Raw genomic sequence first — 102,399 nt, forward strand, 5'->3', positions numbered from 1 at the left:
TCCGCATCGAGAAGATCGGAAGCGTCACCGGCATCGCCACCGCGATCCGCGACATGTGGGTGCGCGGCGCGCCGCTGATCGGCGTCACCGCGGCCTATGGCGTCGCCATCCAGATGATGGATGACCCATCGGACGAAGCACTCGATGCGGTGTGGGAGACGCTGCATAGGACACGGCCGACGGCGATCAATCTGCGCTGGGCGTTGGACGAGATGCGCCGGCACCTCAAGCCGCTCGCGCCTGCAGAGCGTGCCGAAGCGGCCTACAGACGGGCCGCCGAGATCGCCGATGAGGATGTCGGGCTGAACCGCGCCATCGGCGAAAACGGGCTTGCGATCATCAGGCAGATCGCGGCACGCAAGCAGCCGGGCGAGAGCGTCAACATCCTCACCCATTGCAATGCCGGCTGGCTGGCGACGGTCGATTACGGCACCGCCACCGCGCCGATCTACCTGGCGACCGAGGCCGGCATTCCGGTGCATGTCTATGTCGACGAGACGAGGCCGCGCAACCAGGGCGCCCAGCTCACCGCCTGGGAAATGGCGGGACACGGCGTACCGCACACGCTGATCGTCGACAATGCCGGAGGCCACCTGATGCAGCGCGGCGACATCGACATGGTGATCGTCGGCACCGACCGCACCACGGCCGATGGCGATGTCTGCAACAAGATCGGCACCTATCTCAAGGCACTCGCGGCCGCCGACAATGATGTGCCCTTCTATGTCGCGCTGCCCTCGCCCACCATCGACTGGACCGTGGCCGACGGGCTGAAGGAAATCCCGATCGAGGAGCGCTCGGGCGACGAGGTTTCGCTGGTGTGGGGGAAAACGGCGGACGGAAACGTCGCGCAGGTGCGCGTCTCGCCGGATGCGACGCCGGCGGCCAATCCGGCATTCGACGTGACGCCGGCGCGGCTGGTCACCGGGCTCATTACAGAGCGCGGCGTGGCGAAGGCCTCGCGCGAGGGGCTGAAGGCGATGTTTCCGGAACGGGGGTGACTAGCTGATCTCCCCAGCACGTCGTCATTCTCTGGCTTGACCCGAGAATCCATGCCGTGACCTCCGTCATCGAGCGCAACGGTGCAGAATTCTGTAACCGTTGCAATGCCTTAGCGCCACGGCATGGATCCTAGGGTCTGCGCGCGTCGCTTCGCTCCTTGCTCCGCCCTAGGATGACGACCGCGATGTCATCGCCAGTTGACACTATTGCCCTGCTCTCCCATAAAACCCGCGTTAATGTTCTCAGGGCGGGGTGAAAGTCCCCACCGGCGGTAAGGTGATTTCGATCGCTCAAGCCCGCGAGCGCCTTCCGCGTAAACGGGAGGGTCAGCAGATCCGGTGCGATTCCGGAGCCGACGGTTAAAGTCCGGATGGAAGAGAACGATCGCAGGAGACGGTCCGCTCGCGCGGGCCGCGTTTTTGCGTCGTGCGTCCTGATTCTGGTTCGAAACGGAAGGAAGGACCCATGAATCAGCATTTCCCCAAATACCATACTGTCCGTCATGTCGCCGTCATCCGGGCGCGCTGGCATGCCGATATCGTCGACCAATGCGTGACGGCGTTCGAGACGGAGCTTGCCGCCCTCGGCGGCTTTGCCGTCGAGCTCTTCGACGTGCCGGGCGCCTACGAGATTCCGCTGCACGCCAAGACGCTTGCCGAGACCGGCCGTTACGCCGCGATCCTCGGGACCGCCTTCGTCGTTAATGGCGGCATCTACCGGCACGACTTCGTGGCGAGCGCCGTCCTCGACGGCATGATGAACGTGCAGCTCGTGACCGGCGTGCCGGTGCTGTCGGCGGTGCTGACGCCGCACAACTATCATGACAGCGCCGAGCATCACCGCTTCTTCCACGAGCATTTCACCGTGAAGGGCAAGGAAGCGGCGAAGGCCTGCGTCGAGATCCTCGCCGCGCGCTCACGCATCGCCGCATGAAAGCAAAAACCTAAAGCGTGGGGCCTGAATCCGTTTCAGCGCGACGCGCTTTAGGCCCAGCCGCGGCCGGATTTCAGCCCTGCAACAAGAATTGCGGCCGAAAAGGCTCCGAAAGGTTGCGGTAGCTCCGAAATCCGGCCAGAAGCAACGGGGCCGCCCGACGCCCGGGCGGCCTTTTCAAACACGGGCTCGAACCAGATACGGGAGACTATTCGTTGGCTCGCATCACACTGAGACAATTGCTCGACCATGCCGCCGAACATGGCTATGGCGTGCCTGCCTTCAATATGAACAATATGGAACAGGGCCTCGCCATCATGGAGGCGGCGGAGGAGACCAAGTCGCCGGTCATCCTGCAGGCCAGCCGCGGCGCGCGCGCCTATGCCAATGACGTGGTGCTGGCCAAGCTGATCGACGCGCTGGTCGAGATCCATCCCGACATCCCGGTCTGCATGCATCTCGACCACGGCAACAACGAAGCGACCTGCGTCACCGCGATCCAGTACGGCTTCACCTCGGTGATGATGGACGGCTCGCTGAAGGAGGACGGCAAGTCGCCGGCCGACTACGCCTATAATTCCGGCATCACGCGGCGCGTCGTCGACATGGCGCATTGGGGCGGCGTCTCGGTAGAAGGCGAGATCGGCGTGCTGGGCTCTCTGGAGAGCGGCGGCGGCGAGCAGGAAGATGGCCACGGCGTCGAGGGCGCGATCAGCCACGACCAGTTGCTGACCGATCCGGTGCAGGCCGAGCAGTTCGTGCGCGACACGCATGTCGACGCGCTGGCCGTCGCCATGGGCACCAGTCACGGCGCCTATAAATTCTCGCGCAAGCCGGACGGCGCGGTGCTGGCGATGAACGTGATCGAGGAAATCCACCGCCGCCTGCCCAACATGCATCTGGTCATGCACGGCTCGTCGTCGGTGCCGGAGGAACTGCAGGAGATCATCAACAAATATGGCGGCCAGATGAAGCCGACCTGGGGCGTGCCGGTGGAGGAGATCCAGCGCGGCATCAAGCATGGCGTGCGCAAGATCAACATCGACACCGACAACCGCATGGCGCTGACCGGCGCGATCCGCAAGGTGCTGACCGAGAACCCCAGCGAGTTCGATCCGCGCAAATATCTGACGCCGGCCATGGCGGCGATGAAGAAGCTCTGCAAGGAGCGCTTCGAGCAGTTCGGCACCGCCGGCAACGCGCCGAAGATCAAGCCGATCCCGCTGGCCGACATGGCCAAGCGCTACAAGTCGGGCAGCCTCGACCCGAAATTCGGCTGAGCCAACTTTCCCGCGGCCGGTTTTCGGCCGGTCGCGGTAGCCGGCCCTACTCCGCCTCAGCATCCGCGTGGCGGAACTTCATGCCGGCCAAAACGGTTCCTGCTCTGGTGCCTCCCTTGCCCGCTCACAGGGAAGGAGGCAGCCATGAGCAAGGACCGCGACAGCGAAGGTCCGATTTTTTCGGGGCAGGACGCGCGACAGGGCGAAATCATCCTGCGCACGCGCGCCCGTCGCATCATCTTCATCGCCGGACTGGTCGGCATCGTCGTGCTGGCGCTGGTGCTGAGCATTGCCGTCCGGTGACGGCGTTTCGCGCATGATAGCCTGGCGGCCAGGGAACCATCCGCGGCCAAGCCTAGTTGAGCATTCCAGACGCAACGGAGGGCGCGCTTAGGCTGCCCCGACGGACCATGCTCACGCCGCTTTGCTGCGACATGCCGCTTCATCCGACCTGGCCGGACCTCGTCGCGCGGCTGCTGGTCACGGTGCTTGCAGGCTTCCTCATTGGCCTGAACCGCGAGGCCCGCGGTCATTCCGCCGGGTTGCGGACGACCATCCTGGTCGGCCTTGCGGCCTGCGTCGCAATGGTCCAGGCCAACATGCTGCTCGACGTCTCGGGCAAAGGACCGGACTCCTTCGTACGCATGGATGTGATGCGTCTTGCGCTCGGCGTGCTCACCGGTGTCGGCTTCATCGGCGGCGGCGCTATCTTGCGGCGCGGCGATCTGGTCACCGGCGTCACCACCGCCGCCACGATGTGGATCATGACCATGATCGGCCTTGCCTTCGGCGGCGGCCAGTACGGCCTCGGCGCGATCGCAACCGTGCTGACGCTGGTGACACTGCAGGCGCTGAAATGGGTCGACCTCAAGATCCGGCGCGATCACAAGGCAATCCTTTCGGTCTCCTGGCCGAAAAACGCGCCGCCCGACCTCCAGGAAATGGTACGGCCGCTTGGCTACAGTGCCCGCTTCGTCGGCATGGAGCACGACGCAGACCGTGAGCGCTTTGTTTATTCCTTCAATATTCTGTGGAAGCAGCCGGACGCTATTCCACCTTCGACCGACGTGCTGACGCTTGTCGGCGAGCATTGCGCGGTCGAGCGCTTCGAGGTGATTAGCGAGAAGCCGTTCTAGTGTCGTAACGGAGGATGCTTGAAATCGTCCCGGACATGAAACTTTCCCGTCCGCAGATGGTTCTGGGCAAGATGGTACTTGTCCATGATCGGTAGGCATTGATGGCCGAACTTTCTCTGACGCGCGGCCGGATGGTCGATGTCCAGATCGCCCAGCGTGGAATTCATGACCGCCGGGTTCTGGAGGCCATGCGGGAGGTTCCACGCGAGGTCTTTGTCGACCCCGATTTCGAGGAATTCGCCTATGAGGACACCCCTCTGCCGATCGGCAAGGGTCAGACGATCTCGCAACCCTTCATGGTCGCCTACATGATCGAAGCCGCCGAGATCGATCCTGGCGACCGCGTTCTCGAGGTCGGCACAGGTTCGGGCTACGCGGCGGCAGTGATGAGTCGTGTTGCAGCCCGCGTCTACACGATAGAGCGCCATGCGATGCTCGCCGAAATCGCCCGGCAGCGGTTCGAACGCCTCGGTTACGACAATATCGAGGTTCGCGCCGGCGACGGCACCAAGGGATGGAGCGACGCCGCTCCGTTCGATGCCATATTGGTGGCCGCAGCCGGTCCCGGCGCGCCGCTGGCGCTTCAGGAACAGCTCGATGTCGGTGGCCGTCTGGTGATCCCCGTCGGCAAGGAGGTCGACGACCAGCGGCTGCTGAAGGTCACCCGAACCGGCGCAACGACCTACGAGGAGGAAGACCTCGGTGGCGTGCAGTTCGTTCCTCTCATCGGCGAACAAGGTTGGGCGGAATGGCCTCGATATGGAGCCGATCGACCGGCTGTGGTCACGCCGCAGCCGCGCGAAAGAAGCCTGCCGGAGATGATCGCGGCCGCCGCCGAGCCGCTGCCGGATTTCGAAGACCCGGCCTTCGGCGATCTGTTCGACCGCTTCGCGGACCGGCGTGTTGTCCTTCTCGGCGAGGCCAGTCACGGCACCTCCGAATTCTACAAGGCGCGCGGCGCGATCACGCGTCGGCTCATCGAAAAGCATGGCTTCAGCATCGTCGCGGTTGAAGCGGACTGGCCGGATGCTGCGGCCATTGACCGCCATGTACGCCATCGGCCGCCGCGCGCGGCCGCAGAGCCGCCGTTCCAGCGCTTTCCCACATGGATGTGGCGCAACACCGATGTCGACGCATTCGTCGGCTGGATGCGGGATCACAATGGAGGCCTCGACGATGTAAACTGCCGAGCCGGCTTTTACGGTCTCGACATCTACAATATGAGCGCGTCGATTGCGGCCGTCCTGCGCTATCTCGACCAGGTCGATCCGGAAGCCGCCGCCGCTGCGCGGCAACGCTATGGCTGCCTGACCCCGTGGCAGAAAGAGCCTTCCACATACGGGCGCGCCGTGCTCACCGCCGGCTATCGCAAATGCGAACAAGCCGTGCTGGAGCAATGTCAGGAGCTGCTTGCAAGACAGCTCGACTACGCTCGACAGGACGGCGCCGACTTTCTCGATGCCACGCAGAACGCAAGGCTGATCGCAGCCGCTGAACGCTACTATCGCATCATGTATTACGGCGGGGCGGAATCCTGGAACCTCCGCGACACGCACATGTTCGAGACGCTAGAGCATCTACTCGATGCGCGCGGCTCGGAGTCAAAGGCCGTCGTCTGGGCCCACAACTCGCATATCGGCGATGCCCGCTTCACCGAGATGGGAACGATCAGGCAGGAGTTGAACATCGGCCAGCTCTGCCGCGAGCGTTTCGGCGACCAAGTGGCGCTGATCGGTTTCGGCACCCATTCCGGAACCGTGGCCGCGGCTTCCGATTGGGACGATCCGATGCAGGTCATGCGGGTGCGCCCTTCGCAAGCGGACAGCTACGAACGGCTCTGCCACGACAGCGGGGTGTCGCGGTTCCTGCTCGATATGGACCGCGACGCCGCACTGAGACATCGCCTGCTGGAGCGGCGGCTGGAGCGCTTCATCGGCGTGATCTACAGGCCGGAAACCGAACTGCGCAGCCACTATGCCGATGCCTCGCTGCCGAGGCAGTTCGACGCCTTCGTCTGGTTCGACAAGACGAAAGCGGTGACGCCGCTTGGGCCGGAGCATGCCAGGACCGGTGTACCCGAAACCTATCCGTTCGGACTTTGACGACGTCGGAGTCTCGGAACGGGGCGGCGGCCAAATGGGCTCGGAACATTCGCTTCGGCCAATCAGTTCCTCATCCAGCAAATCTTGGAAGGAGGCTGCCATGAGCACCAAGCATCTCAAATCGCGCAAACCGAGCGACGCCGATCTGGAAAACAATCCAGGCATCGGAACGTCAAAGGGCAGCATCAAGGAAGGCGATGATCTCGAGCTCGGCGAGAACACGACCGAAGGCGACGTCGAGAACGACACAACGGCCAGCGGCGGCATCAATCCGCGGCAAAAAATGCGCACGAACAAATAGAGTCTAAAGCCAGGCGCGTGCCTCACGCATCCGTTTTTGGCTCTTCCGCGTCGGCGCGAACGAGCTTGATGTCGGCCCCTGCCGCCCAGGCGCCGATGTCCTCGCGGCGCAGCGCCGCCGCCATCATGTCGGGGAAGTGATCCGGCGTGCAGGCAAAGACCGGAATGCCCAGCGCCGCGACCGAGCCGGCCATGGAAGGGTCGTAGCCGGGGCGGCCCTGGTCGGTAAGCGCGAGCAGCACGACCACGTTGACGCCCGACCGCACCAGCGTCGCCAGCCTTCGCAGAAGCTCCTTGCCGTTGCCGCCCTCGTAGAGATCGGTGATCAAGATGAAATGCGCCTTGGTCGGCCGCTCGATGCGCTCGGCGCAATAGGCGACGGCCTGGTTGATATCGGTGCCGCCGCCGAGCTGGACGCCGAACAGCACCTCGACCGGATCGCTGAGCTCTTCCGTCAGATCGACGATGGCGGTGTCGAAACATACGAGCTTGGTGCGCACGACTGGCAGTGACGCCATCACGGCGGCAAAAATCGAGGCGTAGATGACCGAGCTTGCCATCGAGCCGGACTGGTCGACGCAGAGCGTTACCTCGTCGAGATCGACCAGCCGCCGCTGGCGGCGCATGAAGCCGACCAGCTTTTCCGGCACGACGGTCTTGTGGTCCGGCTGGTAGTGGCGAAGGTTCGCCGTAATAGTGCGCGGCCAGTCGATGTCGCGCTGGCGCGGGCGGTTGGTGCGCCGCGACTTATCGAGCGCGCCACGGATCGCCTCCGCGGTCTTCTGCTCCAGACGCTGCATCAGCTTCGCGACAATATCGGTAATGATCGAGCGCGCGATGTCCTTGGTCTTGTCCGGCATTGCCGAGCGCAGCGAGATCAGGTCGGCGACGAGATTGACGTCGGCCTCGATCGCCTTGAGGAATTCCGGCTCCATCAGCATCTGCTTCAGGTTCAACCGCTCGAAGGCATCCTTCTGCACGACTTGCACGACCTGCTCGGGGAAGAAGGAGCGGATGTCGCCCATCCATTGAGCGACGCGCGGCGCCGAGCGGCCAAGCCCGCCACGCCGCTTACGCGGATCGCCGGCGGTGTCGCCGCTGCCGTCGCCATAGAGCGCGTCGAGCGCCGCAGACAGCCGCCGATCCTCGGCCGAGAGCGCCGACGATGTCTCCTCGTCGGCGCCGATCGCCAGCCGCCAGCGACGCTCCCGATTGTCCAGCGTCTGATCGAGCTCCGGCCCAGTCGCTTCGTCAGCCATGGCGGGGCTCCCCTGCGAGCAGCTTTCCAAGAAGGGCAAAATGCCTGCGCCAAGCCTCGCCGCCGTCCGGCGCCGGCGTCAGCCCGGTGGGCAGGCTCGCCCTCTTGCCAAGCACGGCCTCGATCAGGCGCCGGCGCTCCATGCTGTCGAGGTTGGAAAAGACGCGGCGCAGCAGCGGCAGATGCGCCACGAAAGCTTCCTCTTCGAGCGAGGCCAACCAGGCATCGACGGCGCCGCGCAACCCCTCGTCATAGATCAGCCTCTGGCCGGCGCCGCTGAAAAAGCCTTCGAAGAATGCCGCGGCATCGGCAACGGGCGTTCCCGGCGACAGACGTTTTGCGAGCAGATTGGCGGTTGCTTCGGCGGAGAGCCGGCCGTGCTCGTAGAGCAGATGCGCGGCGCCACCGGCGACGAGCGCCGTTGAGCGCGATGAATCGAGCACGGCAGCCAGACCGTTGCGCCAGGCCTCCAGGACATGCTCGTCCGGCTCGACCAGCCTGATCGCCTCGTCGGCCTTGCGCAACGCGGCCATCAACTCCGCGGCGGCCTGCGCGTCGAGGTCGCGCGCCGCATAAGGCAGCGCGATCGATCCTTCGATGATCAGCCGTTCCAAGAGGCCGGCGAGGCGTTCGGTCTCGGTTTTGCGCGCCTCGCCGTAGCGGATGATGTCGGCCAGCGGCGGCACCGAGGCCAGCAGCTCCAGGCACTCGCTGCTGTGCGCCGCCTTTTCCTCCAGCGCCGCGAGCCCGGCGGCGGACGCCTCGCTCAGCCCCGCCGTGATCGCGTTTTGCACGAGTGTGGCGAGCGTATCCAGTGTCGCGGCCGCGCCGATCATCTGGATCAGACGGCCATTGGCGGCCTTCTCGATGGTCGGTCCATAGACCAGGTTCTCGACCAGGCGAACCGCATATTCCGGTTGCCAGGCCAACATCCAGCGCTCGCGGAACGTGCCGCGACTGCGGCCGACATCCGTCAGCCTGCCCCAGTTGACGCCAAGCACATTCAGCCGGTGCAGCAATGTCGAGCGGAAGAGCCCGCTCTCGCTGCGCAGGTCTACGGAAAGTTCCCGCTCAAGGGCCTCGGGCTTCAGCCGGGCCGCCTTCTGGTTGCGCTGCAGATCATCGATCAGTGGGGCAAGCGGCGTGTCGGGTGGAATCTCGCCGACATCCGCGCCGAGCAGCAGCTCGGCCTCGACCATCTTCCACAGCAAAGCCTCGCCGTTGAAGAGCGCTGAGACCGAGGCGTCGCGCAATTCCTCGAAGCCGGGCTTCGGCCTGTCGCGGATGGCGGCGAGCGCGCGAGCCAAGCGTTCTGCCTCGATCAGAGAGGCCGTGGAAACCATATGGCCCTTACCCCTGAGCACCGCGGCGATCCGCGCCAGCCAAAGGACCGAGGCATCATCGCGCCCGCGCGTCGCCCACAGATGCTTGCACCAGCCGGGAGCGACGACGCCGGCGCCATAGCCATAGCCCAGCGCCAGGCGCGGTCCGGTCCATGGCGCGAAGGTCATCGTGGTCTTGCGTCGGCCGATGCCCTTGAGCAGCGCCTGATCGCTCTTTTGCGTGTGCGCCGCTTGCAGGGCGGGTACATGCCAGGCGCCGCAGACGACGGCCAACGGTCCATCGAATTCCTTTCGCGCGGCGGCGATCCCGAGACGCATATGCGCCTCGCGCGTCGCCTCGAAGCTGCCGATCGCACCCTCGCCGTCGCGCAGCGTCGTCATCGCGTCGGCAATGGCCGCGAAGATCGGGCCGGGTGCAGGATTCTGCTCGATGATATCCGACCACCAGCTCTCGCCGTCCTCGTAGCCGGCGGCGCGCGCAAGGGTGCCGATCGGATCTCGGATGCGTTCGGCCTCCTCGCCCTGCTCTTCCGTCGCCTCCGCTTCGGCCCCATCGGCGTCCGTCGCACCTTCAGCCGCCTTCTCGGCCAGCCGCGCCGCCGACGGCAGGTCGATGAAGCGAAGCGCCGCTTTGTTGGCTACAGCCCACAGCGCCGCCTGGTACTCGGGCGAGAATTCGGCGAAAGGCCAGAACCGGGTTGCCGCGGGATCATCCTCGGGATAGCAGAGCAGCGCCACCGGCGGCTTCATGTCGGGGCTGGCGAGCAGCGGCAGCAGCGGCGTGGCATCCACCGGCCCCTCGATCAGCACGGCGACGGGCCGCAATTCCTGCAACGCCTTGACCAGGCTCTCGGCGGAGCCCGGCCCGTGATGGCGAATGCCGAAATAGCTGATGCCGCCCTCAGTCATCGCTCAGATGGCCGCGTTGAGCGCCGCGTAATAGCCGGCATAGTCCGGCCGCTTCTTGAGCACCGTCTCCAGATATTCCTCCAGCACCACCTTGTCTTGCACCGGATCCTTGACGATGGCGCCGACAAGGCTCGAGGCAAGGCCCGCGGCATGAAGCTTGCCGTCGTCGAACCAGGCCGCCTGACTGAGGCCACCGACCATCGTGGCGATCGCCTCGGCGGTGGACAGCGAGCCCGACGGCGTCTTCAGCGTCACCTTGCCGTCGGCGGTCGCGCCCGAGCGCAGCTCGCGGAAGATGGTGAGCACGCGGGCGATCTCCTCGCCGACATTCTTCGGCACCGGCAGGTCAAGCCCGCCGGCCATCTCGCCGACGCGCCGGGAGACGATGGAGACTTCCTCGTTCATGTCCTCAGGCAAGGGCAGCACCACGACATTGAAGCGACGCTTCAGCGCCGAGGAGAGCTCGTTGACGCCCTTGTCGCGGTTGTTGGCCGTGGCGATGATGTTGAAGCCGCGCTGCGCATAGATCGAAGTGTTCAATTCCGGCACCGGCATCATCTTTTCCGAGAGCACGGTGATCAGCGTGTCCTGGACGTCGGAGCCCATGCGCGTCAACTCTTCCAGGCGACAGAGCTTGCCGTCCTGCATGGCGCGGTAGAGCGGGGTCGGCACCAGCGCCTCCTGGCTCGGGCCCTTGGCCAGCAGCTGGGCATAGTTCCAGCCATAGCGGATCTGGTTCTCGTCGGTACCGGCGGTGCATTGCACGACCAGCGTCGAGTTTCCCATGATGGCGCCGGCGAGATGTTCCGACACCCAGGATTTCGCCGTCCCGGGAACGCCGAGCAGAAGCAGCGCCCGGTCGGTAGCCAAAGTGGCGACCGCCGTTTCCATCAATTGCCGGCGGCCGACATATTTCGGCGAAATCACCGTGCCGTCGCTGGCCTTGCCGCCCATCAGATAGGTGAGCACTGCTTTGGGCGAGAGGCTCCAGCCGGCAGGCTTCTGACGGTCGTCGCCGCGCGCCAGCGCCTGCAGTTCCGACGCATAGATTTCTTCGACCGGAAGGCGGATGGCTGCGTTCATGCGATCGTCTCCAGTTTGATCATCTGTGGGATTGGTTCTGGGCAAGCGCCGCGTTGAGCCGCAGCAGACCGAGCGATGGGGATGCGGGCGGCAAGCCTGCGGCAACGACCTCGCCGATTAATTTTTCCGCCGTCGCCGCCGTGGCGAGAAAACCCATAGTTTCGAGATACTGCTCGGCGCTTCGTTTCATGATGTCGTTGTCACCCGAGACGGCGGCACGCAGCGCCGAAAGCGTCTTGCCGCTTGTGAGGTCGCCCCATTCCAGCCAGCCTGCTTCCGCGCCTTCGACTAGGGTGAGCGCGGCCAGATTTTGCGCGTCATTCAGGATCTGCCTGATCAGGAGACGTTTCCTGCCGCCGTCCAAACGCAACATGAGCTGGAGGACGAGAAGCGCCAACCTGCCGCCGGCGGCGACGAGCAGGTCCGCCAAACAAGCCACCGCCGCATCGCCGCCGGACGCCGAGACCATTCGAACGAGAAAGAGGTCGGCATTGTCATCGACGCCAAACTGCCATGCTCCGATGAAATCGGACTCCGTCTTGCCGAAGTGAGCGACGAGATCGCCGAAATAACAGGACGCGAACAACTCGGCGCGACGTGCCTGTTGCGCGGGCGACTTGATTTTTATCGGCGTATAGGTGGTGCGGCGCCGGATGAAGCCGGATTTGCCTTCCTCGATGAAAGCGGCGAGCTCGGCTATCGGATTCTCCGGCCCGCCATCAGTTGGATTGCCACGTTCGCCCAACCTTGCCAGGAGCCGGCCGGCCATTTCGCGCACTTTGCCGGAGCGATCGGCAGACAAGCTCTTCAGAAACGGAACGTCATCGGTACCAAGGCCGAAACGCATGAGTTCGACAAGTGGAAGCCTGACCTCCGCCGGTTCGCTTACCCCTTTGGTCTCGATGAGAGTCCGCGCCAAGGCGGGCCTGGTGCGCCGTAAATCAATCAAGGCAATACGGCGGGCGGCTGGATAGAAGTCGTCCCAGGTTTCGGCCGTCAGTTGCTCGCGGCCGGACCGTTTTTCGCCTTCGGCGCCTGCCTGCCAGTCGATCCAAGGCGCATAGACTTCCGGACTGTCCTGATCCGTCACAGCGGGCATCCAGTCCATCGGATGCAGCACGAAGCCTCGGCTGGCGACGAGCATGGCCACGCGGGTCTTGAGCCGCGCATCGGCTGCATATTTCAGTGCGGCACGCAGCGACGGCCGCAGCCGTTCGGGAAGCATCGGCAAGGCCAGCAATGGCAGTGGCGGACGGCGTTTCAAGGTTTTCGGCGCCGCCGGGCGAAGCGCGACATCCAGCGCCTGCGCGGCAATGGCCAGCAGCCGCCGCTCCCGCTCGTCCGGGTTGGCCGCCGCCGCGACTTCCTTCCATTCGGCGGGAGCAAATTCGAAAGCAGCGCCGCCGGAAATCCAGCCGTCGCGCAGCCTCGCCAGCGCTGCCTGATCGAGCTCGTTCACGACAGGTCGAGCCTCCCCATGCTGCTTTGCGAAGCCAGAAGCTCGAGCCTCGCGCCATTCCAGAGCGCGGCCGTCGCCGCGAGGTCGAGACCGAGCAAGGTTTGATTGACCGAACCCGCGACAGGCAAGGCGATGCCATGCCGATCGTTCGCCGCCTGCCACCAGGCGCCGTCCCTTTCGTCCAGCGCGATCGCGCCGGCCGGCAGGATGAGCGGGCAATCGGAAAGCCAAGGCGTTTTGTCCTGGAATATGGAATAAGCGGCGAGCGGATCGGCCTCGGCGCCGCCGGCGAACGCGGGCCATGCGCCAGGCGACGCGTCGCCCAGCCGCTCCGCGACCAGCGCCCTGAGCGGATTGCGGGATGGGTAGAACACCAGCCTCGCCTTGAAGCGGTCCCCGGGGGCAAAAGCGCCGGAGCGCCGCCCCGCTGATGCCGGGAAGAAATCGAGCAGGAGTGCAAATCGTGGAGTTGGACTCCCGAGATCAAGCAACCAGGTTGCGTGGCTTACAAGTCCGTCGCGCCGCGTCTCGATCTTTTCGCCAAGCACCTCCCAGTCGCTCTCGACCTGGACGGCATCGGGGTTGGCGAGGATCTGGTCGCGCGTCTCCGACGTCGAGACCAGGCGCTTCAATTCGGCATCATCGGGCGCGGCACGCCAGGCCTTGCCGAGCAGCACCAGCTTGCCGAGCTCGCGGATCGCGGCATCCGGGCGCTCCTCGCCGCGCAGCGCCATCAGCCTCGCCGGCAACTCGTCGATGCGCCCGGCGAGCGTCGTCGCCTTCAGATCGACAAGACGCGCCGCGATGCGGCGGCAGCGTTCGCTGCTGGCACCGACAAAGCCGGCGAGACCGAGCCGAAGCTGATCGGCGATCCATTGGTCGAGCTCATCGAGCGCCGCAGAAACCGCGCTGCGCGTGTCCTCGGCCCGCTTGCGCTGCGCGGCCTCGCGGCGTTCGGCGGCAGCAGCGTCCTCAACAGGAGCGGTCTCTTCCGGCCGCGATGCCTCGTCGATGCTTTTGCCTTCCGCGCGCGCGGGCGCTTGCGCCGACGGCTGTCCTGGCTTGCGGCGCCGGCCGAGCCAGTCGTTCACCCAGTCGGGCGTCTGGTCGACACGCGCGAAGCTGTCGGGCGCCGTGGCACCGACCCACGCCAACGCCAGTATGTGCTTGCACGGAAATTTTCGCGACGGACAGGTGCATTTATAGCCGTGATCGGAGGTGTCGAATGCGACCCGGTACGGATTGGATCCTGAGCCCTGGCATTCGCCCCAGATAAGCGGAAGCTGTTCATGTGCTTCAAGCCTAGGCCAGTTCGACCGCTTGGTCAGCTTGGCCGCGGCGCCAAGCGAAGCCTGATCGGGGGCCAATGCCTCGATTGTCTTCAAATCCAGCTGCAAGCCGCGCGCCTCTCACCACCCCGAAGCAATGACGTCGCAACGATTGATAGCCGTTTGCGGCGCGCCGGTGTAGCTCCAGCCGCCGTAAAATTTGAGAACCTGTCTAACGTTCCGTTGCTCTCCTGACAGTGCCGGTCAGGTCATTTGTGAACATCGTTCATTTTTCTCTTGAACGTCGTTCACGTTGTGCTATGATGCATTCGTGAACAGCGTTCAAGGCAATGTATCCGGCTTGAAACAGACCGGCGCCGATCCGGCTTAACGCTGAAACGAAAGGATCATATCGATGCTCGCCGACAGCCAAGCCCGCAAACAGTCACCTGCCAGCAAGGCCTGGAGACCGATCGTGGACGACAGATTCCAGGCGCCAAGAACAAGAAACAAATGGTTTGGATTGAATCGCAGTAACGAAGTTTAACGGCTTCCCGATAAACAAGGCTCAAACCGCGCAAGTGTCCGCTCAGTCCAATCGGATTGCCAGCCGGACTTGCCCAATGGAAATTGCCATGAACACCCATCTGATGATGTCGCGGCGCTTCGCGCCTCTCTTCTGGACGCAATTCCTCTCAGCCTTCAATGACAATTTCCTGAAGAACACGCTGGTGTTCCTCATTCTGTTCACGCTTGCCAAGGACCAGGCCGCGTCGCTGGTGACGCTGGCGGGGGCTGTCTTCATGGCGCCCTTCCTGCTGCTGTCGGCGCTTGGCGGCGAGATCGCCGACCGCTTCGACAAGGCGCTGATCGCGCGGCGGCTGAAGTTCACCGAGATCGCCGCGGCCGCCGTCGCCGTCGCCGGCATCGCGCTGTCGTCGATCCCGGTGCTGATGACGGCGCTGTTGATGTTCGGCACCATCTCGGCGCTGTTCGGGCCGATCAAATACGGCATCCTGCCGGATCATCTCGAGCGCAAGGAACTGCCAAAGGCCAATGCCTGGATCGAGTCGGCCACGTTCGCAGCGATTCTCGGCGGCACCATCGCCGGCGGCGTCGTCTCCGCCGATGGTGTCGGCGTTTGGGTGTTCGGACCGATCATGATGGCGCTGGCCGTCGGCTGCTGGTTCGTCAGCCGCTACATCCCCGCCACCGGTTCGGCCGCGCCCAATCTTGCCATCGACAAGAACATCTTCCGCTCGACCTGGCGGCAGGTCGCCGACTTGCGCACCGACACGCGCATCTGGCGTGCCGGCCTGATGACCTCCTGGTTCTGGCTGGTCGGCGCCATCGTGCTTTCGATCCTGCCGACGCTGATCAAGGATTCGCTCGGCGGCAACGAGATCGCCGTCACCGCCTATCTCGCCGTGTTCGCCGTCTCGATCGCCATCGGCTCGGCCATCGCCGCCTGGATGTCGCAAGGGCGCATGGTGCTGCTGCCGGCGCCGGTCGGCACCGCGCTGCTGGCGCTGTTCGGCCTGCATCTGGCCTGGACCATCGGCAGCATGCAGCCCTCGCCCAAGGCCGAGACGCTTGCCGCCTTCTTCGCCGGGCCGAACACCATTCGTGTCGCCATCGACCTCGCCGGCATGGCCATCGCCGCCGCCTTCCTGGTGGTGCCGACCTTCGCCGCCGTGCAGGCCTGGTCGCCGGAAGCGCGCCGCGCCCGCGTCGTCGCCGCCGTCAGCATCGTCAATGCGGGCTTCATGACCGTCGGCGGCATTCTCGTCGCGGCCATCCAGGCTGCGGGCGTCTCGATCGCCGGCATCCTGTTCGGCCTTGTCGCGGCCAATGCCATCGCCGCCTGGCTGATGCTGAAATATCTGCCGACCAACCCCTTCCGCGACTTCGTCTCTATCCTCTTCCGCGCCTTCCTGCGCCTGGAGATCGAGGGCATCGAAAACCTCAAGGCGGCCGGCAAGGCGCCGATCCTGGCGCTCAACCATGTCAGCTTCCTTGACGGTCCGCTGGCCCTGACCCTGACCGACGAGGAACCAGTCTTCGCCATCGACTATACGATCGCACAGGCTTGGTGGATGAAGCCGTTCATGAAGCTTGCTCGCGCGCTGCCGCTCAATCCCGCGAAACCTATGTCGACCCGCACACTGATCAAGATCGTGCAGGGCGGTGATCCGCTGGTCATCTTCCCGGAAGGCCGCATCACCGTCACCGGCGGCCTGATGAAGGTCTATGACGGCGCGGCCATGGTGGCCGACAAGACCAGCTCGATGGTGGTGCCGGTGCGCATCGAGGGGCTGGAGAAGAGCTACTTCTCGCGGCTGACCTCGCAGCATGTGCGCCGCCGCCTGTTCCCGAAGGTCAAGGTGACCATACTGGAGCCGGTGAAGCTCGAAGTCGCGCAGGAACTGAAGGGCCGCCAGCGTCGCGCCGCGGCCGGTTCCGCGCTCTACCAGGTGATGTCGGACCTGGTCTTCCGCACCCAGGACATCGGCAAGACGGTGCTGGAGAAGATCATCGAGACCGCCAACGAGCGCGGCATGAAGGAGCTCGCCGTTCAGGATCCGGTTACCGGGTCGCTGAGCTACGGCAAGCTGCTGACGGCCGCCGCCGTGCTCGGCGAGAAGTTCGAGCATCTTTATGCCGGCCAGCAGACATTGGGCATCATGCTGCCCAACGCCAACGGCGCCTGCGCGGCACTTCTCGGCGTGATGTCGGCCGGCAAGGTTCCGGCGATGATCAACTTCACCGCCGGTGCAGCGAACATCCTGTCGGCCTGCAAGGCGGCCGAGGTGCGGACCGTGCTCACCTCCCGCGCCTTCGTCGAACAGGCAAAGCTCGGGCCGGTTGTCGAGGAGATCGGCCGCTCGGTCGACATCGTCTGGCTCGACGACCTGCGGGCCACGATCGGCCTCAAGGACAAGCTACTCGGCCTGTTGCGCAAGACGACGCCGCGGGTGGCGCGCAAAGCGGACGATCCGGCAGCGATCCTGTTCACCTCGGGCTCGGAAGGCACGCCCAAGGGCGTGGTGCTCACCCACCGCAACATCCTGGCCAATGCCGCCCAGGCCGCCTCGCGCATCGACTTCCATTCGGGCGACAAGGTGTTCAACGTGCTGCCGATCTTCCACTCCTTCGGCATGACGGCAGGCACGGTGCTGCCGCTGATCTCCGGCGTGCCGGTCTATTTCTACCCCTCGCCGCTGCACTACCGCATCGTGCCGGAACTGATCTACGGGTCGAACGCGACGATCATCTTCGGCACCGACACGTTCCTCTCCGGCTATGCCCGCACGGCGCACCCTTACGACTTCCGCTCGGTGCGCTACTGCTTCGCGGGCGCCGAGCCGGTCAAGGCCGCCACGCGCACGACCTATATGGAGAAGTTCGGCCTGCGCATCCTGGAGGGCTACGGCGTGACCGAAACCGCGCCGGTGATCGCCATCAACACGCCGATGTACAACAAATCGGGCAGCGTCGGTAAGATCATGCCCGGCATGGAGTACCGTCTCGAGCCGGTGCCCGGCGTCGACGAAGGCGGGCGCCTTTTCGTGCGCGGCCCCAACGTCATGGCCGGCTATCTGCGCGCCGAGAATCCTGGCGTGATCGAGCCGCTGGAAAACGGCTGGCACGACACCGGCGATGTCGTCACCGTCGACGATGCGGGCTTCATCTCGATCCGTGGCCGCGCCAAGCGTTTCGCCAAGATCGGTGGCGAGATGGTTTCGCTTGCCGCGGTGGAGGCGCTGGCGGGCGAATTGTGGAAAGGCTCGCTGTCGGCCGTCGCCACGCTGCCGGACGCGCGCAAGGGCGAGAAGCTGATCCTGATCACGGAAGCGTCCGGCGCCACCCGCGCCGAGTTCCTCGCCTTCGCCAAGGCCAACGGCGCCATGGACCTGATGGTGCCGGCCGAAGTGCGTGTCGTGGCGAAAGTGCCGGTGCTCGGTTCCGGCAAGCTCGACTTCGCCGGCGTGACCAGGATGGTGCGCGGCGAGGAGGACCTGAAGGTCAAGGCCGCCTGACCCGCGCGTGCGAACAGGCCGGCAACAAGCTCCGGCCTGTTCATTGCCAATCGCTGGCGTTCACTCACATGTTGGCGGCGGTCGGGCGCACGATCACTTCGTTGACGTCGACGCCGTCGGGCTGTTCGAGCGCGAAGCGGATCGCGCGGGCAATGGCGTCCGGCTTCAGCGATTTTTGCCGCCACTCTTTCAAAGCCGCTGCCACCTGCGGGTCGCTGATGTCGTCGCCCAACTCGGTCGCTGTCACCCCGGGCGAGATGATCGTGGCGCGGATGTCGTCGTGCTCCTGCCGCAGGCCTTCGGTGATCGCCCACACCGCATATTTCGTGCCACAATAGACCGCCGCGGTGGGCAGCACGAGATGCGCGCCGACGGACGCCACGTTGACGATGTGCCCGTTTTTCTGCGCGATGAAGCGCGGCAGCACCGAAGCGATCCCGTTCAGCACGCCGAAGATGTTGACGTTTATCATGCGCGCCCACTCATCGCGCTTCAGCGCGGCAAGCGGCGACAGCGGCATGACGCCGGCATTGTTGACCAGCGCATCGATCCGTCCGAATTGGGCATGAGCGGCATCGACGAAAGCCTCGAAGCTCTCGGCATCCGTTACGTCGAGCTCGCGCCAGGCGACGCGTTCACCGATTTCCTCGGCCAGCGCCTTCAGACGCTCGGCGCGTCGGGCTCCGATGAACAGTCTGGCGCCGGCCGCGGCAAGCTCTCGCACCGTCGCTTCGCCGATGCCGCTCGATGCGCCGGTGATGAGTACAACCTTGTCTTTCAGTCCCGTCATGATCGTTCCTTTTGGCTTGCGGTGACGGGATGGAAAATGGCGCCGCACAGGTGAAGACCGGTAGCGTGATCGTCCAAAGAGTTTGCACAATCCTCCAAACGAGGCGGACAAGCCTTGCAACATTCCGCGTCATGCAGATTTATGCGGCATGGAAAAAATCACCGAACTGGCCGGGCTGATTGCCCGGCATGCCAGGGATTCCGGCATTTCAAGCACCGCGATCCCCCGGTTGACGCTCATTCGTGCCGACCGGCCCAGCGCGCCGGTGCCGGCGGTCTATGAAGCCTCGCTTTGCATAATAGCCCAAGGGTCGAAGCGCGTCTCGCTGGCAGACCAGAGCGTGGTCTATGATGCATCGAGCTATCTTCTTGTTTCGGTCGACCTGCCTCTGGTCGGCCATGTTCTCGAGGCCAGTCCGGCCGCACCATATCTATGTTGCAAGATCGACTTCGACCTCGCGGCACTTGCCGATCTGCTGGTGACGGAGCGGCGGGGTTCTGGCGAAAAGGACTTGCCTGTGCTTGCGGTCTATCCGAGCGACCCGGACCTGATCGATGCCGCGAGCCGATTGGTGAAGCTGCTCGATCGCCCCGAAACCATCGATGTTCTGGCCCCGCTGATAGAGCGCGAAATCCTCTACCGTCTGCTTACCGGTCCGCATGGCGCAACGCTTCGTCAAATGGGAACCGTGGACAGCCACCTGAACCAGGTGAGCCGCGCGATCGCCACGATTCGGAACGGCTTCCAGGCGCAGTTGCGGATCGACGAGATTGCCGCGGCGTCAGGCATGAGCGCGTCGTCGCTTCATGCTCACTTCAAGGCGATCACGCGCATGACCCCGCTGGAATATCAAAAGCAGCTACGCCTGCAGGAAGCGCGAAGGCTGATGCTGGCCGACGGGGCCAACGCCGGCACGGCCGGTTTCGCGGTCGGCTATGACAGCCCGTCCCAGTTCAGCCGCGAATATCGGCGTCTGTTCGGCGCCCCGCCCCGTCAGGACATCGAGCGTCTTCAGGCCATACCCGGCTCGGCCGCGGCCTATTGAGGCTTTGGCCGAACAGGGTGCAGCCTGTCAACAGGCCCTGCATCGCCGGAGACTTTGCGCCGGACCGATCGGCTCAGGCCGCGTATCTTGCCATGACGGGCTGCCTCGACCACTGGGCATACCAGGTGTCGAAGAGCTTGAGCTGCTGCTCGGCATAACCGCGTTGGCTGTCGCTCAGCGCGTCCGTCTCGTTGAAGTGCAACCTGTATTCGGGATTACCCTTCAGCACCATCATGTGCTTGAAATAGAGCACGAGGTCCGGTCCCTCGTCGAAAGAGGACAGCACGGCCAGTGCCGCGTCCAGTTCCTGCGCCAGCCGGCGCGCTTCGGCATCGCCTTGCGCCGCCGCCTGGCTGAGGCCCACCAGATGCAGCACTTCCTTGGGCAGGACATTGCCGATGCCGGTGATGGCGCCGGAAGCGCCGCAATTGACGAAGCCGTGGAAGACGGCGGTGTCGACGCCGATCATCAGCGCAACGTCGTCCCGGCTGGTGATGTTTTCCGCCGCATAGCGCAAATCCGCCGGGCCGCCGAATTCCTTGAAGCCGACCAGGTTCGGATGCTCGGCGCGCAGCGCGAAGAACAGGTCGGCGCGCGTGGCAAAGCCGTAATAGGGACTGTTGTAGATGACGGCCGGCAGGTCGGGCGCGGCGGCAAGGATCGCCTTGAAATGATGGCGCTGCGCCGTCACCGACGGGCCGCGCGAGAGCACGCGCGGGATCACCATCAGGCCCCGCGCGCCGACCTTTTGCGCATGGGCGGCGTGCGCCACGGCGCTGGCGGTGTTGACCGCGCCTGTGCCGACGATCACCGGGACGCCGGCCTTCACCAGGCGCTCGACGCCTTCCATGCGCTGCGCGTCGGTCAGCAGCGGCCAGTCGCCCATGGAGCCGCAATAGACGACGGCCGACATGCCGGCGGCGATCAGCTCGCGCCCCTTGCGCACCAGCGCGTCGAAGTCGGGAAGTCGGTCATCGGTGCAAGGCGTCATCAGCGCCGGCATGCAGCCGGAAAAAACATTGGCGGTCATCTTCGAAGTCTCCTTGAGGCAGGCATGCGGAATGACCAGTTTGGCCCGGCGCAGCACCGCTTGCCAAGCGGATAGTCGCTTTTCCGGCTGAAGCGAGCCTCAAACGGTCACCACGATCTTGCCGAACTGTTCGCCTGCTTCCAGAAAACGGTGTGCCTCGGCGATCTTCTCGAACGGAAACGTCCTGGCGATGACCGGCTTCAGCGCGCCTGTGGCGAGGCCGTCGAGGATGAAGGCCTTGGCGGCTTCAAGCCGGGCGGGATCGCCGGTGATCTCGTGGACGAGGTAGCCGCGCAGCGTCAACGTTTTCGTCAGGACATCGAACAGCGGGAACGGCGTCGGCTCGGGGCTGAGGCCGCCATATTCGATGAGAATGCCGCCGCGCGCCATGGCGGCCGTAAGCGGCGTGAAGATCGGGCCGCCGACCGCGTCGAGGACGACGCGAACGCCTTGCGGTGCGATCTTCCTCAGCCTCGCTTCGATATCCTCCTCGGCCAAGGCCACCACATGCGCCGCGCCGGCATCGAGCAGCGCCGTCTTCTTGGCCGATGTTCGGGTGACGGCGATCGGCACCGCGCCAATTCTGTTGGCGATCTGGATGGCGGCCAGTCCGACGCTGCTCGACGCGGCGGTGATGACGACAGGCTCGTCAGGGCCGAGACGTGCGATATCGACCAGCGCGCCATAGGCGGTGAGATATTGCATCCATGTCGCGGCGGCGGCCTCGAACGAAAGCGATGGCGGATGTTTCACCACAAGCTCGGCGGGAAAATTCACGAGCTGGCCATAGGCCGGCCAGCGCGCCATCGAGCGCGGCGGGATGATGCTGACCGCATCGCCCTGCGTTACGCCTTCCACGCCATCGCCGATCGCCTCGACAATGCCGGCTGCCTCAAGGCCGAGGCCCGACGGCAGCGTCGGCGTCTCGATGTAAGAGCCGTTGCGCATCAAGGCTTCGGCGCGATTCAAGCCCAGCGCCCTGACGCGGATCCGCACCTCGCCGGGTCCCGGCGACGGAACATCCATATCCTCGATGCGAAGCACCTCGGGACCGCCGTGACTGTGAAAGCAAACAACCCTTGCCATGCCTGAAACTCCAAACCCAACCGATGGAATGGACTATGCAGCGGTATCGAGAACCGATAAATCGGCACACAGGCAGAACAGTCGAAACGATTGGTTTTGAATATGGATCGCCTCGAAAGCATGGAGGTCTTCGTCAAGGCTGTCGATCTCGGCTCGTTCGCGGCCGCCGCGGCGGCGCTCGACCTGTCGGGGCCGATGGTCGGCAAGCATGTCCGCTTCCTCGAAGAGCGGCTCGGCATGCGGCTTATCAACCGCACCACGCGCCGACAGAGCCTGACCGATTTCGGGCGCGCCTATTACGAGCGCTGCCGCATCGTGCTGGCCGAAGCGCAAGCCGCCGATGCGCTGGCGGCCGATCAAATATCCGAGCCGCGCGGAAAACTGCGCGTGACGATGCCGGCGCATTTCGGCCGCCACTGCGTCACGCCCATTCTGCTTGCGCTTGCCCGGCGTTATCCGACGCTGGAATTGGACCTGTCGCTCAGCGATCGCTTCGCCGATCTCGTCGAGGACGGTTTCGACCTGGCGATCCGCACCGGCACGCTGGATGACAGGGCCGGCATCATCGCGCGCCGCGTCGCGCGGCAGCGCATGATCGTCTGCGCGTCGCCGTCCTACATCGAAAGCTTCGGCCGACCGCATCAGCCCGAAGACATCGCCAGCCATCAGGCGATCGTCTACCGGCGGCTCGGCCAGGCGCTGCAGCCATGGCTGTTTACGCGCGACGATGACTCGGTGACGCAGATCGCCCCCGCCGGTCGGCTGCGGCTCGACGACCTCGACGCCATCGCCGACGCGGCAACCGATGGCATGGGACTGGCCTGGCTGCCATACTGGCTGGTGCGTGAACGCATCGAGGGCGGCACACTGGTCCGCCTGCTGCCTGAGCAAGCGGACTATCTCTATGACTGCCATGCGCTCCGGCTGCAGACGCCCCACCTGCCGCTGAAAGTGCGGCTGGCCGTCGACGCGCTGGCGGCGGGATTGCCGAAGATGATGAGCTAAGTCCACGCCGATTTCAGTCGCTGCATCACACCGAGCCACATCAGCACCTTCGTCGCGAACAGATGATCGTAAGCCCCGAAACCTTCAGCACTGCGGCGGGTTCGACCGTCTATGCGCTGGAAGTCTCATGCCTTTCACACCGTAGAGCGCAGAAGGGCCTGCATGTGTTCTGGCAGGTCGAGCTCGCCGCGCGCCTCGATCTCCAAAAGGTATCGGGCCTTGGCCAGACGGTCGCCTTGCTTGACCGCCCGATAGGCGCAGATGGCCAGCAGCGCCCTCTCCTCCTCTCGCCCGGCCTCGATGTGGTCGCGGCTATGGCTGCCCCTTTTGTGGACGGCCTTGCCGAACGCTGCGTACGCTGCCTTGTGCGCCTCAATCAGGGCGAACAGGTCATTGGATGGTTGCCGGTCACGCCTCAGCGCCTTCGTGCTGTGACCGTTTGCTGCGACGGTCGAGGCGACGACCGCGCAGCCGGAATGAAAGAGCAAGGCGCGGCGGCTGATCCTGGACGTGGCGAACTCTCCTCTTCACTTTACGGCAGGTCCGAGCCGATGCCGTGAACATCACCAACACCGTAACACAACGGTTCGCGCATTCATGTCAGGATGGAATAGCGAGGAAAACGCGCTTGAGGCTCGAGCGCGCGAAATATTCGAGCGGCGGCGGCTGACGAGTCGGAGCCGGTGAAGGGATCGACATCCAAATGCAGGGCGAGCGCTTCGCCGGTCTGACCGGAGGATTCCCGACGCAGATAAGAAAAAGGCCGGGCGCGAAAGCGGCCCGGCCAAAGTATGAAGGTCATAACCTTCAGAGGGGAACATCGCCCGGCGCAATGGGAGGAAAACACCGAGCGATTGTTCCTATGTGGGCCTGAAGCGGCGTATTTTCCACGAACGGAATTCCAAAAAAGACGGGAAACGCGAAAAAATATCGCTCAAATCCAACGAAATCGTCAGCCGATGGCCGCTGCTTTTTCCAGAAGGTCGGCATAGTGACGCCGCGCCACGTCGGGATGCGACCGCAGGCGGCTTTTCAGCACATTGGTTCCGACGTTGCGGAAGAGCGGATTGTCGGGATCGCTGGCCGGGCCGCGCGCTTCGGCAGCGAGCTCCTCCGGCAGGTCGAGCAGCGGGATAATGGCATCGAGCCGGGCGCTGAAGAAGAACGGCACCGAAATGCGTTCGACGCCGGCCGGCGGCGTGACGACGCGATGCACAGTCGCCCTGAGATAGCCGTTCGAGGCGAGCTCCAGCAACTCGCCGATGTTGACGACGAGCGTTCCCGGGATCGGGTCGACATCGACCCAGCTGCCGTCATATTCGACCTGGAGGCCCTTGTTCTCGTCCTGCAGCAGAAGCGTGAGAAACCCGCCATCCTTATGCGCGCCCACGCCCTGGTCGTCGCCGGTGGCATTGCGGCCGGGATAGCGCACGATCTTCATGCGATGGTTCGGTTCGCCGCGATAGATCGGATCGAAAGCGTCCTCCGGCTGGTCGAGCGACAGCGCGAAGGCTTTCAGCAGCCGGATCGCCACATCGGTCGCCTTGGCCTGCCAGGCAAGCAGCGCGGGCTTCAGATCGGGAAGCGCGGCAGGCCACTGGTTCGGACCCTGCAGCCGCGTCCAGGCCGGCACGCCCGGCCTTTGCGCAATCGTCGTGCGCTCGACGCCGATGTCGAGCTGCTCGCGCCAGTCGGCCTTGCCTTTGGTCAGCTCGCCGCCGGCGCGCGTATAGCCGCGGAACTGCGGCGACTTGACCATTTCGATGTCGAGCTTGTCTGCTTCCGGCAAGGCGAAGAAGCGGCGCGCGGCGCCCAGCACTGCATCGATCTCCGGCTGGGTGATGCCGTGGCCGCTCAGATAGAAGAAGCCGACATCGCGCGCGGCGGTACGCAGATCGAACAGAAACGTCCGCAGTTCCGATGCGCCCTGCTCCAGGCGATCGAGATCGAGCACCGGGATTATTCTGGCCATGGACAGGCTCCTCTTGGCGGTAACTCTTTGTTTTTCGCAATCCCGGACGGAAAACTGCTGCGCACTTTTCCTGGAATTGCTCTCTTTAGTTTTGGCGCAATTCCGAACGGAAAACCGCTACGCACTTTTCCTGGAATTGCTCTAGCGACCCCTTGGCACGATGACATGCGCGCCATTGCGGGTGAAGAAACGCACCGCCCAATCTCGTTGCAAACGGAGCAAGCCGGCGCTCAATTCCCGTCTTTTGCGGCAAATTGCGTTCGCGCCGGCGCCCTTGCTCGCCCGGTCAGCGATGATCCAGCCGCGCGACGAGCCGGTCGCCGATCCACTGGATGCCGCAGACCAGCACGATGAGAACGACGACCACCGCGACCATGACGCTGGTCTCGAAGCGTTGGTAGCCGTAGCGGATGGCCAGATCGCCGAGACCGCCGGCGCCAATGGCGCCGGCCATGGCCGAGGCGCCGACCAGCGTCACCAGCGTCACCGTGAAGCCGGCGACGATGCCCGGCAGCGCCTCCGGCACCAGCACCTCGCGGATGATCGTCCAGCGATTGCCGCCCATGGCGCGCGCCGCCTCGATAAGGCCGTGGTCGACCTCGCGCAGCGAGACTTCGGCGATGCGGGCGTAATAGGGCGTGGCGGCGATCGACAGCGGCACGATCGCCGCCCAGGTGCCGATCGAGGTGCCGACGATCAGCCGTGTCACCGGGATCAGCGCCACCAGCAGGATGATGAAAGGCACCGAGCGGAAGCCGTTGATGACGGCGCCGAGAGTACGGTTGACCCAAAGGCTCTCTGCGATGCCGCCGCGATCGGTGGCGACCAGGGCAAGGCCGAGCGGCAGGCCGAAGACGAGCGAGATGATACCGGACGCGCCGGTCATCAGCACGGTCTCCCAGATCGAGCGAAGCAGGAGTTCAAACAGGACCGGCGACATGGCCAAGCACCTCCACCCGCGCGCCGCGGTCTTTCAAGAAAGCGATAACCGCCGCCAGATGCGCGGCGTCAGCTCCAGGAATCGCCACGAACAGCGTGCCGACGGGCTGCTGTTGCACATGATCGATGCCGCCATGCACAAGCCGGAACGGGCCGGGCACACTGGCGCTCAGCTCAGACAGCAGCGGGCGATGCGCTACCTCGCCGGCCACATCGATGCGCAGAATCGTTTCCCCGCCCTCGCCTTTGGCCAATCGGCTGGCGATCTCGGGCGGCAGCTGCGGCCGGATGCCGCCGAGCAGGCTGCGCGTGATCTCCGATTTCGGATCGGCGGAGACCTGCCAGACGGCCCCCTCTTCGACAATCCGGCCGGCATCGATCACCGCCACGCGGTCGGCGATGGAACGGATCACCTCCATCTCATGCGTGATGAGCAGGATGGTGAGGCCGAGCCTGGCATTGATGTCTTTCAGCAGAGCAAGAATGGAACGCGTCGTCTCCGGGTCGAGCGCCGAGGTCGCCTCGTCTGACAAAAGCAGCGCCGGTCGCGCGGCGAGCGCCCTGGCGATGCCGACACGCTGCTTCTGTCCGCCCGACAGCGACGCCGGATAGGCCTTGGCCTTCTCCGACAGACCGACGAGCTGCAGCAGTTCCGCCGCGCGGGCCAAGCGCTCGGCGCGCGGGCGGCCCTCGATCTTGAGCGGCAGCGCGACATTCTCCTCGACGGTCTTGGCCGACAGAAGGTTGAAGTGCTGGAAAACCATGCCGATGCGGCGGCGCAGCGGCTGCAACTCGCGTTCGCTCAGGCGGCCGATTTCGCGGCCCTCGATGAAGACCTCGCCGGAATCGGGCCGCTCCAGCCCGTTCAGGCAGCGGATCAGCGTCGACTTGCCGGCGCCGCTGCGGCCGATGATGCCGAGGATTTCGCCCTTCTGAACAGTCAGCGAGACGCCGTCCAGCGCCGCCGTCGCGCCGAAGCGGCGCTTCAGGCCGACGAGGCGGACAACGTCTTCCCGCCCGGTCGGCTGGATGTGGATCGGGTCGGCGCGTTCGGCAGTGACATGCTGGTTCATTTCCATGTCCGTTTCTGTGCCGCGCAAACGCGACGGCGGCCCGCTCAGCAGCGGGCCGCCTATTTCTGGCAGCCAGGCGCCGATCAATAGGCGCTGATCCCGGTGCCCTTGTAGACCTTGTCGAACTCGGCCTTCACCGTTTCGTTCTGGTAGGAAGCGACCAGCGTCTTCACCCAGGGCTCGCTTTCGACTCCGGCCTTGACGGCGATGAAGTTGCGGTAGGGATTGTCGGCGACCGGCTCCTGCGCGATGCGGTTTTCAGGGCCGAGGCCGCTCTTCAGCGCCCAGTCGGTGTTGACGACGGCGGCGTCGAGATCGTCCACCGAGCGGCCGACGATGCCGGCGTCGAGTTCCTTGATCTCGAGCTTCTTCGGGTTGTCGGCAATGTCAGCGGTCGTCGCCAGGATGCCCGTGCCGTCCTTGAGCTTGATCAGGCCTTCATGCTCCAGGACATGCAGTGCGCGCCCTTCGTTGGACGGGTCGTTCGGCAGGCCGATCACCGCGCCTTCCGGCAGGTCGGCGACCTTGGCATGCTTCTTCGAATAAAGGCCGATCGGCCAGACGCCGGTATAGCCGACCGGCACGATGTGGTAGCCTTGTGTCTTGATCTGGTTGTCGAGGTAGGGCTTGTGCTGGAAGGCATTGGCGTCGATCTCGCCGCGCTCCAGCGCCTCGTTGGGCTGGGTGTAATCGTTGAAGACGACGGTCTCGATGGTCAGCCCTTTCTTGGCCGCCTCGGCCGTGACGACGCGCCAGACATCCTCATCCTCGCCGCTGATGATGCCGACCTTGATCGACTTCTTGTCCTCGCCGAAGGATGGCGACGGCGCACCAAGGCCGATGACGGCCAATGTCGTGGCGAGAAGCACGCCAAGTCCGGCGCGCCTGGTGATTGACCTAACGAGAGACTTTGAAGCGTCGGACATGATGCGTTCCTTGCAATCCTGAAATCAGTTCGGCTTGGCGGAATGCGAAGCCTTGTTCACAGCATCACCAATGCTGCCCGGCTGGGCAAAGAAGCGCTTTTCCTCTCGGACGGGAGGCGGAAAATATTCTCTCAAAGATTTTGAGACTTGGAGAACACCGGCTGCTCGCAAGCCGGCTATGATCCGGTGAAGGCCGAAGCGGTAACGCTTACGAGGCCCGCTGCGCGGCGCGCCAGCTCACCCGGCCATTCCCCTGCAGGCGAGCCACAGTCGGCAGGCCTCGCGCTTCCTGAACGCCGAAGCCCAATCGTGTCAGGCTGGCTCGTGCCAGGGCCGCATTGCTGTCGACGACCAGCAGCCCATTCGGATCGTTCAGGCTGGCCGCCACCACGGACAATTCAGTGCAGCCGAGAAGCGCTGCATCGGCGCCGGCCATTTGCGCGAGATGAAGCGCGCGCTCGGTCTCAGTCGCGGCTTCCGCAATCGAACCGGCCTTGACGAGCATGATCGCGCTGTCGACGCGCTCCTGAAATTCGGCGTCCTGCGGAAGGCAGAGGTCGAATCCTGCCGCCGATATCCTGTGCTGATAGAAGCCGGAAACCAGGGTGCCCCGGGTTGCGAGGTTCGCGACCCTGCCCTGGTCCAGGCTGCGGCGGATTTCCGCCACCACCGCGTCGCCGATGTGGATGATCTCGGCGCGCGAGTTCGCCGCCAGTTTGTCGTACCAATGATGGGCGGTGTTGCAGGGCATGGCGATATAAGAAACGCCGAGCGCGTTGAGCGTTGCGACCGCAGCGTGCAGCGGCGCCAGCGGCCCGTCATGGCCAGCCATGATCGCTTCGGTCCTGTCGGGCAGTTGCGGCACGCTGAGGATGACGGAAGGCACATGCTCGTCGTCGCGCAGCGCCTCGGTCATCCGGGTCAGCTTGAAGTAGAAGTCGGCCGATGCGAGCGGCCCGAGACCGCCGATGATGCCGAGCCGCGGACGGATGCCGTCGTCGATCATCGGGCGGGCTCGGCTTCGAGCTCTTGCGCGACGGTTTCAGCGGCCTGCGCAGCTTCCCGATGGCTGGGCGCGATCATTGCCGTGCTTGCGGCCACGGTGGAGACACTGGACAGCGTCATCAGCGTGTCCACGGCCGCGTCCACCGCTACGAACAGGACGAACGCCGCCTCGAAGGGAAGCTTCAGATAGCCACAGACAATGGACATCTGCGACAGGATGAGCAGGCTGCCCATGCCGCCTGTCGTCAGCGCCAGAAGCGCGGAGACGACACCGACAAGCAAGAGGTCCGGGATCGCCAGGGGATGGCCGTAGAGCTGGGCGATGAACAGGACGCCCGAGGTGTAGACCAGCGCCGGGCCGGTCCGCAGAAGCGCAGCCTGCAGGGGCACGAGCAGCTCGACGACCACCAGATTGAACCTCAGGCGCTCTGTCAAAAGGTTGATGACCCAGGGCAGCGAGGCGACCGTGGAGCGCGTTGTGATGGCCACCATCAGAAGCGGCTGAAGGGTCTTGATCGTAGCCCAGTAGCTCCGCCGCGAGCGTATGGCGATGACGGCAAACGCGCCGGCGAGGAATGTCACGCAGGAAAGGCCCATCACCAGCAGGTAGCCGCCCATCAGCATCAGCGGCTTGACGCCGGTCGACGCGGTCTGGTCGGCGATCAGGACGAAGGTCGCGAAGGGCAATCCCCAGACGAACCAGTTGGTCAGCACCGTGCAGGCCTTGTACACCGCGTTGAGCGCCTGGGAGAGGCTGAGCGACGAGGGCTGGGGAATCCTGCCCATTGCAAGCCCGAAAAGCAGGCAGAACAACAGGACCTGGATGGTCTGGCCCGAGGCCAGCGCGTTGAAGACGTTGTTCGGCACCAGATCCAGGAAGATCGAATTTCCGCTGTTCGGATCCCCGGTCGACGGCGGCGGCTGGAAGGGGAATGCGAGATCGGTGGAGACGCTGCCTTGCGAATTGATGAACTCGCCGAGCTCGATGCGCGACTGCGGGTTCTCGATCTGGCCGGGCTTGAGGATCAGCGAATATGTGCCGCTGACCAGCACGGCGAGGAACGACACGACCAGTACCGCTATGCCGACCTTGCCGAGATAGCGGACCGATTTCGGGTCCTGGACCATGGCGGTGATGGAGAAGATCACCGACGAGACCAGGTAGGGCAGGACGACCATCTTGAGGAAATTCAGGTAGACCTGCGCGATGGGGCTGATCGCATGGGCGAAGGCCGGGTAGTAGAGGCCGCACAGGATCCCAGCCAGGATCATGATGATCGTCGTCGCCGGCGAGCGCAGGATGCGCTTTGCCGCCAGGCGCCAATCGAAAGGCATGGCTGCGGCTACATCCGAGACGGCCATTGTCAGACTTTGCTCCGCTGGCGATAACGCGCGATGATCTCGTCTGTGTTGAGGACCTGCTGGCCTCGCGCGAGATCGAGATAGAGATCGACGAAGGCCGCAAGATGCGGGTTGTCCGGACTGATGCCGACGGCGATCGTGTCGACCTTGTCGGTCAGCGTGATCGAGCGCGCGACCACCGTCATCGACGGATCGTCGACCATCAGCTTCTTGATCTCGAAATCGTCACGATAGGCGAGGTCGATCGTGCCGTTGCGGATCGCATCGATGACCGTGTTCCAGCCGGCGAAGCGCTGGATCGTCGCGTGCGGAAACGTGGCGGCCGCGTAGGTGGCGAAGGACGAGCCTTCGATCACGCCGAGATCGCCGGAGAAGTCGCGGATGATCTGCTCAGGCGGCTTGCCTTGCGTGATGCGCGCCAGGTTGACGCGGTTCGCCAGCAGCCCCTGGTGCAGCATGGCGTATGGCCGCGAATAGAGGATCGAGCGGCCGCGCCGCAGGGTGCGGCTCAGCTTGCCGATCGCCAGGTCCGCCTGGCCCGACGTCAGCTGCTGCACCATGGCGTCGAAGGTCCCGGCTGATCGGTCGAACACTGGTTCGACGCCGAGTTCCGCGGCTATGCCACGCGCCAAGTCCATATCGATGCCGCTGTCCCCAGAGCCGTCGGCCGGGAAGAAGGGATCGGAAGCGAAAGCCGGCATGGCGATGCGCAGCTTGTTGTCGCTGACGATGGGTTTGGGAGCGTCTTGCGCCTGGGCCGGCGTGGCCAGCGCCTGCGCCTGCGCGAGCAGCAGCCCTCCGCCTCCGGCTGCAAACAGCGTGCGACGTGTGAGCGGCATGCGCATTTCTCTATCGTGCAGGAGAGCCGGACAACAATTCTGACCGATGCGCAGTATGCACGCCGAAGTTAAGTAAAGGTGTCTTTTGTTTTGCGCTTTTTTACATTGCAGACGGCCGAAATGGTCTCAGGATACATGCGGACTTTCTAAAATAAACGAGTCCGCGGCGGGGCGTGTTGTTGCCCGGTTCGTGCGAGGGATCGTCAGAACGTCTCGACCCAGGGCCTCAGCTCGACCTCGAAGCTCCACGCGCTGCGATGCTGGCGATGGACGGCGAGATAGGTCTCGGCGATCGCATCGGGCGAGAGGCGACGATCCGGCCGGTCGGACTCGGGCACCTGTCCGGCCGGCTCGATCTGGCCGTCGATGATGAAATGCGCGACGTGGATGTTCTTCGGACCGAGCTCGCGTGCCATCGATTGCGCCAGCCCGCGCAGGCCGAATTTCGGCATGGCGAAACCGGCGGAACCGGAGAACCCTTTCAGGCTTGCGCTGGCGCCGGTGAACAGGATCGAGCCGGAACCACGTGCAAGAAGCCGGCGCGCCGCCTGCTGGCCGACAAGGAAGCCGCCATAGGCGCCGACGAGCAGGGCTTGCTTGACCGCTTGCGCGTCGAGTTCGGCGATTGGGCCGCGCGTGCGGCCGCTGGCGTTGAAGACGGCAATTTCGAGGGGACCTGCCTTGTCGGCCGTCTCGAAGAGGCGCTCCACGGAGGCTGCGTCCGATACGTCCGTTTCGACGGCCTGCGCGCCGGTTTCCTTGACCAGCGCGGCCAGTTTGTCGACGTTGCGGGCGGCAAGGACGACACGGAAATCCTGCTTGGCGAGAAGCCGCGCCAGCGAGGCGCTTAACCCGGAACCGGCGCCCGCGATCACTGCAACATTGGCTGCCATGGTGTTTCCTCCTTACGATAATCCATCCGGGCAGTCGCCCGGCCGATGGTCTTTGTTCGCAGCCTCGCGCCTTCTTCGCCGAGAGGCAAGAACGGCGTCGCTCCGTTTTCACCATTCGATGCAAAAAGCCGTCGGTCTATGCGCCGCCTGCTCGGGTGTAGCGAGACACTTGCCTGCCGCGCCGATCCGTCCGACACGTGAATGAAGGGCGATTCGAGGAACGACCATGGAACCAATCTGGGCCGTCGGCCTGATGACCGGCACGGTGCTCGACGGCAATATCGACGTGGCGCTGATCAAGACGGACGGAGAGCGCATCGCCGACACCGGCACCTACACGCTGGCTCCCTATCCGCAATCGATCCGCGCCCTGCTGGAAGAAACGCTGCGCCAGGCGCGCGCCTGGAATTTCGAAGGGCCGGAGCCGGCGATTTTTCGCGAAGCCGAGGAGGCGCTGACGCGCGCGCAATCGGCGGCGGTCAGGGATCTGGTCGAGAGCCAGGGCATGAGCATGGCCGATATCGGCGTCGTCGGCTTCCACGGCCAGACCGTGCTGCATCGCGCCCCGCAGCCGGGACGCATCGGCCGCACCCGCCAGCTCGGCGATGGCGAGCTGATGGCCTCGCTGCTCGGCACCAAGGTCGCCTATGATTTCCGCTCGGCCGATGTCGCGGCCGGCGGGCAAGGCGCGCCTTTGGCCGCCGCCTATCATGCCGCGTTGCTTAAAGAGGCGGACGCCAGCGGCGACACCGCGGTGCTCAATCTCGGCGGTGTCGGCAACATCACATGGTGGGACGGCAAAGACGCAATCGTCGCCTTCGACACCGGTCCGGCCAATGCGCCGGTCAACGATTTCATCAAGTCGAAAGGCCTCGGCGAGATGGACCGCGACGGCAGGCTGGCCGCCGCAGGCAAGGTCGACGAGGAACGGCTCGCCAGGCTCTTGCAGCATCCGTACCTGACGAAGCCCTATCCGAAATCGCTCGACCGCTTCGACTTCACCGCGGCGATGGCCGAAGGGCTGAACGCCGAGGACGGCGCTGCGACGCTGACCGCCTTCACCGTCTCGGCCGTCGGCAAGGCGCTCGACCTGTTGCCGCGGCGACCGAAGCGGCTCGCGGTCAGCGGCGGCGGTCGTCACAACCCAACGATGATGGCAATGCTCGAGAGCCGCGCCGGCGTCGAAGTGGTGCAGGCCGAGACGCTCGGATGGAAGGGCGACGCGGTCGAAGCAGAGTGTTTTGCTTTCCTCGCCGTGCGCGTGCTGCGCGGCCTGCCGATCAGCTTTCCGAGCACCACCGGCGCGCCAAAGCCGATGCGCGGCGGAAAACTGGCGGGCTGATCAGGCCGACAGCTTCTTCTGCAGGAAGACACGGCTGCGGCCGATGGGGGAGTCAGGCAGCGTGCCGAACGGTTGATAGCCCTGGCGCTGGTAAACCTTCTCGGCGATCGGATTGAAAGTGTCGATCCAGGCGCCGTGGCAGCCGCGCGCGGCAGCCTCCTGTTCGGCCGCGTCGAGCATGCCGGCGGCAATGCCTTTTCCGCGCAGTCTTTCGTCGACCCACAGCCACTGCACGTAGAGCCAGCCCCAGGCGGTGTAGCCGGAAATACCGGCAACGAGGGCGCCGGTTTCCCCGCGCACGAAAACCGCGAGCGACTTTCGGCCTGACGCTCCGACATCGGCATCGTTGAAAGCGGTAAGGCTTCCGCCCAGGAAAGCGAGGTCCTGCGGCGAGGGCTCGGCGGTGATCTCGAGACTCGTCTTCATCGGCTGCGACTCCGGTTCGCAAGCCAGCCTTAGAGCAATTCCAGGAAAAGTGCGAAACAGTATTCCAGCCGCAAGCGAAGACTGAGGCCTGTTACCGAGGACCGACTGACCGCCACGCCGCTGCGCCCGCCGCCACCAGCATCAGTGCCGCCGCGATCAGCGCGCAATTGGCAAAACCGAGGCCGGTGTAGAGCGGGCCGAAGCCTGCCGTGCCGATGGTGACGGCGAGATAGGTGACCGCGCTGTTCAAGCCCATGATGGTGCCGCGCCGCGCCGGGTCGAGCGCGGTGAGGCGCATGACCAGCACGTTCAGCCCGAAATGGTTGGCAAGGCCCCAGACCGCGATCGTCGCGATCAGCAGGCCGAAGCCGCCGCTTGCCAGCGCGATCGCGACATAGACGGCGGCGACCAGCAGATAGGCAAAGGGCATGACGCGACGGGCGCCGAGGCGATCGATAACGCCGTCGAGCAAGGCGGCCGCGCCGAAGCCGAGACCATAGGCGACGGCCGCCAGGCCATTGGCGCTGACCGGCTCGCCGAGGGCTTGGTGGAGATGATCGCCGAGATAGCCGTAGACGCCGTAGAAGGCGGTCATGAAGGCGCCGCAGGCAATGAGCAGCGGCAGAATGCCGGGAACGGCGAGCGCGCCGAGCGGCGACGGCGCAGGGCCGCTTTTCCCGGTGTCGTGCAGCGAGCTCATCGCCAAACCGGCAACGGCCGCTCCTGCGAGCATTGCAACGGCCGCGAAGACGGCGCGCCAGTGGATGAGATCGGCCAGCACCGCCGACAGCGAGACGCCAGCGACCATGGAAAGCGTCCAGCCGGTCAGCACGACGCCGATGGTGCCGCTCTCGCGGCCGGGCGGCGCGATCGCGGCCGAGCTGGCATAGATCGCCGGCATGGCGATACCGGCGGCGATGCCGGCAACGAGCTGGGCGGCCACCAGCATCGCCACCGTCGGCGCCAAGGCGCTGGCAACCAGCGCGATGGTCAGCAGCAGCAATGCGCCCTGAAGCATCCGGCGCGCGCCGATCCGGTCGATGTAGCGGGCAAGGAAGAGCGCGCTGGCCGACGTGCCGAGGCCGAAGGCGGCGGCAGCCGACATCACCGCCGGCACGCTGGCGCCGAACGATGCCGCGACGGCCGGCGCGATCGGTCCGAGAACAAGCGAATTGGAGCCGATGACGGCGATGCAGCCGGTCAGCAGATAGGCCGCGGCCGGGATCGACGCGCGCGGCGCCTCGGTTATGATTGCTGATTGATTGCTGTTCGACATATCATCATAATGGCCGAATTAAATTCCGCATCAATGGAGAATTTCCATATGGACGCAGAAACAGATGACATTCAGCGGAACAAGCATCCGGCCCGCGAGGTCGACCCGATCGACCGAAAGATATTAGGCGTCCTCGTCGAGGACGCGACCATCAGCTATGCCGAGCTCGGTGAGCGCGTCGGCCTGTCGGCGCCGGCGGCGCATGAGCGGGTCAAGCGGCTGAAGCGCAGCGGCGCTATCCGCGCCACATCGGCGATCATCGATCCGAGGGCGGTGAACAAGCCGCTGCTTGCCTTCGTGCATATCGACACAAGGGGCTGGGGCAAGACGCCGGAGCTGATGGCGGTCTCGAAATATCCGGAGGTCGAGGAGATCCACACGGTCGCCGGCGACACCTGCATGCTGCTCAAGGTGCGCACCGAGGACACGCGCGCGCTGGAGGGCCTGCTGGCCCGTCTCTACGACACGCCCGGCGTCACCTCGACGCGCAGCTATGTGGTGCTCTCGACTTATCTCGAGCGGCCAGTGCAGCCCGAGATCACCAACGAATGGCCGGCACCGAAACATATGGCGACACCGGTTTATTAAGTCGCGGTGAGCTGGCGGCGCGTGGAACGCGCCAGCAGGTAAAACGCCGCGACATGCGTGATCATCAGCAGCGGCACGTAGAGGATGGGGATCGCGTAAGCCGCGCCCAACTGTCCGGCATGGCCCGGAAGGTCGAGCGCGACGCCGTGATAGTAGTCGACGACGATGTCCACCACGCCTACGAGGTTAAAGGTCACGACCAGCGGCCAGAAGATCACAGGCCTCGCGACGGTGAATAGCGCCAGCGTGGCGAGCAGGCCGGTGGCGAAGTCGCCATAGGCGGCGAAGCTTGCGAAGGCAGGTGCAAGGTCGGGGCCGACGACGCCAGGGATGAGGAAGACGAGCCCGAAGAAGCGGAAGCTGTGCAGCGTTGCGATGGCGCGCTGCGCCTCTATCGGCTCCATCGACCTCAGCCTTGGCCAGATATAGGCGGCGAAGCAAAGCAGCCACGGCACGTAGCCGAGCACGAGATGGATGTTGAAGATCATCGCAGGTGACATCTTCGCCCCGATCAAGCCTTGGCCGGAACGGCCTCGAACACTGCCGTCAGAATGCCCAGCCGTCCCTCCATGAGATTGCGCCCGAGATTGGTGGCGAAGTCGGCGAAACCCTGGCCCATGACGACCCCGAGATTGAGCGACGGCGGCGGGCCGGAGGCACGGAGCTCGGCGAACCAGGCCTTGGCGGCAGCCGTGTCGTCACGGCGGACGAGCGTGCCGAAGCCGGCGGCTTCGATCGCCTCGCAGGTCGCCTCGGCCGTCAGCAGGAAGCTTTCGCCCGGCGTCTTCGCCCAGGGCACCGGATAGAGCGGATCGCCGCCATTCAGCACGACGTCGAAGGTCGCGAATTTTCCGCCCGGCTTCAGCACGCGCCTGATCTCGCGGTAGAGCAGCGGCCGGTCGGCGATGTTCATCGCCACATGCTGCAAGAGCGCGGCATCGAAACGGCTGTCTTCGAAAGGCAGCGCCAGCGCGCTGCCGGCTTCGAACGACACTTTGTCGTCTTGGCCGGTGCGCGTGGTCAGATAGCGCGCGGCCTCGACGAAGGGTTCGCTGAGATCGACGCCGGTCACCGCGCAGCCATAGGTCTCGGCAAGAAAACGCGCCGGCCCGCCGACGCCCGATCCGACGTCGAGCACGGAGATATCGGCCTTGATGGCGGCAAGATCGGCGAGCTCCGCCGTCGCGGCCAGCCCGCGGGTATGGAACTGGTCGAGGGTCGCCAGCTGTTCGGGCTTCAGCCGCTGTTGCTCAGGCCCAAACACCGCCAGTGCATTCTTCAATCGATCGGTCAAGCCGGTCGCGCGATAGTGATCGCGCACGCGATCGAGTTCATCGGTCATTGCCACTTCCCTTCAGGCTTCCAAAGTCATGGAAGAAATACGGCCGCTTTCCGCGAACCACTATCCACGATAATGTCGATGGGTCATGAAGCAGAACTTCACAGTCAGGCACGGCGCGCTCGACGGCGTCGAAGCATTCCTGAGCGTCGCAAGGCATCGCAATTTCCGCAAGGCGGCGGCCGAGCTCGCCGTCACGCCGTCAGCGATCAGCCAGGCGATACGAACGCTCGAGGCGCGCATCGGCACCGCGCTGTTCATCCGCACGACTCGCAGCGTCGGCCTTACCGAAGCCGGCGAGCGCTTCTTCGCCCGCGCACGGCCCGCCTTCGAGGAACTGATCGCGGCGAGCGAGATCGCGCGCGGGATGGGCCAGCGGCCGGCGGGGCTCTTGCGCCTCTCGGTACCGCCGGCCGTGGTGCCGATGCTGCTGGAGCCGATGGTCGCCTCCTTCTGCCAGACCTATCCCGAGATCGAGCTGGAGATCGTCGCCAGCGGCGAGCTCGCCGATCTCGCCGCCGAGGGATTCGACGCCGGCATCCGGATGGGCGACTTGATCGCGCCCGACATGGTCGCGGTCCGCCTGACGCCCTCCTTTCCGATGGCGGTCGTCGGCAGTCCGGACTACTTGCGCCAGCGCGCGGCGCCCGAGCGCATCGAGGATCTGCGCGACCATGCCTGCCTGCGCCTGCGCCGCTCGAATGGTTCGGTCGCGCCCTGGTCCTTTGTGGACGGCAACAAGGCCGTCGAGGCAATCGTGTCGGGACCGCTCATCGCGCACGACTATCCGTCGCTGCTCGGCGCGGCGATCCAGGGTGTCGGGCTGGCGCAGGTGCCGGGCCCGATCGCCGAAGCGCCGATCGCCGACGGGCGACTGCAGGCACTGCTCGGCCGCTTCGCGGTAACCACGCCGGGCGTTTTTCTCTATTATCCGGAAAGGCACCAAGTGCTGCCCAAGCTGCGCGCTTTCATCGACCACATCAGGCAGCCGGGCGGCGCTGACGCCGCCCCGAAGCGATCAGGCCGGCAACGGTTAAGCTGACGCTTCGAATGCCCGTGAAGACAGCTGAGCCAGGCAATAATCCGCTCGACCGAACAGAGCGGCTTCGGCGATGCCGGCCGCATGCGCCGCGCCTTCATGAGGAGCTTCGGCCAACCACCGCAAGCGATCCGGCGTGCGGGGGCGCGAAGGTAACGCTTCTAAACCCTTATCCCTTGTGCCACGCAAGCATTCTGCGGATCTCCTCGCGTTTTTCTTGCGACAGACCCGAGAGTAAGTCCTCGTCCAGATATCCTTGCCGGATGAGAGTTGCGAAAACGACGGTCAGTTGCGAATAGCGATAGTCGAACGTCCGATCCAAATCGCGACGTTGCTCCTTCAGATAGTCCTCGACCTCCCACATCTCGGAGGGTGTGGTCGCGGCGTTCGCCCGTCTTTTGAATTCGGTCATGATGCTGGCCAGTGCCCTCTCAAGGGCCTTGTCATATGCGGCGCGGGCAACTTTCTTTTCAGAGGGCGACCAACTAAGCTCATTCAAGGTCATAGGACATCTTCCACGAAGGAGTCGGGCGGTGGATATTATCCTAACCGGGTCGCCTTTGTGACCTGTTTTCCGCTTCGCCGCACCTTGGCGAAACACCGCGCATGGCGGCCATCATTCTGCGGCGCGAGATGCGATCAGTGATCGAATACGTTCCGCATCCGACTGCGTGACGGGATTGTAGACGATCATGCCGAGTTCCGGGCGGCCGTCGACCGCGAAGACCGAGAACTCCAGCTCGATCAGTCCGATCTCGGGATGCCGCAGACGCTTCACGCCCTCGCCATGCGCCGCAACGACGTCATTGTCGCGCCACAGTGCCGCGAACTCGGGGCTGATCCTGGAAAGCTCCTCGACCAGTTCCGTGACCTCCGCGCCGGCGCCGGCGCGGACGGCGTCGGCTCTGAAGGATCCGACCACGAAACGCGCGACGCTCTGCCAGTCGTCCTGCGCGTCACGCACGCGCGAATTGCCGAACATCAGGCGCAGGATGTTGCGCTGCTCGCGCGGCAGCTTGGAATAGTCCGTCAGCATCGCGGCCGCCGCACGGTTCCAGGCAACCACGTCCCAGGTCGCGGTCTTGATGATCGCCGGGCTCGGGTCCAAAGCGTCGAGGACACGCTGGAGTCGCGGCGTCACGCTGTCCACGCTTTTGTAGCGAACTTCCGGAGGCCGCCCGAGACCAAGCATGAACAAATGCTCGCGTTCGGGCTCGGTCAGCATCAGCCCGGTCGCGATGCGGTTCAGCACGTCGGCAGACGGCGCGCCGCCCCTCCCCTGCTCCAGCCAGGTGTACCAAGTCGGGCTGATATTGGCGCGCTGCGCCACCTCCTCGCGGCGCAAACCTTGTGTGCGCCGGCGCCCCGTGGCGAAGCCGAAGGCGGCGGGATCGAGGCGCATGCGGCGATCGCGAAGAAAGGTGCCAAGCCTGTTGGTCGTCTCGACGGGCATTGCGAACCTATTGACTATTATACCATGATGAAGTCACTACTTTAACAGAATGAGTTACAGCGCAAATAAGGCCTCCGAACAACCACAGGAGACCTTTCCATGCGTGTATTCCTTACCGGCGCGACCGGCTTCATCGGTTCCAGAATCGTGCCCGAACTTCTTGCCGCCGGCCATAAGGTGCTTGGCCTGACCCGCTCCGATGCCGGCGCGCGGTCGCTTGTCGCCGCAGGCGCCGAGCCGCATCGCGGCGACCTCGAAGACCTCGACAGCCTGCGCGATGGCGCGGCGAAATCGGATGCGGTGATCCACACCGCCTTCGACCACAATTTCTCGAATTTCGCGGCGAATTGCGAAAAGGACAAACGCGTCATCGAAGCGCTGGGCGGCGCGCTCGCCGGCTCGGACCGGTTGCTTATCATCACGTCCGGTGTGGGCATGGGTTCCGCCGAGCACGGACAGCCGGCGAGAGAAGACGTGTTCAACACCGACCATCCCAATCCGCGCATCCTGTCGGAGCTCACCGGCGCGGCGATGGCCGAGAAGGGCGTCAAGGTATCGGTGGTGCGACTGCCGCAGGTGCATGACACGGTGAAACAGGGCCTGATCACACCGCTGATCGCGCAGACGCGCGCCAAGGGCGTGTCGGCCTATCTTGGCGAAGGCCGCAACCGGTGGTCGGCGGCGCATGTGCTGGATGTCGCGAAGCTCTACCGTCTGGCGCTGGACAAGCAGGAAGCCGGCGTGCGCTACAACGCCGTCGCTGAGGAAGGCATCCCGGTGCGCGAGATCGCGGAAGTGATCGGTGCCGGTCTCAACGTGCCGGTGGTCTCGCTCTCGCAGGAAGAGGCTGCCGACCATTTCGGATGGCTCGCCATGTTCGCCGGCCTCGACATGCCAGCGTCGAGCGAATGGACGCGCGCGCATCTCGGCTGGCAGCCGACCGGACCCGGCCTCATCGCCGATCTCGAGCGAATGGATTACGCGCAGGCGGTCGCAGCCTAGGCTGGTCCTCCGGCGGGTCAGCGACCCGGCTGAACCGCCGTTCGCTCTAAGCTCGAAGCAGATCCGCCAGGCTGTCGGACTTCTCCACCTTGTCGGTAAGGTCGAGTCCGGACAGCAGGTCGACCAGATGGCTGTTCATCAAGGCCGCGGCGTCGGCACTGTCGCCGACCTCGATCGCGTCGACCAGCGCGTGATGGGCGTGCTTCTCGCAGGTGGCGTCGCGGCGCTTCCAATAGAGCGCGATGACCAGCGAGGAGTGCGAGACGAGGTCGCGCACGAAATTGGTGAATACCGAATGCGCGGCGATCTCGGCGATGCCGACGTGGAAGCGCGCCGACAGCATGATGGCGTCGCTGTCGCGGCCGGCATGCAGCGCGTCGTGCTCCTTCTCCAGGTGTGACCGCAATTGCGCGATATCGGACGGCACCGCCGCCCTGGCGGCGAGCGCGGCCACCTTGGGTTCGATCAGCGCCCTCGCCTCGAACACTTCCCGCGCCTCGATCTTCGATGGCTGCGCGACGAAGGCGCCGCGATTTGGCTCCAGCCGTGCCAGCCGGTCATGGGCAAGGGCCTGCAGCGCGGACCGAACTACCGTGCGGCTCACCGAATAGATCGAGGCCAACTCGTCTTCCGGCAATTTGGTACCCGGCGCGAGACGATGGCTGACGATGGCGTCCCTCAGCCCATAATAGATCGGCGACCAGCGCGCCGCCGGCCTGTCGTCGCGATCTTCTTCCTTGAGTACCGTCAACATACTTTCAATGCGCGGGCCCGAAATGGCCCGATCTGCCCCCCAAATCGCCGGCAGCCCGTCCAATCTAGTACCGCTCGCGCGGCGGTCAATCCCACCTGCCCGGGCGCCGGCGGGTCGTCCGGCAGCATGAAGCCGCCTAGACAACCTCCGTGGGCGACAGCGGTGCGAACATGCCGGCGAACCGCTTGCCGCGCGGCGCGGCATAGCCGCCGATCTTCGATGTCCTCAAGCCCACCTTGCACAGGCTCTCGGCCAGCGTGACCGCGCAGACGACGCCATCGAGCACGGGGACCCCATGTTCCTCCGACAGGCTGTTGGCAAGGTCGGCCATGCCGGCGCAGCCAAGCACGATGGCTTCGGCGCGATCCTCGCTTATGGCGCGGGCGATCTCCTGCGATATCTTGTGCCTTGCATTCGAGCCCGGACGCTCGAGCTCGAGCACGGCGACTTCCGACGAGCGCACCTTGGCGCAGCGCGAGGCGAGACCGTATTTCGCCAGATTGTGCTCGATTGCGGGCACCGAGCGGGCAAGCGTGGTGACGACGCTGAACTTGCCAGCGATCAGGCTCGCCATGTGGAACGCGGCCTCGCCGATGCCGATGACTGGGGCTCCGCTGGCACAGCGCGCGGCGTCGAGCCCGGTGTCGTCGAAACAGGCAATCACATAGGCATCGGCCGCCGGCGCCTTGCTCATCTCGGCAATGATGCCCGGCACGGCGAAGACCTCGTCGAAGTAGCCTTCGATGCTTGGCGGACCATCGGCCGGATTGACCGCCATGACTTCGGTTCCCGCGGAGGCGACGCTTTGCGCCGCCTCGCAGATCTTGGCGGTCATCGAGGCGGTCGTGTTGGGGTTGATGACGAGAATGCGCATTGAATCAGCCTCAGATCTCACCACCGAGATAAAGACGCTTGACCCGGTCGTCGGTCAGCAATTCGGTGGAGTTGCCGCTCAGCGCGACACTGCCGGTGGTCAGCGCATAAGCGCGTTGCGAGATACGCAGCGCCATGCGCGAATTCTGCTCGACCAGCAGAACGCTGACCTTCTCATCGTGGTTGATGGCGACGATCGAGCGGGCGATGTCCTGGACGAGTTTTGGCGCGACGCCGAGCGACGGCTCGTCAAGCAGGAGGAGCTTCGGCTTCGCCATCAGCGCGCGGCCGATGACCAGCATCTGCTGTTCGCCGCCGCTCATCGTGCCGGCGGCCTGCGAGAAGCGCTCCTTCAGCCGCGGAAAGCGCCCCAACACCATCTCCATCGACGCGGCGATCTCGGATCTGCTGGTGCGGGTGAAGGCGCCCATCAGGAGGTTGTCCCTGACCGACATGAAGGGGAAGACGCGGCGCCCTTCCGGCACCATGGCAATGCCCATCTTGACGATCTCGTCGGGGGCGGCGCCGTCGATGCGCTTGCCGCCGTAATGGATCTCGCCGGACCTGATCTTGCGCAAGCCGGTGATGGCGCGAAGGATCGACGACTTGCCAGCGCCGTTGGCGCCGATCAGCGCGACGGTCTCGCCTTCATTGACCTCGAGCGACACGCCTTTCAGCGCGTAGACATGGTCGTAGTAGAGCTCGACATTCGCGAAGTTCAGGATCTGGTTCATAGGCCGATAGCCTCGTCTTCGCTGCCCAGATAGGCCTCGATCACCTTCTCATTGGCTTGGATCTCCGACGGCGTTCCCTCGGCGATCTTTTGCCCGAAATTGAGCACGACGACGCGGTCGGAAATCTTCATCACGGCCGGCATGTCGTGCTCGACAAGCAAGATGGTGAGGCCAAGATCGCGCAGGCGTCGCACCATCTCCACCATGCGCATCGTCTCGTCATGGTTCATGCCGGCGAAGGGTTCGTCGAGCAGCAGGATCGAAGGATTGGTCGCAAGGCCGATGGCGACACCCAGCGCGCGCAAATGGCCGTGCGGCAGGTTGCGGGCGGTCTCATTGGCGAGCGAGGAGAGGCCGAGCAGCGCCAGGATTTCGTCGGCGGAGGCGCCGAAGGCCACCTCGTCGGCCTTCGCCGCGCCGGTGCCGAGAAAGAAGCCGAGAAGGCTCGCCTTCGAGCGCAGGTGATGGGCGATGACGACGTTGTCGCGCACGCTCATGTTCTTGAAGATCGTGGTTTCCTGGAAGGTGCGCACGACTCCCTTGCGGGCGGCGATATGCGGCGCCATACCTGAGATGCGTTCGCCCTTCAGGCGCACCTCGCCCGATGTCGGCCTGAGGAACGACGAGATCAGCTTGAACAAAGTCGACTTGCCGGCGCCGTTCGGACCGATGACCGACAGGATCTCTTTCTCGCGCACCGAGAAGGAGATGTTGTTGACCGCGACGAGACCGCCGAAGCGCCTGGTTATGCCTGAGACTTCGAGCATTTCGGCCATCGCTCAACCCTTCTTCCGGGTCGTTTCGGCGAGGCTGAGCAGACCATTGGGCAGCACCAGCATCAGGACGATCATCAGGCCGGAATAGATGAGCAATTGGAATCGGCCGGTCTGGAACAGGAGGTCCCAGCCGAAATAGAGCACGAGCGTGCCGAGCATCGGACCGAACACATAGCCGAGGCCGCCGAGGAAACAGTTCAGCATGAAGTTGACGGAATCGGTGACGGTGAAGCTCGACGGATAGATCGATTGCGAGATGGCGGCAAAGATGGCGCCGGCCACGCCGCCGAAGAAGGACGACACGGCGTAGGCGATGATGCGCAGATAAGCGATATTGACGCCGATCGAGGAGGCCAGTTCCTCATTCTGCTGCAGCGACTGGCAAAGCTTGCCGATGCGCGAATTGACCAGCCGGTACATCACCCCGAAGCAGACCACCATCAGCGTGACCGCCAGAAGATAGAAGGCAAGCCGCGAATTCTGCAGCGCGGCGAAATCCGGAATGATGGTCAGGCCGAAGACCGACAGCGCGCCGGGCAGCGGGATGCTGACGATGCCCTTGGCGCCGTTGGTGATCGGCAGCGCCAGCGCGAGCAGCCGCGCCACCTCGGTCAGCACCAGCGTGACCATGGCGAAATAGACGCCACGCAGCCGCAGGATCGGCAGGCCGATCAGCACGCTCGCAGCGGCGCAAAAAAGTCCGGCCACCGGCAAGGTCAACCAGAACGACCAGCCATAGTTCATCACCAGTATGGCCGAGACATAGCCGCCCATCAGCGCGTAGGCGCCCTGGCCGATGTTGATGCGGCCGATGTAGAAGGTGAGCCAAACACCGGCGCTGGCGATGCTGAGCAACGCCACCGAGGTCAGCGTGTAATAGAGATCGAAGCGGCCGCTTGCCGAGATCGCGGCCGGCACGGCGATGAAGACGATCGCCAGGAAGGCCGCGACCGATGCGATTTTGATATTGCGGTTGCGGGTCATGGCGCCATCAACCCCACGGCTTGCCCATCAGCCCGTTGGGGCGGATCGACAGGAACACCATCAGGGCGGCGAAGATGACGAGATAGGTGATGTCGCCATATTCGCGCAGCACGGTGAGGCCGACCGACTCCATCATGCCGAGAATGAAGCCGCCGGCGATGGCCCCGCCGACGACGCCGGCGCCGCCGATCATCACCATCAGGAAGGCCTTGATGGAGATCGGCCCGCCGATGCCGGAATTGACGCCGGTGATGGTGACCAGCAGCCCGCCGACGACGCCCGCGAGCATGGCGCCCATGGCGAAACCGATCATCGAATAGCGATCGACGCGGACGCCCATCAGCTGGGCCGCGACGCGGTCCTGGGCAAGCGCGCGCATGGCGCGCCCGACCCGGCTGTACTGCATATAGAGCACGAAGGCGGCGATGAAGACAATCGCCAGCGCGCCGACGACGATGCGATCGTAAGGCATGATGATGCCGGCATCGTTGAAGACGCCCTTGACGATCTTGGGAACGCCGCGCTGCTTTTCGCCGAACAGAAGCAGGATGACGGCGTCGAAGAAAAAGGCCGTCGCGGCGGCGAGCAGCATCGTGCTTTCCTCGCGATGGCTGCGCCTGATGACGGTGCGGAAGAGGAATTTCTCCATCAGCGCGCCGATGACGGCGAGCGTGACGCCGGAGGCGAGCAGCGCCACCACGAAAGGCAGGCCGAGCTGGCCGTAGACGGTGTAGGTGATGAACCCGCCCAGCACATACATCTGCCCGTGGGCGAAATTGAGCACGTTCATCAGGGCGAAGATCAGGGTCAAGCCCAGCGCGATCAGCGCGTATTGGGCACCGAGATACAATCCGTTGGCGATGACCTGTTCCATGGATACCTTCGATCTTCCGCGGGGTCCCGCCTATCGGACCCCGCAGCAAGCTTGAGGAAATGACGCCCGAAGGTAGCGCTAGTCGACGGAGCCGACGAACAAGGTCTGGAAAGCGCCGTCCTTATATTCGTTGACCACCATCGGCACCGAAAGCTGGCGCTTCTGGCCGAAGGAGGTCATGCCGACATAGCTGAGCTTCGCGTCGCCCTTCAGGAAGGGATTGGGCGCCGAGAAAGTGTCCATGGTCTTCTTGAATTCCTCGACGTTGTTGATGGCCGCCGGATTGGCCTTCAAGGTCTCGATGATGTATTCGAGCGCATAGACCTTGGTGTTTGACTCGTCGTTGTATTCGCCGAACATCTTGGTGTAGCGGGCGACGAATTCCTTCATCGCGTCCGAGGCGATCTCCGGCGTGGAGGCGCCGCCGACGGAGATGAAGCCGTTGGCGTATTCGCCGGCGCCCTCTTCCAGGACCTTGGCGTCCTGCGCGGTTTCCGTCGAGATCAGGCCTTCATAGCCGAGCTCGCGGGCGGCGCGGATGAGCAGCGGCGCGTTGGCCGGGGCCACGCCGGACAGGACGAGCAGGTCGGGCTTCAAGGCGACGATCGGCGTCAGCACTGGCGTGAAGTCGCGGGTGTCGTTCTGGTAGGTGTCGTTCTGGGCGACGACTTCCAGTCCAAGTGCCTTCGCCGCCTCGACGCCGCTGTCGCGCTGGCTGAGCGGGTCGGATTCATTGGCCGCGACAAAGGCGATCTTCTTCACGCCTTTGTTTTCCTTGAGATATTTGTAGATCGCAGGGCCTGACTGATAGTTGGCGATCATCCCGAGCACCGCATTGGAGGCCGGCTTCTGGTAGAGCGCCTTGGGGAAAGCGTAGGGAAAATAAATGATGCCGTTGGCCTCGGCGACGGGGCGCACCGCGGCGGCGCCGTCATCGACATTCGGCCCGACGACATAGTGGATGCCTTCCTGCGCCATCTTCTCCATGCCGGCGATGGCGCGCTTGGGATCCTTCTGGTCGTCGAAGGTCACGATATTGATCTTGTAGGTGTCGTTGCCGATCTTGACGCCACCTGTCTCGTTGATCCAGGCGGCGCGGGTCTGCATCGAGCGCACGTTCGACGTGCCCCAGGCGGCAGCGGGGCCGCTGGTAACGCCGACGAAGCCGATCTTCAGTTCCTTGTTTTCAGCCTGCGCGGACGAAATGCCGAGAGCGGCAAGCGCCAGGGTCGAGACGGCGCCGAGCGCCATTGATTTCAGAGTCGAGCGACGGTTGATCATAGTTTCAGTTCCCCTTGGTTATCGCGCTTTGTGTTTTGCTCGTAGGCTGCGCGTATAGCGTAAGGGAAACCGGCCGAGGTCGATTGTCAACATCTTTCTTCATTATTGTATACAATGTCTGGATCGACTGTGTGCGATGACCCGCAGACCCGCGAGAGGATCGGTATTCAAAAGAGGCCACGTCCGGCCAACCACAGCCACCCCGGCGAACTCCGATAAGTTCGCAGAGACCATAACGCAAAGAGGGTCGAGGCTTGTCGAAAACGCTCCGAGGAACGCCGCCCCCAGGGAATCCTACTTCCCGCAATAGTTATCGTTGATGTAGTTCACCGCATTCGCGTCCGGTCCGACGCGGTGATACGCGCAGGCGCCCGCCGCCGTGGTGGTCATCTGCTGATCGTAATAGCGCGGACCGCCGAACAGCGTCTCGATGATGTCGTCGCTGGCTGGAACATAACGCTCCTGTTTGACGACGCGGTAGCGATGCTGTTCGCCAGCGGCGGCCGGGCCCGCCATCATGGCTGCTGCGGCAAGCACGAGCGCGGCGATTGCAAAATATTTCGTCATGGCAGCGACCTTCTGGCAATTCGGATCTGCAGCATAGCCAAAATCGCCAGTGGAACAAAAGTTCCCGTTTCGCACTCGCGGCCGGTGAGTTCCTCGACACAGAAATTTGTGCGATGCGCATCATGGATAGGGGAGCAGTTCGCGCTCGAGGTGTCGATCGATCGCCGCCACGTTCAGCAGCAGCATTTGAGCGACCAGCAAGGATGGGGTGCGACAAAAACCGCAGCCGAGACCAAGACTCCTGTATGTTCGCCCGATTGCGATCAAGGAATTAGGAAGGAGCTACCCCAATGGACTTGTTCAAACTGGATGGCGACGTCGCGCTGGTCACCGGCGCCGGTAGTGGCATCGGTCAGGCCATAGCGGTCGGTCTTGCTGAGGCCGGTGCCGACGTCGCGTGCTTCGGTCACGCCTCGAAGGGAGGGCTCGAGGCGACGGCCCAAAGGATCACCGCGCTGGGCCGCAAGGCGCTTGCGATAACCGGCTCGGTGACGTCGGAAACCGATCTCGCCACCGCGGTCGAGCGTATCGAAAAGGAGCTCGGCGCGCTTACGGTTGCCGTCAACAATGCAGGTATAGGCGGCGCGCACGCAGCCGAGACATTGCCGCTGGCCACGTGGGAAGAACTCTACGGCATCAATGTCGGCGGTGTGTTCTTGTCCTGCCAGGCCGAGGCTCGCGTGATGCTGCCGCGCCGCAAGGGATCGATCATCAACGTGGCCTCCATGTCCGGCTCGATCGTCAACCGTGGTCTCCTCCAGACGCACTACAACTCGTCCAAGGCAGCGGTCATTCACATGACCAAGAGCCTGGCGATGGAGTGGTCGGACCGCGGACTGCGGCTCAACGTGCTCAGCCCCGGATACACGCTGACCCCGATGAACCGGAGGCCGGAAGTGGCCGAGCAAGTGAAGAACTTCGAGCGCGATACGCCCATGGGTCGCCTCGCGGCACCCGAGGAGATGATAGGCCCGGCGGTGTTTCTGGCCAGTCGAGCCGCGTCTTTCGTCACCGGCATCGATCTTATCGTGGATGGCGGCTTTGTGTGCTGGTAGCAAAGCGGAGCACGGCGTGCTTCGTACTTAAATCGAAGGACGTCGCGGCCTTGGCAAAGGCCGCGGGAAACGCGTCGCGATCCGACCCGAAACCGGGATCCGCCGTTGCATTTGTGCCAGGTCGCCCGCCTTCTCAAGCGCAGCGGCCGGCAGTGGCTAGTTATGGTGGATTTCCGTGCCGAGCACCTTCAGACACTCACGAATGAAGGCAGCAAGTGCGGTCCACCCTTTGGCCGAAACCATCGTGCCGTCTACATAGGCGTCGGTGGGCGAGAGGTCGATATAGGTGCCGCCCGCAAGGGTGACTTCCGGCTCGCAGGCCGCCAGCGCACCGACCTTCTTGCCGCGCACGACACCATCCACCGCTATCAGAATCTGCACGCCGTGGCAGATCGTGAAGATCGGCTTCCCGGTCTCGTGGAAGTGGCGGACCATGGCCTGGACGCGCTTGTCGGTGCGGATGTATTCCGGTCCGCGGCCGCCGGCGCAGTAGACCGCATCATACTGGTCGATCTGCCTTTCCGCCTCCGAAAACGTCTTGTTGATCAGCGCGTAGTGTCCGGGCTTCTCGGTATAGGTCTGGTCGCCCTCAAAATCGTGCAGCGAGGTCTTGATCCGGTCTCCGGCGTTCTTGTCGGGGCACACGACATGGATGGTGTGGCCTACGGCTTCCATGGCCTGCTGATAGACGAAGATTTCGTATTCCTCGGTGAACTCTCCGGTCAGCATCAGTATCTTTTTGGCTGGCATGGTCTTCCTCTCGGTTGCGTGGCAGTGCAAGGCGCGCCTTGGGTTTTGGGCATCGGATTGTGGATGTCAGCAAAGGGCATGTTTCACCCGCTTGGAACGTCCGGCCGCCTATTCGAACGCAGGCAGGAGCCTGTCGCGCGAGTTCTCGATGTGCACCCGCATGGCCCTTCGCGCCGCGTTTGCATCGCCGGCTGCGAAAGCCGAGAGAATGGCTTCGTGCTCGTCGAGAGCCTCCTCGGTTACGCGCGAGTGGTACATCAGCCGGAAAATGTGAAAATGCGTGTGCTGGTGGTTCAGCGTCTCGCGGATGATCTCGTTCTGCGCGAACTCCATGATCTTGTCATGGAAGATCGCATCCTGGCGGGCGAAGTTGGAATAGCGAAGGCGCTCGTCCCTGCCCTCGCGGCGGGTCATGACCCCCGCCGCCTCTTGCAGGGCCGCCAGCCGGGCAGCGTCCAGGCCGGCCGCTGCCTTGGCCGCGGCGGCAGGCTCAAGCAAAAGGCGCAATTCGTAAAGCTCGTCAAAACGCCGGCGTGTGATCTGCGGTGCGGCGCGATAGCCGATCAGATGGGTCTTGATCACCAGGCCTTCGCCTTCCAGGCGCCCGAGAGCCTCGCGGATCGGCGTATGCGAGACATCCAGCTCCCGGACGAGATTGTCCACCGTAATCCGGGACCCCGGCGCGATCTTGAGCGACATGAGTTGCTGGAAGATCGCCTCGTAGACGTCTCCCGCGAGGCTGTTTGCGCGCTGAATTCTGCCTGTCGGCCGCGCGTCGTCATCAAGCTTCACATCGGGGTTCTGCATCTTTTTGCCTCTTGACAGGAAGGACCACTAACACGATGCTCCGGCCAATTCAATCCTATATCCTATACGATTTTATAGCGGATACGCCTAAATGGAAGCGATGGATCGCCGATCCATACTGGAAGGGCTCACTCGATGACCTTGTTCGCCGCGGCGCGATTGCCGCGTGAGATCTTGTTCGGCAAAGGCCAGCGCCAGGTGCTGCCGCACGTCGCATCCAGGCATGGCAAGCGCGCGCTCGTCTGCACGGACGAGCGCTTCGCGGCAACGGCCATATTCGGCGAGATGATGGCCGCGCTGAGCAATGCCTCGGTTGAAATCCTTGTCCATGACCGCACGCTGCCGGACGTGCCCCGGGAGAGCGTCGCGGTCTGTGTTGCCGAGGCGAAGGATTTCAAACCCGACATGGTCGTTGGGATCGGTGGTGGAAGCTGCCTCGACATGGCCAAATGCGCGGCGCTGCTGATCAGTCATGGCGGCAGGCTTCAGGACTATTATGGTGAGTTCAAGGTCCCGGGCCCAACGCTGCCGTTGATTGCCGTGCCGACCACCGCCGGCACCGGCTCGGAGGTGACGCCCGTAGCCGTCATTTCCGATCCGGAGCGCCTGCTGAAGGTTGGCATTTCAAGTCCCCACCTCATCGCCGCCGTCGCGCTGTGCGACCCGGAGCTGACCGCGACCTGCCCGCCCGCGCTCACGGCAATTGCCGGCGCCGATGCCCTGACGCACGCCATCGAAGCCTTTACGGCGGCGAGGCGCGGAACCGATCCGACACTGCCGCAGCAGCACGTCTTTGTGGGCAAGAGCGCGCTCACCGACCATTTCGCGCTATTGGCCGTCAAGCTTCTTGGCCGCAGCCTGGAAAGGGCCTACCGGGACGGTGCGGACGAGGATGCGCGCGCCGATGTAATGATGGGCGCCTTGGCGGCCGGCTGCGCCTTCGGCACTGCCGGAACGGCTGCCGCCCATGCCGTGCAGTATCCGGTTGGCGCGCTTACCCACACGCCGCATGGGTTGGGGGTGGCGACCATGCTTCCCTACGTGATGAACTACAACCTGCCCGCCGCCGCCAGCGAGTTTGCCGAGGTTGGTGCCGCGCTCGGTCTTCCCCATGCCGACATTGAACTCAAGGACAGGGCTTCCGCGACCATCGCAGAGGTCTCACGGCTTTTCGGCGCGATCGGCATCACACGGACGCTGGCCGAACTGGGTTTGCCTGCCGGCAAGATCGAGTGGACCGCCGAGCAGGCGCTTGGCATCGACCGCCTGATCAAGAACAACCCCCGCCCTTTCGACGCCGCCGCGATGCGACGGCTGGTGCAAGCGGCCTATGACGGCGACATGCCCGCCGTTCTGATGTGAAACAGGAGACACCTGATGAACGCTTCTCCAGGGCTTTTGGACGAGGACGAGGTCTCCGAATATGCCACGTTCTCACACGGGCTCTATATTGGCGGGCAATGGCGGCCCTCGTCGGACGGGCGCGTTATCGAGGTGGTCGATCCATCGACGGAATCCGTCATCGCAGCTGTTCCCGATGCTACGCTGGCTGACGCCGCGGCCGCCGTCGACGCCGCGGCCAAGGCGGCGGCTGCCTGGCGCGAAACTGCCCCACGCAAACGGTCGGAGATCCTGAGACGTTGCTTCGAACTGATGACCGAGCGGGCGGAAACGTTGGCCGTGCTGATTTCGCTGGAGAACGGCAAGGCGCTGCGCGATGCACGCGGCGAAGTCGCTTATGCGGCCGAGTTCTTTCGGTGGAACGCCGAGGAAGCGGTTCGCATCAGCGGCGAGTTCGGCCTTGCGCCTTCCGGCGCAAACCGCATCGTCGTCGACTACCAGCCGATAGGCATATGTGTGCTGATCACGCCATGGAATTTTCCAGCCGCCATGGCCACTCGCAAGATCGCGCCGGCGCTCGCGGCCGGTTGTACCGTGATCCTGAAGCCCGCCAGCGAAACGCCGCTGACTGCCTATGCGCTTGCCGCGCTGTATGAGGACGCCGGCGTCCCGCCCGGTGTCGTGAACGTTCTCACCACGTCCAATCCGGGACCGCTGACTGCTGCCATGCTGGCCGACCCGCGAGTGCGCAAACTCTCGTTCACCGGCTCCACCGGCGTTGGGCGCGTTCTTCTGGCCGAAGCCGCCAGGCACGTCATCTCCTGTTCGATGGAGCTTGGCGGCAACGCTCCCTTTGTCGTGTTCGACGACGCCGACCTGGAGGCCGCGCTCGACGGAGCGATGATTGCCAAGATGCGCAACGCCGGCGAAGCATGCACTGCCGCCAACCGGCTTTATGTCCAGGCGGGTATCCATGAAGCGTTCGCGGAGGGACTGCGCAAGCGCATGGCCGCCCTCAAGGTAGGCCCCGGCACGGACGTCGAGACCGAATGCGGCCCGATGATCACTCGCAAAGCCATCGAGAAAATCGACCGGCTCGTCAAAGACGCGGTTCGTCGCGGTGCAAAGGTGCTGTGCGGAGGCGCAGCCTCGGATGACAAGGGCTATTTCTACCCGCCGACGGTTCTTTGCGACGTTGCCCCGGATGCGGAGATGGCGCACGAGGAAATATTCGGTCCCGTCGCTCCAATCATGCGCTTCGACGATGAGGCCGAAGTCATCGCGCGCGCCAACGACACCGAATACGGGTTGGCGGCCTACATCTACACGCGCGATCTGGCCAAGGGCATGCGCGTGGCATCAAGGATCGAGTCGGGTATGATAGCGCTGAACCGGGGCCTGATGTCCGACCCTGCGGCTCCCTTCGGCGGCGTCAAGCAGAGCGGTCTGGGACGCGAAGGCGGGCAAAAGCACGGCATCAGCGAGTTCCTGGAAGCCAAGTATATCGCCGTGACGATGTGAGGGTGCAGGCGTGACCAGGGATCCCTTTCGCATCCGCGACCACGTTACGGAGTTCGACGATATCGTCGCCGAGATCGTTCGCCGCAGCGCGGAGACCCGGGCGAAAATCCCGATCGTCGCCGATGTCGCCTACGGACCGGACGCCGCCGAAACCGTCGATCTGTTCTTTCCCCTGGGAAAACGCGATCGCCTGCCGGTGCACATGTTCATCCACGGCGGCTACTGGCGCATGTTCTCCAAGCGCGATTATTCCTATGTCGCGGACACGGTGACGCGGGCGGGCGCGATCGCGATCATCGTCGACTATTCACTGATGCCCTCGGTGAGGATGGCCGCCATCGTCGAGCAGGTGCGCCGAGCCAAGCGTTGGGTGCTCGAGCACATCGCCGAGCATGGCGGCGATTGCGGCCGCCTGACGGTCAGCGGGCACTCCGCCGGCGCCCATCTGGCGACGATGCTGTTCAACGATGACGGCCGATCATCAAGCGTCAAAGGCGCGCTGCTGCTTGGCGGCTTGTACGAGCTGAAGCCTCTGCAGACCTCCTTCCTTGCCGCCGAGATCGCCATAACGGACGAGGAGGCCGCCAGCCTGTCGCCGCTGACACATCGCTTCGATCCCGCCGTAGAGGTCGAGATTGCGGTTGGAGCCGAGGAAACGCCGCCGTTCCACAGCCAGGCCGAGGCATTTGCGAAGCTTTTGCGAAAACAAGGGCTGGCAGTGTCTCAAATCGCCCTCTCCGGTGCCAATCACATGAGCAGCGTTCGCGACCTTGGAGTGAGTGGAACCGAGGCATCGGATCATCTGGCCAAGCTCATCGCCACATAGAGCCCTATCCAGATACGGGCCGCTGGCCTGCGAAGTGGAATGCTGCGCTCAATCCCGCTCAAGCGGCGCAGGCCGCAAGCGCGCCGGCTGCATGGGGCGGCTATGGCGACAAAAGCGTCAAACCGTAAGAGACCGTAGCCGCTCAAAAAGTTCTCCGCCTTGAAGGTTGCCATCGCCCGAACGTCAGATGCGCAAGCGTCCCCGGCGACCTGCCACGCGTCAGTCGCGCGATATGGACAGCCCGGCGAGAAGCGGCGCGTGCGCGGCAAGCCTGCGGGATATGAACTCGGTGAAGAGCCGCACGCGCTTCGTCTTGCGGGACTCCCCCTGCGTGAGAAGCCAGAGCGTTCCGTACATGTGCAGGTCGGTTCCCGGCACGCGCTTGGCGCGACAGAGAAACATTGTGCGCCTTCGAGCGCTTCATCCGCTCCTTGTGGACTGTCCACACCGCGGGCCCTTCCAAGGAAGGCAGCCAGTTCGACGAGGTCTAGCCACCGGTCACCAAGTCGCTGGCCGGCTCAGATCTCGAGCAGCGCATAGGGCCGGCCCGTCGGCTTCGCGACGTGCATGGCGACATTGTAGACTTTCGCGCCGCCGGGAGTTTGACCTTCGAAGGTGCCTCGATGCGCGTGACCATGCACGACGGCGCTCACCTTGAACCGGTCGATCGTTTCGGCCAGCCGGGAAGAGCCGAGGAACGGGAAGATTTCAGGCGGCTCGCCAGCGACCGTTTCCGCGATCGGGGCGTAGTGAAGCACAACAAGCGTCCGCTTGGCGCGGACTTGCCGCATGGCATTTTCCAGCCGCATCGCCTCGCTGACGCTCTCGGCCACCATGGCCTTGATTGCCGGCTCACCGAAGGACCCGAGCATCCTCGAGCCGAACCCGCCAACAAAACCTTTGACGCCGACAAAGCCGACTTCCATCAGTTCCGTCGCCTGTCCGTCGAGGAGGTAAACACCGGCCTGGCGAAGTGTCGCCGCAATCTGCTCGGCGCAACCGGATTCGTAGTCGTGGTTGCCGAGCACCGCGACCACGGGAATCGAGCAGGCCCGGAGATCCTCCGCCAAAAGCTCGGCCTCCTTCGGCTTGCCGAGATTGGTGAGGTCGCCGGTAAGCACCAGGACGTCGGCTTCGCGCGAAACCTCGCCGAACAGGTCGCGATGGGAGGTCTGGGCATCTTCCTGAACATGCAGATCGCCCACCGCGGCGACTTTGATTTTGCCGTTTCCGTTCGTTTTGCTTGCCCTGCTTTGTTCAGCCATCGTGAAATTCTCCAACGCCGCCGACACCGGCAAAGCCCCATTCCTTGACATCGATCTCATAGTCGACCTGCGACAGCAGTCGGCCGCGGCAGATCTTCATCCTCGGTGAAGGCAATTGCCGCTGCCTGGCGAGCCGGTCGAGCAGATCGTCAAGCAACCAGTCGGGAATGCGGTCGCGTTCGCTGGGATAAATCCAGCGGAAATTCAGCAACTGCATCAGCAGCACCTCCCAGTGGATGTCGAGATAAGACAGCAGCCTTTGCCAGTCGATCTGCTCATGTGCCTTGAGGATGGTATGGGCGATATCGGCGCCGTCGTGCCGTCCCCTGTCCTGGATGAAGCATTTCGACCAGATAAGTTCCGTAGGTCCGATGATCCTGACCCGGCTGCCCAGCAGCTCGACCTGCCGGGCATGCTCCAGCCACTGGTCCTCGACCTGCATGGTGCCGTTGGCGGAAGCAAAGATCACGTCGAAGAAATGCGGACCTTCGAAGACCTTGCCCAGCCAGCGATCGTCCTCGATCACGACGGCGTAGCCGATATCCTTGAAATGGGCGAGGATGCGCGGACAATCGCCTGCCTTGCAGAAGATATCGAGGTCCTTGGTCTGGCGCACGACGCCGGTATAGGCACTCACCGCATATGTCCCGGCAACCAGAAAAGGAATGTCGGTGGCGGCGAGCTCGCGGATCGCGTGGGTATAGAAAGCTTCCGCCTCCGCGCTCTTCAGCGTCGGCTCCGCCTTGGCGTCGATCACAGGCAGCGTCGCCAGCACGCCCGGCAACTCGTCATCGGCCATCGACCGTTGCTCCGAGCTCAAATCTTCATCCGGGATGTAAACAGCAACCTGACCGGCTGGTTCCGTTGCCGGCGACTGTGGGTGAGCCTCACCTCAGTCCCCTTGCTTGCGGTATAGGCGCTCGGTTGCACGATCGCTCTCGCGGCGTTCGGCCGGTCCTCGATGCCGTCGGGTCAAAAGAGCATAAACGAGCACAAGCAGGAGAATAATCGGCCCGCCGATCACGACGAAGGCCCACAGATCGATACCGAGCATGGCTTTTCCTTCCCGGTTGGAGGCGGTCGGTCGTCCGGCTAACCGAGTTGGCGGCCAAATGTTCCGCCCACCGTCCCTGCGAGGCGACAGTTAAGCCGATCTCGCTTCACGGCGGCGCCCATGCTCGACGAGACGGAACGTAGCGGTCGCGTCCATGTTTACTGAAGAAGCGCGCTTTCCATGGAGAATGGGATCGCTAAAGGCCTTCCGCAGGCATTGCGGAGCCATTGAAAGCCCGGTCTGCTTATCCTCGTTGGTGACACAGGAGCGCAGACCGGGCCTGCCTCGGTGAGGGAACTAAGGCCGCCGCAGTCTGCGCCACGATCGGTCGCGCCGCCTTAACATAGGTTGTTGTCGCAAACGCCGATTGAAGGATGATGCCGTGTCCGATCACCGTTTCAGCGGCAAAGCGGCCATGCGCTATCGCAGCAAACGTTTTCGCAAACCGGTCGTGGTGCAGCCAGGTCGCATCGACCGTGACCGCGTCGTCGTGTCGGTGCTGGATGCGGCTGACGTGCTTTTGCACGATTGGCCCAAGCCTCATTTGAGGACACGGCGCCGCGCGATCCAGGCCTGCCTTGCGGTGTTGCGCAATCAGGAGCCACCAAGGGTCGCACGCCAGGCTTTCATCGCTGCTGCCGAGGACGCCAGAATATTGCTTGGCGACCAGAGCTGAGATCAGACGCATCCCGGGTCCGCCATGGGCGAGCCGAGATTTTGCCCGCCCCGATCTGAGCCAGCAGCCCAGCGGGATCGTTCCAGCAAAAAGGCGGCTCCCCGCGATGGCCATGCCGTTTCTCCGATCAGGCGCTCGGTACGCCGGCGGGTGCGAGGGGGGACTTCCGAACCGCACCGAGCCGCATGTTCCGTGCAGCGGCCGACGGAACGTTTACCGGCGGACGTTGTTCTTCAACCAGGAGGAACGGTGATGGCCGACGACAAGAACAAGCGCGATTTCCGCGACCGCGACCGCGTATCGGGCGATGAAGAATATGAGGTCGCGTATTTCGCACGGAAATTCCAGCTGACGATGCCCGAAGCCCGGGAGCTTATTCGCAAACACGGCAATGACCGCGCGACGCTGGAGCGCGAAGCCAAGGCGCTCGGTTCCCGTTAGCCCGGAATGACCTGGCGCGGATGCGTCTGGCTGAAGCCGCAGGCGAAGGGAATGCGCGCGCAAAGCCAGTGTGATTGATCGAAGCGCCAACGTCTCCAGACGTGTCGTTGCACCGTCGAAGCTTCAAAGAATTTTCCCGACTCCCTCTCATGGGTTAATGCGCGACCGCGAGACCGGGAGCATTCGTTGGCTGCAAGAGAATAAGCGCGGCTTAGGGAGGTGCGGCGTGATCAAATATCATCCTGTCCGGCTGAACGAACTCATCGAGCACTATATGGAAACGCGTTCCTCGCACCGCTCGCCGGTGTCGGTGGCCGCGGCCACGCGGGCCATCCTGACTGTCATGCCGGATTGCTCGATAGAGTCTCCTCAATTGAGCAACATGATCGCGCGGTCGGCCGTCAAGCATGGACACGCCGTCAGCTTCGACTTGATGTCGGTCTAATCCGGCGAGGATCTCTCAAGGGGCCGCAAGGCCGGCGCGCCATGTCCAGCGGGTGACGCTCCGGATTGGTCGGCAGTGGGCTTGTCCAGCTGCGATTGGCAACACGAGAGGGGCGCGGCCGCGTCGTAGCCGGTGGCGCACACCCGCGGCAGCCGCTTCTCAGCGCTTGGCTCACGACGCACGATCAATCGGCGGTCCGGCCGTCGAGATCGGTCATGCCCATTTCGACGCGATCTTGACCAGGCGCTTCCAAGGCCTCGTGCCTGGCCGCGACGGGATCAATAGCCGTGAAACCGAGCGCGAAAATCGCGGCTGTGGTATCCTGCTCAGGAAAATACGCGTCTCCAGGACGGTGCGCGAGCATCGGCGACTTTCTCGTCCATATGCGCTTCCTGCGCGCAGTCGTCCGCGGCAAATGGACGTTAACATAGGTAAGGTCGTTGCCCGATCGTTCTGTGTATCACGGACAAGAAGGATAAGGATGAGGCGGCCTCTGATCCGGAAGCTCGAGAAGTTCACGCGGCTTTCGCACGCCGACAAGGACATGCTGCTCAGAATAGCGGCGCAACGGGTTCGACGTTTCGCCGCGCGCGAGGATATCATCCACGAGGGCGAGAAGCCCGAATTCATCAATCTGATCAGCGAGGGCTGGGCCTGCCGCTACAAGACCCTCGAAGACGGCCGGAGGCAGATCATCGCATTTTTCCTGCCTGGGGACCTGTGCGATCTGAATGTCTTCGTCCTGAAGGAAATGGACCACTCTATCGGCGCCATCACGCCGGTCGTGGTGTCGGAAATCTCGCGCACGGCCTTCGACGAAATGATGATCGGGCATCCGCGCATCACCCAGGCACTGTGGTGGGAATCGCTCGTCGCAGCGGCGATACAGCGCGAGTGGACGGTCAACCTCGGTCAGCGCGATGCACTGGAGCGCATGGCGCATCTATTATGCGAGCTGTTCATCCGGCTGGAGGCCGCCGGCTGCACGAGCAACAGCAGTTGCGAGTTCCCGCTGACGCAGACAGAACTGGGCGAGACGCTGGGCATGTCGACGGTTCATGTGAATCGCACCCTGCAGGAGCTGCGCGCCTCGAACCTCATCGTGCTGAAGGACAGGACGCTGACCATTCCCAACCTTCAAGCATTGCAGGACGTCGCCCTGTTCAATCCCAATTATCTGCATCTCGATCGCGAAGGCAGGCATCTCGATGCCAATGAAGAGTGATGTCAAAGGGTCCGCCCAAAGAGCCGCTTGAACGCAGCCTGGCCGAGGTCCAGGCGGCCCTGCACGAGCATGCGAGTGCCGAAGCCGGGCTGCGCGCAAGCGAGGAGAACCTGCAGGATTTCGGAGAGGCCGCCTCGGACGTGCTTTGGATCCGCAACGCCGAGACGCTGCAGTGGGAATATCTGAGCCCGGCTTTCGACGCCATTTACGGCATGAGCCGTGAAAAGGCCCTGGCCGGCGACAACTTCGCCAGCTGGATCGACCTTGTCCTGCCTGAAGACCGCGAGCATGTGCTGGCCCAGATCGAGCGCATTCGCGACGGCGAAAGCGTCACCTTCGAATACCGTATATGCCGGCCGGCCGACAATGAGATACGCTGGCTGCGCAACGCCGATTTTCCGATGCGCGATGAAGCGGGAAAGGTCGCCCGGATCGGGGGCATCGGCCACGACATCACGCGTCAGAAGGAATGCGAGGAACAACACCAGGCCCGCTTCGCCGAATTGCAGCATCACGTGCGCAACACGCTGGCCATCATCCGCTCGATCGTGCGGCGCACGATGGAGAAGAGCGAATCCCTGGACGAAGCCGCGGCCCATCTGGAAGGCCGCATCAACGCCTTCGCCCGGGTCCAGGCGGCCATCACACGCCGCCCGTCGATCGGCATCAGTCTGGCATTGATCGTGGCGGAAGAATTGCGTGCTGCGGGCGGCCGGGAAGGCGAGAACCTGACGATCGAAGGTCCGGCCTTGACGCTTGCACCCAAGGCCGCCGAGACAATGGGGCTGGCCATTCACGAGTTAGCGACCAACGCCCTGAAATACGGAGCACTGTCTAGACGCGCAGGCCGCATCGACATCCAATGGCAGCTGAAAGAGGACCTGCTCCATTTCAAATGGATGGAGAGCGGATCCCACGATTTCAAACCCGTCGAGCGGCGCGGCTTCGGCTTGGAGGTCCTGGAGGGCACCTTGCCCTACGAACTCGGAGCGACAGTGGACTTGCGGCTCGCTCCGAGCGGGCTCAATTTCACGGCTGCCATTCCGCTCGAGGCCATAGGCGGCCAGTAGCACGACCACAGGCCGTCGGAGACATGGTTGCCGCCCTTTCGAGATTAGGCGCGATGACCCGTCAGCTGCTTCTCAAAAAGCGAGCCTCGTCCTCGTCCCTTTGCCGGCCGCCAAGCACTCCCGCAACGGCCGCGATGAAGGCGCCGATCACCAGCGACAATGCACCAACCAGAGCAGTGGTGGCGCTTGCCTTGCGGGCCTTGTCGGCGGCCGCCTTGGCTTTGTTCTTGGCTTCCTCGACGCTGGCGAGGACCTCGTCCACCCGCTTCTGCGCATCGGCTTGTGGCAGGCCCGTCCGCGATGCCACCAGGCGGGCAAGATATGCCTTGTCATTCGCGCTCATTTCGCCGTTCGCAGCGCTGATTGCCAGTATGCGTGTTGCCTGCCCAGCGGCATCGGCATTGTTCTGAGGCGTGCCGGCCGGTGGTGGTGCAGCGGCTGCGTTATCGGCCGGCCGGAACAACGCGTCGACGAAATATCCAGCCAAATCATTGGCGGATGGCGACTGCGCCGACGAGGCCTGCGAAGCTGCACCGGCTGCGGCGCCGCTCAACAAGCCGGTCGTCGCCTGGGCGCCAGTGCCGACAATTCCCGAGATCGCCGTACCAAGGACGGTGGCCACCAGCAAGGTGGCAAGCGCCCAGGCCAGGAACCCGTGAGCGGTATCGCGGAAATACACCTCATCGGTATGAACGTTGACCCACTTGGTGCGAAGCCGTCCGGCAACATAGCCGCCAAGCGCGGATGACAGCCATTGCACTATGACCAGCCAGACCGCGGTCGACACGGCGAAAGTCGTCAGCGAAGCGCCGCCCCAGGGCGACATCATCGTCAGACCAAGCCCGGAACCGACGAGCATGAGGACGAGCGTCAGAGTGGCCGCGGCGAAAGCGCCCGCCACGATGGGTCCCCAATTGACGGCAGACGAAGATGTTTCGACCGCGGCTTCGTCGACCGCGGAAAAGGCATTGGTCATTGCCCGCTCCTACCGCGCGAAAAGCATCAAAAGGATAATGATCGGAATCGGAACGCCGAGCAGCCAGAGTAGAATACCTCGTCCCATTTGTTCCTCCTGCAAGTAATCTTCAGTGCTTGTAGGTAATTCCCGGATTCGGCTTTCGTTCCACCCGCGAGCAGAGCTCTGAGACAAAGGCCGGTTTCGCCTCGACTCCGAGCGCTTGATTGAAGCAAAGGCCCGTCTCCGTTGTGAAAAAGGGCCGATCCTCATCGACGAATTCACCGGCTCCTCTCTTGCCCGCTGACCGGGCTTCGCCATGGTCGACCGATCAGAAACCCGCCCGGCCAGAGCTGGCGGATTCCATTTTGGCCTTTTGAAACGCCACAAGTCTGTCGCGGAACAAAGGCCGGGAATAGCGGTTCGGGCCCGATCAAACAGCAAGGAGCCTTCAGCCATGAGCTTGCGTATGTTGCTCGTTCCATCGACGGCCGTCGCGTTGATGCTTGCCCTTCCGGCCTTCGCGGCCGACGACGCGCAGACCTTCGTCGACAAGGCTGCCATCGGCGGGATGTTCGAAGTGGATTCCAGCAAGATCGCGCAAGACAATGCGAAGGATCAGCAGATCAAGGATTTCGCCAAGCGGATGATCACCGACCACGGCGCGGCGAACGCCAAACTGCAGAAGATCGCCGCCGAGCAGAAATTGCAGGTACCGACGGGATCCGATGCGGAGCATAAGAGCGATCTGGAACGGTTGCAGAGCACGACGGCCTCGCTGGATCAGCCTTACGTGGAGATGCAGCGCAAGGCACATGCGGACGCGGTCGGCCTGTTCGAGGCCTACGCCAAGGACGGAGACAATCCCGCGCTCAAATCTTTCGCGGCGGAAACCCTGCCGACACTGAAAATGCATCAGGACATGATCGAGAAGATCGCCCGCGCCAGCGCGAGCATGCCGGCGGTCAAATCGGCATCGACACCCAACCCACCCGCTCCGGTTCCCGGCGCAAACAGCTTCACCGAGGCGCAGGCGAAGAAGCGCATCCAGGATGCCGGCTATGCGGACGTGTCAGCGCTCGCCAAGGACGAGCAGGGCATCTGGCGTGGCCAGGCGACGAAGGACGGCAAGGGCACCTCCGTTGCACTCGACTATCAGGGCAACGTCTTCGCCGGCCAACAATAGACAGGAGAACCGACATGCAAACGATCACCGCGCTGTTCGACGACTATGACGACGCCGCTGACGCGGTAGGCGAGCTGGAATCCATTGGCGTCCCGTCATCCGACATCAGCATCATGGCCAACAATGCCCGCGGCTGGTATCGAAACACGCAATCCCCGGCCGCCGAGGATGCCGCCAGCGGCGCCGGTATCGGCGCGGTCGTGGGCGGCGCCGGAGGCTTGGCAACAGGCCTGGGCGCCATGGCGATACCTGGCGTCGGGCCGGTCGTCGCGGCCGGCTGGCTGGCGTCGACAGCCGCGGGCGCCGTCGCCGGAGCGATTGTGGGCGGCGCGGCCGGCGGCATTATCGGCAGCCTGACCGATGCCGGCGTGCCGGAGGAAGACGCGCATGTCTATGCCGAAGGCGTCCGCCGCGGCGGCACGCTGGTGACAGCTCGCGTCGAGGACGACCTCGCTTCGGAAGCCCGGGAAGTCCTTCACAGCTCCGCGTCGGTCAACATCGCCGACCGCCGCGGCGAATATGAAGCGGACGGGTGGGCAGCCTTCGATCCGGCTGCCGGCGATTACTCGGCTGAGGATGTCGAGCGGGAAGCGGCGCGCCGAAGGGCGACCTAACCTCGCCGTCGGCGGCCACAACAGACGCAAAGCCAGCCAGGAGTTCGACATGAGACGGGTGCTTCTGCCACTGATATTGGCTGCGGTGGTCCTGGTGCTCTGTTATTGGGCCTTCGTCTATGTCGGCACAGGCTGGCAAACAGCGCCCGTCAAACGGACGCCCGAGCAAAACCAGGGCGGGAACGCGCCGCAGGATACCTCGCCGGCCGCCGGCATCACGAAGAATCCACAGGATGCCAGCAAGATGCCGGGGGTTCAGTGACAGTTCGAACGCGATATCCGCTCTTTCCTGGAGGCCTACTCGCGCGCGATGAATTTGTTGAAGCGGCTGATGGTACCCTCCGCGGTCATGTCCTGGTGGACGAACGCCAAATTGTCGTCGTCCAGCACTTTGAAGAAGTCTTCCCATTCGATCGGTCTCAGATCTTCGTCGCCTGCGCCGAAATCGACCCGCAGGATAGCGCCCTTCCCCGCCCCGGCGACGACGGCAGGCCTGCCCTCGCGCGCCTCGATCCAAGCTCGGATCACTTCGTGATTTGAGGTCGTCATAGCCTCGCTCATTGCGGCCTCCTAGTTGACAGTTCCCGCTCTCAGAGGAACCCGAAGATATCCCGCTTGTTCCCCTTGCGTCCGGTTCGGGAGCCACGCGGCGATCCAGACGAAGAAGGCCCGCTGCCTGCATGCGGCAACGGGCCATGGGCCTGATGGGACCCTGGATCGCTAGAGGGAGGGCGATCGGCTTTCGAACCGGCAGGCGACAGAAATGTTCCGGAGAAAGTTTCACGTTTCTAGCGCGTCGGGTACTGGTCGCCTCGCGCCCGCTGAAATGATGTTGCCGAACGGCAATCGGGATGAATGTTTCAGCCGGCGGAGCGGGCATGCCCTGGCTTGGCTATCTTGGACCTTCATCCGATTCTTCCCCTGCCCCGGTCGCTTGGGAACTGTCCGATTTTAGCCGCGAGAACGCACGAACCGGCGCTTGCCTCGGTGCCGGGGCGCGAGATTTTCGGCGCCACCATCGCGGCAGGAACTCGGCAATCAAGCTTTGAATTATGCCTTTCATCCGATCGCCTCATGGTTTGGAGACGAACAACTCCCGGCCATGATCGTTCCGCATCGTTGCGATCGGAACGTCCCGGTCGACAATCAATTCGGGCGGGCTTTGCGCGTTCGCAACGCTATCGCGGCGTCGAGCTTACGCGCCAGTGCCAACATTCGAGACGGTGCATTCTCACATCTCAGCGCCTCCAACGCGACGCTCATCTCACGCTCCGGCGTCGTGATCTTGGAGGATTCCTCCCCAGATCTGAGCACTTGACGAGCCTTGCGTGTCACGGCCGTTCCCCTAACATGGGTTAATGCCTGCCCCACTAACCCACTGACAGGAAAAAGGTTCCTGTCCCGCCAGTCTGCTGGACCGACGAGCTTTCCTCTCGGGCGCAGTTGTCCCGAATATCGTCGGCGCAGCCTATTGCCTGCCGAAGCTTGTCAGGAAGCTCTCCAGCGCCTCTCGGGTCTGCTCAGGCGCCTCGCGGGTCGGAAAGTGGCCGACGCCCGGCAGAAGCTCACGTTCGTAGCTTGCCGAGAAATATTCCTCCTTGCCTTCGGACGAATCCGGCAGAACGACGCGGTCGTCATCGCCATGAAGGACCAGTGTCGGCACCGAGATGACCTCCGCCTCAACCTGCTTGCGCGCGAGTTCAGCGTAGCGCGGATCGGGATCCGCCTCCCCCCAGCGCACGCGATAGGAATGCAGCGTCACATCCGGCCAGTCCGGATTTTTGAAGGACTTCGCCACACGTTCAAACAGCGCGTCGTCAAACCAGCCTGGCGGGCTCCAGCTGCCCCACTGGAATCGCGCGAAGGAGTGGCCGTGCTGTCGCACGAACTGCTCGCCACGCTCGGTCGCCATGAACCACTGGTACCAGAAGGCCCTCGTCTGCTCCAAAGGCGGCGTCGGAAGCGAGCCGGGTTGCCATCCCAGCGAAAGCGCCGCGCAGCATCTTATCCTCTGCGGAAAGACGGAGGCGAGCAGGTAGGCGATGCGCGCCCCCCAGTCGTGGCCGACAACCGCGAACCGTACGAGCCCGATGGCATCGGCAAAGTCGAGCGCGTCCTGCGCCATGGCGGCGATCTCGCCTGAGCGCATCGTTTCGCCGGAGTGGAACACGGTTCCTCCAAACCCCCGCAGCCATGGCGCGAAGGTGCGAAAGCCCGCGGCGTGAAGAAATGGCGACACGTCCGCAAACGTGGTTGCATCATCGGGCCAGCCATGAAGGAGCAGCACAGGCGCTCCGTCCTCGGATCCGCCGCTCACATAGGCGACCCGCAGCAGCGGCGTGTCGCAGAAAACAGGCTCGTCCACAGATCCTCCTCAGAGCAGCACATGGCAATGGCCGCCACAACCCCTTGCAATCAGGTTTGTTCCTTGTGACCGCCGGCCCGGCCCGATCCGACGAGGGAACCAACCGTGGTCTTGCCGGTTCGGAAGCCAACAGCGGAGCCTCGCCATGCCCAACGCAGCCGAAATCCTCGTCGACACCCTGATTGCCTGGAACGTCGAAGTCGTGTTCGGCCTGCCCGGCGACGGCATCAATGGCGTCATGGAGGCGCTGCGCAAAAACCGGGACAGGATATCCTTCGTCCAGGTGCGGCATGAGGAATCGGCCGCGTTCATGGCTTGCGCCTACGCCAAATGGACAGGCAAGCTCGGCGTGTGCCTCGCAACGTCGGGGCCCGGCGGTACTCACCTTCTCACCGGCCTCTACGACGCCAAGCTCGACCAGGCGCCGGTGCTGGCAATTACCGGCATGCAGTTCCATGACCTGATCGAGACATTCACGCAACAGGATGTCGATCTCACCCGCGTCTTCAACGACGTCAGCGTCTACAACGTCCAGGTCTCGGACGCGGCGCATATGGAGAACGTGGCCAGCCTCGCCTGCCGCACCGCGCTCGCCCGCAAGGGCGTCGCCCATCTTTCAATCGCCAGCGATATCCAGGAACAGCCCGCCGACGCGGCCAAGCGATCCAAGCGCAACCGGCCGGCGCACACGCCGCAGGGCATGTTCGCTCCTCACTGCGTCGCGCAAGACGGGGAGTTGGACAAGGCCGCGGCCATTCTCAACGACGCAGCGCGCGTGGCGATCCTTGCGGGGCGCGGAGCGATCGGCGCGGCGGCCGAGCTTGAAGAATCGGCGCGGCTGTTGCAGGCGCCGGTCGTCAAGGCGCTGCTGGGCAAGGCGGTGCTGCCGGACGACCACCCTTACACCACTGGCGGCATTGGCATTCTGGGCACCTTGCCATCGCAGGAGGCGATGGAAACATGCGACGCCGTGCTCATCGTCGGCTCGACCTTCCCCTACATCGAGTACTACCCCCGGCCGGGCAAGGCGCGTGGCGTCCAGATCGATTGCGATGCGCAGCGCATCGGCCTGCGCTTTCCGGTCGAAGCCGGTCTGGTCGGCGATGCGGCGGAGACCTTGCGCGCCCTCAACAAGCGGCTGAAGCAGAAAGCTGACGGCGGGTTCCTGGCGACGGCGCAAAGCTCGATGCGCAAATGGCGCGAGATGATGCGCCAGTCCGAAGACGACTTGGCTCATCCTCTCAAGCCACAACGCGTCGCGCGCGCCTTCGGCGAACGTCTTGCGGAGAATGCGATTCTGGCCACCGATTCCGGCCAGAACACCGAGCTTGCCGCCCGTCATGTCGATCTCCGCGCGGGGCAAGCCTTTAGCGTTTCCGGTGCGCTTGCCTCCATGTCCTGCGGTCTCAGCTATGCGATCGCCGCCGGCATAGCCTTTCCCGGCCGCCCTATCGCGGCGATCGTCGGCGATGGCGGGCTCGCCATGCAACTGGGCGAGTTTTCGACGGCCGTGCGCTATGGCATTCCGCTGAAACTCCTGGTCATCAAGAACAACATGCTGAACCAGATCGCCTGGGAGCAGATGATGTTCCTAGGCAATCCCCAATTCGGCTGCGAGCTGCAGCCGATCGATTTTGCCAAGGCCGCCGAGGCGATGGGTGGAAAAGGTTTCAGCATCGAGCGGGCGGAGGAGGTCGAGCGCGTGCTCGACCAGGCTTTCGCCGCCAGCGGGCCGGTGATCATAGAAGCGCTCGTCGACGCCTATGAGCCGATGATGCCGCCGAAAATGCCGCCCGATTACGCCAAGAACTTCCGCAAGGCGCTGCCTCGGACTCCGGGCCGCGACCAGATCGAGGAAAACGTCGCACAGGAGCCAGCCAAGACGATGATGGAGGCCGGCGAATAGGCGGGAATTCTGACACTCGACCTTTCCCGCCAGCGCCGTCGAATGGTCGATGTTCATCTCGGCGGCGGCGGCACCCATGAGCGGGGAATCCTGGCGGCGATGCGGAGGGGGAACCTGCGCCCGAAATCCAAAAAATCCGAGCGACGCTGATATGGAACGATCCCGGGATCGGCACCTCTAAGGGCACTATCAAGGAGCCATGGCGGGACACGGTCGAAGGCGATGTGAAACGACTCCAACATCGCGGCCGGGATCGACCCGAGGCAGAAAATTCGAACAACAAATAAGCCTAGTTGTTCTATGACGCGCATTGGATATGGCAGCATTGTTGGTTTCAGGTGTAATCGACAAGAAGTTATGGAATAGCACCTGCCAGTCTGGAACATCGACAGGGATTTCTTGTTTGAGACATATCGCAATCGGGCGATCAAACAGGAGACTTCCCCATGATTAGACTTCTCTCGGCTTCGGCTGTTGCAATTGTCCTGGCTACATCCGCAATGGCCCAATCCAGCGGCTCTGGAACCAGTGGCAGCGGGTCTGGAACAGGCACCACGACCGGAACCAACGGCATGAACAACAACGGCAAGGGCGGCACGGTCGATCCAAACGCCACAAACAGCACGACCACAAACCCGTCCGGCGGCATGGGCGACCGGTGCAAGGACGCGGCTGGCAACGATATCGACAACAATACCGCTAGCGGCAACACCACATCCAACATGCAGAATTGCAACAAGTAGCCGTTCGCGCCTGTAGCTTTCGCACGCCGAGAAGGTCCGCCTGTGTCGAGGACGGGCCTCCTTGGTCACGATTTTGGATCTAACCGCTGCGCCTCACATCCCGCGGTCCGGAACATAAAGGCAGAAGGAGTGCTGGGAACTGGTGTCGCCCCCGGGCTTGCACTCGTGAAAATATTCGTCACGTGATCGCTTGATGCGGTGGTCGCTGTAGGGGATCAGCTCGCCGGTCGAGAGTTGGTAGCCGTATTTCGTCTCTTTCACGTCCGAAGGTGGAGCCTGATAGCAATCCACTCCGGCGCAGCAGGAAGGATCGTACTGCCAGCCCGCCGGCGCCTGGTGCGCCGATGCCGGGGCACAAAGAGAACCTGCCAAGAGGCTTGCCGGCAAAACCAGCCAAGCCTTCGTTCGGCGCTGAACAGGCGGGCGACATGTCATCGCGCCCGCTCGTTTCCGGAAATGTATGCTCGGGGCTTTTCTGTTCATCGTCGGTCCGCCGTTTTACAGCAACCGGATGGTCTCGGAGCCTGGCTACTCGCCGCCTCGATGCCGGAACCGGCGGAGACGATTGCTACCGAACCTAGAATTCAAAGCTATGTTCCAGGGGGCGCGCCGCCGTTCATTCCTTTACATAGGCGCCGGGCTGACGGCCGCTCCTGGGCGCCTTGGCGTCCTTGGAATGCTCCGCGACAGCGGGACCGGCCCCTGAGCTCTTTTCCGTCGCCGCGCTTGGCGTCGGCTGTCGCGGCGGATTGCGGCCCTCAGATTGACGGGTCTTGTCCTCGACCTCGCCCTGCTTGCGGCTGAGGCCCGGATCGACATGGGGCCTTTCATTGCCGGCGGCGTCTTGGGAAAATTCGTCGCTCGGATCGGGATCGGTATTGGCGGGATATTTCGTGGCGCCGGTCTCGCGACGGTTCTGACTGTTCTTCATGACTCTATCTCCGGTTGGATGAAAGATAACACCGGCGCGAGAGCGGCGTTCCAACAGCTGGGCAGTCCGTTTCAAGTCCGGTGGAACAAACCCCCAGGCATCCGATTAGGCGCAGACAATGCAGTTCAGCCGTGCGAGAGGAGCCAGGCATGGACAGGGAAGAACGCATCAGGCAACGCGCCCATGAGATCTGGGAGCGTGAGGGCCGCCCTCAGGGCCGCCAGCAGGAACACTGGGATCAAGCCGTGCAGGAGATCGAGTCGGAAGGTTCGGAAGTCGAGCGCGGTCCGGTGGCGCCCGATCCCGCAGTTGGCGCCGGCTCTGATCCGGCCGCCAACCGGCCAGGCGGCTGAAGCACGGCGGCCCGGAGATGCGTCGTATCCTAATTGCGCTCGGCATTCTGGTGATCGTTCTGGTCGCCGTTTGGGTCTGGGCTGACCAAAACGGCGGGCGCCCGAGCGGCGGCGCCCAGCAGCCCTCGCCGCACGCTATCGACCAGAATGGCTGAGAGGACAGCCAGCCTCAGCGCGTCGCCGTGTCGCCGGGCTCATGCCGCCTCGCCTTGTCAGGCACCAGCCGGCCTGAGTTGGCGCGCAGGCCTCTGAAGAACTCCTCCACATAGGGCAGCAGCTCGAACAGCACGATCACGATCATCACGGCGGCAATGTATATCACCGGCAGTTGCTGTTCTTTCCAGGTCAAGTCGAAGCGAGCCCTTTCCGTTCCGGCGCCGAACAGCGCCAGGAATTGGCCCCAATGCAGCGCCACCACGATGACCAGCCCCATCAGCGGAATCATTTCCAGAAAGCTGTGCACGTGCTGCTCGACGGGGCTCACCGTGCGAGCCGTGGTCGCATAGCGCACGTCCCATATCGCCGTCGCTTCGTGAATGAAGAAGGTGACGATCATCACGGCGATGACCAGGGCGTTCACCTCCAGGAACATTGCCGCAAGCAGCGGGATTCCAACCTCGGCGAACATCAGCAAGTGAATGAGCGATTCCTTCGCACCGGTCGTCGATTCGATGTGGGTGGCGCGATGGCAGAGCCAGTCGGCAAAGCCCGCAACCAGCCAGACCGGCAGGATGAAGTACATCAGGATGAGGACCATGGGATCGGCCAGCACGCCGCAGCTCCCTGTCTGCCGCCGTTCTTCGCGTCGCGCCTGAACTTTGCAGCCTCGCGATCGAGCACGTTCGGCTCGTTGCCGTATTTCAGGATCAGCGCCAGCGCCAACCCGCTTGGAATTCTCGTTCTTTCCGCAAGGTCGCGGATACGGTCGGTATCTTGGCGCTCGCTGTCTTCCCTGGAAGCTTCGCCCTGCGGCGTCATGGGTCATCGTTCCCGGCCGACTCCCGCCTGGTGTCGAACCGCCGGCCGGCGGAATGGTTCCAGAGCTGTCAGATCCGGCGCAGCGAACCGCCGGAACGGTTCACCCATCGCCGCGTTCTACCAGTTGGCTTTCCTGCGACCTCATGAATACACGCGTCGGTTGCGACGCGACATGCCCCGTGACTGAGATCACCAACGTCAAAACGTGAATTTCAGAATATGAACTAAGGAGCTTCGTGTGCGAAACCTCAGGGGACTTCACCTCTTGATCGCGGAGGACGAGTGGCTGCTGGCCAGCGATCTGGCGAACTTCTTCGCTGGGATGGGCGCCATCATTCTCGGGCCGGCAGCGACAGTGGAGCAGGCCGGGCGACATGCAAAAGCGGCGGACGCAGCGATTCTGGATGTCAACCTGCATGGTCGCCTCGTCTTCCCGGTCGCGGACGAATTGATGCGGCGCAACGTGCCCTTCGTCTTCTTCAGCGGTTATGACGAGATCGCCATCCCCGAGCGTTTGCGTTTCGCGAGCAGCCTGAGCAAGTCGTCGAACGGCGCCGTCGTGGTCGATGCGCTGTTCCCGCCGGAACCCTTTGCGGAGCCGGTGACCGTCGCGCAGCCGGCGCCCGCGGCGGAGGACGTCGTTGCGCTGCTCCCCAAGCTCCGGCTCACCGCGCGTCTGCTGCTGGACGATGCCGGCGCTTCCGACCGCCTTGTCGAGCACACTTTGGAACAGGCGCTTGAAGATATCGACAAAAGGCCCGCCGGGTCATCGATCGCCGACTGGCTGAACACCATCATGCGCAAGATAGCGCGGCTGCGCGGAGCTTGTCTGCTGCACTAATCGGAGGCAGCCGAGCCGCCGGCGACCTGCGCTCGCCTGGCGACCAGCATCCTCAATGCGTCAGGCGGCTTCTGAGCCAGGCAATGATCCGGTTGCCTTTTACGATCCGACGGACCCGCGCGGCAGCCCAGCTGGCCTGCATCGTCGCGCCGGTATGGCAGCTGCACACGACATCATGCAATTGCCAATCGGACAATTCGAAAAAGCGCTTGGCCTCGCCGTAGGTGTCGGACTGCAAACCGGCCGCGCGCAGCAACGGATCATCGAAAGCAACCGCGAGCGGCGATCCGTCCGCCCGCACCTTTTCGCGAACCTCGGGATCGACATATTCGGTGCCGGTCAGTGCGGAGAGACACCGAAGCGGATTGCGCTCCAGCAGTTCCGCCCACCGCTCGATCCGCTGCGTTCTCGTGGCAAGGGGGATCAATCCAAGCCGGTCGACGACTGCCACCGATTGAAGTTCATATGAGGTCTGATGCTTCATTGCTGTCTCCTGTGGTTTTGGCGGCGACATCTGTACAGCGGCGCGGCAGGCCTGCCGGGCCTGAAGCCCGCGCTTGCAAGGGACAGGCGCAGACCGATCAGGTGTTGCCCACCGATCTTCGACAAACGCCTGGCATGGCGTCTGAAGCAAACCCCAACTGCCAGTCATCCCCTATGTTCCCGCCATCTTTCGCGACGAGCCTGGGCCGGCAGCGATTGGAACTTCGTGCCGATTACAGGGTTAAACATCTGACCTGTCGCTGAACCGCGATGACGCCGTCACCCCAACGGAATACTTCTTACAGCCCAGTTTGGAGGCTCGTAGCGGAATGGCCCGTTCCAGAGGTCTATCCAACCGTCATAACATCATCGTCATCGGCGCGTCGGCCGGCGGAATCGAGCCGTTGAAGCAGATCGTCGCCAACCTTCCGGCCGATCTGCCGGCGGCTATCTTTGTCGTGTTGCATATCGGCCAGGTCAGCTGCCTGCCGGAGATCCTGGACCGCGCGGGCACGCTCGAAACGCAGCCGGCAAGGAACGGCGAAGAGTTCAGGACCGGCTGCGTCTATGTCGCGCCGCCCGGGTTCCATCTTCTCCTTCACGATGATCATATGATGCTGCGGCGCGGCCCGCGCGAGAATCTTGCCCGGCCGGCCGTCGACCCCTTGTTCCGCTCGGCGGCGCTGAGCTACGGCGCGAGTGTCATCGGGGTTCTGCTGTCGGGTGCGCTTTCCGACGGCACCGCCGGGTTGAGGGCCGTCAAGTCCGTCGGCGGGCTGGCAGTCGTCCAGCACCCCAAGGACGCGGTGGTGCCGGGGATGATTGAAAGCGCGCTGCGCTATGTCGAGGTCGACCACTGCCTGCCCGCTGCCGAACTCGGCCCTTTGCTGGCAAAACTTGCGGTCGAGCCGGCCGGAGAATCCTTTCCTCCCCCGCCGGCGGTTAGATTGGAAGCGGCCATTGCCGCGCAGGAGCATTCGACGATGCAAGAAGCGGATCGACTTGGCGAATTGTCGGTGTTTACATGCCCGGAATGTCACGGGCCGTTGTGGGAGATCGAAGACGGTGACATGCTGCGCTATCGGTGCCATACCGGGCATGCCTTCACCACCGACGCGGTGATGGAGATGCAGGCGGTGGAGGCCGAAGAGATCCTGTGGAGCCTGCTCCGCTCGCATCAGCAGCGGGCGGCGTTTGCCAAGCGTATGGCAGAGCGGGAGCGGGCGAAGCGCCGCTCCGGACTCGCCGCCGAAATGGGCAGGCGGGCGAAGGAATATGAGGCGGATGCCGCTGTGATCGAACGCATCCTCGGAAGCAGGCGGGTTCAGGTAAGGGGCAATGGCGAAGTCAGCGCGGAAGGCAAGTACTCACAAGGCAAGGGTTAGTTCGCGCGACGACGAAAAACAGCCGGCGTCCTTCCCCATTGTCGGCATCGGCGCATCGGCGGGTGGCATCGCGGCATTGCGGAGCTTTTTTCCCGAAGTGCCCGCCGACAGCGGCTTCGCCTATGTCGTGATCCAGCATCTCGACGCCGAGCATGAAAGCGCGCTTGCCAGCATCATCCAGCGCTCAACCGCGATCGAAACGCAAACAGTCGCCGAGAGCGTCGAGGTCAAACCCGACAACATCTATGTGATCCCGCCAGGTGTTTCGGTGAGGATTGAAAAGCGGCACTTTCACTTGATCAAGATCGCGGCCGCGCGCGACAGACGGGCGCCGATCGACGATTTCTTCATCTCGCTTGCGCAGGAGCAGGCCGAGAACGCCGCCGGGATCATTCTTTCCGGAACCGGCAGCGACGGCACTGTCGGCTTGAGGGCCATCAAGGAGCGCGGCGGACTGACGCTTGCGCAAGAGAGCGCCGAATATGACGGCATGATGCGCAGCGCCGTCCAGAGCGGCCTGGTCGACATGGTGCTTCCCGCGGATGAGATGGCCGGCAAGCTGGTCAGCTATTTCACCCACGCGAGCCGCACCGAGACCGAGCGGGACCGGCGCAAGCGCGAAGTGACCGAACAGCTTTCCCGCATCGCCGCCCTGCTTCGCTCGCGCACAGGCCACGATTTCAGCGGCTATAAGGACAACACCATTTTGCGGCGCATCCAGCGCCGCATGCTGGTGCTGCAGATCGACGATCCCACCGTCTTCTACGAGCGGCTACGCGAGGACCCGCAGCAGGTCGATCTTTTGTTCCAGGACCTGCTGATCGGCGTCACCAGCTTCTTCCGCGACCCGCAGGCTTTCGACGCTCTCGAGCGTGTGGTCATTCCCCGGCTGTTCGAGAACCGCAAACCCAGCGAGACGATCAGGGTATGGGTGCCGGGCTGCGCCACCGGCGAGGAGGCCTATTCGATCGCCATGCTCTTGAAAGAAAACGCGCCGCGCGGCGCCGCCTCGCCCAACTTACAGATCTTCGCCACCGACATCGACGAGCGCGCGCTGGAAGTAGCGCGCGCCGGCCGCTACTCGGCGACGATCGCGCCGGACATAACGCCGAAGCGGCTGAAGGAGTTCTTCTCGCGCGAGGACGGTACGTACCGCATTTCCGCCGACCTGCGGGAGATCTGCCTGTTTTCGGTGCACAATCTCTTGCGCGATCCGCCCTTTTCGAAGCTCGACCTGATCGCGTGCCGCAACCTTTTGATCTACATGGGCCCGGAACTGCAGGAAAAGATCGTCCCGATCTTTCACTACGCATTGCGCAACAATGGCTATCTTCTTCTCGGTTCCTCGGAGAACGTCACGCGCCATCCACAGCTGTTCTCGACGGTGGATAAGACAAGCCGCATCTTCCAGAGGCGCAACGGGGCCACCGCACATCGGTTGCCGGAATTCCCGCTCGCTACCGCGGCGAGATCGACGGATCCAAGTGCGCGCCGGCGGGCAACGGCCGGAACCCTGCAGGAAACCGCGGAGCGTTTGCTCGTCGAGCGCTATTCGCCGGCCTATGTGATCGTGAATGCCGCCGGCGAGATGATGCACAGCTCAGGCGGAACGGGCAAATATCTGGAGCTCGCTGCCGGCGCCCCCAGCCACAACGTCTTCTCCATGGCGCGTCGCGGGTTGCGCATGGATCTGAGGGCCGCGCTCCACAAGGCCGTAAGCACCGGACAGGTGGCGGTCCAGAACAAGATCAGCATCGGCACCAATGGCGGGCGTCAGACGATCAGCCTGGCTGTGCAGCCGCTTCCGGGCGATGGTTCTTCCGACCCGCTCTTTATGCTGGTCTTCCGGGATGTCGGCGGGATCAAGCCGGAAGCCGAGGACGAGGCCGTCCACACAACCGACGATGTCGAAAGCGCCAATGTCAGTCAGCTCGAAAGGGAGCTGAGGGAAACCAAGGAGCGTCTGCAGATCACGACGGAGGAGCTCGAATCCTCCAATGAGGAGCTGAAATCCTCGAACGAGGAGCTTTCCTCGATCAACGAGGAGCTGCAGTCGTCCAACGAGGAATTGGAGACCTCGAAAGAGGAGCTCCAGTCGATCAACGAGGAGTTGCACACCGTCAATGCCGAGCTCAGTCTGCGCGTCGACGAGCTCACCCGCGCCAACAACGACATGGCGAACCTGCTCGAAAGCACGCAAATCGCCACCATCTTCCTCGACCGCGACCTCTGCATCAAGAACTTCACGCCGACCGCGCGCGACCTGTTCCGGCTGGTGGAAAGCGATGTCGGACGGCCGCTGGCGCATGTCCGTCCGCGCTTCACTGCCGACGGCTTGCAGGCCGACATGGAACAGGTGCTGCAAAGGCTTGGCACGATCGAGCGGCAGGTCGAGGGCATGGACAACGGCCAGAGCTATATCATGAGGGTGCTGCCCTACCGGACAGTCGACAATATCATAGCGGGCGTCGTCGTCACCTTCGTCGACATCACCCAGATCACGCAGGCCGAGAAAAGGATCGGCGCGCTCTCGCATGACCTGCGCAACCGCGGCGAAAGCCTGGGAGCCCTGCTCGATCTCGTGCCGATCGGCATCTTCATCGCCGAGGATGGCGCCGGCGTGGAGATCCGCGCCAACCGGCGCGCGGCGGAGCTGTTGGGTCGGCCCGCTACCGGCACCAAGCTGATATCCGTGCCCGCGATCCTGCCGCTGACTTTCAATGGAACCAAGGTAGGCACCGATGACCAGCCGCTGCTCAAGACAATGCGCACCGGCAGGGCAATTCCGGGCTATGAAGCGAGGATCCAGCATGAGGACGGTACCGCAATCGACGTTATGATGTCGGCCAACCCGCTGTTCGACGAAAAGGGCAAGGTCCGCGGCGCCATTGCGGCGCTGGTCGACATATCCAGTCACAAGGAGGCCGAGCGCAGCCAGGAAAGGCTGCTGCACGAATTGCAGCACCGCGTGAAGAATATCCTGGCCACGGTCACCGCGCTGACGTCCCGCATGGTTCGCACATCCAGTTCGATGGGCGATTTTTTCACGTCCTTCCAGCAGCGGCTGCAGGCAATGGGTCGAACGCACGACGTGCTGTCTTCCTACAACTGGACGGATGCCGATCTCGAGCAGTTGCTGCGGGCAGTCCTGTCGCCTTACAGCAGCAAGGAGCGCCAGAATATCATCATCCTCGGAAGCCCTTTGCAGCTGGGCGCGAGCGCGGCCGCGACGCTCGGCATGGTATTCTTCGAGCTTGCCAGCAATGCCGCGAAATACGGAGCCCTATCGACAGAGGACGGTCGCGTCGAAGTAGCCTGGAACACCGACAAACCGGGCATTCTGTCAATCCGCTGGAGGGAAATCGACGGACCTGTCGTCGAAGAGCCGCCAAAGCGGAATTTCGGAACGAGCTTCATCCAGCAAAGTTTGGAGTACGAGCTGGGAGGGAAGGTCGATCTGAGGTTCGAACGCTCCGGACTGGAATGCGACATAGAAATTCCGCTGGCGTCAGGCACAGGTCGCTGACATTTGCCGCTGAGCGATGAGGAGTAGACACAACATGCTCTTGTCCGGCCTGAATGTCCTTGTGGTCGAGGACGTATTTGTGCTTGCGGAGGACCTCACCGACCAGTTGACCCAAGCAGGATGCACAGTGATCGGCCCGGCACCCACGGTCAGACAGGCGCTTGCACAAATCGAGGGCGTTGCTCTGGACGGAGCCGTGCTGGATGTGAATCTTCGAGGCGAGCAAAGCTTTCCCCTGGCCGAGCATCTCACGCTCGGCGGTGTCCCTTTCATTTTCCTCACCGGCTACGACAGCGTCACCGTCTTTCCCGACCGGTTTCGCGACAAGCCCAAGCTGTCGAAGCCAGTCGATTACAACCTGTTGATCGAAGCGGTGTCGCGGTTCCGCAAGAGCGATGCGCCGGACTGAGAAAGCCTGGCCTAGGACATGGTGCGATCGCCTACCAACCGGCTCGCAAGCTCGACCAGATGCCGGATCGGCGCAGGCTTCAGCAGAAAAGGCGCGCCATGGAAGACTGGCGACTGGAACGCCGGATCGTAGCCCGAATGCACGACGAAAGGCACACCCGCCTCCTTGAGGCGAGCGGCGGCGGTTCCCCGTTGGCCGTCGAGCAATTGGATGTCGATGATGGCGAGATCGGGCTGGTTGTCGTCCAGCCAGGTCGCGGCTGCCCGTTCCGAGGCCACGCAGGCCACCTCGTAACCGAGCGCCTTTAAGCCATCCGCCACGTCGCAAGCGATCAGATATTCGTCTTCAATGATCAGTGCCAGGGGCGCTTGCATGACGATCTCCTCTGGCACGCTTACCTCCTCCTGGCAAACGGCTTGTTGTACTCCGCCGGCCCGGGAAGCGCACTACGTTTCGCCCGCAAACGGCTGCGCGGCTGCCGATAGGATTCGGGCCGGCTTGGTCCAAGCCTGCGTCCTCGCTCCGGCTGAGCTGGATCACATCGAGGTCTGACAAGGCCGCGCGGGCCTCGAACAGGCGAAGAAATTCCGGCCTCAGCCCATCGCCGCGTGCGGCGGCAATCGCGTGTAGGGGCATAAAGGTCTTTATCGTCCGATCCTTCACAGACTTGCCTCCATCACAATGCGGCGGCCTTTTCCCGCCTTGCCTCATCGAAATCGACCGACAAGATTACATCGCCGTCGCCGCCGCGAACCCGAACCGCCCAGCCCTCCCGACTAGCTTCGGCAGCCGGATCGTCGAGAAGATCGATCGCCGAACGCAGCGCTTCATCATGAACAGCTTCGAGGTTGGGCAATTCCACCCCTTCAAGCCGCCGCAAACTGCCACCGTCACGATATTCGAATGTATAGAGATCCTGGCCCACGTCGATTGGCCTCTCGACGGCGGGCCGGACGGCATCCACGGGCCTGTCCTGGCTGCCTTGCGCAGACCGGCCGCCGAATGCCGCGCACTGAATCATCAACTCTTTGGCGCGATCGACAAGCGCGGCATCGCCGGGCAACGGGTCGGGCACAATCATAGTGACAGCGATCTTTTCCCCGCCCTCGCCGAGAAATTCGACCGTCACGTTTCCACGACCGGCATGTATCGCTGTGTCGAGAACTTGCATTCCTGCCTCTTCGTCTCCGTGTCGAGGATACAAAGCTCCCCTGCTTCCGAAAGTTCCGCCCGAGTTCGAGAATCGACTTGGATAGCAGCGCCCGACATCCCGCAACGCTCGCGATGAACTCGAAGGCAGCTTCCTGATCGATATCCATCTTAAAGGCGCGGTTGGAACAGCGGGGCCGGAAGCAGGTTTGAAAATAAAGGAGGCGCCGAATGTCACCCAACCAACGCACGCCCGCCGAAGCCCGCGGCGAAATCCAGGCCGGCAGGACGCAGGACAAGACCCCTGGGTTCGACCCTGCGGCGGCGCCGCAGGAGACGGATGCCGAGGCCGGCGATGTCCCGACTTCCGCGAAACCGGTCGAGCCTCACAAACCGAGCTTCACCAACCAGGCAAGCTTTGCCAACGCGATGCGGCCGCCAGAGAACGCACCCGGCCTGCAGCCGCGCAGGAACGGCCCGGTGCTGGTGATCGTGGCGCTGGTCGTCCTGGCCGCGGTTGTGTTTCTGCTCGCCGCGATCTTCCGCCAGGTATGAAAGGAACATCGTTCCCCGTCCCAGGTTGATAGCGCAAGGAGGTAATTGCGATGCCGCGCTTGATAAGTTTGTTTCGTCATCTATGGCGCTGGAAAGCACAGCCGACCACGGACCCGTCTCCAGTGGACGCTATCGTGCGGCTGCTCCGCGACGCCGAAAAGCAAGGCAGATCCCGGCGTTCGGGATAACGGCTGAAAGCGTCCCTCGGCTAGCGTCTCCGGCGGATCGAGCAGTCGCCGCAGTCAGTCCTCGTCATAGATATGCTCGTGGATGATGCCGAGGATCTGCAGCTTCACCGTTTCGCGGGCCTCCGGCCGCACGAAGGGCATCAGAAGGTTGACCGTCTCCTCCACCCGCCGCGGCAGGTCGGCGCTCGGATCGCTCAGATAACTGCCATGGGCGTACAGGTTTTCGGTCAGCTTCTTGTTCAGGTCGGAAAAGAGTCCCATGGTCATTGCTCCTTGCTGATCCAACAGCCGGAGCGCCCACGCGGTTCCCACTGCCGACGCCATTCGGGAAACCCCGCGCCGGGGATGGCTACGATCTTGGAACGACGCCCAGGCCGACGGACAGCCGCTCGATTGAGCGCAGCGGAATAAATGCGGCAGCCCGACCCCGCCTGCCGCGCGCCATTATCGGGCCTCCTCCCCCCAACGGCGCCAGGTTTTCGGCCTCTCAACCTTTCTGGCTGCGCTCGACGAACTTGTTGAAGCGGCTCGTTCCACCGCTGCCGGCTTTATCCTGATGCAGGAAGGCGAGATCGTTCTCGTCGAAGATGCGGAAGAATTCGTCCCATTCGATTGGCTCGAGCGTGTCTTCGGGCTCGCCGAAGTCGATGCGCAGAATGCCGCCCTTGCCTTTCGTGCGAACGACAGCCGGCTGGCCATTCCGTTCTTCTACCCACTTGCGGATTTCGTCGTGGTTGGTGGTCGTCTTGGCCTCGGACATGGACTTTCCTTTCTGCAGCGGGGACCGATGAGCGGTCCTAACGGCAGCCAACAGGCAATGTTCCAGATGGTGGAACGGCTCCCTGTCGAAGCTGCGGCACCTCCTGCGACGGGAACTTTGTTGAAGCAGGGAACAAACCTTTTGCCGCGCAGTTCGGGGCGCCGAAGCCAAGTCCACAAGGGAGTCATCGTGAAACGTGTATTGGTTACGGGAGGTTGCGGCTTCATCGGCCGCCACGTCGCCCAGGAACTCACCGACCATGGCTATCAGGTGCGCCTGCTCGATGCGCTTATCGATCAGGTGCACGGCGCTGAAGCCATCAACCTCCCTGCGGGGGCCGAACTGATCAAGGGCGACGTGCGCGACCGCGACACTGTCGCCGAAGCGGTTTCCGACGCCGATGCCGTGATCCATCTGGCGGCCGAGGTTGGCGTCGGCCAGTCCATGTACGAGATCGCCCGCTATGTCGGCGCGAACGATCTCGGCACCGCGGTGCTGCTGGAGACATTGATCAAGCATCCGGTCGAGCGGATCGTCGTGGCGTCTTCCATGAGCATCTATGGCGAAGGCCTCTATCAGACTCCGGACGGCGAGCGGATCGACAATGCGCGCCGAAAGCCTGCCGATATAAAGGAGGGCCGCTGGGATTTGGTATCGGCGACCGGCCAAGCACTGTCGCCTCTTCCGACGGACGAGGAGAAGCGGCCCGATCTCGCCTCGATCTACGCGCTGACCAAATATGCGCAGGAACGCGCGGTGCTGATCTTCGGCCAGGCCTACGGCGTCGATGCCGTTGCACTGCGCCTGTTCAACGTGTTCGGCGCCGGACAGGCGCTTTCCAATCCCTATACCGGGGTCCTCGCCAATTTCGCTTCGCGCCTCGCCAATGGCAAACAGCCGACGATCTTCGAGGACGGCGAGCAGAAGCGCGATTTCGTCCATGTGCGCGATGTGGCCACCGCGTTCCGCCTGGCGCTGGAGCAACGCCAGGCAGCCGGCCACGCCATTAACATCGGCAGCGGCCGCGCCTATTCGATCAGCGAGGTGGCCCGGCTGCTTGCCAAGGCCATGGGCGTTCCGAAGCGCCCCGCCGAAATTCTCGGCAAAGCGCGCTCCGGCGATATACGCAACTGCTTCGCCGACATTTCCAAGGCGCGCGAATTGCTCGGCTTTGAGCCGAAGTATCGACTGGAAGATTCGCTCGGCGAATTCGCGGCATGGGTTCGCAACAGCGTCGTTATCGACCGCGGCGCGGACATGCGGCGCGAGCTGGAAGAGCGGGGATTGGTCTCATGACCCAGGGCCACCGACATCCGCGCAAGGCACCGATAGCCGTCATTGGCGGCAGCGGCTTCATCGGCTCCAACCTGGCCGACAGCCTGCTCTCCGACGGCGAGGCCGTGCTGGTCGTCGACAATCTCAGCCGCCCGGGCGTCGAGCAGAATCTCGACTGGCTGGCGCAAAAGCACGGCGATAGGCTGAGCGCCAAAATCGTCGACATACGCGATGCCAGCGCACTGGCAGCGGCGCTGGCGCCGGCAAAGGCGATCTTTCACCTCGCCGCCCAGACCGCCGTGACGACCAGCCTGACCGATCCCGCGCAGGATTTCGACATCAATCTCAAAGGCACGTTCAACGTGCTGGAGACCGCTCGCAGCACCGGCGCCCCGGTAGTCTTCGCCAGCACCAACAAGGTCTATGGCAGCCTGCCCCAGATCGCGGTGCGGCAAGCCGACGATCACTACGAGCCGCTCGACGAGAAGGTGCGCGCGGGCGGGGTCGATGAGAAGGTAGGCCTTGATTTCTGCACGCCCTATGGCTGCTCGAAGGGCGCGGCCGATCAGTATGTGCTCGACTATTCCAAATCCTACGGACTGCCGACAGCGGTGCTGCGCATGAGCTGCATCTACGGGCCGCGCCAGTTCGGCACCGAGGACCAGGGCTGGGTCGCGCATTTTCTTCTCAGCGTCTTGTCCGGCCGGCCGATTACCGTTTACGGCGACGGCAGGCAGGTGCGCGACATCCTGCATGTGTCCGATGCCGTAGCCGCCTATCGCGGCGTGTTGGCCAGGATTGAGGCCCTCAAGGGCCAGGCGTTCAACCTGGGCGGCGGCCCGGGCAATGCGGTCAGCCTGCGCGTGCTGCTGGCGGAGATCGCCAACATGACGGGCAGCGACGTCGCGCTTCGCCACGACCGCGAGCGCGTTGGCGACCAACCCTTCTTCGTCGCCGACACGCGCAAGCTGCAAGCAGCGATCGGCTGGCAGGCGCGAGTCCCATGGCGCGAAGGCGTCAGCGATCTCGCCAGCTGGCTGCTGCGGCATCGGCTCCAACCGCACCCCGAAGCCACGAGGTACGTCGCATGAAGGTAGCGCTGGTCAATCCTCATTGGACATACGAGCACAGCATCTATTTCGGCTGCCGCCGGCCGCATCTGCCGCTTGAGCTCGGCTATTCGAAGGCGATGCTGGAAGCCGAAGGGCACGACGTGCTGATGCTGGACGGCTTGCTGCAAGGGCTGGACAACGCCCCCCTTGCGGAAAGCGTTGCGGCTTTCGGACCGGACATGACCGTCGTGACAACCGCGCCGACCTATCTGTTCTGGCGCTGCGCGCCGCCCGAGCTGCGCGTGCCGGCGGAATTCCTCAATCATCTCGCCGGGCGCGGCGGACGCACGGTGGCGGTCGGACCGCATGGCTCGGCAACACCGGCGCCGACCCTGCGCAAGCTCGGCGTCGATGTCGTCGTGCGCGGTGAATGCGAGGAGGTCGTGACGGAGCTTGCACGGCAAAGCGACTGGAGCAAGGTTGCGCATACGGCACGGCTCCAGGACGACTTTCCAGTGTGCAATGGCGGGGTGCATGCCAGTCCGTTCGTCGATCATCCTGCGCTCGCCTGGCCGTCCGACTGGATTGCCGCGCATGGCCACCACCACCACAGGTTCGATGCCCACCAGAAGGGCGCCGGCGCCGAGGTGGAAGCGTCGCGCGGCTGCCCCTATAATTGCAGCTTCTGCGCCAAGATCGATTTCCGCGATGCGTATCGGCGCAGGAAGCACGATGCCGTCATAGCCGAGATCGACGGTTTGATCGCTCAAGGGGTCGGCTACATCTATTTCATCGATGAAATCTTCCTGCCGCAGAAGGCGTTGCTGGAAGCGCTGGTCGACCGCGATATCCAGTTCGGTGTCCAGACCCGCATCGACCTGTGGAAGCCGGACCTGCTCAAGCTGCTCGGCGAGGCCGGCTGCGTCTCGATCGAAGCCGGCCTTGAAAGCCTGACCGTCGAGGGCCGTGCGATGCTCGCCAAGCGATGCCGGCTCGACACGGAGGATCTGGCCGCGCTTTTGGTCGATGCCCGTCGCCATGTGCCTTTCGTTCAGGCCAATCTGATCGGCGTGGTCGAGGACGACCCGGCGCTGGTGGACTATTGGCGCAAGCACCTCATCGATCACGGCGTCTGGGCGAACGAGCCCGTGCCGCTCTATCCCTATCCGAGTTCGCCCAGCTATCGCGAACTCTGGGGCGAACCCGACGATATTGCCTGGGAGCGAGCGCATGAGCACTACCTCGCCTCCTTCCGATCCTTCAGCGACATCCAGGACCAGCGTCCGCACGCGCTGGCTGAGTTGGAGTCCTCATGCTGCAATCACTGACCCATCGTCCGCGGCGCATTCTGATGACGACCGACGCCGTCGGCGGAGTCTGGCGCTATTCGCTCGATCTGGCGCGAGAGCTGGCGGCCAGCGGCGACAGCATCGTGCTTGCCGGGCTGGGACCCGAGCCTTCCCCCGAACAGGCCCGGGAGGCGCGGTCCTTCGCCACGCTGGTTTGGCTGAAATGCCCGCCGGACTGGATGACGCGCGACACGAAAGATCTCGACCGGTTGCCCAGCGAATTGCAGGAGCTTGCGTCGGACTATGCAATCAATCTCATACACCTCAATGCGCCGGCGCAGGCAGCCGGTCTCGAACTGACTTGTCCAATCGTCGCGGTATCGCATTCCTGCGTGGTCACATGGCTGCATGCAGTGCGGGCGCAAGCGCCCGAGGGCGATTGGGCTTGGCAACGAGAGCGCAACCGGGCCGGATTCGACCGCGCCGAAGCCATTGTCGCGCCGAGCCGAAGCCATGCCGCCATGCTCGGAGCCTGCTACGGCCCGATCGCGGGCTTGAGCGTCGTCCACAATGGCGCGCTCCCCGGGCCGGCAGGCGCGCATCGCGAGTCCTTCGTTCTCGCTGCCGCCCGCTGGTGGGATGAGGGTAAAAACGGGTTGGCGCTCGATGCCGCGGCTGCCTTGTGTGGCCCTCCCGTTTTCGCCGCAGGCGAAACGGAAGGCCCGGACGGACAGCGCCTGTTCTTCGACAATTGCATCTCGCTCGGCTCGATCAGCCATTGCGAGGTTCGGCAATTGATGGCGCGGGCCAGCATGTTTGTCTCGCCGTCCATCTACGAGCCTTTCGGGCTGGCCGCCCTGGAGGCAGCCTCTGCGGGCACCCCCCTGGTGCTGGCGGACATCGCGACCTACCGCGAGATCTGGGACGGAGCAGCGGCGTTCTTCGACGCGCGCGATCCCCATGCGCTTGCCGGCTGCATCGCCAGGCTCTCGCATGACGAAAGCTTGCGGCGCCATTTCGGTCAGCGCGCCGCCCGAAGGGCGCGCAAATTCTCGCTCAGCGCCCAGACGGCGCGGATGCGAGAGGTCTACGATCGGGCGGCGACGGCCATGGCAGGGCTTTGACCATGCGCTTCCTGTTTTACACCCACTCCGCCGTTTCCGACTGGAATCACGGCAACGCGCATTTCCAGCGCGGCATCATGCGCGAGCTTGTCGCGCGCGGACATGAGGCGGTCGCGCTGGAACCCGCCGACGGCTGGAGCCGATCGAATCTGCTTGCCGAGCAAGGCCCTTTCGCTGTCGAGCGTTTCCGCAAGGATTTCCCGGAGCTGATGGCGCTGACCTATGGCCCCGGCTTCGCGCATGAAGCCTGGCTCGCCGGCGCGGATGTCGTGATCGTCCACGAATGGACGGACAAGGATCTTGTCGCGCGCATCGGACAGGCGCGAGCCTATGGCAATTTCACGCTCCTGTTCCACGACACTCATCACCGCGCCGTATCGGCGACGCAGGCGATAGCGGCACTTCAGCTCGAGCATTATGACGGAGTGCTGGTCTTCGGCGAGGTGCTGCGCGAGAGCTATCTTCGCGCCGGCTGGGGCAAACGGGTCTTCACCTGGCATGAGGCGGCGGACGACCGGCTGTTCAAGCCGTGCCCGGATGTCGAGCCCGTCTCCGACCTCGTCTGGATCGGCAATTGGGGCGACGACGAACGCAGCGCCGAGATCGCCGAGTTCCTGATCGAGCCGGCGAGCGCTCTCGCGCTGTCGGGAACCGTGCACGGCGTGCGCTATCCGACCGACGCCCGAGCCGCGCTTGCCGAGGCAGGGCTGCGCTATGATGGCTGGATTGCCAATGCCGACGTGCCGAAGAGCTTCGCCCGGCATCGCGTCACCATGCACATCCCCCGCCGGCCTTATCGGGAGAGCCTGCCCGGCATTCCGACCATACGCATGTTCGAGGCGATGGCCTGTGGCATTCCGCTGGTCTCGGCGCCATGGTCGGATGTCGAAGGACTGTTCCGTGCCGGCACGGATTTCCTGTTCGCCCGGAACGGCGCCGAGATGCGGGGTCACCTTCGCGACGTGCTGAACGACAGCCAGCATGCGGAGGCGCTGGCCGCGTCCGGCCGGGAAACCATCCTTGCGCGCCACACATGCCGGCACCGCGTCGACGAGTTGTTCGAAATCCTCGCCGCATGCGGCAATCGCGAGGTCGCTGAAATCAAACTTACAAGGGAGGCCGTTGCATGAAGATCGCCTTTTACGGATCGAGCCTTCTGTCGTCCTACTGGAACGGCGCGGCCACCTATTATCGGGGCTTGCTCAAGGCGTTGTCGAAGCGCGGCTATGACATCGTCTTCTATGAACCCGATGTCTACGATCGCCAGAAGCATCGCGATATCGAGGCGCCGGACTGGTGCAGCGTCGTCGTCTATGAGCCGACAGCGCATGCGCTGATGCAGGTCGCCTCGCGCGCCGCGCAGGCAGACGTCGTGGTCAAGGCAAGCGGCGTCGGCTTCGAGGACGAGGCGCTGCTGCATGCGGTTCTCGACAACGCTCGCCCGGATGCGCTGACCGTGTTCTGGGACGTCGATGCGCCGGCGACCCTAAGCGAGCTGCGCAATCATGCCGAACACCCGCTGCATGAGGCGTTGAAGAGGATCGGCCTTGTGCTGACCTATGGCGGCGGCGATCCCGTGGTTTGGGACTATCGCGCGCTAGGCGCCGCGGAATGCGTGCCGATCTACAACGCGCTCGATCCTGAGACACATCATCCGGTCGCCGCGAATCCGCGCTTTGCCTGCGACCTGGCTTTCCTCGGCAATCGGCTTCCCGACCGCGAGGCGCGCGTCGAGGCCTTCTTCCTCGATCCGGCCCGTGTGCTTGGCAGCCAACGCTTCCTGCTCGGTGGATCCGGCTGGGGCGACAAGCCCTTGCCGGCGAACGTTTCGTGGCTCGGCCATGTCGGTACGCGCGATCACAACGCCTTCAACGTGACGCCGAAGGCGGTGCTCAACATCAGCCGCGACAGCATGGCGGTCAACGGGTTCTCGCCCGCGACACGCGTCTTCGAAGCGGCGGGCGCGGGCGCATGCCTAATCACCGATGCGTGGCTCGGCGTCGAGTTGTTCCTGACCCCAGGCGAAGAGATCCTGGTCGCGCGGGACGGTGCCGACGTCGCCGAGATCGTGCGCACGCTGACCCCGAAACGGGCGAAGGCGATCGGCGCCGCAGCGCTGCGGCGCGTTCTGGCCGAGCATACCTACACGCTGCGAGCCCGGCTGGTGGACGACATCTTCAAGGCGCATTTCGAGCGCCGGGCAATGGAGGCCGCGGAATGACGAAACCGCTCGACATCGTTTTCCTCGGACTTTCGTTATCCTCATCCTGGGGCAACGGCCACGCGACGACTTTCCGGGGACTGCTGCGCGCGCTTAACGAGCTCGGCCATCGCGTCACCTTCCTCGAACGCGACGTGCCCTGGTACGCGCATCACCGGGACCTGCGCGACCCCGATTTCTGCGACTTGCGCTACTACCAGACAGTCTCCGAGCTGCCCCGCAATCACCGGCAGGAGTTGCAGCGGGCCGACGCGGTGGTGATAGGCTCCTTCGTGCCGGAAGGCAGGGCCATCATCGACGACCTCGCTTCGCTGTGCACTGGACAGTTCTGCTTTTACGACATCGACACGCCGGTGACGCTGGCGCGGGTTGCCGAGGACGATTGCGATTACCTTGCCCGCAGGCAGATCTCCTATTTCGACGTCTACTTCTCCTTCACCGGCGGACCGACGTTGCAGCGCCTCAGATCGGAGTTCGGCGCGCGCCGAACGGAGCCGCTCTACTGCTCGGTCGATCCAAAGCGGCACCATCGCACCAGAGACGCGATCGAATGGGATCTCGGCTATCTTGGAACATACAGCGCCGACCGGCAGCTCGCCCTCGAAACGCTGCTGCTGGAGCCGGCGCGGCGCCTGCCGGAGCGCCGCTTCGTCGTCGCCGGCTCGCAATATCCGTCCGATATCGCCTGGCCGGACAATGTCGAGCGGATCGAGCACCTGCCGCCCGCCGAACATGCCGCCTTCTACAGCCGCCAGCGTTACACGCTGAACCTTACGCGCGCGTCGATGATCGCGGCCGGATGGTCGCCCAGCGTGCGGCTCTTCGAGGCCGCTGCCTGCGGCACACCGATCATCAGCGACCGCTGGCCCGGTCTCGATAGCTTCTTCCCGGAATCGACGATCGAGACCGCAGCCAGTGCCGGCGACGTGCAGGAAATCCTCACCGCCAAATCGGAGCGGGCCAGACTCGATATGGCCCGTTCGGCACGCGAGGCGGTGCTTGCAAGCCACACCGGCGGCGCTCGGGCGCGTGAATTCGTTCAGGCTTTGACCCAGTCTGTCCATGCGCGCGCGGCGATCGATCTGAACGTGGAAAGTGCAGCATGAAAAGCAGACAGGAGACTTTGCAGATGCGGCGATCAAGAAGGGTTCAGCAGACACAGACGGCGCTTGTCGCCGGCGGTGCCGGTTTCCTCGGTTCGCATTTATGCGAGGCCTTGCTTCACGAAGGGTATCGCGTCATATGCGTCGACAACTTTCTTACCGGCCGAATGGAGAATGTCAGCTCGCTGATCGGCCAAGCCCGGTTCCGGCTGATCGAGCAGGACGTTTGCGTCCCGCTGGAACTCGGCGAGACTGTCGACCGCGTTTTCAACCTTGCCTGCGCGGCATCGCCGCCCCGCTACCAGGCCGATCCGGTCCACACCACGCGCACCTGTGTGATCGGAACGCTCAATCTGCTTGAGCTCGCCGCAAGCAACGGCGCCCGCTTCCTGCAGGCGTCGACCAGCGAAGTCTACGGCGATCCGGAACAGCACCCACAGCGCGAGGACTATGTCGGTCACGTCAACTGCACAGGACCGCGCGCCTGTTATGATGAAGGCAAGCGCACCGCGGAGACGCTCTGCTTCGATTATCTGCGGGCCGAGATGGCCGATATTCGCATCGCCCGCATCTTCAACACCTATGGTCCCAGAATGGACCCGGCCGACGGCCGTATCGTGTCCAACCTGGTCATGCAAGCGATCGAGAAACGGCCGCTGACGATATTCGGCGACGGCCGGCAAACCCGGTCATTCTGCTATGTCAGCGACATGATCGAAGGATTGCGACGCCTTATGGATGTCGATCCCAATCCGCGACAGCCGGTCAATCTGGGCAATCCCGGCGAGTTTTCGATCCTCGAACTGGCAAGGCTGGTTCGGGAACTGACCGGCACCAAATCGCCCGTGAAATTCCTGCCCTTGCCGCAGGACGACCCGCGCCGCCGGCGGCCCGACATAGGCCGCGCAAGGGCGCTTCTCGGCTGGTCGCCCAAGGTGCCTCTCAGGCAAGGCCTGCTGCAAACCATAGCCTTTTTCTCGAGCCTCGACGACCTCGCGATGGAGCCCATCGCTCCGGTCAACAGGACTGAGGCCGGAAAAGTTCGGAACCTTCAGCTCTGAGGCGGTGGCTTCTTTCGCCGTAGCGGAACAACCGACCGGGATTGCGGTTGGACATGACAACCGTCATGGAGAAGAACTGTGCAGCCGAAGCGACCAATCAAGGACATCGACCAGATGGCGGCCGCCGAAACCGCCGCGTTCCTGCGGCGAGCCTCCATCACCTATCTCGAATGTTGCGTCAGCCTCATGATGACACATCTGCAGCGCGAGGAAGTGGCCACAATTCTGGAGCAGGAAGCGGACATGCTGCGCAGGCTGGACTGATCAGGTCCTCGCGCGCTCGATAAAACGCGAAAGCCCGGTTTGGTAGCGGTCGGCGGCGCGCGTGGCTCTTACTCGCTCATCGCCGTGTGTCGACTGTCCGGCCATCGTCCATAGCCCAAGCTGGAAGGCGAGATAGCAGGGCTCCATGTAATCCACCAAAGAATGATCGACGGCACGCGACATTTGTGCCTCAATGCCTTGGATGAGCCGCGAAAGCTCGGCGGCGGAAAGCTCATATTCCACCGTCGCGCCTGCAATGTCCCAGGCTATGTCCTGACAGCCGACAATGTCGTGCGAGCGGCAATGATCGACGGCGTCCGTCTTGAGCAGGGTTCCCTCCGGCCGAACCAGAAATTCCCACGGGTGCAGGCGTCCGTCGATCTCGATCCTCCGCAGGAAGGGATGTGAGGAGTGGCGGGCGAACCAACCCCTTAATGCTTCGGCCGGCCCTTCCCCCAAGGCTTCCCTGCAGTTTTGCACGGTCATGTCCGCAAGCCCATCCAGCGACGCGCCGGCCTCTTCGGTCGGCAACTCGGCAGCGCGCCAGCCGAGATAGCGTCCAAGCCATTCGACCAGCAGGTCCCTGGCCAGCTCTGTCCGATCCAGCCTGTCCGCATCTGTCCAACGCTCGATCAGGAAGCCGTGGCAGAGTCCGGCGGGCTGCGTTCCAAAACCGGCCCTGTGCACCCACCTCGCCGTGTGCAGCTTGTGCTGCCCGGTCCCGCCGAGACCGGCGAACTTGACCAACCAACGCTCCGTGCCCGCCCGTGCCATGAATTTTCGCCGCTCAAAGCCGGCAAACACCGGAGGCCAATGCTCCGGCGGCGTGGAAATATGCTTGCGCCATTCGCCGCCGGAAATCTCGCAGAGTTCGACATCGGGCTTGCCGAGCAGGTTCGCCACCCAGTGGCGAAGGTTCGGCGCGACGCATCCATCGAAGGCCGCTTCGAAATCCGCGACATGGCGCGAGCAGTGGCTCCAAATAGCCTGCATGTCTGCCGAAGCTTGCACGCCCGGCCCGCCGCGGTGGCTCGGGAACAGATGAATGCGCTCCTGGTCGATGCCCTGCCGGCGCAGCCAGGCAACGACAGCATGAAAGGAACTGCCGGAGAGGCCCGGACCTTCATCAACGATGGCAAATTTGGCGTGAGCTCTGTCGCGCCAGCCGCCGAGGAGTTCGGGCGTGGCGCATATGTGGCGCCTAAACGGGTGCCCGATCGGCCGTACACTGACAGGAGGCGGCGCATGCAGCGCGGCGGCGACCATCGCCGCGAGGCCGAGACCGACGCCGCGGATCCCGATGACGCAGGTGTTTGCGTCGAGGCCCGACTGCAGCGCCGCAAGCAGATAGGTTTCCGGATATAGCGCATAAAGCGCGTAGCCTTCGGCCGGGCCGGTAACTATTTCGCTGCTACAGTCGATGGTGGCAAGCTTCGCAAGCAGCAACGGGTCGAGCGCTCCGCTCCTGACAAATCCTTGTTGCCAGGATCGCAGCACTTCCTCCGACAACTCGACGAGAATTTCCGACCCCAGCTTCTGTGTCGACGAATTGCAATCGGCACCCCTGGTGTCGAATTCCGCATCGGCAAGGCCTTGCACAAGTTCGGAGGCGCTGACGAAAAGATCGACCACGGCGGCGTGACGTTCGATACCGGCGGGCAGATCGCCGAGTGCTGCCGCTGCGGCCAAGGCAGCTTCCCTCAGCTGTTGTGCGCTGCGCGTTCGCTTGTGGTCGCCGAAGACGATCATGCGGCTCCTATCCCCCGTCTGGCCGCCAACGCGAAGCGGCGCCTCTTTGATCCGAGATCCGGCTCAGCAATTTTTCGAGGCGCGAAGGAACATTCGAGGTCGCTCCCGGTTCGGCGCGAGGAACTTACCTTCAGCAAAGAGGCAGCGGTTTCGTGACATCGAAGAAAGTTCGCATCGGCATCGTTGGCGTGGGCAATTGCGCGTCATCTCTTGTGCAAGGTCTCTCCTACTATCGCCACGCCAACGGCAACGAGCCTATCCCCGGGCTGATGCATGCCGACCTCGGCGGCTATCATGTCGACGACATTGAGGTCGTCTGCGCCTTCGATGTCGCGAAAAACAAGGTTGGGCGCGATGTGGCGGAAGCGATCTACACCGCGCCCAACAACACCTTCCGTTTTGCTGATGTCGCGCCGACCGGCGTCCGTGTGGAGCGCGGCCCAACACTCGACGGCATCGGCAAATATCTCCGGGACGAGATCGAAGAGTCGGATGAACCGGTCGCAGACGTAACCGGCCGGCTGCGGGGGAGCGGGGTCGAGGTGCTGATATCCTATCTTCCGGTCGGCTCCGAACAGGCGACGCGCTTCTATGCCGAATGCGCGCTTGAGGCCGGCTGCGCCTTCGTCAATTGCATTCCTGTCTTCATCGCCTCGCGGCCGGAATGGCGCCAGCGCTTCGAGGAGCGCGGTCTTCCCCTCGTCGGCGACGATATCAAGAGCCAGGTCGGCGCAACAATCGTGCACCGGCTGCTCGCCAATCTCTTCCGGGAGCGCGGCGTGCGCATCGATCGCACCTATCAGCTCAACTTCGGCGGCAACACCGACTTCCTCAACATGCTTGAGCGCGAGCGGTTGGAATCGAAAAAGATTTCCAAGACGCAATCCGTCACCAGCCAGATCGATGTCCCGCTCGAGGCCGGCAACATCCATGTCGGCCCCAGTGACCATGTCCCGTGGCTGACTGACCGCAAATGGGCCTACATACGGGTCGAAGGCACCACCTTCGGCGGCGTGCCGCTCAATGCCGAGCTCAAGCTGGAGGTCTGGGATTCGCCCAATTCCGCGGGCGTGGTCATAGACGCCGTCCGCTGCGCAAAGCTGGCCCTCGACCGTGGCATTGCCGGCGCGCTCACAGGCCCCAGCAGCTACTTCATGAAGTCGCCGCCCCAGCAGTTCACCGACGCCGAGGCGCGGCTGCGCACATTGGCCTTCATCGCCGGCGGGGACGAGCCGTTGCTCGATGCCGCCGAATGACCACGACTTTCTTTCTCATCCGCCACGCGGCTCATGATCATGTCGGGTGCTACTTGGCCGGGCGGCTCGATGGCGTTCGCCTCGGCGAGGCCGGACAGGCGCAGGCGCTGCATCTCGCGCGCCGCATGGCGCGCGAGCCGCTCGCCGCCATCTTGAGCAGTCCGCGCGAACGCACGCTGGAGACCGCGAAGCCGATCGCGATCGCCTGCGAGGTCGAGAAGATCGCGATCTGCAAAGAACTCGACGAGATCGACTTCGGCGAGTGGTCCGGCAAGACCTTCGAAGAACTGAACGGCGACGCAAGCTGGCGGCTTTGGAACGACCAGCGCCAGAGCGCCCGCACGCCGAGCGGCGAGACGATGCTGGATGTCCAACACAGGATCGTCGGCCTGATGGACGCCTTGCGCGAGAATGGGCAGGGTCAGTGCATCGCCCTTATCAGCCATGCCGACGTCATCAAGGCGGCCGTCTGCGCGATTCTCGGCCTGCAGCTCGGCGACTGCTTCCGCTTCGATATTGCGCCGGCCTCGATCACCACAGTCGTTCATGGCGACTGGGGTTCCAAGCTCATCCGCCTCAACGAACTCCCCTGACGGAGCGGCTGGCGATGCGCATGGTCATATTCGGTCTCACCGTCACGTCCTCATGGGGCAACGGCCATGCCACGCTCTGGCGCGGGCTGATAGACGCTCTGGCCCCATTTGGCTGGTCGATCAGCTTCTTCGAGCGCGACACGCCCTATTACGCCGGTGCCAGGGACCTCGACCGGCTCGATGCCTGCAACATCATTCTCTACCCGGACTGGGAGAGTATCCGCCATGAGGCTGAGGCCGCGATACGGCAGGCCGACGTGGTCATAGTCACCTCTTATTGTCCGGACGCCGTGAGGGCCTCGCGGCTCGCCAACGAGAGCTGTCGCGGGCTGAAGGTGTTCTACGATCTCGATACACCGGTAACGCTGGCGAGAATCGAGGAAGGTGACTATCCGGCCTATTTCGAGCCGGATGGCCTGCGCGATTTCGACCTGATCCTGAGCTATACTGGAGGACCGGCGATCGATGCGCTGAAGGGTATTCTCGGCGTGCGCCATGTCCTGCCGCTGTACGGACATGTCGACCCCAACCGGCACCGGCCGGCCCCGCCACGGTCCGAGTTCGCCGGCGATCTCTCCTATCTCGGAACCTATGCCGAGGACCGGCAGGCGGCCGTGGAAAGACTGCTCGTAGCTCCAGCAGCCCAACTGCCGAACCGCCGCTTCATCATCGGCGGCGCACAATATCCAGCGGACTTTCCATGGAGCGGCAATATCTTCTTCGTCAGGCACCTGCCGCCGGCGGATCACCCCGCCTTCTTTTCCTCTTCGCGCCTGACGCTGAACGTCACCCGCGAGGCAATGGCGCGCAAGGGCTGGTGCCCGTCAGGCCGGCTGTTCGAGGCAGCCGCCTGCGGCGCCGCGATCATTTCCGACGATTGGGCCGGCCTCGACAGCTTCTTCACGCCCGGCAGCGAGATTCTGTTGGCACACACTACCGGCGATGTCGTCGCCGCGCTTGGCCTGTCGGACAACGAAATCGAGGCGCTTGGCCGCCGCGCCCGTGAACGCGTGCTCGACGAGCACACGTCCGCGCACCGCGCCGCCGAACTCGATCGCGTCTTGAACGCCGCCGCGTCCGTGGCAGATGGAGCAATGGAGGAAGCCGTCTGATGTTGGGGATCGTGCCTGCCGCGGGCCGCGGCAGCCGCATTCAGCCGCTGGGTTTTTCCAAGGAGCTGTTGCCGGTCGGCAGCCGGCTGGACGGGCAGACCGAGCGCCCTTGCGCGGTGAGCGAATATCTGGTGCGGCGGATGGTCCGAAACGGCGTCGACCGCATCTGCTTCATCATCGGTTCCGGCAAGTCGGACATTCTCGAATATTATGCCGCGGGTTATGACACCGCCGCAGCAATCTTCGTCGCGCAGCCCTCCCCGATCGGACTGTGCGATGCGATCTTCCGTGCCGAGCCGCTGGTCACGCCGGAAGAAACGGTCCTGATCGGCCTGCCGGACACGATCTGGTTCCCCGAGGACGGCTTCTGCCGGCTGGCGGACGACCGGCTGTCCTTTCTGATGTTTCCGGTCAATCGCCCGGAACTGTTCGACGCCGTCGTCCTGGATCAGAGCGGACGTGTCGAGCAAATCCAGGTCAAGCAAGCTGATGCCGCAACAAACTGGGTCTGGGGCGCCTTCAAGATGCCTGGCCGTATCTTCCACCAGCTCGCGGCACTGTGGCGCCAGCGCGAGGGCTTCGACGAGTATTTCGGCACGCTGGTCAACGCCTATCTCGCAGCCGGAGGCGAGGCTTACGGCGTAAAGGCCGGAACGGCCTATGTCGACGTCGGCACTTTCGATGGATATCGCACGGCGCTCAGGCTGCTCGAAAGCAACGATGTCGTTGAAGATGAGACCCCGCCGATGCTCGCATCGCAAGATCTCTCAACGGTGCCAACCCTTCCAGGCGAAGGAGCTTAGCCATGCTGCATTCCAGCACGGAAATACGCCGCCGCATCGACGCACTGGGACCGTGGTTCCACAATATGGAGCTTGCGGGCGTGGAAACCGCGCCGGATCATTTCCTCGGCAATTATCCACTGATCAAATGGCGCAAATTCGCGGATGCCATTCCGACTGACCTTTCGGGCATGTCCGTGCTCGATATCGGCTGCAACGCCGGCTTCTATTCGATCGAGATGAAGAAGCGCGGCGCCGATCGCGTGCTCGGCATCGATTTCGACCAGGCCTACCTCGCCCAGGCGAGCTTCGCCGCCGAGATCGCCGGCTGCGATATCGAATTCCGGGAAATGTCCGTCTACGACGTCGGGGCGCTTGGCGAGCGGTTCGACATCGTGCTGTTCATGGGTGTGCTCTACCACCTGCGCCATCCGCTGCTGGCGCTCGACCTGATCCGCGCGCATGTCGCAGGCGACCTGATGATCTTCCAGTCGATGCAGAGGGGCAGCGGGGACGTCCTGCCGCTCGAACAGAACTACCATTTCTGGACACGCGACCTCTTCGATCAACCTGAATTTCCGAAACTGCACTTCATCGAGCATCGCTATGCGGACGACCCGACCAACTGGTGGATTCCAAACCGCGCCTGCACCGAAGCGATGCTGCGCAGCGCCGGCTTCGAAATCGTGCTGCACCCTGAGGACGAGGTCTATTTCTGCCGTGCGGCCGGCAATCCGGCCGACGGCGCCGCCGTCTATCCCGCGAAAGGAGAGGCCGATGATTGAAGCCGCGATGATCTGGAACGAGCCCAACAACAAATCGCATTGGGATCCCGAGCTCGATCCGGACTGGAGCCGTTTTGCCTCGATGGCAATCCTGGCCGCCGATGCGATCGACCGGGAGAACCCGGCCGTCACAAAGGTGCTGGGCGGTATTTCGCCGATCGATGCCGGCTTCATGACACGCATGAAGGATTTCGGCGTGCTCGACCATGTCGACGCCGCCGCGGTTCATGGCTTCCCGCTCGACTGGAATCTCTGGCAAATCGACGAATGGCCGCAGAAGCTCGGCGAGATCGCCGCCATCACCGATCTGCCGATCTGGGTCAGCGAAGTCGGCGTGTCGACCTTCGGCGCCGAGGAGATCCAGCTCTGGGGTCTGCGCCGCACGGCCGAGCTGCTGCTTGGCATCGCGCCGCGGGTGCAGTGGTACAGCCTCTATGACCTGCCGCGTTCATGGGAGGCGACGACGCGCCATCGCGAGGCGGAAGGCTCGTCCTATTACAGGCACTTCTACATGGGCCTGCTGCGCGAGGACGGCACGCCCAAGCCGGCGCTCGAGGAGTTCGTGCGCCACACCCCGCAAATGGGCTTGGTACAGTGGTTCCATTTCGAGGACCATCGGCTGGATGATGCCGTAGCCTGGATGCACCGACTGGGCGTGACGCACCTGCGCACTGGCCTGTCCTGGGCGGACAGCTTCCGGCCGAATGCGCTGGACTGGTTCGATCGCCAGATGGAAGCGCTCGCCGACTTCAACGTCACGGTGACCTTCTGCTTCACGCCCGAGCATCGCGGTCTCCAGCCCCACCACACAAGTCCGCCGCAGGTGCCCGAGGAATTCGCCGAATTCTGCGCGGCGATGATCCGCCGCTACGCTCCTGCGATCAGCGACGACATGACACGAACGCGGCGCATGTCGGCGGCATGGTGAATCCCGGCTCGATCGGCGATGACACTGACTGTCCTCAACGTCGCCTACCCCCTAGCGCCTGTCGGGCCGGATGCGGTCGGCGGCGCCGAGCAGGTGCTGTCGGCGCTGGACCGGGCGCTGGTTGAGAAAGGCCACCGGTCGGTTGTCGTCGCCTGCCATGGGTCAAAGACGGCCGGCGTCCTGGTCGAAACACCGGCCGAAGCAGGCGTGCTCGACAAGGCGGCGAAGGACCGGGCCCAGCAGGCGCATCGCGGCGCGATCGCGGCCGCCCGGGCGCGCTGGCCTATCGACGTCGTTCACCTCCACGGTATCGACTTCGACGCCTATCTGCCTACCGACGGCCCAACCTTGGTGACGTTGCACCTGCCGCTGGGCTGGTATCCTTCCGAAGTGCTTGCTCCGGCGCGCGAGGAGCTGTGGCTGCACGCGGTCTCAGAGGCGCAGCACAGGACGGCGCCCGCAGGGTCTAGGCTTGCGAAGCCTATTCCGAACGGCGTCGATATCGATGCACTGAACGAGCCCCGGTTGCGGCGCGATTTCTCTTTGGTGCTCAGCCGCATCTGTCCCGAAAAGGGCATCCATCTCGCAATCGAGGCAGCCAAGCGCGCCGGCACTCCCCTGGCGATCGCCGGCCAGGTCTATCCCTACGAGACCCATTTGCGCTATTTCGCCGACGAGGTCCGTCCTCGCCTCGATCGGCAGCGGCGTTTTCTCGGGCCGCTGGGGTTTCGCGCCAAACGGCGGCTGCTGAACGCCGCCCGCTGCCTGGTCGTCCCCAGCCTTGCCGCCGAAACAAGCTCGCTTGTCGCAATGGAGGCGCTTGCCTGCGGCACGCCGGTCGTCGCTTTCCCGAATGGCGCCCTTCCCGACGTCGTCCAGCATGGCAGAACCGGATTTCTGGTCAATGACGTCGAGGAGATGGCTAAGGCCATCGTCCATTCTGGAGCGCTGGACCATGAGACCTGCCGGGCCGAGGCGCGCCGCCGCTTCTCGCTTGAGCGCATGGTCACATCCTACATGGATGCTTACGAAGCGCTGGCGAAGCTTGGCACCCGCCGCGCCTTGCTGGGGACCGCCTGATGGGCGGTCTGCGCACCGAGATCATTCGCGATCCCGGGACGTTCGAGGACCTTGAGCCGTGCTGGTGGCAGCTCTGGGGACGGAGCATCTCGGCCACGCCGTTCCAGTCTCCTGCCTGGCTCATCCCCTGGTGGCGTACATTCGCGCCAGGCGATCTCACCGCAATTGCCGTGTGGAGCGGAGACGAACTCGCCGGACTGGCGCCGCTCTATATCGAAAGGCATGATGGCGGTCAGCGAATGCTCCCCATCGGAATTTCGCTGAGCGACTATCTCGACATTTTGTGCGCGCCGGAACTGGAGGCGGAGACTGAGGCCGCCATAGCCGAAGCGGCGCTGTCGCTGGAATGGTCGCAGTGGATCCTGCCCGATCTCTCGGCCGACGCCATATCGCTGAGCCTTGAGCTGCCGAATGCCGAAGAGCGCCGATCGATGGCGCACGCGGCCTGTCCTGTGCTGTTGCTCGACGGCGATCGGACTCTGGCCCGCTCGGTTCCGGCGAGACGGAGGCGTCAGTTGCGCCGCGCCGAGAGAGCTGCCCGGCGAAGAGGAGCCGTCATTGTCAGCCGCGGCGAATCCGATCCGCAGACATTTCTCGACAGGCTCATCCGACTGCATGGCGCGCGCTGGACCCGCCATGGCGGTGGCGTCCTGTCCGACACGGCTGTGGAATTTCATCGCCAGGCCCTGCCGCGGCTTGCCGATAACGGCATGGCGCGATGCTTGACGATCCAGATCGACGATGCCGTCGTCGGCGCCTATTACGGTTTTCATCACCGCGACCGGGCCTATGCCTATCTTGGCGGTTTCGATCCGGCCTATGCCGACGAAAGCCCCGGCGCGATTCTGATCGGGCATGCCATCACCGGAGCCGCCAGCGAGGGCGCGCTGGAGTTCGATTTCCTGCGCGGCAGGGAAGGTTACAAATATGGCTGGGGCGCGAAGGACCGCTGGACGGCGCAGAAGGTCTGGACCAGGAGCGCATCGCCGTGAACGTCGCGAGGCAACCCGGCGCGATTGCCAGGCGCCTGCTCGAGGATTGCATGACGGACGGCCTTTCCGTCGACAACGCGCTGGCCAGATTGGCCGTTTATACCGAGAAGACGACCAGCGCGGCGCAACTGGCGGATATCGCGCTGGACATGCGTCCAAGCCATGCTCTCCGGCGATGCTGGCTGGAGGAGGTCGCCACGATGCTTCGTGGCAAGGCGGACGCCTTCGACAAGGTCCGCAGAGCGGCTGCCTGCGTGTCGCATGACCGGCCGGATAGCGAACCGACCGCCATAACCGTCAAAAGGCTGGCCGGCAGCTTCGATCGGGCGGCCGCCATATCTCCCGCGGCCAGCGTCCAGTTGTCCTCGCTTGGCGACGAGCACAGGCTGTCGACTACCACCGCCGAGATTGTAGCATGGCTGGAACAGCAGGGCTTCGTTGGTGCCCATAAGCACATACTCGACATCGGCTGCGGCATCGGGCGTCTCGAACATGCGCTCGGCACCCACGCAGGATATGTCGTCGGCATCGATATTTCGTCGCGAATGATCGAAATCGCGCGCCGGCGATGCGCCGGCCTTGCCAATGTGGAATTTCACCTGACCTCAGGCCTTGATCTCGGTGATTTCGCCGATGCAAGCTTTGACGGCGTGCTGGCCCTGGACAGTTTTCCTTACCTGGTGCTCGCCGGGGTTGCCGAGCGGCATTTCATCGAGATCGCGCGCGTGCTGCGGCGGGGAGGAATGGCAGCGATCCTCAACTATTCCTATCGGACATCGCCGGGTATCGATTCCGGCGACATCAGCCGTCTTTCTCATGCATGCGGCATGGACCTCGTGGTCGACGGCGAAATGCCGTTCGGCAGTTGGGACGGCATGGTCTTTCTTGTCCGTCGTGACGGCGGAACATAACGCACCGGCGGCAGTTCGGTCACCGAACAGTTCCAGGCCAGCAGAACAGGGAGAAGCAGATGGCATCCGGCGGTAAGAAACAGATGGGCCGCGGCAGCCAGGGCAAGGGTTCCGGAACCGGAGCCAAGACGACGCTTGCAAAGGACATGGTCGGCGAGAAGGACGTGCTGTCCAACCGGGACAAGAAGCAGCACACCGAGCAACGAGGTCTGGACGGCAACCGGATCAAATCCGATCAGTATCAGGATCACGCTGCGAACCGCCTTCCCAAGGATTGAGCTGATGTTTCCAGATCACCTCTTGCCGCAAAATCCGGGGACAACGGACCGGAAACCCCACAGCCTGCGGCAAGCGCCTTGCATAGGCCGGTCGGCTATGCCTCTGTGAGATTTGAAGGGGCCTCTGTTTGTTAAGAGAATGCCATGTCTCACAGGAGTCAGCGCGACCTTTGCGCCCAGGTAATCCAGAGCTTGGACCAGGAGATCGCATCGCTGCTGAACGCTATCGAGCGGGAGGAGGTCCCTGACCGGCTGACAAGGCTTGCACTCGAACTGCAGAACGCTCTGATCGAAAAGCGCAAAGGCGACATAACGGGTGAGCGCGGTTGAAGATGTCACCAGCAAGGATGCGGCATTCCTTGGAGTCGGGAAGGCATCGATATCGCCCGCTGTCGCGTGATCGGTGGAACCTTAACATAAGTTAGTCGTTGTAGCCGATTGGGGATCATCCCGATGGCTGGCAGAACTCCGGAAGTGGACGAACTCGTTCGGCGTCTGGTCGCGCAGACGGGCATCACCGAAGCGCAAGCGCTCGAACTTGTTTCTCTGCTCGGCCTGAATTGGGCCTCGTTGATGAGAGAGGCCAAAGTCATGACGGCAGCCCAGCGCCGGTAGGATTTGGCCGGGCTTAGCGCCTCGCGCCCTCTGTATCCCAATGATTGTCCGAAAGTTGACGTCGTGGCTCGATCAGCGCTTGCGGCGAGCTTTCTCCGAGGAATTCCAGAACGCCGGCACGGGCGCGGTTGAGGCGGCTTTTGACGGTGCCGACAGCGCAACCGCATATTTGCGCGGTTTCTTCGTAGCTTACGCCCAGTACGCCGATCAGCATCAAGACCTCACGCTGATGGGACGGCAGCTTCTGGATGGCTTGATGCACTTCCCTGCTTTGCACGGACCAATCCTGGGACGGTTCCGAAATCGGCCGGCTGGAGGCGCAGTCGAGCAGCCCGGGGGCCTCCCTGGCCGCCGCTTTGACACGCGTGTAGTGCGTGTTGCGCATGATGGTGAAGAGCCAGGACTTCAGGCGCGTGCCGGGCTCGAATTTGTCCAGATTGGAGAGCCCTTTGGTCAACGTTTCCTGCACAAGATCGTCGGCATCGTCGGGCACGCGACAGAAGGTCCGCGCAAAAGCCCGCAAGGCAGGAATGAGGTTGACGATCGAGATCTCCTCGGTGCTGGGGTTCGGCAGATTATGCTCTCTGAATGACAATGTTCCGGCCCCAGCAAGTAGGAATTACGCAGTGCAGACTAGGGAGAATGTTTGAGAAATCGGAACGTTCCTGTTTTCCATCGCTCGGCCAAACTTTTGGTGAGGTGGCGTGATCGAAGGGAGCGGCAACATTCAACGGGCCGCCTCGATCTTCGGTTCCTCGATATACCAAGGCATGGAAATGATCCCGATGTCCGATCCGCCGAACTCGAGCAGTTTGGCGTGCAATCGGCGAGCGCGCTGCGTATGCAGCATATATTGCCACCAATTGGGCGGCACGACCTCTGGGAGCAGCACCGCAATGGTGCGGCCGTCGAACTCGCGGCGCAGCGCCTTGATCTCCTTCAATAACGGCTCGTACATCAGCCGGTAGTCGGCATTGAGCAGAAGCAGGCGCGGCGGGCGTAGGCCAGCCGCCCTCGCCGGCGCTTCCACATCCTGCGACCACCTCCCTCGAATTGCGCGCTCTTCGTCGCTCTCTTCACCCGACAGCCGCGCCACATGGACGGCGATGACATCTTCGGATAGGTGAAAGGCAAAGCTGAGCGCCTTGTCCGCCATCCTGTTCCATTGCTGGGTCACAACAAGAACGACTGGGGGCTCGGTGCTGCTCACATCGACTTTCCCGGGCTCGCGCAGACTTGCCTCGAGCTGGTCGTAATAGCGCCTCACCAGCCGCAGCAGGAGGATCACAACCGGGATGACGATCACCGTGATCCAGGCGCCCTCCCTGAATTTGGCGACGACAATCACGATGAGCGCCAGCGCGGTGACTATGCTGCCGAACGCGTTGATCGCCAGATGCATCCGGTTGCCCGTCCGGCTCGTGTCCTTGCTTGTGCGAAGCGCCTTTACCCAGTGCATCACCATCCCGGTCTGCGACAGCGTGAAGGTCAGAAAGGCGCCGATGGCGAAAAGCGGGATCAGATGGTCGGTGATGCCGCCGAACACGATCAGCAGCAGTCCCGTCGACGAGGCGAGGTAAAGGATGCCGATGGAGAAAACGAGCCGGCGGCCAACCATGGCGAAGGGCTTGGGAAGATACCCGTCTTCCGCCACCATGCGGCAAAGGCGGGGGAAATCGACGAAGCTTGTATTGGCCGAAAGCGCCAGCACGCAAAGCAGGCTACCGATGGCGACATAGTAGAAGGCCCCGTCGCCAACGACGGCATGCGCAAGCTGCGACAGCACCCTCTGATAGCCGTCCTTCTCCTGATCCATCGCACCGATACGGTAGCGTGCCGACAGGAAGGCGATGCCGCCGAGCAGCAGTCCAAGGATCAGACAGATCGCCGCCAGCGTGCGCCGGCCGTGCCTGACGGGCGGACCCTTGAATGCGGTCATGCCGTTGCTGACCGCCTCTACGCCAGTCATCGCCGTGCAGCCGCTGGCAAAGGCGTGCATCAAGAGAAGCAGGCTTGCCGTTTCGGATGGCTGCTGCAGGGGCGGCGGTGGAATTGCCGGCACCGGCTGACCGCCGGAGGCAAGCGTCTTCGAGACGCCGATCGCCAGGATCGCCAGGAAGCTCGCAACGAACAGATAGGTCGGCAAGGCAAACAAACGGCCGGCATCGAGCGTGCCGCGCAGGTTGACGACGGTTACCAAGAGCAGGATCCCGAGGCAGATCCAAAGCGTGTAGGCATGCAGCGAAGGCAGCGCCGACACCAGCGCGCCGACGCCGGCAGAGATGCCTACGGCGACATTGAGCACGTAGTCGACCATCAGCGCGGCGGCGGCGAGCAGGCTGGCATTGCGGCCGAGATTTTCGCGCGAGACGATGTAAGCGCCGCCATTGCCGGGGTAAGCGGCAATGGTCTGGCGGTAGGAAAGATAAAGGACCGCGAGCAAACCGACTATGGCGCCCATGATCGGACCGATATAGCCGAGACCCGCCGCGCCGAGCGGGATCAGGATCGTGAGCGCCGCTTCCGGCCCATAGGCCGACGAACCCAGCCCATCGAGGCCCATTGCCGGCACGCCCTCGAACACGCCGATCTTGCGTTGCGACTGTTCCTGATTTGCCAGGCGCCGGCCGAGAATCCAGCCCAGTATCGACATGTCGTTGTCCCGAGAAACTTCTCCCGAATAGCGCGGGGAGAAGAATGTTCCTCGACTGCGCCTGCCGATTCTGAGGGCGGGCGGGAA

Annotated in this window: 107 protein-coding genes, 2 pseudogenes and 1 riboswitch (1 of these 110 cut by a window edge); of the genes and pseudogenes, 57 read left to right on the plus strand and 52 right to left on the minus strand. The window is 63.7% G+C overall.

Annotation, left to right across the window (positions count from 1 at the left end):
* The 7 genes from mtnA to FJ423_RS20230 all read left to right on the plus strand — a co-directional run.
* Nucleotides 1-1,001, plus strand: partial view of an S-methyl-5-thioribose-1-phosphate isomerase gene (gene mtnA, locus FJ423_RS20200; RefSeq protein ID WP_140844261.1) — the 3' portion only. It extends 94 nt beyond the left edge of the window; only the last 1,001 of its 1,095 coding nucleotides appear in the window; its start codon lies beyond the left edge, outside the window; it ends in the stop codon at nucleotides 999-1,001.
* A 235-nt stretch (nucleotides 1,002-1,236) separates the two neighbouring features.
* Nucleotides 1,237-1,388: riboswitch (FMN riboswitch) on the plus strand.
* A gap of 79 nt (nucleotides 1,389-1,467) precedes the next feature.
* On the plus strand, nucleotides 1,468-1,935 hold the full coding sequence (locus FJ423_RS20205) for a 6,7-dimethyl-8-ribityllumazine synthase (protein WP_140844263.1): 468 nt from the start codon (nucleotides 1,468-1,470) through the stop codon (nucleotides 1,933-1,935).
* A gap of 215 nt (nucleotides 1,936-2,150) precedes the next feature.
* Nucleotides 2,151-3,215: a class II fructose-bisphosphate aldolase gene (gene fba / locus FJ423_RS20210; protein ID WP_041005077.1), complete on the plus strand. Its 1,065-nt coding sequence runs from the start codon at nucleotides 2,151-2,153 to the stop codon at nucleotides 3,213-3,215.
* 144 nt (nucleotides 3,216-3,359) lie between these two features.
* A complete protein-coding gene (locus FJ423_RS20215) occupies nucleotides 3,360-3,518 on the plus strand; it encodes a peptide ABC transporter permease (protein ID WP_140844265.1) in 159 nt (52 codons plus the stop codon).
* 107 nt (nucleotides 3,519-3,625) lie between these two features.
* A complete protein-coding gene (locus FJ423_RS20220) occupies nucleotides 3,626-4,351 on the plus strand; it encodes an MgtC/SapB family protein (RefSeq protein WP_140844266.1) in 726 nt (241 codons plus the stop codon).
* A gap of 101 nt (nucleotides 4,352-4,452) precedes the next feature.
* Nucleotides 4,453-6,453, plus strand: coding sequence for a protein-L-isoaspartate(D-aspartate) O-methyltransferase (locus FJ423_RS20225; RefSeq protein WP_140844269.1), 2,001 nt, complete (start codon nucleotides 4,453-4,455; stop codon nucleotides 6,451-6,453).
* 100 nt (nucleotides 6,454-6,553) lie between these two features.
* Nucleotides 6,554-6,754, plus strand: a complete 201-nt coding sequence (locus tag FJ423_RS20230) for a hypothetical protein (protein ID WP_095768799.1) — start codon at nucleotides 6,554-6,556, stop codon at nucleotides 6,752-6,754.
* Between the two features lie 22 nt (nucleotides 6,755-6,776).
* Here the strand turns inward: FJ423_RS20230 and FJ423_RS20235 are convergent, their stop codons facing one another.
* The 5 genes from FJ423_RS20235 to FJ423_RS20255 are packed head-to-tail and all read right to left on the minus strand — an operon-like array spanning nucleotide 6,777 to nucleotide 14,202.
* The gene (locus FJ423_RS20235; RefSeq protein WP_140844271.1) at nucleotides 6,777-8,012 is read right to left on the minus strand and encodes a VWA domain-containing protein; all 1,236 of its coding nucleotides are present in this window, start codon (nucleotides 8,010-8,012) and stop codon (nucleotides 6,777-6,779) included.
* Nucleotides 8,005-10,263: a DUF5682 family protein gene (locus FJ423_RS20240; RefSeq protein ID WP_140844273.1), complete on the minus strand. Its 2,259-nt coding sequence runs from the start codon at nucleotides 10,261-10,263 to the stop codon at nucleotides 8,005-8,007. Before FJ423_RS20240 ends, FJ423_RS20235 begins: the two co-directional genes overlap by 8 nt.
* 3 nt (nucleotides 10,264-10,266) lie before the next feature.
* Complete coding sequence (locus FJ423_RS20245; RefSeq protein ID WP_140844275.1) at nucleotides 10,267-11,346, minus strand: AAA family ATPase; 1,080 nt, start codon at nucleotides 11,344-11,346, stop codon at nucleotides 10,267-10,269.
* Nucleotides 11,347-11,365: 19 nt separating this feature from the next.
* Complete coding sequence (locus FJ423_RS20250; protein ID WP_140844580.1) at nucleotides 11,366-12,805, minus strand: DUF5691 domain-containing protein; 1,440 nt, start codon at nucleotides 12,803-12,805, stop codon at nucleotides 11,366-11,368.
* Nucleotides 12,802-14,202, minus strand: a complete 1,401-nt coding sequence (locus FJ423_RS20255; protein ID WP_140844277.1) for an SWIM zinc finger family protein — start codon at nucleotides 14,200-14,202, stop codon at nucleotides 12,802-12,804. The genes FJ423_RS20250 and FJ423_RS20255 overlap by 4 nt, the downstream gene beginning before the upstream one ends.
* A 506-nt stretch (nucleotides 14,203-14,708) precedes the next feature.
* Between FJ423_RS20255 and FJ423_RS20260 the strand changes: the two genes are divergently transcribed.
* Nucleotides 14,709-18,113, plus strand: coding sequence for an acyl-[ACP]--phospholipid O-acyltransferase (locus FJ423_RS20260; RefSeq protein ID WP_140844279.1), 3,405 nt, complete (start codon nucleotides 14,709-14,711; stop codon nucleotides 18,111-18,113).
* Nucleotides 18,114-18,177: 64 nt separating this feature from the next.
* Here the strand turns inward: FJ423_RS20260 and FJ423_RS20265 are convergent, their stop codons facing one another.
* Nucleotides 18,178-18,903 (minus strand): SDR family oxidoreductase, encoded by a 726-nt coding sequence (locus tag FJ423_RS20265; RefSeq protein ID WP_140844281.1) that lies wholly within the window; start codon nucleotides 18,901-18,903, stop codon nucleotides 18,178-18,180.
* Nucleotides 18,904-19,051: 148 nt separating this feature from the next.
* On the opposite strand from FJ423_RS20265, the gene FJ423_RS20270 reads away from it, so the two are divergent.
* Nucleotides 19,052-19,948: an AraC family transcriptional regulator gene (locus FJ423_RS20270; RefSeq protein ID WP_140844283.1), complete on the plus strand. Its 897-nt coding sequence runs from the start codon at nucleotides 19,052-19,054 to the stop codon at nucleotides 19,946-19,948.
* 73 nt (nucleotides 19,949-20,021) lie between these two features.
* On the opposite strand, the gene FJ423_RS20275 is transcribed toward FJ423_RS20270, so the two are convergent.
* Complete coding sequence (locus tag FJ423_RS20275; RefSeq protein WP_140844285.1) at nucleotides 20,022-20,978, minus strand: dihydrodipicolinate synthase family protein; 957 nt, start codon at nucleotides 20,976-20,978, stop codon at nucleotides 20,022-20,024.
* Between the two features lie 99 nt (nucleotides 20,979-21,077).
* Nucleotides 21,078-22,064: a zinc-dependent alcohol dehydrogenase family protein gene (locus FJ423_RS20280; RefSeq protein WP_140844287.1), complete on the minus strand. Its 987-nt coding sequence runs from the start codon at nucleotides 22,062-22,064 to the stop codon at nucleotides 21,078-21,080.
* A 102-nt stretch (nucleotides 22,065-22,166) separates the two neighbouring features.
* On the opposite strand from FJ423_RS20280, the gene FJ423_RS20285 reads away from it, so the two are divergent.
* Nucleotides 22,167-23,069, plus strand: coding sequence for a LysR family transcriptional regulator (locus tag FJ423_RS20285; RefSeq protein ID WP_140844289.1), 903 nt, complete (start codon nucleotides 22,167-22,169; stop codon nucleotides 23,067-23,069).
* 134 nt (nucleotides 23,070-23,203) lie between these two features.
* On the opposite strand, the gene FJ423_RS20290 is transcribed toward FJ423_RS20285, so the two are convergent.
* From FJ423_RS20290 to FJ423_RS20335, 10 genes are all read right to left on the minus strand, one after another.
* Nucleotides 23,204-23,557, minus strand: a complete 354-nt coding sequence (locus FJ423_RS20290) for a hypothetical protein (protein WP_224638516.1) — start codon at nucleotides 23,555-23,557, stop codon at nucleotides 23,204-23,206.
* A 107-nt stretch (nucleotides 23,558-23,664) separates the two neighbouring features.
* Nucleotides 23,665-23,871: a hypothetical protein gene (locus FJ423_RS20295; protein WP_140844293.1), complete on the minus strand. Its 207-nt coding sequence runs from the start codon at nucleotides 23,869-23,871 to the stop codon at nucleotides 23,665-23,667.
* A 150-nt stretch (nucleotides 23,872-24,021) separates the two neighbouring features.
* Nucleotides 24,022-25,041, minus strand: a complete 1,020-nt coding sequence (locus FJ423_RS20300) for an isopenicillin N synthase family oxygenase (RefSeq protein WP_140844295.1) — start codon at nucleotides 25,039-25,041, stop codon at nucleotides 24,022-24,024.
* Nucleotides 25,042-25,327: 286 nt separating this feature from the next.
* Nucleotides 25,328-25,981: a methionine ABC transporter permease gene (locus FJ423_RS20305; RefSeq protein WP_140844297.1), complete on the minus strand. Its 654-nt coding sequence runs from the start codon at nucleotides 25,979-25,981 to the stop codon at nucleotides 25,328-25,330.
* A complete protein-coding gene (locus tag FJ423_RS20310) occupies nucleotides 25,962-27,053 on the minus strand; it encodes a methionine ABC transporter ATP-binding protein (protein ID WP_140844299.1) in 1,092 nt (363 codons plus the stop codon). Before FJ423_RS20310 ends, FJ423_RS20305 begins: the two co-directional genes overlap by 20 nt.
* A gap of 83 nt (nucleotides 27,054-27,136) precedes the next feature.
* Entirely contained in the window at nucleotides 27,137-27,979 is an 843-nt protein-coding gene (locus FJ423_RS20315) for a MetQ/NlpA family lipoprotein (RefSeq protein WP_140844301.1), read from the minus strand.
* A 208-nt stretch (nucleotides 27,980-28,187) separates the two neighbouring features.
* Entirely contained in the window at nucleotides 28,188-28,985 is a 798-nt protein-coding gene (locus tag FJ423_RS20320) for an amino acid racemase (protein ID WP_140844303.1), read from the minus strand.
* Nucleotides 28,982-30,346 (minus strand): cation:dicarboxylase symporter family transporter, encoded by a 1,365-nt coding sequence (locus tag FJ423_RS20325; protein ID WP_140844305.1) that lies wholly within the window; start codon nucleotides 30,344-30,346, stop codon nucleotides 28,982-28,984. The genes FJ423_RS20320 and FJ423_RS20325 overlap by 4 nt, the downstream gene beginning before the upstream one ends.
* A gap of 2 nt (nucleotides 30,347-30,348) precedes the next feature.
* On the minus strand, nucleotides 30,349-31,185 hold the full coding sequence (locus tag FJ423_RS20330; protein WP_181174854.1) for a transporter substrate-binding domain-containing protein: 837 nt from the start codon (nucleotides 31,183-31,185) through the stop codon (nucleotides 30,349-30,351).
* Between the two features lie 203 nt (nucleotides 31,186-31,388).
* Nucleotides 31,389-32,078 (minus strand): SDR family NAD(P)-dependent oxidoreductase, encoded by a 690-nt coding sequence (locus FJ423_RS20335; RefSeq protein ID WP_140844309.1) that lies wholly within the window; start codon nucleotides 32,076-32,078, stop codon nucleotides 31,389-31,391.
* A gap of 226 nt (nucleotides 32,079-32,304) precedes the next feature.
* Between FJ423_RS20335 and FJ423_RS20340 the strand changes: the two genes are divergently transcribed.
* On the plus strand, nucleotides 32,305-33,420 hold the full coding sequence (locus FJ423_RS20340) for an anhydro-N-acetylmuramic acid kinase (RefSeq protein WP_140844311.1): 1,116 nt from the start codon (nucleotides 32,305-32,307) through the stop codon (nucleotides 33,418-33,420).
* On the opposite strand, the gene FJ423_RS20345 is transcribed toward FJ423_RS20340, so the two are convergent.
* On the minus strand, nucleotides 33,421-33,846 hold the full coding sequence (locus tag FJ423_RS20345; protein ID WP_140844313.1) for a GNAT family N-acetyltransferase: 426 nt from the start codon (nucleotides 33,844-33,846) through the stop codon (nucleotides 33,421-33,423).
* Between the two features lie 91 nt (nucleotides 33,847-33,937).
* The gene (locus FJ423_RS20350) at nucleotides 33,938-35,122 is read right to left on the minus strand and encodes an MFS transporter (protein WP_140844315.1); all 1,185 of its coding nucleotides are present in this window, start codon (nucleotides 35,120-35,122) and stop codon (nucleotides 33,938-33,940) included.
* A 48-nt stretch (nucleotides 35,123-35,170) separates the two neighbouring features.
* Between FJ423_RS20350 and FJ423_RS20355 the strand changes: the two genes are divergently transcribed.
* Nucleotides 35,171-35,710: an Lrp/AsnC family transcriptional regulator gene (locus FJ423_RS20355; RefSeq protein ID WP_140844317.1), complete on the plus strand. Its 540-nt coding sequence runs from the start codon at nucleotides 35,171-35,173 to the stop codon at nucleotides 35,708-35,710.
* Here FJ423_RS20355 and FJ423_RS20360 read toward each other — a convergent pair.
* Nucleotides 35,707-36,210: a hypothetical protein gene (locus tag FJ423_RS20360; protein WP_140844319.1), complete on the minus strand. Its 504-nt coding sequence runs from the start codon at nucleotides 36,208-36,210 to the stop codon at nucleotides 35,707-35,709. The genes FJ423_RS20355 and FJ423_RS20360 overlap by 4 nt on opposite strands.
* 11 nt (nucleotides 36,211-36,221) lie before the next feature.
* A complete protein-coding gene (locus FJ423_RS20365) occupies nucleotides 36,222-37,052 on the minus strand; it encodes a class I SAM-dependent methyltransferase (protein ID WP_140844321.1) in 831 nt (276 codons plus the stop codon).
* Between the two features lie 85 nt (nucleotides 37,053-37,137).
* Between FJ423_RS20365 and FJ423_RS20370 the strand changes: the two genes are divergently transcribed.
* Together FJ423_RS20370 and FJ423_RS34240 are read left to right on the plus strand one after the other, a co-directional pair.
* Nucleotides 37,138-38,091: a LysR family transcriptional regulator gene (locus tag FJ423_RS20370; RefSeq protein ID WP_140844323.1), complete on the plus strand. Its 954-nt coding sequence runs from the start codon at nucleotides 37,138-37,140 to the stop codon at nucleotides 38,089-38,091.
* A 51-nt stretch (nucleotides 38,092-38,142) separates the two neighbouring features.
* A pseudogene (locus FJ423_RS34240) lies at nucleotides 38,143-38,244 on the plus strand (GlxA family transcriptional regulator); the annotation flags it as partial.
* A 13-nt stretch (nucleotides 38,245-38,257) separates the two neighbouring features.
* On the opposite strand, the gene FJ423_RS20380 reads toward FJ423_RS34240, so the two are convergent.
* Together FJ423_RS20380 and FJ423_RS20385 are read right to left on the minus strand one after the other, a co-directional pair.
* Nucleotides 38,258-38,593: a hypothetical protein gene (locus tag FJ423_RS20380; protein ID WP_176477114.1), complete on the minus strand. Its 336-nt coding sequence runs from the start codon at nucleotides 38,591-38,593 to the stop codon at nucleotides 38,258-38,260.
* A gap of 111 nt (nucleotides 38,594-38,704) precedes the next feature.
* Nucleotides 38,705-39,541, minus strand: a complete 837-nt coding sequence (locus FJ423_RS20385; RefSeq protein ID WP_140844325.1) for a helix-turn-helix transcriptional regulator — start codon at nucleotides 39,539-39,541, stop codon at nucleotides 38,705-38,707.
* Between the two features lie 99 nt (nucleotides 39,542-39,640).
* Between FJ423_RS20385 and FJ423_RS20390 the strand changes: the two genes are divergently transcribed.
* Nucleotides 39,641-40,543 carry an SDR family oxidoreductase gene (locus FJ423_RS20390; protein ID WP_140844327.1) on the plus strand — a complete coding sequence of 301 codons (903 nt, stop codon included), beginning with the start codon at nucleotides 39,641-39,643 and terminating at the stop codon, nucleotides 40,541-40,543.
* 46 nt (nucleotides 40,544-40,589) lie between these two features.
* Here FJ423_RS20390 and FJ423_RS20395 read toward each other — a convergent pair whose 3' ends face one another.
* The 8 genes from FJ423_RS20395 to FJ423_RS20430 all read right to left on the minus strand — a co-directional run bounded on the left by FJ423_RS20395 (nucleotide 40,590) and on the right by FJ423_RS20430 (nucleotide 47,386).
* Nucleotides 40,590-41,297 carry a GntR family transcriptional regulator gene (locus FJ423_RS20395; RefSeq protein WP_140844329.1) on the minus strand — a complete coding sequence of 236 codons (708 nt, stop codon included), beginning with the start codon at nucleotides 41,295-41,297 and terminating at the stop codon, nucleotides 40,590-40,592.
* A gap of 136 nt (nucleotides 41,298-41,433) precedes the next feature.
* Nucleotides 41,434-42,171: an aspartate/glutamate racemase family protein gene (locus FJ423_RS20400; protein WP_140844331.1), complete on the minus strand. Its 738-nt coding sequence runs from the start codon at nucleotides 42,169-42,171 to the stop codon at nucleotides 41,434-41,436.
* A gap of 10 nt (nucleotides 42,172-42,181) precedes the next feature.
* Entirely contained in the window at nucleotides 42,182-42,904 is a 723-nt protein-coding gene (locus FJ423_RS20405; protein ID WP_140844334.1) for an ABC transporter ATP-binding protein, read from the minus strand.
* Complete coding sequence (locus FJ423_RS20410) at nucleotides 42,901-43,680, minus strand: ABC transporter ATP-binding protein (RefSeq protein WP_140844336.1); 780 nt, start codon at nucleotides 43,678-43,680, stop codon at nucleotides 42,901-42,903. The genes FJ423_RS20405 and FJ423_RS20410 overlap by 4 nt, the downstream gene beginning before the upstream one ends.
* Before the next feature lie 3 nt (nucleotides 43,681-43,683).
* The gene (locus FJ423_RS20415) at nucleotides 43,684-44,664 is read right to left on the minus strand and encodes a branched-chain amino acid ABC transporter permease (protein WP_140844339.1); all 981 of its coding nucleotides are present in this window, start codon (nucleotides 44,662-44,664) and stop codon (nucleotides 43,684-43,686) included.
* A 7-nt stretch (nucleotides 44,665-44,671) separates the two neighbouring features.
* On the minus strand, nucleotides 44,672-45,538 hold the full coding sequence (locus FJ423_RS20420) for a branched-chain amino acid ABC transporter permease (protein ID WP_140844341.1): 867 nt from the start codon (nucleotides 45,536-45,538) through the stop codon (nucleotides 44,672-44,674).
* A 78-nt stretch (nucleotides 45,539-45,616) separates the two neighbouring features.
* Nucleotides 45,617-46,819, minus strand: coding sequence for an ABC transporter substrate-binding protein (locus tag FJ423_RS20425; RefSeq protein ID WP_095768827.1), 1,203 nt, complete (start codon nucleotides 46,817-46,819; stop codon nucleotides 45,617-45,619).
* 294 nt (nucleotides 46,820-47,113) lie between these two features.
* On the minus strand, nucleotides 47,114-47,386 hold the full coding sequence (locus tag FJ423_RS20430) for a hypothetical protein (RefSeq protein WP_095768828.1): 273 nt from the start codon (nucleotides 47,384-47,386) through the stop codon (nucleotides 47,114-47,116).
* A 290-nt stretch (nucleotides 47,387-47,676) separates the two neighbouring features.
* Between FJ423_RS20430 and FJ423_RS20435 the strand changes: the two genes are divergently transcribed.
* Nucleotides 47,677-48,441, plus strand: coding sequence for an SDR family oxidoreductase (locus FJ423_RS20435; protein ID WP_140844343.1), 765 nt, complete (start codon nucleotides 47,677-47,679; stop codon nucleotides 48,439-48,441).
* A gap of 156 nt (nucleotides 48,442-48,597) precedes the next feature.
* Here FJ423_RS20435 and FJ423_RS20440 read toward each other — a convergent pair whose 3' ends face one another.
* Together FJ423_RS20440 and FJ423_RS20445 are read right to left on the minus strand one after the other, a co-directional pair.
* Complete coding sequence (locus FJ423_RS20440; protein ID WP_095768830.1) at nucleotides 48,598-49,191, minus strand: DJ-1/PfpI family protein; 594 nt, start codon at nucleotides 49,189-49,191, stop codon at nucleotides 48,598-48,600.
* A gap of 108 nt (nucleotides 49,192-49,299) precedes the next feature.
* Nucleotides 49,300-49,998, minus strand: a complete 699-nt coding sequence (locus FJ423_RS20445; protein WP_095768831.1) for a GntR family transcriptional regulator — start codon at nucleotides 49,996-49,998, stop codon at nucleotides 49,300-49,302.
* Nucleotides 49,999-50,133: 135 nt separating this feature from the next.
* On the opposite strand from FJ423_RS20445, the gene FJ423_RS20450 reads away from it, so the two are divergent.
* Genes FJ423_RS20450 through FJ423_RS20460 form a run of 3 tightly spaced genes read left to right on the plus strand, consistent with a single transcriptional unit; the run spans nucleotide 50,134 to nucleotide 53,686 of the window.
* Complete coding sequence (locus FJ423_RS20450) at nucleotides 50,134-51,360, plus strand: iron-containing alcohol dehydrogenase (protein ID WP_140844345.1); 1,227 nt, start codon at nucleotides 50,134-50,136, stop codon at nucleotides 51,358-51,360.
* 15 nt (nucleotides 51,361-51,375) lie between these two features.
* Nucleotides 51,376-52,860: an NAD-dependent succinate-semialdehyde dehydrogenase gene (locus FJ423_RS20455; RefSeq protein ID WP_140844347.1), complete on the plus strand. Its 1,485-nt coding sequence runs from the start codon at nucleotides 51,376-51,378 to the stop codon at nucleotides 52,858-52,860.
* A 10-nt stretch (nucleotides 52,861-52,870) separates the two neighbouring features.
* A complete protein-coding gene (locus FJ423_RS20460) occupies nucleotides 52,871-53,686 on the plus strand; it encodes an alpha/beta hydrolase (RefSeq protein WP_140844349.1) in 816 nt (271 codons plus the stop codon).
* A 219-nt stretch (nucleotides 53,687-53,905) separates the two neighbouring features.
* On the opposite strand, the pseudogene FJ423_RS20465 reads toward FJ423_RS20460, so the two are convergent.
* The 4 genes and pseudogenes from FJ423_RS20465 to FJ423_RS33615 all read right to left on the minus strand — a co-directional run.
* Nucleotides 53,906-54,067 (minus strand): annotated as a pseudogene (locus FJ423_RS20465) (LysR family transcriptional regulator); the annotation flags it as partial.
* Nucleotides 54,068-54,204: 137 nt separating this feature from the next.
* Complete coding sequence (locus tag FJ423_RS20470) at nucleotides 54,205-54,951, minus strand: metallophosphoesterase (RefSeq protein ID WP_140844352.1); 747 nt, start codon at nucleotides 54,949-54,951, stop codon at nucleotides 54,205-54,207.
* On the minus strand, nucleotides 54,944-55,750 hold the full coding sequence (locus FJ423_RS20475) for a hypothetical protein (protein ID WP_095768838.1): 807 nt from the start codon (nucleotides 55,748-55,750) through the stop codon (nucleotides 54,944-54,946). The genes FJ423_RS20470 and FJ423_RS20475 overlap by 8 nt, the downstream gene beginning before the upstream one ends.
* Nucleotides 55,751-55,843: 93 nt before the next feature.
* On the minus strand, nucleotides 55,844-56,005 hold the full coding sequence (locus FJ423_RS33615) for a hypothetical protein (RefSeq protein ID WP_181174855.1): 162 nt from the start codon (nucleotides 56,003-56,005) through the stop codon (nucleotides 55,844-55,846).
* A 367-nt stretch (nucleotides 56,006-56,372) separates the two neighbouring features.
* Here FJ423_RS33615 and FJ423_RS20480 point away from each other — a divergent pair, with 367 nt between their 5' ends.
* The 5 genes from FJ423_RS20480 (at nucleotide 56,373) to FJ423_RS20500 (ending at nucleotide 59,862) form a co-directional block, all read left to right on the plus strand.
* Nucleotides 56,373-56,681: a DUF982 domain-containing protein gene (locus FJ423_RS20480; protein ID WP_224632579.1), complete on the plus strand. Its 309-nt coding sequence runs from the start codon at nucleotides 56,373-56,375 to the stop codon at nucleotides 56,679-56,681.
* A gap of 252 nt (nucleotides 56,682-56,933) precedes the next feature.
* Nucleotides 56,934-57,122: a DUF3606 domain-containing protein gene (locus FJ423_RS20485; protein ID WP_095768840.1), complete on the plus strand. Its 189-nt coding sequence runs from the start codon at nucleotides 56,934-56,936 to the stop codon at nucleotides 57,120-57,122.
* Nucleotides 57,123-57,348: 226 nt separating this feature from the next.
* On the plus strand, nucleotides 57,349-57,567 hold the full coding sequence (locus FJ423_RS20490) for a hypothetical protein (RefSeq protein WP_140844354.1): 219 nt from the start codon (nucleotides 57,349-57,351) through the stop codon (nucleotides 57,565-57,567).
* 481 nt (nucleotides 57,568-58,048) lie between these two features.
* The gene (locus FJ423_RS20495) at nucleotides 58,049-58,792 is read left to right on the plus strand and encodes a Crp/Fnr family transcriptional regulator (RefSeq protein WP_140844586.1); all 744 of its coding nucleotides are present in this window, start codon (nucleotides 58,049-58,051) and stop codon (nucleotides 58,790-58,792) included.
* Nucleotides 58,792-59,862, plus strand: a complete 1,071-nt coding sequence (locus FJ423_RS20500) for an HWE histidine kinase domain-containing protein (protein WP_140844358.1) — start codon at nucleotides 58,792-58,794, stop codon at nucleotides 59,860-59,862. Before FJ423_RS20495 ends, FJ423_RS20500 begins: the two co-directional genes overlap by 1 nt.
* A 61-nt stretch (nucleotides 59,863-59,923) precedes the next feature.
* Here the strand turns inward: FJ423_RS20500 and FJ423_RS20505 are convergent, their stop codons facing one another.
* Nucleotides 59,924-60,838, minus strand: a complete 915-nt coding sequence (locus FJ423_RS20505; protein ID WP_140844363.1) for a hypothetical protein — start codon at nucleotides 60,836-60,838, stop codon at nucleotides 59,924-59,926.
* 436 nt (nucleotides 60,839-61,274) lie between these two features.
* Between FJ423_RS20505 and FJ423_RS20515 the strand changes: the two genes are divergently transcribed.
* The 3 genes from FJ423_RS20515 to FJ423_RS20525 are packed head-to-tail and all read left to right on the plus strand — an operon-like array spanning nucleotide 61,275 to nucleotide 62,879.
* Entirely contained in the window at nucleotides 61,275-62,003 is a 729-nt protein-coding gene (locus FJ423_RS20515; protein WP_140844375.1) for a DUF4142 domain-containing protein, read from the plus strand.
* Between the two features lie 14 nt (nucleotides 62,004-62,017).
* A complete protein-coding gene (locus FJ423_RS20520) occupies nucleotides 62,018-62,617 on the plus strand; it encodes a hypothetical protein (RefSeq protein WP_140844380.1) in 600 nt (199 codons plus the stop codon).
* 49 nt (nucleotides 62,618-62,666) lie between these two features.
* Nucleotides 62,667-62,879 (plus strand): hypothetical protein, encoded by a 213-nt coding sequence (locus FJ423_RS20525; RefSeq protein WP_140696544.1) that lies wholly within the window; start codon nucleotides 62,667-62,669, stop codon nucleotides 62,877-62,879.
* Between the two features lie 35 nt (nucleotides 62,880-62,914).
* Here FJ423_RS20525 and FJ423_RS20530 read toward each other — a convergent pair whose 3' ends face one another.
* Together FJ423_RS20530 and FJ423_RS20535 are read right to left on the minus strand one after the other, a co-directional pair.
* Nucleotides 62,915-63,178 (minus strand): hypothetical protein, encoded by a 264-nt coding sequence (locus FJ423_RS20530; protein ID WP_095768848.1) that lies wholly within the window; start codon nucleotides 63,176-63,178, stop codon nucleotides 62,915-62,917.
* A gap of 907 nt (nucleotides 63,179-64,085) precedes the next feature.
* Nucleotides 64,086-64,982 carry an alpha/beta hydrolase gene (locus FJ423_RS20535; RefSeq protein ID WP_140844385.1) on the minus strand — a complete coding sequence of 299 codons (897 nt, stop codon included), beginning with the start codon at nucleotides 64,980-64,982 and terminating at the stop codon, nucleotides 64,086-64,088.
* Between the two features lie 145 nt (nucleotides 64,983-65,127).
* On the opposite strand from FJ423_RS20535, the gene FJ423_RS20540 reads away from it, so the two are divergent.
* Nucleotides 65,128-66,888, plus strand: coding sequence for a thiamine pyrophosphate-dependent enzyme (locus FJ423_RS20540; RefSeq protein ID WP_140844391.1), 1,761 nt, complete (start codon nucleotides 65,128-65,130; stop codon nucleotides 66,886-66,888).
* A 572-nt stretch (nucleotides 66,889-67,460) separates the two neighbouring features.
* Complete coding sequence (locus tag FJ423_RS34245) at nucleotides 67,461-67,631, plus strand: hypothetical protein (protein WP_246680206.1); 171 nt, start codon at nucleotides 67,461-67,463, stop codon at nucleotides 67,629-67,631.
* Between the two features lie 616 nt (nucleotides 67,632-68,247).
* Here FJ423_RS34245 and FJ423_RS20555 read toward each other — a convergent pair.
* The gene (locus FJ423_RS20555; RefSeq protein ID WP_140844402.1) at nucleotides 68,248-68,562 is read right to left on the minus strand and encodes a hypothetical protein; all 315 of its coding nucleotides are present in this window, start codon (nucleotides 68,560-68,562) and stop codon (nucleotides 68,248-68,250) included.
* Nucleotides 68,563-68,711: 149 nt separating this feature from the next.
* On the opposite strand from FJ423_RS20555, the gene FJ423_RS20560 reads away from it, so the two are divergent.
* Together FJ423_RS20560 and FJ423_RS33625 are read left to right on the plus strand one after the other, a co-directional pair.
* Nucleotides 68,712-68,915 carry a DUF2934 domain-containing protein gene (locus FJ423_RS20560; RefSeq protein ID WP_140833323.1) on the plus strand — a complete coding sequence of 68 codons (204 nt, stop codon included), beginning with the start codon at nucleotides 68,712-68,714 and terminating at the stop codon, nucleotides 68,913-68,915.
* A 17-nt stretch (nucleotides 68,916-68,932) separates the two neighbouring features.
* Nucleotides 68,933-69,070, plus strand: a complete 138-nt coding sequence (locus FJ423_RS33625; protein WP_181174857.1) for a hypothetical protein — start codon at nucleotides 68,933-68,935, stop codon at nucleotides 69,068-69,070.
* A gap of 14 nt (nucleotides 69,071-69,084) precedes the next feature.
* Here the strand turns inward: FJ423_RS33625 and FJ423_RS20565 are convergent, their stop codons facing one another.
* A complete protein-coding gene (locus tag FJ423_RS20565; protein WP_140844407.1) occupies nucleotides 69,085-69,687 on the minus strand; it encodes a diguanylate cyclase in 603 nt (200 codons plus the stop codon).
* Nucleotides 69,657-69,893, minus strand: coding sequence for a hypothetical protein (locus tag FJ423_RS20570; RefSeq protein WP_140844413.1), 237 nt, complete (start codon nucleotides 69,891-69,893; stop codon nucleotides 69,657-69,659). Before FJ423_RS20570 ends, FJ423_RS20565 begins: the two co-directional genes overlap by 31 nt.
* Nucleotides 69,894-70,158: 265 nt before the next feature.
* Between FJ423_RS20570 and FJ423_RS20575 the strand changes: the two genes are divergently transcribed.
* Complete coding sequence (locus FJ423_RS20575) at nucleotides 70,159-70,734, plus strand: response regulator (RefSeq protein WP_246680207.1); 576 nt, start codon at nucleotides 70,159-70,161, stop codon at nucleotides 70,732-70,734.
* Between the two features lie 52 nt (nucleotides 70,735-70,786).
* Here the strand turns inward: FJ423_RS20575 and FJ423_RS20580 are convergent, their stop codons facing one another.
* Complete coding sequence (locus tag FJ423_RS20580; protein ID WP_140844426.1) at nucleotides 70,787-71,218, minus strand: hypothetical protein; 432 nt, start codon at nucleotides 71,216-71,218, stop codon at nucleotides 70,787-70,789.
* Nucleotides 71,219-71,546: 328 nt separating this feature from the next.
* Here FJ423_RS20580 and FJ423_RS20585 point away from each other — a divergent pair, with 328 nt between their 5' ends.
* Genes FJ423_RS20585 through FJ423_RS20595 form a run of 3 tightly spaced genes read left to right on the plus strand, consistent with a single transcriptional unit; the run spans nucleotide 71,547 to nucleotide 76,537 of the window.
* Nucleotides 71,547-72,602, plus strand: a complete 1,056-nt coding sequence (locus tag FJ423_RS20585; protein ID WP_140844588.1) for a chemotaxis protein CheB — start codon at nucleotides 71,547-71,549, stop codon at nucleotides 72,600-72,602.
* A complete protein-coding gene (locus tag FJ423_RS20590) occupies nucleotides 72,556-76,128 on the plus strand; it encodes a CheR family methyltransferase (protein WP_140844431.1) in 3,573 nt (1,190 codons plus the stop codon). Before FJ423_RS20585 ends, FJ423_RS20590 begins: the two co-directional genes overlap by 47 nt.
* A 34-nt stretch (nucleotides 76,129-76,162) precedes the next feature.
* The gene (locus tag FJ423_RS20595) at nucleotides 76,163-76,537 is read left to right on the plus strand and encodes a response regulator (RefSeq protein ID WP_140844437.1); all 375 of its coding nucleotides are present in this window, start codon (nucleotides 76,163-76,165) and stop codon (nucleotides 76,535-76,537) included.
* Nucleotides 76,538-76,548: 11 nt separating this feature from the next.
* On the opposite strand, the gene FJ423_RS20600 is transcribed toward FJ423_RS20595, so the two are convergent.
* Both FJ423_RS20600 and FJ423_RS20605 read right to left on the minus strand, forming a co-directional pair.
* Nucleotides 76,549-76,911, minus strand: coding sequence for a response regulator (locus FJ423_RS20600; RefSeq protein WP_140844443.1), 363 nt, complete (start codon nucleotides 76,909-76,911; stop codon nucleotides 76,549-76,551).
* Nucleotides 76,912-77,213: 302 nt separating this feature from the next.
* Nucleotides 77,214-77,708 (minus strand): hypothetical protein, encoded by a 495-nt coding sequence (locus FJ423_RS20605; RefSeq protein WP_140844449.1) that lies wholly within the window; start codon nucleotides 77,706-77,708, stop codon nucleotides 77,214-77,216.
* 209 nt (nucleotides 77,709-77,917) lie between these two features.
* On the opposite strand from FJ423_RS20605, the gene FJ423_RS20610 reads away from it, so the two are divergent.
* Nucleotides 77,918-78,241, plus strand: a complete 324-nt coding sequence (locus tag FJ423_RS20610) for a hypothetical protein (RefSeq protein WP_140844455.1) — start codon at nucleotides 77,918-77,920, stop codon at nucleotides 78,239-78,241.
* A gap of 242 nt (nucleotides 78,242-78,483) precedes the next feature.
* Here FJ423_RS20610 and FJ423_RS20615 read toward each other — a convergent pair whose 3' ends face one another.
* Nucleotides 78,484-78,690, minus strand: coding sequence for a hypothetical protein (locus tag FJ423_RS20615; protein WP_095768905.1), 207 nt, complete (start codon nucleotides 78,688-78,690; stop codon nucleotides 78,484-78,486).
* 226 nt (nucleotides 78,691-78,916) lie between these two features.
* On the minus strand, nucleotides 78,917-79,189 hold the full coding sequence (locus tag FJ423_RS20620; RefSeq protein WP_140833344.1) for a hypothetical protein: 273 nt from the start codon (nucleotides 79,187-79,189) through the stop codon (nucleotides 78,917-78,919).
* A gap of 189 nt (nucleotides 79,190-79,378) precedes the next feature.
* On the opposite strand from FJ423_RS20620, the gene FJ423_RS20625 reads away from it, so the two are divergent.
* The 9 genes from FJ423_RS20625 to FJ423_RS20665 all read left to right on the plus strand — a co-directional run bounded on the left by FJ423_RS20625 (nucleotide 79,379) and on the right by FJ423_RS20665 (nucleotide 88,578).
* Nucleotides 79,379-80,485, plus strand: a complete 1,107-nt coding sequence (locus tag FJ423_RS20625) for an NAD-dependent epimerase/dehydratase family protein (protein ID WP_140844461.1) — start codon at nucleotides 79,379-79,381, stop codon at nucleotides 80,483-80,485.
* Complete coding sequence (locus FJ423_RS20630) at nucleotides 80,482-81,555, plus strand: NAD-dependent epimerase/dehydratase family protein (RefSeq protein WP_140844468.1); 1,074 nt, start codon at nucleotides 80,482-80,484, stop codon at nucleotides 81,553-81,555. Before FJ423_RS20625 ends, FJ423_RS20630 begins: the two co-directional genes overlap by 4 nt.
* Nucleotides 81,552-82,844 carry a TIGR04295 family B12-binding domain-containing radical SAM protein gene (locus FJ423_RS20635; RefSeq protein WP_140844474.1) on the plus strand — a complete coding sequence of 431 codons (1,293 nt, stop codon included), beginning with the start codon at nucleotides 81,552-81,554 and terminating at the stop codon, nucleotides 82,842-82,844. Before FJ423_RS20630 ends, FJ423_RS20635 begins: the two co-directional genes overlap by 4 nt.
* Nucleotides 82,829-83,929: a glycosyltransferase family 4 protein gene (locus FJ423_RS20640; RefSeq protein WP_140844481.1), complete on the plus strand. Its 1,101-nt coding sequence runs from the start codon at nucleotides 82,829-82,831 to the stop codon at nucleotides 83,927-83,929. Before FJ423_RS20635 ends, FJ423_RS20640 begins: the two co-directional genes overlap by 16 nt.
* 2 nt (nucleotides 83,930-83,931) lie before the next feature.
* Nucleotides 83,932-85,059 (plus strand): glycosyltransferase, encoded by a 1,128-nt coding sequence (locus tag FJ423_RS20645; protein WP_140844487.1) that lies wholly within the window; start codon nucleotides 83,932-83,934, stop codon nucleotides 85,057-85,059.
* Nucleotides 85,056-86,150: a glycosyltransferase gene (locus FJ423_RS20650; RefSeq protein ID WP_140844493.1), complete on the plus strand. Its 1,095-nt coding sequence runs from the start codon at nucleotides 85,056-85,058 to the stop codon at nucleotides 86,148-86,150. Before FJ423_RS20645 ends, FJ423_RS20650 begins: the two co-directional genes overlap by 4 nt.
* Nucleotides 86,147-87,256 carry a glycosyltransferase gene (locus FJ423_RS20655; RefSeq protein ID WP_140844499.1) on the plus strand — a complete coding sequence of 370 codons (1,110 nt, stop codon included), beginning with the start codon at nucleotides 86,147-86,149 and terminating at the stop codon, nucleotides 87,254-87,256. Before FJ423_RS20650 ends, FJ423_RS20655 begins: the two co-directional genes overlap by 4 nt.
* A 23-nt stretch (nucleotides 87,257-87,279) precedes the next feature.
* A complete protein-coding gene (locus tag FJ423_RS20660) occupies nucleotides 87,280-88,314 on the plus strand; it encodes a UDP-glucuronic acid decarboxylase family protein (RefSeq protein WP_140844590.1) in 1,035 nt (344 codons plus the stop codon).
* Between the two features lie 114 nt (nucleotides 88,315-88,428).
* The gene (locus tag FJ423_RS20665) at nucleotides 88,429-88,578 is read left to right on the plus strand and encodes a hypothetical protein (protein WP_224544254.1); all 150 of its coding nucleotides are present in this window, start codon (nucleotides 88,429-88,431) and stop codon (nucleotides 88,576-88,578) included.
* Here FJ423_RS20665 and FJ423_RS20670 read toward each other — a convergent pair whose 3' ends face one another.
* Complete coding sequence (locus FJ423_RS20670) at nucleotides 88,579-90,327, minus strand: hypothetical protein (protein ID WP_140844505.1); 1,749 nt, start codon at nucleotides 90,325-90,327, stop codon at nucleotides 88,579-88,581.
* Between the two features lie 152 nt (nucleotides 90,328-90,479).
* On the opposite strand from FJ423_RS20670, the gene FJ423_RS20675 reads away from it, so the two are divergent.
* The 12 genes from FJ423_RS20675 to FJ423_RS33630 all read left to right on the plus strand — a co-directional run bounded on the left by FJ423_RS20675 (nucleotide 90,480) and on the right by FJ423_RS33630 (nucleotide 99,659).
* On the plus strand, nucleotides 90,480-91,583 hold the full coding sequence (locus tag FJ423_RS20675) for an inositol-3-phosphate synthase (protein ID WP_140844510.1): 1,104 nt from the start codon (nucleotides 90,480-90,482) through the stop codon (nucleotides 91,581-91,583).
* Nucleotides 91,580-92,176: a histidine phosphatase family protein gene (locus FJ423_RS20680; RefSeq protein ID WP_140844516.1), complete on the plus strand. Its 597-nt coding sequence runs from the start codon at nucleotides 91,580-91,582 to the stop codon at nucleotides 92,174-92,176. The genes FJ423_RS20675 and FJ423_RS20680 overlap by 4 nt, the downstream gene beginning before the upstream one ends.
* A 14-nt stretch (nucleotides 92,177-92,190) precedes the next feature.
* Entirely contained in the window at nucleotides 92,191-93,288 is a 1,098-nt protein-coding gene (locus tag FJ423_RS20685) for a glycosyltransferase (RefSeq protein WP_140844523.1), read from the plus strand.
* The gene (locus FJ423_RS20690; RefSeq protein WP_140844531.1) at nucleotides 93,288-94,091 is read left to right on the plus strand and encodes a nucleotidyltransferase family protein; all 804 of its coding nucleotides are present in this window, start codon (nucleotides 93,288-93,290) and stop codon (nucleotides 94,089-94,091) included. The genes FJ423_RS20685 and FJ423_RS20690 overlap by 1 nt, the downstream gene beginning before the upstream one ends.
* 2 nt (nucleotides 94,092-94,093) lie before the next feature.
* Nucleotides 94,094-94,855, plus strand: a complete 762-nt coding sequence (locus tag FJ423_RS20695) for a TIGR04290 family methyltransferase (RefSeq protein ID WP_140844538.1) — start codon at nucleotides 94,094-94,096, stop codon at nucleotides 94,853-94,855.
* Nucleotides 94,848-95,783: a beta-xylosidase gene (locus FJ423_RS20700; protein WP_140844545.1), complete on the plus strand. Its 936-nt coding sequence runs from the start codon at nucleotides 94,848-94,850 to the stop codon at nucleotides 95,781-95,783. The genes FJ423_RS20695 and FJ423_RS20700 overlap by 8 nt, the downstream gene beginning before the upstream one ends.
* 18 nt (nucleotides 95,784-95,801) lie before the next feature.
* Nucleotides 95,802-96,863 (plus strand): glycosyltransferase family 4 protein, encoded by a 1,062-nt coding sequence (locus tag FJ423_RS20705; RefSeq protein WP_140844551.1) that lies wholly within the window; start codon nucleotides 95,802-95,804, stop codon nucleotides 96,861-96,863.
* Nucleotides 96,863-97,855: a GNAT family N-acetyltransferase gene (locus FJ423_RS20710; protein ID WP_140844558.1), complete on the plus strand. Its 993-nt coding sequence runs from the start codon at nucleotides 96,863-96,865 to the stop codon at nucleotides 97,853-97,855. Before FJ423_RS20705 ends, FJ423_RS20710 begins: the two co-directional genes overlap by 1 nt.
* Nucleotides 97,852-98,766, plus strand: coding sequence for a class I SAM-dependent methyltransferase (locus tag FJ423_RS20715; protein WP_246680209.1), 915 nt, complete (start codon nucleotides 97,852-97,854; stop codon nucleotides 98,764-98,766). Before FJ423_RS20710 ends, FJ423_RS20715 begins: the two co-directional genes overlap by 4 nt.
* A 59-nt stretch (nucleotides 98,767-98,825) precedes the next feature.
* On the plus strand, nucleotides 98,826-99,044 hold the full coding sequence (locus FJ423_RS20720) for a hypothetical protein (RefSeq protein WP_140844565.1): 219 nt from the start codon (nucleotides 98,826-98,828) through the stop codon (nucleotides 99,042-99,044).
* A 192-nt stretch (nucleotides 99,045-99,236) separates the two neighbouring features.
* On the plus strand, nucleotides 99,237-99,374 hold the full coding sequence (locus FJ423_RS20725; protein WP_224629510.1) for a hypothetical protein: 138 nt from the start codon (nucleotides 99,237-99,239) through the stop codon (nucleotides 99,372-99,374).
* 144 nt (nucleotides 99,375-99,518) lie between these two features.
* Nucleotides 99,519-99,659 carry a hypothetical protein gene (locus tag FJ423_RS33630; RefSeq protein ID WP_181174858.1) on the plus strand — a complete coding sequence of 47 codons (141 nt, stop codon included), beginning with the start codon at nucleotides 99,519-99,521 and terminating at the stop codon, nucleotides 99,657-99,659.
* A gap of 13 nt (nucleotides 99,660-99,672) precedes the next feature.
* On the opposite strand, the gene FJ423_RS20730 is transcribed toward FJ423_RS33630, so the two are convergent.
* A complete protein-coding gene (locus FJ423_RS20730) occupies nucleotides 99,673-100,233 on the minus strand; it encodes a sigma-70 family RNA polymerase sigma factor (RefSeq protein ID WP_140844594.1) in 561 nt (186 codons plus the stop codon).
* Between the two features lie 153 nt (nucleotides 100,234-100,386).
* Nucleotides 100,387-102,312 (minus strand): APC family permease, encoded by a 1,926-nt coding sequence (locus FJ423_RS20735; protein WP_140844572.1) that lies wholly within the window; start codon nucleotides 102,310-102,312, stop codon nucleotides 100,387-100,389.
* Nucleotides 102,313-102,399 lie beyond the last annotated feature (87 nt).

This window comes from Mesorhizobium sp. B2-8-9 (assembly GCF_006439475.1).
In the GTDB taxonomy this organism is placed as follows: domain Bacteria; phylum Pseudomonadota; class Alphaproteobacteria; order Rhizobiales; family Rhizobiaceae; genus Mesorhizobium.

Bases quoted from the DNA above. Each gene is read 5' to 3' on its own strand.
- FJ423_RS20205 (WP_140844263.1), top strand. From the start codon at position 1,468: ATGAATCAGCATTTCCCCAAATACCATACTGTCCGTCATGTCGCCGTC.
- FJ423_RS20215 (WP_140844265.1), top strand. From the start codon at position 3,360: ATGAGCAAGGACCGCGACAGCGAAGGTCCGATTTTTTCGGGGCAGGAC.
- FJ423_RS20220 (WP_140844266.1), top strand. From the start codon at position 3,626: ATGCTCACGCCGCTTTGCTGCGACATGCCGCTTCATCCGACCTGGCCG.
- FJ423_RS20225 (WP_140844269.1), top strand. From the start codon at position 4,453: ATGGCCGAACTTTCTCTGACGCGCGGCCGGATGGTCGATGTCCAGATC.
- FJ423_RS20230 (WP_095768799.1), top strand. From the start codon at position 6,554: ATGAGCACCAAGCATCTCAAATCGCGCAAACCGAGCGACGCCGATCTG.
- FJ423_RS20235 (WP_140844271.1), bottom strand. From the start codon at position 8,012: ATGGCTGACGAAGCGACTGGGCCGGAGCTCGATCAGACGCTGGACAAT.
- FJ423_RS20240 (WP_140844273.1), bottom strand. From the start codon at position 10,263: ATGACTGAGGGCGGCATCAGCTATTTCGGCATTCGCCATCACGGGCCG.
- FJ423_RS20245 (WP_140844275.1), bottom strand. From the start codon at position 11,346: ATGAACGCAGCCATCCGCCTTCCGGTCGAAGAAATCTATGCGTCGGAA.
- FJ423_RS20260 (WP_140844279.1), top strand. From the start codon at position 14,709: ATGAACACCCATCTGATGATGTCGCGGCGCTTCGCGCCTCTCTTCTGG.
- FJ423_RS20265 (WP_140844281.1), bottom strand. From the start codon at position 18,903: ATGACGGGACTGAAAGACAAGGTTGTACTCATCACCGGCGCATCGAGC.
- FJ423_RS20270 (WP_140844283.1), top strand. From the start codon at position 19,052: ATGGAAAAAATCACCGAACTGGCCGGGCTGATTGCCCGGCATGCCAGG.
- FJ423_RS20275 (WP_140844285.1), bottom strand. From the start codon at position 20,978: ATGACCGCCAATGTTTTTTCCGGCTGCATGCCGGCGCTGATGACGCCT.
- FJ423_RS20280 (WP_140844287.1), bottom strand. From the start codon at position 22,064: ATGGCAAGGGTTGTTTGCTTTCACAGTCACGGCGGTCCCGAGGTGCTT.
- FJ423_RS20285 (WP_140844289.1), top strand. From the start codon at position 22,167: ATGGATCGCCTCGAAAGCATGGAGGTCTTCGTCAAGGCTGTCGATCTC.
- FJ423_RS20295 (WP_140844293.1), bottom strand. From the start codon at position 23,871: ATGACCTTCATACTTTGGCCGGGCCGCTTTCGCGCCCGGCCTTTTTCT.
- FJ423_RS20300 (WP_140844295.1), bottom strand. From the start codon at position 25,041: ATGGCCAGAATAATCCCGGTGCTCGATCTCGATCGCCTGGAGCAGGGC.
- FJ423_RS20305 (WP_140844297.1), bottom strand. From the start codon at position 25,981: ATGTCGCCGGTCCTGTTTGAACTCCTGCTTCGCTCGATCTGGGAGACC.
- FJ423_RS20310 (WP_140844299.1), bottom strand. From the start codon at position 27,053: ATGAACCAGCATGTCACTGCCGAACGCGCCGACCCGATCCACATCCAG.
- FJ423_RS20315 (WP_140844301.1), bottom strand. From the start codon at position 27,979: ATGTCCGACGCTTCAAAGTCTCTCGTTAGGTCAATCACCAGGCGCGCC.
- FJ423_RS20320 (WP_140844303.1), bottom strand. From the start codon at position 28,985: ATGATCGACGACGGCATCCGTCCGCGGCTCGGCATCATCGGCGGTCTC.
- FJ423_RS20325 (WP_140844305.1), bottom strand. From the start codon at position 30,346: ATGGCCGTCTCGGATGTAGCCGCAGCCATGCCTTTCGATTGGCGCCTG.
- FJ423_RS20330 (WP_181174854.1), bottom strand. From the start codon at position 31,185: ATGCCGCTCACACGTCGCACGCTGTTTGCAGCCGGAGGCGGAGGGCTG.
- FJ423_RS20335 (WP_140844309.1), bottom strand. From the start codon at position 32,078: ATGGCAGCCAATGTTGCAGTGATCGCGGGCGCCGGTTCCGGGTTAAGC.
- FJ423_RS20340 (WP_140844311.1), top strand. From the start codon at position 32,305: ATGGAACCAATCTGGGCCGTCGGCCTGATGACCGGCACGGTGCTCGAC.
- FJ423_RS20345 (WP_140844313.1), bottom strand. From the start codon at position 33,846: ATGAAGACGAGTCTCGAGATCACCGCCGAGCCCTCGCCGCAGGACCTC.
- FJ423_RS20350 (WP_140844315.1), bottom strand. From the start codon at position 35,122: ATGTCGAACAGCAATCAATCAGCAATCATAACCGAGGCGCCGCGCGCG.
- FJ423_RS20355 (WP_140844317.1), top strand. From the start codon at position 35,171: ATGGACGCAGAAACAGATGACATTCAGCGGAACAAGCATCCGGCCCGC.
- FJ423_RS20360 (WP_140844319.1), bottom strand. From the start codon at position 36,210: ATGTCACCTGCGATGATCTTCAACATCCATCTCGTGCTCGGCTACGTG.
- FJ423_RS20365 (WP_140844321.1), bottom strand. From the start codon at position 37,052: ATGACCGATGAACTCGATCGCGTGCGCGATCACTATCGCGCGACCGGC.
- FJ423_RS20370 (WP_140844323.1), top strand. From the start codon at position 37,138: ATGAAGCAGAACTTCACAGTCAGGCACGGCGCGCTCGACGGCGTCGAA.
- FJ423_RS20380 (WP_176477114.1), bottom strand. From the start codon at position 38,593: ATGACCTTGAATGAGCTTAGTTGGTCGCCCTCTGAAAAGAAAGTTGCC.
- FJ423_RS20385 (WP_140844325.1), bottom strand. From the start codon at position 39,541: ATGCCCGTCGAGACGACCAACAGGCTTGGCACCTTTCTTCGCGATCGC.
- FJ423_RS20390 (WP_140844327.1), top strand. From the start codon at position 39,641: ATGCGTGTATTCCTTACCGGCGCGACCGGCTTCATCGGTTCCAGAATC.
- FJ423_RS20395 (WP_140844329.1), bottom strand. From the start codon at position 41,297: ATGTTGACGGTACTCAAGGAAGAAGATCGCGACGACAGGCCGGCGGCG.
- FJ423_RS20400 (WP_140844331.1), bottom strand. From the start codon at position 42,171: ATGCGCATTCTCGTCATCAACCCCAACACGACCGCCTCGATGACCGCC.
- FJ423_RS20405 (WP_140844334.1), bottom strand. From the start codon at position 42,904: ATGAACCAGATCCTGAACTTCGCGAATGTCGAGCTCTACTACGACCAT.
- FJ423_RS20410 (WP_140844336.1), bottom strand. From the start codon at position 43,680: ATGGCCGAAATGCTCGAAGTCTCAGGCATAACCAGGCGCTTCGGCGGT.
- FJ423_RS20415 (WP_140844339.1), bottom strand. From the start codon at position 44,664: ATGACCCGCAACCGCAATATCAAAATCGCATCGGTCGCGGCCTTCCTG.
- FJ423_RS20420 (WP_140844341.1), bottom strand. From the start codon at position 45,538: ATGGAACAGGTCATCGCCAACGGATTGTATCTCGGTGCCCAATACGCG.
- FJ423_RS20425 (WP_095768827.1), bottom strand. From the start codon at position 46,819: ATGATCAACCGTCGCTCGACTCTGAAATCAATGGCGCTCGGCGCCGTC.
- FJ423_RS20430 (WP_095768828.1), bottom strand. From the start codon at position 47,386: ATGACGAAATATTTTGCAATCGCCGCGCTCGTGCTTGCCGCAGCAGCC.
- FJ423_RS20435 (WP_140844343.1), top strand. From the start codon at position 47,677: ATGGACTTGTTCAAACTGGATGGCGACGTCGCGCTGGTCACCGGCGCC.
- FJ423_RS20440 (WP_095768830.1), bottom strand. From the start codon at position 49,191: ATGCCAGCCAAAAAGATACTGATGCTGACCGGAGAGTTCACCGAGGAA.
- FJ423_RS20445 (WP_095768831.1), bottom strand. From the start codon at position 49,998: ATGCAGAACCCCGATGTGAAGCTTGATGACGACGCGCGGCCGACAGGC.
- FJ423_RS20450 (WP_140844345.1), top strand. From the start codon at position 50,134: ATGACCTTGTTCGCCGCGGCGCGATTGCCGCGTGAGATCTTGTTCGGC.
- FJ423_RS20455 (WP_140844347.1), top strand. From the start codon at position 51,376: ATGAACGCTTCTCCAGGGCTTTTGGACGAGGACGAGGTCTCCGAATAT.
- FJ423_RS20470 (WP_140844352.1), bottom strand. From the start codon at position 54,951: ATGGCTGAACAAAGCAGGGCAAGCAAAACGAACGGAAACGGCAAAATC.
- FJ423_RS20475 (WP_095768838.1), bottom strand. From the start codon at position 55,750: ATGGCCGATGACGAGTTGCCGGGCGTGCTGGCGACGCTGCCTGTGATC.
- FJ423_RS33615 (WP_181174855.1), bottom strand. From the start codon at position 56,005: ATGCTCGGTATCGATCTGTGGGCCTTCGTCGTGATCGGCGGGCCGATT.
- FJ423_RS20485 (WP_095768840.1), top strand. From the start codon at position 56,934: ATGGCCGACGACAAGAACAAGCGCGATTTCCGCGACCGCGACCGCGTA.
- FJ423_RS20495 (WP_140844586.1), top strand. From the start codon at position 58,049: ATGAGGCGGCCTCTGATCCGGAAGCTCGAGAAGTTCACGCGGCTTTCG.
- FJ423_RS20500 (WP_140844358.1), top strand. From the start codon at position 58,792: ATGTCAAAGGGTCCGCCCAAAGAGCCGCTTGAACGCAGCCTGGCCGAG.
- FJ423_RS20505 (WP_140844363.1), bottom strand. From the start codon at position 60,838: ATGACCAATGCCTTTTCCGCGGTCGACGAAGCCGCGGTCGAAACATCT.
- FJ423_RS20515 (WP_140844375.1), top strand. From the start codon at position 61,275: ATGAGCTTGCGTATGTTGCTCGTTCCATCGACGGCCGTCGCGTTGATG.
- FJ423_RS20520 (WP_140844380.1), top strand. From the start codon at position 62,018: ATGCAAACGATCACCGCGCTGTTCGACGACTATGACGACGCCGCTGAC.
- FJ423_RS20525 (WP_140696544.1), top strand. From the start codon at position 62,667: ATGAGACGGGTGCTTCTGCCACTGATATTGGCTGCGGTGGTCCTGGTG.
- FJ423_RS20530 (WP_095768848.1), bottom strand. From the start codon at position 63,178: ATGAGCGAGGCTATGACGACCTCAAATCACGAAGTGATCCGAGCTTGG.
- FJ423_RS20540 (WP_140844391.1), top strand. From the start codon at position 65,128: ATGCCCAACGCAGCCGAAATCCTCGTCGACACCCTGATTGCCTGGAAC.
- FJ423_RS34245 (WP_246680206.1), top strand. From the start codon at position 67,461: ATGAACAACAACGGCAAGGGCGGCACGGTCGATCCAAACGCCACAAAC.
- FJ423_RS20555 (WP_140844402.1), bottom strand. From the start codon at position 68,562: ATGAAGAACAGTCAGAACCGTCGCGAGACCGGCGCCACGAAATATCCC.
- FJ423_RS20560 (WP_140833323.1), top strand. From the start codon at position 68,712: ATGGACAGGGAAGAACGCATCAGGCAACGCGCCCATGAGATCTGGGAG.
- FJ423_RS33625 (WP_181174857.1), top strand. From the start codon at position 68,933: ATGCGTCGTATCCTAATTGCGCTCGGCATTCTGGTGATCGTTCTGGTC.
- FJ423_RS20570 (WP_140844413.1), bottom strand. From the start codon at position 69,893: ATGACGCCGCAGGGCGAAGCTTCCAGGGAAGACAGCGAGCGCCAAGAT.
- FJ423_RS20580 (WP_140844426.1), bottom strand. From the start codon at position 71,218: ATGAAGCATCAGACCTCATATGAACTTCAATCGGTGGCAGTCGTCGAC.
- FJ423_RS20585 (WP_140844588.1), top strand. From the start codon at position 71,547: ATGGCCCGTTCCAGAGGTCTATCCAACCGTCATAACATCATCGTCATC.
- FJ423_RS20590 (WP_140844431.1), top strand. From the start codon at position 72,556: ATGGCGAAGTCAGCGCGGAAGGCAAGTACTCACAAGGCAAGGGTTAGT.
- FJ423_RS20595 (WP_140844437.1), top strand. From the start codon at position 76,163: ATGCTCTTGTCCGGCCTGAATGTCCTTGTGGTCGAGGACGTATTTGTG.
- FJ423_RS20600 (WP_140844443.1), bottom strand. From the start codon at position 76,911: ATGCAAGCGCCCCTGGCACTGATCATTGAAGACGAATATCTGATCGCT.
- FJ423_RS20605 (WP_140844449.1), bottom strand. From the start codon at position 77,708: ATGCAAGTTCTCGACACAGCGATACATGCCGGTCGTGGAAACGTGACG.
- FJ423_RS20610 (WP_140844455.1), top strand. From the start codon at position 77,918: ATGTCACCCAACCAACGCACGCCCGCCGAAGCCCGCGGCGAAATCCAG.
- FJ423_RS20615 (WP_095768905.1), bottom strand. From the start codon at position 78,690: ATGGGACTCTTTTCCGACCTGAACAAGAAGCTGACCGAAAACCTGTAC.
- FJ423_RS20620 (WP_140833344.1), bottom strand. From the start codon at position 79,189: ATGTCCGAGGCCAAGACGACCACCAACCACGACGAAATCCGCAAGTGG.
- FJ423_RS20630 (WP_140844468.1), top strand. From the start codon at position 80,482: ATGACCCAGGGCCACCGACATCCGCGCAAGGCACCGATAGCCGTCATT.
- FJ423_RS20635 (WP_140844474.1), top strand. From the start codon at position 81,552: ATGAAGGTAGCGCTGGTCAATCCTCATTGGACATACGAGCACAGCATC.
- FJ423_RS20640 (WP_140844481.1), top strand. From the start codon at position 82,829: ATGCTGCAATCACTGACCCATCGTCCGCGGCGCATTCTGATGACGACC.
- FJ423_RS20645 (WP_140844487.1), top strand. From the start codon at position 83,932: ATGCGCTTCCTGTTTTACACCCACTCCGCCGTTTCCGACTGGAATCAC.
- FJ423_RS20650 (WP_140844493.1), top strand. From the start codon at position 85,056: ATGAAGATCGCCTTTTACGGATCGAGCCTTCTGTCGTCCTACTGGAAC.
- FJ423_RS20655 (WP_140844499.1), top strand. From the start codon at position 86,147: ATGACGAAACCGCTCGACATCGTTTTCCTCGGACTTTCGTTATCCTCA.
- FJ423_RS20660 (WP_140844590.1), top strand. From the start codon at position 87,280: ATGCGGCGATCAAGAAGGGTTCAGCAGACACAGACGGCGCTTGTCGCC.
- FJ423_RS20665 (WP_224544254.1), top strand. From the start codon at position 88,429: ATGGCGGCCGCCGAAACCGCCGCGTTCCTGCGGCGAGCCTCCATCACC.
- FJ423_RS20670 (WP_140844505.1), bottom strand. From the start codon at position 90,327: ATGATCGTCTTCGGCGACCACAAGCGAACGCGCAGCGCACAACAGCTG.
- FJ423_RS20680 (WP_140844516.1), top strand. From the start codon at position 91,580: ATGACCACGACTTTCTTTCTCATCCGCCACGCGGCTCATGATCATGTC.
- FJ423_RS20685 (WP_140844523.1), top strand. From the start codon at position 92,191: ATGCGCATGGTCATATTCGGTCTCACCGTCACGTCCTCATGGGGCAAC.
- FJ423_RS20690 (WP_140844531.1), top strand. From the start codon at position 93,288: ATGTTGGGGATCGTGCCTGCCGCGGGCCGCGGCAGCCGCATTCAGCCG.
- FJ423_RS20695 (WP_140844538.1), top strand. From the start codon at position 94,094: ATGCTGCATTCCAGCACGGAAATACGCCGCCGCATCGACGCACTGGGA.
- FJ423_RS20700 (WP_140844545.1), top strand. From the start codon at position 94,848: ATGATTGAAGCCGCGATGATCTGGAACGAGCCCAACAACAAATCGCAT.
- FJ423_RS20705 (WP_140844551.1), top strand. From the start codon at position 95,802: ATGACACTGACTGTCCTCAACGTCGCCTACCCCCTAGCGCCTGTCGGG.
- FJ423_RS20710 (WP_140844558.1), top strand. From the start codon at position 96,863: ATGGGCGGTCTGCGCACCGAGATCATTCGCGATCCCGGGACGTTCGAG.
- FJ423_RS20720 (WP_140844565.1), top strand. From the start codon at position 98,826: ATGGCATCCGGCGGTAAGAAACAGATGGGCCGCGGCAGCCAGGGCAAG.
- FJ423_RS20735 (WP_140844572.1), bottom strand. From the start codon at position 102,312: ATGTCGATACTGGGCTGGATTCTCGGCCGGCGCCTGGCAAATCAGGAA.